This is a genomic window from Pseudomonas sp. P4_B4 (genome assembly GCF_056402255.1).
Map to the genome: position 1 here is coordinate 114,299 of NZ_JBFUHS010000007.1, position 112,876 is coordinate 227,174.

The 112,876-nt window shown below is 59.1% G+C and carries 103 protein-coding genes, 2 tRNA genes and 1 pseudogene (1 of these 106 only partly in view); 46 read left to right on the forward strand and 60 right to left on the reverse strand.

All coding sequences use genetic code 11. The features are described from left to right. The 6 genes from tauC to AC1DVE_RS10785 form a co-directional block, all read right to left on the reverse strand. Positions 1-584: the 5' portion of a taurine ABC transporter permease TauC gene (tauC, locus tag AC1DVE_RS10760; protein ID WP_154910735.1), read on the reverse strand. The gene continues 250 nt to the left of window position 1, outside the view; the window shows 584 of its 834 coding nt (coding positions 1-584); the start codon lies at positions 582-584; its stop codon lies beyond the left edge, outside the window. After that, positions 581-1,375, reverse strand: a complete 795-nt coding sequence (tauB, locus tag AC1DVE_RS10765; RefSeq protein ID WP_223457358.1) for a taurine ABC transporter ATP-binding subunit — start codon at positions 1,373-1,375, stop codon at positions 581-583. The genes tauC and tauB overlap by 4 nt, the downstream gene beginning before the upstream one ends. 15 nt (positions 1,376-1,390) lie before the next feature. Next, positions 1,391-2,368 (reverse strand): taurine ABC transporter substrate-binding protein, encoded by a 978-nt coding sequence (gene tauA / locus AC1DVE_RS10770; protein ID WP_223457360.1) that lies wholly within the window; start codon positions 2,366-2,368, stop codon positions 1,391-1,393. A 295-nt stretch (positions 2,369-2,663) separates the two neighbouring features. Next, a complete protein-coding gene (gshA, locus tag AC1DVE_RS10775) occupies positions 2,664-4,247 on the reverse strand; it encodes a glutamate--cysteine ligase (protein WP_223457362.1) in 1,584 nt (527 codons plus the stop codon). A 320-nt stretch (positions 4,248-4,567) separates the two neighbouring features. Then, positions 4,568-4,951: a PaaI family thioesterase gene (locus AC1DVE_RS10780; protein WP_056726920.1), complete on the reverse strand. Its 384-nt coding sequence runs from the start codon at positions 4,949-4,951 to the stop codon at positions 4,568-4,570. Next, complete coding sequence (locus tag AC1DVE_RS10785) at positions 4,951-7,275, reverse strand: Tex family protein (RefSeq protein ID WP_223542921.1); 2,325 nt, start codon at positions 7,273-7,275, stop codon at positions 4,951-4,953. Before AC1DVE_RS10785 ends, AC1DVE_RS10780 begins: the two co-directional genes overlap by 1 nt. Positions 7,276-7,636: 361 nt before the next feature. Between AC1DVE_RS10785 and ompR the strand changes: the two genes are divergently transcribed. Both ompR and AC1DVE_RS10795 read left to right on the forward strand, forming a co-directional pair. Continuing rightward, positions 7,637-8,377: an osmolarity response regulator transcription factor OmpR gene (gene ompR / locus AC1DVE_RS10790; protein WP_007972873.1), complete on the forward strand. Its 741-nt coding sequence runs from the start codon at positions 7,637-7,639 to the stop codon at positions 8,375-8,377. A 115-nt stretch (positions 8,378-8,492) separates the two neighbouring features. Continuing rightward, positions 8,493-9,806, forward strand: coding sequence for an ATP-binding protein (locus AC1DVE_RS10795; RefSeq protein WP_223457366.1), 1,314 nt, complete (start codon positions 8,493-8,495; stop codon positions 9,804-9,806). 161 nt (positions 9,807-9,967) lie between these two features. Here the strand turns inward: AC1DVE_RS10795 and rimK are convergent, their stop codons facing one another. Together rimK and rimB are read right to left on the reverse strand one after the other, a co-directional pair. Continuing rightward, positions 9,968-10,873 (reverse strand): 30S ribosomal protein S6--L-glutamate ligase, encoded by a 906-nt coding sequence (gene rimK / locus AC1DVE_RS10800; protein ID WP_007972871.1) that lies wholly within the window; start codon positions 10,871-10,873, stop codon positions 9,968-9,970. Then, positions 10,870-11,349, reverse strand: coding sequence for a retropepsin-like aspartic endopeptidase RimB (gene rimB, locus AC1DVE_RS10805; RefSeq protein WP_150726445.1), 480 nt, complete (start codon positions 11,347-11,349; stop codon positions 10,870-10,872). The genes rimK and rimB overlap by 4 nt, the downstream gene beginning before the upstream one ends. Positions 11,350-11,565: 216 nt before the next feature. Here rimB and AC1DVE_RS10810 point away from each other — a divergent pair, with 216 nt between their 5' ends. The 3 genes from AC1DVE_RS10810 (at position 11,566) to AC1DVE_RS10820 (ending at position 14,961) form a co-directional block, all read left to right on the forward strand. Next, entirely contained in the window at positions 11,566-11,973 is a 408-nt protein-coding gene (locus AC1DVE_RS10810; RefSeq protein WP_223457368.1) for an RNA-binding S4 domain-containing protein, read from the forward strand. Between the two features lie 363 nt (positions 11,974-12,336). Continuing rightward, complete coding sequence (hslO, locus tag AC1DVE_RS10815) at positions 12,337-13,239, forward strand: Hsp33 family molecular chaperone HslO (RefSeq protein WP_095942248.1); 903 nt, start codon at positions 12,337-12,339, stop codon at positions 13,237-13,239. Positions 13,240-13,419: 180 nt separating this feature from the next. Continuing rightward, the gene (locus tag AC1DVE_RS10820; protein WP_223532851.1) at positions 13,420-14,961 is read left to right on the forward strand and encodes a phosphoenolpyruvate carboxykinase; all 1,542 of its coding nucleotides are present in this window, start codon (positions 13,420-13,422) and stop codon (positions 14,959-14,961) included. A gap of 96 nt (positions 14,962-15,057) precedes the next feature. On the opposite strand, the gene AC1DVE_RS10825 is transcribed toward AC1DVE_RS10820, so the two are convergent. From AC1DVE_RS10825 to AC1DVE_RS10840, 4 genes are all read right to left on the reverse strand, one after another. Beyond that, entirely contained in the window at positions 15,058-15,411 is a 354-nt protein-coding gene (locus AC1DVE_RS10825; RefSeq protein ID WP_223532849.1) for a DUF1493 family protein, read from the reverse strand. Positions 15,412-15,701: 290 nt separating this feature from the next. Then, on the reverse strand, positions 15,702-15,998 hold the full coding sequence (locus AC1DVE_RS10830) for a hypothetical protein (protein ID WP_095942254.1): 297 nt from the start codon (positions 15,996-15,998) through the stop codon (positions 15,702-15,704). Positions 15,999-16,331: 333 nt separating this feature from the next. Beyond that, positions 16,332-16,508, reverse strand: a complete 177-nt coding sequence (locus AC1DVE_RS10835; RefSeq protein ID WP_477783912.1) for an antitoxin PaaA2 family protein — start codon at positions 16,506-16,508, stop codon at positions 16,332-16,334. A 52-nt stretch (positions 16,509-16,560) separates the two neighbouring features. After that, on the reverse strand, positions 16,561-16,851 hold the full coding sequence (locus AC1DVE_RS10840) for a hypothetical protein (RefSeq protein WP_223457374.1): 291 nt from the start codon (positions 16,849-16,851) through the stop codon (positions 16,561-16,563). Between the two features lie 467 nt (positions 16,852-17,318). Here AC1DVE_RS10840 and AC1DVE_RS10845 point away from each other — a divergent pair, with 467 nt between their 5' ends. The 3 genes from AC1DVE_RS10845 to AC1DVE_RS10855 all read left to right on the forward strand — a co-directional run bounded on the left by AC1DVE_RS10845 (position 17,319) and on the right by AC1DVE_RS10855 (position 21,307). Next, entirely contained in the window at positions 17,319-19,253 is a 1,935-nt protein-coding gene (locus tag AC1DVE_RS10845) for a RecQ family ATP-dependent DNA helicase (RefSeq protein WP_223532841.1), read from the forward strand. Between the two features lie 216 nt (positions 19,254-19,469). Beyond that, complete coding sequence (locus AC1DVE_RS10850) at positions 19,470-20,696, forward strand: 3-hydroxyacyl-CoA dehydrogenase (protein WP_223457404.1); 1,227 nt, start codon at positions 19,470-19,472, stop codon at positions 20,694-20,696. Positions 20,697-20,884: 188 nt separating this feature from the next. After that, entirely contained in the window at positions 20,885-21,307 is a 423-nt protein-coding gene (locus AC1DVE_RS10855; protein ID WP_223457406.1) for an acyl-CoA thioesterase, read from the forward strand. 68 nt (positions 21,308-21,375) lie between these two features. Here the strand turns inward: AC1DVE_RS10855 and AC1DVE_RS10860 are convergent, their stop codons facing one another. The 4 genes from AC1DVE_RS10860 to AC1DVE_RS10875 form a co-directional block, all read right to left on the reverse strand. Next, positions 21,376-21,864 carry a glycine zipper domain-containing protein gene (locus AC1DVE_RS10860; RefSeq protein WP_046040805.1) on the reverse strand — a complete coding sequence of 163 codons (489 nt, stop codon included), beginning with the start codon at positions 21,862-21,864 and terminating at the stop codon, positions 21,376-21,378. A gap of 339 nt (positions 21,865-22,203) precedes the next feature. Then, positions 22,204-24,552: an FdhF/YdeP family oxidoreductase gene (locus tag AC1DVE_RS10865; RefSeq protein ID WP_223532837.1), complete on the reverse strand. Its 2,349-nt coding sequence runs from the start codon at positions 24,550-24,552 to the stop codon at positions 22,204-22,206. Then, the gene (gene fdhD, locus AC1DVE_RS10870; protein ID WP_223457414.1) at positions 24,549-25,388 is read right to left on the reverse strand and encodes a formate dehydrogenase accessory sulfurtransferase FdhD; all 840 of its coding nucleotides are present in this window, start codon (positions 25,386-25,388) and stop codon (positions 24,549-24,551) included. Before fdhD ends, AC1DVE_RS10865 begins: the two co-directional genes overlap by 4 nt. Positions 25,389-25,480: 92 nt before the next feature. Beyond that, on the reverse strand, positions 25,481-26,368 hold the full coding sequence (locus tag AC1DVE_RS10875; RefSeq protein ID WP_223457416.1) for a LysR family transcriptional regulator: 888 nt from the start codon (positions 26,366-26,368) through the stop codon (positions 25,481-25,483). 128 nt (positions 26,369-26,496) lie between these two features. Here AC1DVE_RS10875 and lysM point away from each other — a divergent pair, with 128 nt between their 5' ends. After that, a complete protein-coding gene (gene lysM / locus AC1DVE_RS10880; RefSeq protein ID WP_223457418.1) occupies positions 26,497-26,937 on the forward strand; it encodes a peptidoglycan-binding protein LysM in 441 nt (146 codons plus the stop codon). Between the two features lie 155 nt (positions 26,938-27,092). On the opposite strand, the gene yrfG is transcribed toward lysM, so the two are convergent. Then, entirely contained in the window at positions 27,093-27,755 is a 663-nt protein-coding gene (gene yrfG / locus AC1DVE_RS10885; protein WP_150755608.1) for a GMP/IMP nucleotidase, read from the reverse strand. Positions 27,756-27,843: 88 nt separating this feature from the next. Here yrfG and nudE point away from each other — a divergent pair, with 88 nt between their 5' ends. Continuing rightward, positions 27,844-28,410, forward strand: coding sequence for an ADP compounds hydrolase NudE (gene nudE, locus AC1DVE_RS10890; RefSeq protein WP_046040814.1), 567 nt, complete (start codon positions 27,844-27,846; stop codon positions 28,408-28,410). Then, positions 28,407-29,234 (forward strand): 3'(2'),5'-bisphosphate nucleotidase CysQ, encoded by an 828-nt coding sequence (gene cysQ, locus AC1DVE_RS10895; RefSeq protein WP_223457420.1) that lies wholly within the window; start codon positions 28,407-28,409, stop codon positions 29,232-29,234. The genes nudE and cysQ overlap by 4 nt, the downstream gene beginning before the upstream one ends. A 66-nt stretch (positions 29,235-29,300) precedes the next feature. Here cysQ and AC1DVE_RS10900 read toward each other — a convergent pair whose 3' ends face one another. The 4 genes from AC1DVE_RS10900 to rfbC all read right to left on the reverse strand — a co-directional run bounded on the left by AC1DVE_RS10900 (position 29,301) and on the right by rfbC (position 33,635). Then, complete coding sequence (locus tag AC1DVE_RS10900; RefSeq protein WP_008003181.1) at positions 29,301-29,756, reverse strand: YiiD C-terminal domain-containing protein; 456 nt, start codon at positions 29,754-29,756, stop codon at positions 29,301-29,303. Positions 29,757-29,796: 40 nt separating this feature from the next. Then, on the reverse strand, positions 29,797-31,191 hold the full coding sequence (locus AC1DVE_RS10905) for a sigma-54-dependent transcriptional regulator (protein ID WP_223537347.1): 1,395 nt from the start codon (positions 31,189-31,191) through the stop codon (positions 29,797-29,799). Beyond that, positions 31,188-32,996, reverse strand: a complete 1,809-nt coding sequence (locus AC1DVE_RS10910) for a sensor histidine kinase (protein WP_223457429.1) — start codon at positions 32,994-32,996, stop codon at positions 31,188-31,190. Before AC1DVE_RS10910 ends, AC1DVE_RS10905 begins: the two co-directional genes overlap by 4 nt. Positions 32,997-33,089: 93 nt before the next feature. Then, positions 33,090-33,635: a dTDP-4-dehydrorhamnose 3,5-epimerase gene (rfbC, locus tag AC1DVE_RS10915; protein WP_223457431.1), complete on the reverse strand. Its 546-nt coding sequence runs from the start codon at positions 33,633-33,635 to the stop codon at positions 33,090-33,092. A gap of 176 nt (positions 33,636-33,811) precedes the next feature. On the opposite strand from rfbC, the gene AC1DVE_RS10920 reads away from it, so the two are divergent. From AC1DVE_RS10920 to AC1DVE_RS10965, 10 genes are all read left to right on the forward strand, one after another. After that, a complete protein-coding gene (locus AC1DVE_RS10920; RefSeq protein ID WP_477783913.1) occupies positions 33,812-36,724 on the forward strand; it encodes an aminotransferase in 2,913 nt (970 codons plus the stop codon). Between the two features lie 293 nt (positions 36,725-37,017). Next, complete coding sequence (aguA, locus tag AC1DVE_RS10925) at positions 37,018-38,124, forward strand: agmatine deiminase (protein WP_223457435.1); 1,107 nt, start codon at positions 37,018-37,020, stop codon at positions 38,122-38,124. A 243-nt stretch (positions 38,125-38,367) separates the two neighbouring features. Next, entirely contained in the window at positions 38,368-38,580 is a 213-nt protein-coding gene (locus AC1DVE_RS10930) for a hypothetical protein (RefSeq protein WP_007972820.1), read from the forward strand. A gap of 230 nt (positions 38,581-38,810) precedes the next feature. Continuing rightward, positions 38,811-39,482, forward strand: coding sequence for a DsbA family protein (locus tag AC1DVE_RS10935; protein WP_223532829.1), 672 nt, complete (start codon positions 38,811-38,813; stop codon positions 39,480-39,482). 262 nt (positions 39,483-39,744) lie between these two features. Further along, on the forward strand, positions 39,745-41,031 hold the full coding sequence (locus AC1DVE_RS10940; protein ID WP_223532827.1) for an OprD family porin: 1,287 nt from the start codon (positions 39,745-39,747) through the stop codon (positions 41,029-41,031). 176 nt (positions 41,032-41,207) lie between these two features. Continuing rightward, entirely contained in the window at positions 41,208-41,795 is a 588-nt protein-coding gene (locus tag AC1DVE_RS10945; protein WP_477783914.1) for a PBECR2 nuclease fold domain-containing protein, read from the forward strand. A gap of 266 nt (positions 41,796-42,061) precedes the next feature. Next, positions 42,062-42,334, forward strand: a complete 273-nt coding sequence (locus tag AC1DVE_RS10950) for a hypothetical protein (protein ID WP_223532824.1) — start codon at positions 42,062-42,064, stop codon at positions 42,332-42,334. 254 nt (positions 42,335-42,588) lie between these two features. Continuing rightward, complete coding sequence (locus AC1DVE_RS10955) at positions 42,589-42,810, forward strand: tautomerase family protein (protein ID WP_008046542.1); 222 nt, start codon at positions 42,589-42,591, stop codon at positions 42,808-42,810. Beyond that, entirely contained in the window at positions 42,807-43,463 is a 657-nt protein-coding gene (locus AC1DVE_RS10960) for a DsbA family oxidoreductase (RefSeq protein ID WP_223532822.1), read from the forward strand. The genes AC1DVE_RS10955 and AC1DVE_RS10960 overlap by 4 nt, the downstream gene beginning before the upstream one ends. Positions 43,464-43,507: 44 nt before the next feature. Further along, positions 43,508-44,218, forward strand: coding sequence for an SDR family NAD(P)-dependent oxidoreductase (locus AC1DVE_RS10965; protein ID WP_223532820.1), 711 nt, complete (start codon positions 43,508-43,510; stop codon positions 44,216-44,218). 242 nt (positions 44,219-44,460) lie between these two features. On the opposite strand, the gene AC1DVE_RS10970 is transcribed toward AC1DVE_RS10965, so the two are convergent. From AC1DVE_RS10970 to AC1DVE_RS10980, 3 genes are all read right to left on the reverse strand, one after another. Then, entirely contained in the window at positions 44,461-45,450 is a 990-nt protein-coding gene (locus AC1DVE_RS10970; RefSeq protein WP_223457446.1) for an Abi family protein, read from the reverse strand. Positions 45,451-45,897: 447 nt separating this feature from the next. Further along, a complete protein-coding gene (locus AC1DVE_RS10975) occupies positions 45,898-46,509 on the reverse strand; it encodes an NADAR family protein (protein ID WP_477783915.1) in 612 nt (203 codons plus the stop codon). 10 nt (positions 46,510-46,519) lie between these two features. Then, positions 46,520-47,539 carry a phosphoribosyltransferase-like protein gene (locus AC1DVE_RS10980; RefSeq protein ID WP_477783916.1) on the reverse strand — a complete coding sequence of 340 codons (1,020 nt, stop codon included), beginning with the start codon at positions 47,537-47,539 and terminating at the stop codon, positions 46,520-46,522. A gap of 476 nt (positions 47,540-48,015) precedes the next feature. Between AC1DVE_RS10980 and AC1DVE_RS10985 the strand changes: the two genes are divergently transcribed. The 3 genes from AC1DVE_RS10985 to AC1DVE_RS10995 are packed head-to-tail and all read left to right on the forward strand — an operon-like array spanning position 48,016 to position 52,283. Further along, positions 48,016-48,510, forward strand: coding sequence for a MerR family transcriptional regulator (locus AC1DVE_RS10985; protein ID WP_477783917.1), 495 nt, complete (start codon positions 48,016-48,018; stop codon positions 48,508-48,510). Between the two features lie 43 nt (positions 48,511-48,553). Beyond that, entirely contained in the window at positions 48,554-51,640 is a 3,087-nt protein-coding gene (locus AC1DVE_RS10990) for an HsdM family class I SAM-dependent methyltransferase (protein WP_477783918.1), read from the forward strand. Then, positions 51,624-52,283: a hypothetical protein gene (locus tag AC1DVE_RS10995; RefSeq protein ID WP_477783919.1), complete on the forward strand. Its 660-nt coding sequence runs from the start codon at positions 51,624-51,626 to the stop codon at positions 52,281-52,283. The genes AC1DVE_RS10990 and AC1DVE_RS10995 overlap by 17 nt, the downstream gene beginning before the upstream one ends. A gap of 206 nt (positions 52,284-52,489) precedes the next feature. Here AC1DVE_RS10995 and AC1DVE_RS11000 read toward each other — a convergent pair whose 3' ends face one another. The 10 genes from AC1DVE_RS11000 to AC1DVE_RS11045 all read right to left on the reverse strand — a co-directional run bounded on the left by AC1DVE_RS11000 (position 52,490) and on the right by AC1DVE_RS11045 (position 61,660). Then, positions 52,490-52,762 (reverse strand): hypothetical protein, encoded by a 273-nt coding sequence (locus AC1DVE_RS11000; RefSeq protein ID WP_477783920.1) that lies wholly within the window; start codon positions 52,760-52,762, stop codon positions 52,490-52,492. Further along, positions 52,759-53,739 (reverse strand): integrase domain-containing protein, encoded by a 981-nt coding sequence (locus AC1DVE_RS11005; protein ID WP_477783921.1) that lies wholly within the window; start codon positions 53,737-53,739, stop codon positions 52,759-52,761. Before AC1DVE_RS11005 ends, AC1DVE_RS11000 begins: the two co-directional genes overlap by 4 nt. Positions 53,740-54,644: 905 nt before the next feature. Next, the gene (locus AC1DVE_RS11010) at positions 54,645-55,973 is read right to left on the reverse strand and encodes a tyrosine-type recombinase/integrase (RefSeq protein ID WP_024645034.1); all 1,329 of its coding nucleotides are present in this window, start codon (positions 55,971-55,973) and stop codon (positions 54,645-54,647) included. Between the two features lie 164 nt (positions 55,974-56,137). Beyond that, a tRNA-Thr gene (locus AC1DVE_RS11015) sits at positions 56,138-56,213 on the reverse strand. Between the two features lie 78 nt (positions 56,214-56,291). Next, positions 56,292-57,116, reverse strand: a complete 825-nt coding sequence (locus tag AC1DVE_RS11020) for an FkbM family methyltransferase (protein ID WP_477783922.1) — start codon at positions 57,114-57,116, stop codon at positions 56,292-56,294. Between the two features lie 343 nt (positions 57,117-57,459). After that, complete coding sequence (locus AC1DVE_RS11025) at positions 57,460-58,689, reverse strand: methyltransferase (RefSeq protein WP_223532787.1); 1,230 nt, start codon at positions 58,687-58,689, stop codon at positions 57,460-57,462. Then, entirely contained in the window at positions 58,670-59,359 is a 690-nt protein-coding gene (locus tag AC1DVE_RS11030; protein ID WP_008046525.1) for an ABC transporter permease, read from the reverse strand. The genes AC1DVE_RS11025 and AC1DVE_RS11030 overlap by 20 nt, the downstream gene beginning before the upstream one ends. Beyond that, positions 59,356-60,051 carry an ABC transporter permease gene (locus AC1DVE_RS11035; protein WP_057712425.1) on the reverse strand — a complete coding sequence of 232 codons (696 nt, stop codon included), beginning with the start codon at positions 60,049-60,051 and terminating at the stop codon, positions 59,356-59,358. The genes AC1DVE_RS11030 and AC1DVE_RS11035 overlap by 4 nt, the downstream gene beginning before the upstream one ends. Before the next feature lie 72 nt (positions 60,052-60,123). Continuing rightward, positions 60,124-60,873 carry an ABC transporter substrate-binding protein gene (locus AC1DVE_RS11040; RefSeq protein WP_223457461.1) on the reverse strand — a complete coding sequence of 250 codons (750 nt, stop codon included), beginning with the start codon at positions 60,871-60,873 and terminating at the stop codon, positions 60,124-60,126. A 13-nt stretch (positions 60,874-60,886) separates the two neighbouring features. Beyond that, positions 60,887-61,660 (reverse strand): ABC transporter ATP-binding protein, encoded by a 774-nt coding sequence (locus AC1DVE_RS11045; RefSeq protein ID WP_007972784.1) that lies wholly within the window; start codon positions 61,658-61,660, stop codon positions 60,887-60,889. A gap of 564 nt (positions 61,661-62,224) precedes the next feature. Here AC1DVE_RS11045 and gabP point away from each other — a divergent pair. Continuing rightward, a complete protein-coding gene (gabP, locus tag AC1DVE_RS11050) occupies positions 62,225-63,616 on the forward strand; it encodes a GABA permease (RefSeq protein ID WP_223457463.1) in 1,392 nt (463 codons plus the stop codon). Positions 63,617-63,686: 70 nt separating this feature from the next. On the opposite strand, the gene AC1DVE_RS11055 is transcribed toward gabP, so the two are convergent. The 4 genes from AC1DVE_RS11055 to AC1DVE_RS11070 all read right to left on the reverse strand — a co-directional run bounded on the left by AC1DVE_RS11055 (position 63,687) and on the right by AC1DVE_RS11070 (position 66,700). Beyond that, positions 63,687-64,139, reverse strand: a complete 453-nt coding sequence (locus AC1DVE_RS11055) for a hypothetical protein (protein ID WP_223457465.1) — start codon at positions 64,137-64,139, stop codon at positions 63,687-63,689. 6 nt (positions 64,140-64,145) lie between these two features. Further along, complete coding sequence (locus AC1DVE_RS11060; RefSeq protein WP_110660947.1) at positions 64,146-64,562, reverse strand: hypothetical protein; 417 nt, start codon at positions 64,560-64,562, stop codon at positions 64,146-64,148. A 36-nt stretch (positions 64,563-64,598) separates the two neighbouring features. Then, positions 64,599-65,573, reverse strand: coding sequence for an alpha/beta hydrolase family protein (locus tag AC1DVE_RS11065; RefSeq protein WP_223457467.1), 975 nt, complete (start codon positions 65,571-65,573; stop codon positions 64,599-64,601). Between the two features lie 68 nt (positions 65,574-65,641). Continuing rightward, positions 65,642-66,700: a PDDEXK nuclease domain-containing protein gene (locus tag AC1DVE_RS11070; protein ID WP_223457469.1), complete on the reverse strand. Its 1,059-nt coding sequence runs from the start codon at positions 66,698-66,700 to the stop codon at positions 65,642-65,644. A 253-nt stretch (positions 66,701-66,953) separates the two neighbouring features. Between AC1DVE_RS11070 and AC1DVE_RS11075 the strand changes: the two genes are divergently transcribed. Beyond that, a complete protein-coding gene (locus AC1DVE_RS11075; RefSeq protein ID WP_223457471.1) occupies positions 66,954-67,403 on the forward strand; it encodes a carboxypeptidase regulatory-like domain-containing protein in 450 nt (149 codons plus the stop codon). A gap of 178 nt (positions 67,404-67,581) precedes the next feature. Here the strand turns inward: AC1DVE_RS11075 and AC1DVE_RS11080 are convergent, their stop codons facing one another. The 7 genes from AC1DVE_RS11080 to AC1DVE_RS11110 all read right to left on the reverse strand — a co-directional run bounded on the left by AC1DVE_RS11080 (position 67,582) and on the right by AC1DVE_RS11110 (position 74,066). After that, entirely contained in the window at positions 67,582-68,373 is a 792-nt protein-coding gene (locus AC1DVE_RS11080; RefSeq protein ID WP_223457473.1) for a TSUP family transporter, read from the reverse strand. 72 nt (positions 68,374-68,445) lie between these two features. Next, a complete protein-coding gene (locus AC1DVE_RS11085; RefSeq protein ID WP_223457474.1) occupies positions 68,446-69,525 on the reverse strand; it encodes a hypothetical protein in 1,080 nt (359 codons plus the stop codon). Between the two features lie 314 nt (positions 69,526-69,839). Next, positions 69,840-69,915, reverse strand: a tRNA-Phe gene (locus tag AC1DVE_RS11090). A 103-nt stretch (positions 69,916-70,018) separates the two neighbouring features. Beyond that, a complete protein-coding gene (locus tag AC1DVE_RS11095; RefSeq protein ID WP_007989188.1) occupies positions 70,019-70,291 on the reverse strand; it encodes an oxidative damage protection protein in 273 nt (90 codons plus the stop codon). Further along, positions 70,288-71,355 carry an A/G-specific adenine glycosylase gene (mutY, locus tag AC1DVE_RS11100; protein WP_223457476.1) on the reverse strand — a complete coding sequence of 356 codons (1,068 nt, stop codon included), beginning with the start codon at positions 71,353-71,355 and terminating at the stop codon, positions 70,288-70,290. The genes AC1DVE_RS11095 and mutY overlap by 4 nt, the downstream gene beginning before the upstream one ends. After that, entirely contained in the window at positions 71,352-73,583 is a 2,232-nt protein-coding gene (locus AC1DVE_RS11105; RefSeq protein WP_223532774.1) for an AsmA family protein, read from the reverse strand. Before AC1DVE_RS11105 ends, mutY begins: the two co-directional genes overlap by 4 nt. 78 nt (positions 73,584-73,661) lie before the next feature. Then, positions 73,662-74,066, reverse strand: coding sequence for an acetyl-CoA sensor PanZ family protein (locus tag AC1DVE_RS11110; protein ID WP_223532772.1), 405 nt, complete (start codon positions 74,064-74,066; stop codon positions 73,662-73,664). A 231-nt stretch (positions 74,067-74,297) separates the two neighbouring features. Between AC1DVE_RS11110 and AC1DVE_RS11115 the strand changes: the two genes are divergently transcribed. The 7 genes from AC1DVE_RS11115 (at position 74,298) to AC1DVE_RS11145 (ending at position 80,131) form a co-directional block, all read left to right on the forward strand. Further along, positions 74,298-75,962 carry an OFA family MFS transporter gene (locus AC1DVE_RS11115; protein WP_223457481.1) on the forward strand — a complete coding sequence of 555 codons (1,665 nt, stop codon included), beginning with the start codon at positions 74,298-74,300 and terminating at the stop codon, positions 75,960-75,962. Positions 75,963-76,153: 191 nt separating this feature from the next. Continuing rightward, complete coding sequence (hisB, locus tag AC1DVE_RS11120; protein ID WP_003218037.1) at positions 76,154-76,747, forward strand: imidazoleglycerol-phosphate dehydratase HisB; 594 nt, start codon at positions 76,154-76,156, stop codon at positions 76,745-76,747. Beyond that, positions 76,747-77,385, forward strand: coding sequence for an imidazole glycerol phosphate synthase subunit HisH (gene hisH / locus AC1DVE_RS11125; protein ID WP_057712412.1), 639 nt, complete (start codon positions 76,747-76,749; stop codon positions 77,383-77,385). Before hisB ends, hisH begins: the two co-directional genes overlap by 1 nt. Next, positions 77,386-77,643, forward strand: a complete 258-nt coding sequence (locus tag AC1DVE_RS11130; protein WP_093227621.1) for a DUF2164 domain-containing protein — start codon at positions 77,386-77,388, stop codon at positions 77,641-77,643. 42 nt (positions 77,644-77,685) lie between these two features. After that, positions 77,686-78,435 carry a 1-(5-phosphoribosyl)-5-[(5-phosphoribosylamino)methylideneamino]imidazole-4-carboxamide isomerase gene (hisA, locus tag AC1DVE_RS11135; RefSeq protein WP_046040868.1) on the forward strand — a complete coding sequence of 250 codons (750 nt, stop codon included), beginning with the start codon at positions 77,686-77,688 and terminating at the stop codon, positions 78,433-78,435. Positions 78,436-78,526: 91 nt separating this feature from the next. Further along, on the forward strand, positions 78,527-79,297 hold the full coding sequence (hisF, locus tag AC1DVE_RS11140) for an imidazole glycerol phosphate synthase subunit HisF (protein WP_007972752.1): 771 nt from the start codon (positions 78,527-78,529) through the stop codon (positions 79,295-79,297). A 78-nt stretch (positions 79,298-79,375) separates the two neighbouring features. Further along, entirely contained in the window at positions 79,376-80,131 is a 756-nt protein-coding gene (locus tag AC1DVE_RS11145; protein WP_223457482.1) for a substrate-binding periplasmic protein, read from the forward strand. Between the two features lie 129 nt (positions 80,132-80,260). Here AC1DVE_RS11145 and AC1DVE_RS11150 read toward each other — a convergent pair whose 3' ends face one another. The 4 genes from AC1DVE_RS11150 to gpmI form a co-directional block, all read right to left on the reverse strand. After that, on the reverse strand, positions 80,261-81,037 hold the full coding sequence (locus tag AC1DVE_RS11150) for a divergent polysaccharide deacetylase family protein (RefSeq protein ID WP_223457484.1): 777 nt from the start codon (positions 81,035-81,037) through the stop codon (positions 80,261-80,263). 1 nt (position 81,038) lies between these two features. Beyond that, positions 81,039-82,358: a S41 family peptidase gene (locus AC1DVE_RS11155; RefSeq protein WP_223457486.1), complete on the reverse strand. Its 1,320-nt coding sequence runs from the start codon at positions 82,356-82,358 to the stop codon at positions 81,039-81,041. Between the two features lie 34 nt (positions 82,359-82,392). Next, positions 82,393-83,688: a murein hydrolase activator EnvC family protein gene (locus tag AC1DVE_RS11160; protein WP_154861217.1), complete on the reverse strand. Its 1,296-nt coding sequence runs from the start codon at positions 83,686-83,688 to the stop codon at positions 82,393-82,395. A gap of 241 nt (positions 83,689-83,929) precedes the next feature. Beyond that, positions 83,930-85,459 carry a 2,3-bisphosphoglycerate-independent phosphoglycerate mutase gene (gene gpmI / locus AC1DVE_RS11165; protein ID WP_218429645.1) on the reverse strand — a complete coding sequence of 510 codons (1,530 nt, stop codon included), beginning with the start codon at positions 85,457-85,459 and terminating at the stop codon, positions 83,930-83,932. A gap of 152 nt (positions 85,460-85,611) precedes the next feature. Between gpmI and AC1DVE_RS11170 the strand changes: the two genes are divergently transcribed. The 3 genes from AC1DVE_RS11170 to secB are packed head-to-tail and all read left to right on the forward strand — an operon-like array spanning position 85,612 to position 86,823. Next, positions 85,612-86,025 (forward strand): rhodanese-like domain-containing protein, encoded by a 414-nt coding sequence (locus AC1DVE_RS11170; RefSeq protein ID WP_223457488.1) that lies wholly within the window; start codon positions 85,612-85,614, stop codon positions 86,023-86,025. 1 nt (position 86,026) lies between these two features. Beyond that, positions 86,027-86,281: a glutaredoxin 3 gene (gene grxC, locus AC1DVE_RS11175; RefSeq protein ID WP_150726523.1), complete on the forward strand. Its 255-nt coding sequence runs from the start codon at positions 86,027-86,029 to the stop codon at positions 86,279-86,281. A gap of 56 nt (positions 86,282-86,337) precedes the next feature. After that, positions 86,338-86,823 carry a protein-export chaperone SecB gene (secB, locus tag AC1DVE_RS11180; protein WP_223457492.1) on the forward strand — a complete coding sequence of 162 codons (486 nt, stop codon included), beginning with the start codon at positions 86,338-86,340 and terminating at the stop codon, positions 86,821-86,823. Between the two features lie 132 nt (positions 86,824-86,955). Here the strand turns inward: secB and trmL are convergent, their stop codons facing one another. Beyond that, positions 86,956-87,411 carry a tRNA (uridine(34)/cytosine(34)/5-carboxymethylaminomethyluridine(34)-2'-O)-methyltransferase TrmL gene (trmL, locus tag AC1DVE_RS11185; protein ID WP_223457500.1) on the reverse strand — a complete coding sequence of 152 codons (456 nt, stop codon included), beginning with the start codon at positions 87,409-87,411 and terminating at the stop codon, positions 86,956-86,958. Here trmL and AC1DVE_RS11190 point away from each other — a divergent pair. After that, complete coding sequence (locus AC1DVE_RS11190; protein ID WP_223532753.1) at positions 87,410-87,850, forward strand: hypothetical protein; 441 nt, start codon at positions 87,410-87,412, stop codon at positions 87,848-87,850. The two genes, trmL and AC1DVE_RS11190, sit on opposite strands and share 2 nt — an antisense overlap. A 556-nt stretch (positions 87,851-88,406) precedes the next feature. Here the strand turns inward: AC1DVE_RS11190 and ntrC are convergent. The 6 genes from ntrC to glnA all read right to left on the reverse strand — a co-directional run bounded on the left by ntrC (position 88,407) and on the right by glnA (position 94,320). Further along, complete coding sequence (gene ntrC, locus AC1DVE_RS11195) at positions 88,407-89,843, reverse strand: nitrogen regulation protein NR(I) (RefSeq protein WP_046040882.1); 1,437 nt, start codon at positions 89,841-89,843, stop codon at positions 88,407-88,409. Further along, complete coding sequence (glnL, locus tag AC1DVE_RS11200) at positions 89,840-90,925, reverse strand: nitrogen regulation protein NR(II) (protein ID WP_057712404.1); 1,086 nt, start codon at positions 90,923-90,925, stop codon at positions 89,840-89,842. Before glnL ends, ntrC begins: the two co-directional genes overlap by 4 nt. Positions 90,926-91,154: 229 nt before the next feature. Further along, complete coding sequence (locus AC1DVE_RS11205) at positions 91,155-91,775, reverse strand: DUF4124 domain-containing protein (protein ID WP_223457504.1); 621 nt, start codon at positions 91,773-91,775, stop codon at positions 91,155-91,157. Further along, positions 91,772-92,287, reverse strand: a complete 516-nt coding sequence (locus AC1DVE_RS11210) for a DUF4124 domain-containing protein (RefSeq protein WP_223457506.1) — start codon at positions 92,285-92,287, stop codon at positions 91,772-91,774. The genes AC1DVE_RS11205 and AC1DVE_RS11210 overlap by 4 nt, the downstream gene beginning before the upstream one ends. Before the next feature lie 25 nt (positions 92,288-92,312). Next, positions 92,313-92,735 (reverse strand): cupin domain-containing protein, encoded by a 423-nt coding sequence (locus AC1DVE_RS11215; RefSeq protein ID WP_477783923.1) that lies wholly within the window; start codon positions 92,733-92,735, stop codon positions 92,313-92,315. A gap of 178 nt (positions 92,736-92,913) precedes the next feature. Beyond that, a complete protein-coding gene (gene glnA, locus AC1DVE_RS11220; protein ID WP_008002929.1) occupies positions 92,914-94,320 on the reverse strand; it encodes a type I glutamate--ammonia ligase in 1,407 nt (468 codons plus the stop codon). Between the two features lie 328 nt (positions 94,321-94,648). Here glnA and thiI point away from each other — a divergent pair, with 328 nt between their 5' ends. Beyond that, positions 94,649-96,103: a tRNA uracil 4-sulfurtransferase ThiI gene (thiI, locus tag AC1DVE_RS11225; protein ID WP_046041318.1), complete on the forward strand. Its 1,455-nt coding sequence runs from the start codon at positions 94,649-94,651 to the stop codon at positions 96,101-96,103. Between the two features lie 139 nt (positions 96,104-96,242). Beyond that, positions 96,243-98,063 (forward strand): translational GTPase TypA, encoded by a 1,821-nt coding sequence (gene typA, locus AC1DVE_RS11230; protein ID WP_046041316.1) that lies wholly within the window; start codon positions 96,243-96,245, stop codon positions 98,061-98,063. Positions 98,064-98,296: 233 nt separating this feature from the next. On the opposite strand, the gene AC1DVE_RS11235 is transcribed toward typA, so the two are convergent. Continuing rightward, the gene (locus AC1DVE_RS11235; protein ID WP_046041314.1) at positions 98,297-98,734 is read right to left on the reverse strand and encodes a YkgJ family cysteine cluster protein; all 438 of its coding nucleotides are present in this window, start codon (positions 98,732-98,734) and stop codon (positions 98,297-98,299) included. 256 nt (positions 98,735-98,990) lie between these two features. On the opposite strand from AC1DVE_RS11235, the gene AC1DVE_RS11240 reads away from it, so the two are divergent. From AC1DVE_RS11240 to AC1DVE_RS11260, 5 genes are all read left to right on the forward strand, one after another. Further along, positions 98,991-101,441 (forward strand): glycogen/starch/alpha-glucan phosphorylase, encoded by a 2,451-nt coding sequence (locus AC1DVE_RS11240; RefSeq protein WP_223457510.1) that lies wholly within the window; start codon positions 98,991-98,993, stop codon positions 101,439-101,441. 186 nt (positions 101,442-101,627) lie between these two features. Further along, on the forward strand, positions 101,628-104,834 hold the full coding sequence (locus tag AC1DVE_RS11245; RefSeq protein ID WP_477783924.1) for a DUF2339 domain-containing protein: 3,207 nt from the start codon (positions 101,628-101,630) through the stop codon (positions 104,832-104,834). Continuing rightward, positions 104,831-106,204, forward strand: a complete 1,374-nt coding sequence (locus tag AC1DVE_RS11250; RefSeq protein ID WP_223457514.1) for a DUF3999 domain-containing protein — start codon at positions 104,831-104,833, stop codon at positions 106,202-106,204. Before AC1DVE_RS11245 ends, AC1DVE_RS11250 begins: the two co-directional genes overlap by 4 nt. Positions 106,205-106,474: 270 nt before the next feature. Beyond that, positions 106,475-107,485 (forward strand): class 1 fructose-bisphosphatase, encoded by a 1,011-nt coding sequence (locus AC1DVE_RS11255; RefSeq protein WP_095942319.1) that lies wholly within the window; start codon positions 106,475-106,477, stop codon positions 107,483-107,485. 3 nt (positions 107,486-107,488) lie between these two features. Then, a complete protein-coding gene (locus AC1DVE_RS11260) occupies positions 107,489-108,091 on the forward strand; it encodes a DUF924 family protein (protein ID WP_223457516.1) in 603 nt (200 codons plus the stop codon). A 59-nt stretch (positions 108,092-108,150) separates the two neighbouring features. Here AC1DVE_RS11260 and AC1DVE_RS11265 read toward each other — a convergent pair whose 3' ends face one another. Next, entirely contained in the window at positions 108,151-108,915 is a 765-nt protein-coding gene (locus AC1DVE_RS11265; RefSeq protein ID WP_371318464.1) for a methyl-accepting chemotaxis protein, read from the reverse strand. Between the two features lie 93 nt (positions 108,916-109,008). Next, positions 109,009-110,043, reverse strand: a pseudogene (locus tag AC1DVE_RS11270) (HAMP domain-containing protein); the annotation flags it as partial. A 280-nt stretch (positions 110,044-110,323) separates the two neighbouring features. On the opposite strand from AC1DVE_RS11270, the gene AC1DVE_RS11275 reads away from it, so the two are divergent. Together AC1DVE_RS11275 and AC1DVE_RS11280 are read left to right on the forward strand one after the other, a co-directional pair. Next, positions 110,324-110,578, forward strand: a complete 255-nt coding sequence (locus AC1DVE_RS11275) for a hypothetical protein (RefSeq protein WP_007975531.1) — start codon at positions 110,324-110,326, stop codon at positions 110,576-110,578. A gap of 30 nt (positions 110,579-110,608) precedes the next feature. Next, positions 110,609-111,178, forward strand: coding sequence for a lipocalin family protein (locus tag AC1DVE_RS11280; protein ID WP_223457521.1), 570 nt, complete (start codon positions 110,609-110,611; stop codon positions 111,176-111,178). Between the two features lie 108 nt (positions 111,179-111,286). Here AC1DVE_RS11280 and AC1DVE_RS11285 read toward each other — a convergent pair whose 3' ends face one another. Next, entirely contained in the window at positions 111,287-112,651 is a 1,365-nt protein-coding gene (locus tag AC1DVE_RS11285; protein ID WP_223457523.1) for a formimidoylglutamate deiminase, read from the reverse strand. Positions 112,652-112,876: the final 225 nt, after the last annotated feature.

The following is a 112,876-nucleotide window of genomic DNA, read 5'->3' on the forward strand; positions in this document are numbered from 1 at the left end:
GGCAAGATCACGTGGCGAATCAACTGCACACGCGTCGCGCCCAGCGACTGCGCGGCACGCAATTTGGCCGGGTCGACCGTGCGCACACCGGTGGCGGTGGCGATGGCAATCGGGGCGAAGATCGCCAGGTAGATCAGCAGCACTTTCGACAATTCACCGATGCCGCACCAGATCACGATCAGCGGCAGATAAGCCAACGGTGGAATCGGCCGGTAGAACTCGATCAGCGGGTCAAGCACACCACGGGCGATACGGTTGGCGCCGATGGCGATTCCCACTGGCACGGCAGTGAGAATCGCAAAACCGAGGCCCAGGCCGATGCGGCTCAGACTCGCGCCAAGGTGCTGCCACAGGGTTGAATCCATATAACCCGAGGTCGCCAGCAGCCAGCCTTTTTGCAGCACGGCGGAGGGCGGCGGCAGGAACAGCGGCTCGATCAAGCCGGTCGCCGTCACGGCCCACCAAATAGCAACGAGAACAACCAGCGTCAGCACACTGATCCAGCGAGTGCTCAAACGGCGACTCGCCGGAATCACGGCTGAGCCTGGCGTTATCGCTGCGACGGGAATTTCGTAGCTGCTCATGCGCGCTCCTGCCGCTGGGCGGCACTGCGTTGGGAGAACACTTTGGCGAGTACGTGTTCGCGGGTTTCGATAAAACGCGGGTCGGATTTGATCGAGCGGGCCGACTCACCGGCGGCATAACGCTGACCGAAATCGAGGGGCAGGCGCTCGACGATTTGCCCAGGGTTCGGCGCCAACAGAATCAGGTCGGTGGCGAGGAATACGGCTTCTTCGATGTCATGGGTAATCAGGAACACCGGTTTGGCGGTGCGTTGCCAGACTTGCAGCAACAGCTCCTGCATCTGCTCGCGGGTGAAGGCGTCGAGGGCGCCGAAAGGTTCGTCCATCAGTAACACGCGTGGGTCGGCGGCGAGGGCACGGGCCAGGCCGACACGCTGCTTCTGGCCGCCCGAAAGCTGCCAGATGCGGCGCTGTTCAAAACCGGAAAGGTCGACCAGGGCGAGCATTTCTCTGGCGCGAGCTTCGCGTTTGTCCCGAGCGAAACCGGCCAGTTCCAGGCCGAACCCGACGTTGGCCAGCACGTCTTGCCACGGCAGCAGCGCGTCGTCCTGGAACACCACGCCGCGCTCGGCGCTCGGGCCATTGACTGGCACGCCGTCGAGGGTGATGCGCCCGGCGCTGGGTTCGACGAAACCGGCAATCAGGTTCAATAGCGAAGTTTTGCCACTGCCGGACGGGCCGAGGGCGACCAGCAATTGCCGGGGCCCCAGGCTCAGGGAGATATCCGCCAACACCGGTTCCGGGTTGCCGGGGTACTGTGCGCTGATGCGCTCCAGCTGTAGCAAGGCCATCGCGTTGACTCCCGATCAGTTGGTGATGAACTTGGCGCTGACGTACGGCGCGTAGTCCGGCAGCACGGCCTCGACCTTGCCTTGTTCCTTGAGGAACGCCGCGGTGTCGGTGATGGCTTTGGTGGTCGGCGCGCCGAGGGTGAGCACCTGGTCAGCCGCCAGCGGGTAGACGTTGCCTTGCAGCAGCAGCGGAATGTCGCTGGCCTTGGCGCCAGACAGTTTTACAAGCTTGTCGACGTTGCTCTGGTTGGCGAGCCAGGCTTGCGGGTCTTTGCGGTAATCGGCGTAGGCGTCCAGGGTCACTTTGGCGAACGCGGTGACGATCTCCGGGTGCTTCTCGGCGAAATCCTTGCGCACGATCCAGGCGTCGAAGGTCGGTGCGCCGAACTTGGCCAGCTCGCCGGAGGTGATCAGTACCTTGCCGTTTTCCTTGGCGACACCGAGGGCCGGGTCCCATACGTACGTGGCGTCGATGTCACCGCGTTTCCAGGCGGCAATGATCGCGGGTGGAGCCAGGTTGAGAACGGTGACTTTCGACGGGTCGATGTTCCAGTGCTTCAGCGCGGCGAGCAGGCTGTAGTGGCCGGTGGATACAAACGGCACGGCGATCTTCTTGCCGATCAGGTCTTGCGGGGTCTTGATCCCGGAACCGTCGCGGGCGACCAGGGCTTCGGCGGCACCGATCTGGGTGGCGATGAGGAAGGTTTCCACCGGCACTTTGCGGGTGATGGCAGCGGTCAGGGGACTGGAACCGAGATAGCCGATCTGCACATCGCCGGAGGCGATGGCGGCGATGATATCGGCACCGTTGTCGAATTTGCGCCAGCTGATATCGGCCTTGGTGGCCTTTTCGTAGGCGCCGTCAGCCTGGGCGACTTTCGCCGGGTCAACGGTGGTCTGGTAGGCGACGGTGAAGTCGGCCGCCTGGGCAAAAAAACTCGCGGTAGCCAAGGAAGCGGCCGCCAGCAAGCGTAGAGGGAAAGTCAGTTTCATCAGAAAGCTCCTTGTCAGGCGACCGATTGTCGGCGTGAGAAAGAGACTAAATGATCTAAGAATTAGAAAATAAATAACTTTTTCGAATTAGCTTATGAGGGGAATATTGAGGAGCGACAGCTGAATTGTGGCGAGGGGGCTTGTCGGAGCGCCGAACCGCCCCGTTCGGCTGCGAAGCAGTCGTAATGCAGGCAACTCGGTTTACCCGAAATACTGCGGTGTCGGTCTGATCTGGGACTGCTGCGCAGTCCAGCGGGGGCAAGCCCCCTCGCCACAGGGGACCTGTGTTTGACGGTTAGTTACTGATCGCCAGAATGCTCGCCTGATACGCCCCGACAAACACATCGAAATCACCGACTTCGTTCTGTTCCAGCTCAGCCTGCTGAGCCAGCGACGAACGCGCCCGCTCTTCAAATTTCGTCTGCTCCTCAGCCGGCAACGGCTCGCTGCGGAAGAACTCGGCATGGGCCTGGCTCTGGCGCAGGGAGAACTGGGCGAAGCTTTCCTTGTGTTCGGCCATCGCCGCCAATACCTGGGCCGACGGCGTCAGGGACGGGTCCTGGACCTTGGCCATCTGGGCGTCCAGCGCCTTGCTGTGGGCATCGACGCCATGGCTCTGGTCGAGCATCGTCGCCAGAGGAGCGATTTTTTCCAGCAGCTCGCCGGCCCATTCCTTCAGGTCAACCGGCTGGCCATCCCGTTGCAGTTGCAGGCCTGGGCGACGACCTTCCTTGACCACGCTGAGGAAGTTCGAGGTCGCGTTGCCGCAACTGGTGTTGGTCAGCAGCGGGCTGTCATTGAGCGCGCAGTACAGCAGGAACGCATCGAGGAAGCGCGACTCGGTAAGGTCGATGCCCATTGGCAGGAACGGGTTGATGTCCAGGCAGCGTACTTCGACGTACTGGATGCCACGGGCCACCAGCGCCTGGATAGGGCGCTCGCCGGTGTAGGTCACGCGTTTCGGGCGGATGTTGGAGTAGTACTCGTTTTCGATCTGCAGGATGTTGGTGTTGAGCTGAACCCACTCGCCATCCTGGTGGGTGCCGACTTCGACGTACGGCGCATACGGCGTAGCCACCGCTTTGCGCAGGCTGTCGGTGTAGCTGTTCAGATCGTTGTAGCACGGCGTCAGACCGGCCTGGGCGTTGCTCTGGTAACCCAGGTCGCTCATGCGCAGGCTGGTGGCGTACGGCAGGTACAGGGTATGCGGGTCCAGTTGTTCCAACTGGTGCGAACGACCGCGCAGGAAGCCGGCGTCCAGTGCGGGTGAAGCACCGAACAGGTACATCAGCAGCCAGCTGTAGCGGCGGAAGTTGCGGATCAGCGCGATGTAGGACGACGACTGGAAATCGCGGTCGGTGCCGACAAAGCCTTCGGCCTGCTTGAGCAACGGCCAGAGTTTTTCCGGCAGGGAAAAGTTGTAGTGGATGCCGGCAATGCATTGCATGGTCTTGCCGTAACGCAGGGCCAGGCCCTTGCGGTAGACGTACTTGAGCTGCCCGATATTGGACGTGCCGTAATAGGCGATCGGGATGTTTTCCTCGGCCGGCAACGGGCACGGCATCGATGGGCTCCACAGGTACTCGTTGCCGAGCTTGCTGTAGGCAAAGCGGTGAATGCTGTCCAGGCTCGCCAGCGTATCGGCAGGATCGGGCAGGGCCGGGGTGATGAACTCCAGCAGCGACTCGGAATAGTCGGTGGTGATCTGTTCATTGGTCAGCGCGGAACCCAATTCTTCCGGGTGCGGCGTTTGCGCCAGGCGACCTTCATCGGTCACGCGCAGGCATTCACGTTCGATGCCGTGAAGGCACTGTTCGAGCAGAGAGAGGTTAGCGCGCTCGCCGAGCAGAGCCAGGCGGCGGTTGAGAAGTTCGCTCAAGTTGGATTCCTTCACGCGTCAGTCGCCCCAATATGGGGGTGGGCAAGACGGTCTACAAGGGTGAAGTTAAAACTGGCGTTTTCGCCTGGTTTTGGAACTCGCCGCAATCGATGTGGGAGCGGACCTGTGGTGAGGGGGCTTGTCGGAACGCCGCATCGCCCCGTTGGGCTGCGAAGCAGCCCCAAAACCTCTGATGTTCCAAGATATTGTGAGTGCTACGCACTCAAACGGGGGCAAGCCCCCGCGCCACAGCCGCTCCCACAGGAAACTCCGACGCTGCGGTCACAACGCCGAAATTAACTCAAATCGATGACGAGTAGCTACAGGACAGCGAACGTGCCTTGTGCTTTTGCGACCAGTTTGTCGCCCTGCACCACATCGGCCTCGACCACCAATGTGCGCCGGCCCGGGTGGATCACCCGCGCCGTGCACATCACCTCGCCGTCAGAGACGGCGCGGATGTAGTTGATCTTGCACTCGATGGTCGCGCTCTGCTGGTCAAAGCCGTGGGTGCTGGAACAGGCCAGCCCCATGGCAATGTCCACCAGGCTGAACAAGGCCCCGCCGTGCAGCTTGCCACCGCGATTGCGCAGCTCCGGTTCCAGCGCCAGGGCGACTTGCGCCACCCCGGTTTCCAGACTGTGCAAGCGGCAGCCCAGTAGCTTGAAAAACGCGCTTTCGGTGAGCCCGGCGGGAATGTCCATCAGCGTTTCTTCAACTGCTTGGCATTGGCGAACAGCGAAGCCATGGCATTGTTGCTCGGTGCTGCCGCCGTGGTTTCCTTGCGCGGTGCGGTGTTCTGGGACTGGCGTGGCGCCGACCCCGGACGCGCACCGCGAGCGCCGTCGATTTTCTCGCCTGGGGTGTCGCTCATGCGCATCGACAGGCCCACGCGTTTGCGCGGGATGTCGACTTCCATGACCTTCACTTTCACCACGTCACCGGCCTTCACCGCTTCGCGAGGATCCTTGATGAACTTCTCCGAAAGTGCGGAGATGTGCACCAAACCGTCCTGATGCACGCCGATATCGACGAAGGCACCGAAGTTGGTCACGTTGGTCACCACGCCTTCGAGGATCATGCCCAGTTGCAGGTCCTTGAGGTCTTCGACGCCTTCCTGGAACTCGGCGGTCTTGAACTCGGGGCGCGGGTCGCGGCCGGGTTTTTCCAGTTCCTGAAGGATGTCGGTCACGGTTGGCAGACCGAAGGTTTCATCGGTGTACTTCTTCGGATCGAGACGCTTGAGGAACGCGGCATCGCCAATCAGCGAGCGGATGTCACGGTCGGTTTCGGCGGCGATGCGCTGAACCAGCGGATAGGCTTCCGGGTGAACCGCCGACGAGTCCAGCGGGTTTTCGCCGTTCATGACGCGCAGGAATCCGGCGGCCTGTTCGAAGGTTTTTTCACCCAAGCGCGCGACTTTTTTCAGCGCAGCGCGGGTCTTGAACGCGCCATGCTCGTCGCGGTGGCTGACGATGTTCTGCGCCAGGGTCGCGTTGAGGCCGGAGATCCGTGCCAGCAGCGCCACGGAAGCAGTGTTCACGTCGACGCCGACGGCGTTCACGCAGTCCTCGACCACCGCATCCAGGCCACGGGCCAGTTTCAGCTGCGACACGTCGTGCTGGTACTGGCCGACACCGATGGATTTCGGATCGATCTTCACCAGCTCAGCCAGAGGGTCTTGCAGGCGACGGGCAATCGATACGGCGCCACGGATCGACACGTCGAGGTCCGGGAATTCCTTGGAAGCCAGTTCCGATGCCGAGTAAACCGATGCGCCGGCCTCGGAAACCATGACCTTAGTCATCTTCATGGCCGGATATTTTTTGATCAGTTCAGCGGCCAGCTTGTCGGTCTCGCGGCTGGCGGTACCGTTGCCGATGGCGATCAGGTCCACCGAGTGCTTGGCGCACAGGGCGGCGAGCACGGCGAGGGTCTGGTCCCACTTGTTGTGTGGCACGTGCGGGTAAACCGTGGCGTGATCCAGCAGCTTGCCGGTGGAGTCGACCACGGCGACCTTGCAACCGGTGCGCAGGCCCGGGTCGAGGCCCAAAGTGGCGCGCGGGCCGGCCGGGGCCGACAGCAGCAGGTCGTGCAGGTTGTGGGCGAACACGTTGATCGCTTCGGTTTCCGCGCCATCGCGCAGCTCGCCCAGCAAATCAGTCTCCAGATGGGTGTAGAGCTTGACCTTCCAGGTCCAGCGCACCACTTCGCCCAGCCATTTGTCGGCGGCGCGGTTCTGGTTCTGGATGCCGAATTGCTGGCCGATCATGCCTTCGCACGGGTGCATGGTGCCCGGCAGTTCGTCGCCGACTTTCAGCGCGGAGCTGAGGATGCCTTCGTTGCGGCCACGGAAAATTGCCAGCGCGCGGTGCGACGGCATGCTTTTGAGTGGTTCGTCGTGTTCGAAGTAATCGCGGAACTTGGCGCCTTCCTCTTCCTTGCCGGCAATCACGCGGGCACTGAGGGTGGCTTCCTGCTTGAGGTAGTTGCGCAGCTTGTCCAAGAGGCCTGCGTCTTCGGCGAAGCGTTCCATCAGGATGTACTTGGCGCCTTCGAGGGCAGCCTTCACATCGGCCACGCCTTTTTCTGCGTCGATGAAACGTGCGGCTTCGGTTTCCGGGCTCAGGGACGGGTCGTTGAACAGGCCGTCGGCCAGCTCGCCGAGGCCGGCTTCCAGGGCGATCTGGCCCTTGGTGCGGCGCTTCTGCTTGTACGGCAGGTACAAGTCTTCGAGACGGGTCTTGGTGTCGGCGAGCTTGATGTCGCGTTCAAGTTGCGGGGTCAGCTTGCCCTGCTCCTGGATGCTGGCGAGGATGCTGATACGCCGTTCGTCGAGTTCTCGCAGGTAGCGCAGGCGCTCTTCCAGATGACGCAATTGCGTATCGTCGAGGCTGCCGGTCACTTCTTTCCGGTAACGGGCGATGAAGGGAACGGTAGAGCCTTCATCGAGTAGCGCGACGGCCGCTTCGACCTGTTGTGGGCGTACACCGAGTTCCTCGGCGATGCGGCTGTTGATGCTGTCCATAAAACCACCTGACAAATTGTGAAAGCAGGCTCGCAGGCGCAGAGATAGGGCCTCGGCGAGTCTGGTTGAGCGGCCTGGCCTGCGCCGCTACCTGGATCAAAAGGTATCCCGTTGACCCGTGAAATCGAACAATTACTGCCGACGCCATGAAAATAAATGGTGTCCGTCTGTAGTACCTGTCTGATGTTGCCTGACACAAAAGGCCGCGCATTATAACCAGCGTTACGGCATTCGGGGGCATCGCGGGTTGCCGGTGCAATGGCCGGTTTTCTGGCGGTATAGGAAAAATCTGCTAACAATGCACACGGTGCGTATAACGGCAGCTACGCCATAATGCGTGCCGAGATCAAAGGAGCATCCAATGAGCAGCACTGCACAAACTGCTGAAGGCGAAAAAATTCTTATCGTTGACGACGATCCGGGGCTCAGCAGCCTGCTGGAGCGTTTTTTCGTCAGCAAGGGCTACCGCGCCCGCGCCGTACCGAACACCGAGCAAATGGATCGCCTGCTGGCGCGCGAAGTATTCAACCTGGTCGTCCTCGACCTGATGCTGCCCGGCGAAGACGGCCTGACCGCCTGCCGCCGCCTGCGCAATGCGAACAACCAGATTCCGATCATCATGCTCACCGCCAAGGGCGACGAACTGAGCCGCATCAAGGGCCTGGAACTGGGCGCCGACGATTACCTGGCCAAGCCGTTCAACCCGGATGAACTGATGGCTCGCGTCAAAGCGGTCCTGCGTCGCCAGTCGGCTCCGGTGCCGGGCGCGCCAGGCAGCGAAGACGAAAGCGTAACCTTCGGTGACTACGAGTTGTCCCTGGCTACCCGCGAGCTCAAGCGCGGCGAAGAAGTGCACATGCTCACCACCGGTGAATTCGCTGTGCTCAAGGCCCTGGTGATGAACGCGCGTCAACCGCTGACCCGCGACAAACTGATGAACCTGGCCCGTGGCCGCGAGTGGGATGCCCTGGAGCGTTCCATCGACGTGCAGATTTCCCGTCTGCGCCGGATGATAGAGCCTGATCCGTCCAAACCGCGTTACATCCAGACTGTCTGGGGCGTGGGTTACGTGTTTGTACCGGATGGTACCGCCACCAAGTGATTGGCGAATTGTAGGAACGGGTCATGCGGACAACGGATCAATCGATCCTGTCCGCAGACTCGCGATCCGCAATATGCGAGCATCGCTCGCTCCTGCAAGTGTTTAACGGTTATCCATGAAAACCCCCGTTTGGTTCCCCCAGAGCTTCTTCTCCCGCACCCTTTGGCTGGTGCTCATCGTCGTACTCTTCTCCAAGGCACTGACCCTGGTTTATCTGCTGATGAACGAAGACGTGCTGGTGGACCGCCAGTACAGCCACGGTGTCGCCCTGACGCTGCGCGCCTATTGGGCTGCCGATGAAGAAAACCGCGGCAAGATCGCCGAGGCTGCGACCCTGATCCGGGTGGTGGGTGCCGGCGTGCCGGAAGGTGAACAGCACTGGCCTTACAGCGAGATCTACCAGCGGCAGATGCAGGCGGAGCTGGGTGCCGACACTGAAGTCCGGCTGCGCATGCATTCGCCACCGGCGCTGTGGGTCCGGGCGCCAAGCCTGGGCGATGGCTGGCTGAAAGTACCGCTTTATCCCCATCCGTTGCGCGGCCAGAAAATCTGGAACGTGCTGGGCTGGTTCCTCGCTATTGGTCTGCTGTCCACCGCTTCGGCCTGGATCTTCGTCAGCCAGCTCAATCAACCTTTGAAGCGCCTGGTGTATGCCGCGCGGCAACTCGGCCAGGGCCGCAGCGTGCGCCTGCCGATCAGCGATACGCCGAGTGAAATGACCGAGGTTTACCGCGCCTTCAACCAGATGGCCGAAGACGTCGAACAGGCCGGTCGAGAGCGTGAACTGATGCTGGCCGGGGTGTCCCACGACTTGCGTACGCCGCTGACACGCTTGCGCCTGTCCCTGGAACTGATGGGCGATCGCACCGACCTGACTGACGACATGGTGCGTGACATCGAAGACATGGACGCGATTCTCGATCAGTTCCTGGCGTTCATTCGCGACGGGCGTGACGAGTCGGTGGAAGAGGTTGACCTGAGTGACCTGGTCCGTGAAGTTGCCGCGCCGTATAACCAGACCGAAGAAAAAGTGCGATTGCGTCTGGAACCTATCCAGCCGTTTCCATTGCGTCGTGTGTCGATGAAGCGGCTGCTGAACAACCTGATCGGCAACGCGCTGCATCATGCTGGCAACGGTGTGGAGGTGGCGGCGTATGTATCCGGGGACACCAGCGCACCGTATGTGGTGCTGAGTGTCATGGACCGTGGTGCCGGGATCGATCCGTCGGAGCTGGAGGCGATTTTCAACCCGTTCACCCGGGGTGATCGTGCCCGGGGAGGCAAAGGTACCGGATTAGGTCTGGCGATCGTGAAGCGGATTGCTTCGATGCATGGCGGCAACGTTGAGCTGCGTAACCGCTCGGGCGGTGGGCTGGAGGCGCGGGTGCGGTTGCCGTTGGGGTTGATGTTGCCGCGGGATGCTGTTTAGCAAACACAGAGGCCTTTGTGGCGAGGGAGCTTGCTCCCGTTCGGCTGCGCAGCAGCCGCAAAACCAGACAACCGTGTCTGAAGTACAAGAACACGATTGTGGGATTTGGGAGTCCTTCGGCCTCCAGCGGGAGCAAGCTCCCTCGCCACAGTTGATGAGCCTCAGCCCTTGCCCTTGGTCCGAGTCATATTCGGCCCACCATTCTTCTCCAGATGTTCAATGATGATCCCCGCCACATTCTTCCCGGTGGTGGTCTCAATCCCCTCAAGTCCCGGCGACGAGTTAACTTCCATCACCAACGGTCCGTGATTGGAGCGCAGGATGTCGACGCCTGCCACTGCCAGCCCCATGACCTTCGCCGCACGCAACGCTGTCATGCGTTCTTCCGGCGTGATCTTGATCAGGCTCGCGCTGCCACCGCGATGCAGGTTGGAGCGAAACTCGCCGGGCTTGGCCTGGCGCTTCATCGCTGCAATTACCTTGTCACCGACGACGAAGCAGCGAATGTCCGCACCACCGGCTTCCTTGATGTACTCCTGAACCATGATGTTCTGCTTGAGGCCCATGAACGCCTCGATCACCGATTCCGCAGCCGTGGCGGTTTCGCACAGCACCACGCCGATGCCTTGGGTGCCTTCCAGCACCTTGATCACCAACGGCGCGCCGTTGACCATTTCGATCAGGTCGGGAATGTCATCGGGGGAGTGGGCAAACCCGGTCACCGGCAAACCGATCCCGCGACGGGACAGCAATTGCAGCGAACGCAGCTTGTCCCGCGAACGGGCAATGGCCACCGATTCGTTGAGCGGAAATACCCCCATCATTTCGAACTGGCGCAGCACTGCGCAGCCATAAAAGGTCACGGATGCGCCGATCCGTGGAATCACCGCATCGAAGCCTTCCAGCGGTTTGCCGCGGTAGTGGATCTGCGGCTTGTGGCTGGCGATGTTCATGTAGGCGCGCAAGGTGTCGACCACCACCATTTCATGGCCACGCTCGGTACCGGCTTCGACCAGACGACGGGTGGAATACAGACGCGGATTCCGCGACAGCACAGCGATCTTCATGCAACACCTGTGGAGGAGGTAGATACCGGGAACACCGGCTTGTCTTGTACATACTTGATGCCCGGATTGACCACCAACTGGCCGTGGATCAGGGCTTTGGAGCCGAGTAGCAGGCGATAACGCATGGACTTGCGGCAGGCGAGCGTGAATTCGACCCGCCAGACCCGATCACCAAGGGCCAGGGTGGTGCTGATCACGTATCGCACCTGCGCGTGACCGTTTGAGCTTTTAATGGTTTTCCTCGTCACCAGCGGTGCTTCGCAGCGCCGGTGTCGCAACTGAACCACCGTGCCCAGGTGCGCCGTGAAACGCACCCACTGCTCACCGTCCCGGTCAAATGTCTCGATGTCGGTGGCATGCAGGCTGGAGGTGCTGGCGCCGGTGTCGATTTTTGCCCGAAGGCCGGCGACTCCCAAATCAGGGAGCGCCACCCACTCGCGCAGACCGACAACGGTCAAATGGTCAAATGTCTTCAAAATTGCTCAACCGGTAGAAACCGCAGTGGCCGCAGGCGGCCAAATTCGCGGTATTCACGCAGAATAATGGTTAAAAGGCGACAGATATCTACAGCCCGGATTTCCAGTCTCGCAAGGAGGTTATGGAATGTCAGCATTGTAGTCCGGGATGGAGTAATTCTTGGTACGACAGAAACGGTAGTACAGTTCACCAATATTTCAGAATGAGGAAATTCCATGGCACAAAAAAACGAAGAGGACGACAAAGTCCGCCTCGATAAATGGTTGTGGGCTGCACGATTCTACAAAACCCGCGCCTTGGCCAAGGCGGCGATTGAAAGCGGCAAGGTGCATTGCCGGGGCGAGCGTTGCAAGCCGGGTAAAGAGCCGCGGGTCGGCGATGAGTTTGTGATCCGCACCGGTTTCGAGGAGCGCACGGTGGTGGTTCAGGCGTTGTCGATCGTTCGCCGCGGCGCGCCGCAAGCGCAGACCTTGTATGCCGAAACCCTGGCCAGCATCGCCAAACGCGAAGAGGCCGCGGCGCAAAGAAAAGCCGGAGCCCTGGGTGTGAGCACCGACGGTAAGCCGAGCAAGAAACAGCGGCGGGATTTGTTCAAGTTTCGTGGCAGCAGTAACGACGACTAATACAGATATTTCTCGGGCGAGTGCCGCGTACTCACCCGGCCTCACCGCGTCTTAAGGCCAAGACTTGCAATTGACCCGGTGCGCATCCATATCTGTGCTTCGCCAGCAGTGCATCGCATGGACGATATCGCCGCTCGTCGAAAATCACACACAGTCTCTGACCTGTAGGCCATAACCACATTGCCAGCAGTGCAGGGCGGGAAACGACCCAAAACCCATCAGCGCTTTTTCCACCTTGCTTGGATCAGGCCCGGATTGTTCATAAAATGCCTTTCATGGCTGAATGTTGCGCACCCGAGGGGTGGCGCAGGGTAAATTTCTTGTGTCCTGTAACCTTTTTCACTAATTCAGATACCCAGACCTATGACCGATCACGCGGATAACGACTTCACCCAACGCTTCATCTTCGATGACAGCGACACCCGTGGCGAACTGGTCTCGTTGGAGCTCAGCTACGCCGAAGTCCTGGCCAAACACGCCTACCCGCAGCCGGTCGCGCAACTGCTCGGCGAGCTGATGGCGGCCGCATCGTTGCTGGTCGGCACGTTGAAGTTCGATGGCTTGCTGATTCTGCAGGCACGCTCCGAAGGCCCGATCCCGCTGCTGATGATCGAGTGCTCCAGCGAGCGCGACATCCGGGGCCTGGCCCGTTACGAGGCGGACCGCATCGCACCTGATGCTACCCTGGCTGACCTGATGCCGGACGGCTCGCTGACATTGACCGTCGACCCGAAACGGGGCCAACGCTACCAGGGCGTCGTCGATCTGGATGGCGAAACGTTGTCCGACTGCTTCACCAACTACTTCGTCATGTCCCAGCAGATTGGCACCCGCATCAAGCTCTGCGCCGATGGTCGTCGTGCCCGTGGCCTGTTGCTGCAACAACTGCCGGCCGACCGTTTGAAAGACGAAGACGAACGCGCCGCCAGCTGGCAGCACATCACCACCCTGGGCGGTACGCTGACCGCCGACGAGCTGTTGAGCCTGGACAACGAAACCGTGCTGCATCGCCTGTACCACGACGAGCAGGTGCGTCTGTTCGATGTGCAGAAGCTGCGCTTCCGTTGCAGCTGCTCGCGCGAACGTTCGGCCAATGCGCTGGTCAGTCTGGGTATGGAAGACGCGCAGCAATTGGTGGTCGAACACGGTGGCAACATCGAAATCGATTGCCAGTTCTGCAACCAGCGCTACCTGTTTGACGCGGCCGATGTCACTCAATTGTTCGCCGGCGCGGGTATCGAGACGCCGTCAGATACCCGTCACTAAAACGGTTCAGCGCAGGTAAATTCACTGCCTTGCGCCGGATTAACGCCGTTACGACAGGAGGGGTCTACTTTTTTTGGGCTTTTCTGGCATAATCCGGCCCACTTTTTCCGCGGTAGTAGTGCGCGACTTTCTACTACAAAAACGTTTGGAGCACTCGGCCACTGGCCGACGGGGAACCTCATGACGCAAGCCAACAATGCCGTGTACACCGATCTGAGTGTTGATGATCTGGTTAAAGAAGCCCTCAACCGCGGTGAAGGCGAGCTTGCCGATACCGGCGCACTGGTCGTTCGTACCGGTCACCGTACCGGCCGTTCGCCAGTCGATCGTTTCATCGTTGAAGAGCCAAGCACTCAGGCCGCCATCGCCTGGGGCCCGATCAACCGCAAGTTCCCGGCCGACAAGTTCGACGCCCTGTGGGCTCGCGTTGAGGCATTCAACAACGCGCAAGAGCATTTCGTTTCCCACGTGCATGTAGGTGCGGCTTCCGAGCACTACCTGGCCGTGAAGATGACCACCCAGACTGCCTGGCAGAACCTGTTCGGCCGTTGCCTGTTCATCAACCCGGCTCAGTACAACCCGGCGGGTCGTGACGAGTGGCAAGTGCTCAACGTTGCCAACTTCGAGTGCGTGCCAGAGCGTGACGGCACCAACTCCGACGGCTGCGTGATCCTCAACTTCGCACAGAAGAAAGTGCTGATCGCCGGCATGCGTTACGCCGGTGAAATGAAGAAAGCCATGTTCTCGGTGCAGAACTTCCTGCTGCCGGCTGCCGACGTACTGCCAATGCACTGCGCCGCCAACATCGGCGAAGAAGGCGACGTGACCCTGTTCTTCGGTCTGTCCGGCACTGGTAAAACCACCCTGTCGGCCGACGAAAGCCGTTACCTGATCGGTGACGACGAACACGGCTGGGGCGAAGGCGTTGTGTTCAACATCGAAGGCGGTTGCTATGCCAAGTGCATCGACCTGTCCGAGAAGAACGAGCCGGTTATCTGGAAAGCCATCAAGCACGGCGCGGTATTGGAAAACGTCGTTATCGACGATGCCAAGCACGCCGACTACGCCGATGTCAGCCTGACCCAGAACAGCCGCGCCGCCTACCCGCTGGAGCACGTTGCCAAGCGCTCCGAGAAGAACCTCGGTGGCGAGCCGAACGCTGTGATCTTCCTGACCTGCGACCTGACCGGCGTGCTGCCGCCAGTGTCGATCCTCAACGAAGAACAAGCGGCTTACCACTTCCTGTCCGGTTACACCGCTCTGGTCGGTTCGACCGAAATGGGTTCGGGCAGCGGCATCAAGTCGACCTTCTCCACCTGCTTCGGCGCACCGTTCTTCCCGCGTCCGGCCGGCGAATACGCTGAGCTGCTGATCAAGCGCATCCGCGGCTTCGGCTCCAAGGTCTACCTGGTCAACACCGGCTGGACCGGCGGTGGCTACGGCGTCGGCAAACGCTTCAACATCCCGACCACCCGTGCCGTGATCGCAGCGATCCAGAGCGGCGCGCTGATCGGTACCGAGACCGAGCACCTGGACACCATCAACCTCGACGTGCCAGTGGCCGTACCGGGCGTTGAGACTGACCTGCTGAACCCACGCAACACCTGGGCCGACAAAGCCGCCTACGACGAAGCCGCCAAAGCACTGGCCGGCCTGTTCATCGAGAACTTCAAGAAGTTCGAAGTGAGCGACGCGATCAAGGCTGCTGGTCCAAAGCTGTAAGCGTTGGATTGAGCTAACGAAGAAGCCGCCCCTCGGGGCGGCTTTTTTGTGCGCAAAATTCAGTTTTTCGCGGGCAAGTCAGAATGCGCCGGGCCGTTACAGGCCTTCGAGCTCATCCGTGTCCCAGCGTTGGGCCTTGATGGCCCGGTAGAGCATGCCGATGGTCAATGGCACCTTCTCGCCGCGACCCTTGGCTTTTCGCTTCAGATTCACGTCAAAGCCGTCGGGCTGGAAATAGCGATAGCTGTCGAAATCCACGAAATCGATGGCGAAGTGGTCTTCCAGGGTTTCGATCAAATGCCGGGCGTCTGCACCGTTGCAGTCCAGGTCGAAATTGATCGAGGTGCTGAGGCTGATGGTTTTGCGTTCGGGGAAGCCGAGTTCTTCATGCAGCAGTTGCATGAGTTGCTGCATCAAGTGGTCGTCGGGGAGGTTGGGGGCGAGGTTCATTGGGGGAGATCCGATTGGGCCTGAACGGATCTTATTGGTCGTCGGACTTGAGAGGAAGGGCCGCCTGAGTTGATTACTTCTGGCTCAGCGTTTCCAGTTTGCACGGAGGACCGACGTTCACCCCGTAGGATCTCGTTCATTTGTTGCACGCTTTCCATTAGCTCATCAAAAAAACTGCTCATGGTTTCCTTCTGTATCCGATGAGGGCATTGAGTGGTTTGTTTCCATCGGAGCAATTCTTGTTTCTTGATCGCTCCTGCGCAGTGCGTGGGAGCGATCTCCATTAAAGATCAGACCGGGGCTTTCCAGTTGAGCATGCGTTGCTGGGCGACTTTGAGCAGGTCGCAGCCATCCTGGGTCAGCAGGTAGAGGGCGTGGGTGATGTGCGGGATGTCTTCGAGGTCGCCGTGTTTGAAGCATTGGCAGTGCAGGGTTTGCAGCAATTCGCTGGAGGCCCGGATGCGCTGGAGGGCGGCTTCGAGGATGTCTTGGGGGTTGGCCTCTGTGTCGATGATCAGGGCCGGGGTGTCGGTGAGGTTGGTGTGGAGTGGGCGGTAGCGATTTGGAAACGGGTTCAGAGTTGACATGGCATGTACTCGGTTTGTTGTTAATTAACCGCCAGCACCGTGACCAAACGATGGGAGGCGGACTGTGCGCAGGCTTGGTCAACCGAGAACAACAACTCGGCTCGCCCGAAGGCGTCCCGCACACAGCCGCCATAGCAATGCACCACGAGGACATAGATGTCCGCGGCGCGAATGATGGCACACATGTGTGCGTTGTTCTCAGGTGACCAAACCTGATCGCTGATTTTGCAGCGAAGGGGAGACAGTAAAATTTTGTTGTTAGACGCGATAGGCGACAAGGTGTCTTCTTTTGTAGGACTGTGCCGAAGCTTTGATAGGGCGTTGCTTACGGACTTATCGCCTGCGCAATTTTTCGCGTTTGATTGCCATCAAGCGTTTGGCTTCTTCATCTGGAATGCTGGGACGGAGATTATCGAGGCCGGCTTGTACTTGGGCTTTGAACCATGCGTCGTAGGCTGCTTGTTTGAGCGGTTCTTGGGTATCGGGCATTTTATTTTTTATCAGGTTCACCGCGTTATCGTTCTTCGCGAGCAGGCTCGCTCCCAGGCGGTTGTGGTGTTCTTCAGCCGGTGAGTTTCGGCAAGCGCTGTCGGGCGATGTCGAGCAGGTCATTGCCGTCCTGGGTCAGCAGGTACAGGGCGCTGACGATCTTGGGGATGTCGTTCGCTTCGGCCTGTTTGAAACATGTGCAATAAAGGGTTTCGAGCAGGTCGCTGGCGGCGCGGATGCGTTGTCGGGCGGCGTCGAGGATCTCGAAGGGGTCGGCCTCGGTATCGATGACCAGCACCGGGGTTTCGCTGTAGCGGGTCTTGAGTGGGTGGTAGCGGGTTGTCAGTGAGTCGGGGTTTTTCATTGAGTGGGTCCTGTGCGAAATCGGCGAGTGTTCCCGGCAGGCCGAGACACTGTTTTCAGCCGCGCTGGAAACTATAGGAGGGTATGGCGTTACGGGACAAGACGGCTGAGATCGACAGGCTTTGTAAGGGTTTTGTCATATTTTGAGGAAGGGGACTACACGTTGGTGCTGGGTTTTCAACGTGGAATGGCGAGAGGTAAAAATGCTTACAGCGTTTTCAGGCGCTTCGCAGTAAATCTCGGTAGAGGGGGCCTCGGACATTGTCGGGTATTTCGAATTTTGCGGTGGGTGTGCTGGCCTCTTCGCGAGCCTGCTCGCGAAAGCGATCTGCCAGTTACCCGATTCCTCAAGCCCTTTGAATCATCCGCTGTATCATCCCCTATCGTTTTTGCCCCCGACCTTTTCTCGACTCGCTGCGATCGCCGGTCAGGCTTTTGACTCCGCAGCGGTCAACGGAGTGACAGCTAATGCACAACACCCTGGAACAGGTTTTCGGTTATCCACAATTTCGACCCGGTCAGGAGGCGGCCGTCAGTGCCGTGCTGGCCGGGCGTTCGGCGGCGGCGATTTTCCCCACCGGTTCCGGCAAATCCCTTTGCTACCAATTGCCGGCGCTGTTGCTGCCGCACCTGACGCTGGTGGTCTCACCCTTGCTGGCGTTGATGCAGGATCAACTGGCGTTCCTGCAACGCCACGGCATCTCGGCGGGCAGTATCGATTCGGCCCAGAGCCGCGATGACGCCAGCGATGTCATGGCCCGGGCAAAATCCGGCGAGCTGAAGATTTTGATGATCTCCGTGGAACGCCTGAAGAACGAGCGCTTCCGGCATTTTTTGCAGCAAGTACCGATCTCGTTGCTGGTGGTGGATGAGGCGCACTGCATTTCCGAATGGGGGCATAACTTTCGCCCGGACTACCTCAAGCTTCCCGACTATCAACGCCAGTTCAACATCCCGCAGGTGTTGCTGCTGACCGCTACGGCGACCCCCAAGGTCATCGCCGACATGCAGGCGAAGTTCGCCATCGCAGCCGACGATGTGGTGACCACCGGTTTCTATCGCCCGAACCTCAATTTGCTGGTGGAGCCAGTTCGCGGAGCGGACAAACGCCGACGCCTGGTCGAGTGGATGAGCCAGCGTCCGGACCAGCCGAGCATCGTCTATGTCACCTTACAGAAAACCGCCGAGCACATCGCTGAACACCTGAACCGCAACGGCATTCAGGCCGAGGCTTATCACGCCGGGTTGCCCCATGAGCAACGGGAAGCGATCCAGCGTCGATTCATGGGCGGGCAGTCCAATTGCATCGTCGCCACCATCGCCTTTGGCATGGGCATCGACAAGAGTGACATCCGCAATGTGGTGCATTTTGACCTGCCCAAATCCATCGAAAACTACAGCCAGGAAATCGGCCGCGCCGGGCGTGACGGGCAGCCGTCGGACTGCCTGGTGTTGGCCAACCGCGACAGCCTCAACGTGCTGGAGAACTTCGTCTACGGCGACACGCCCGAGCTGGATGGCATCCGTTGCGTGCTTGACGAGATGCATGCCGCAGCCACCGAAGGGCAGTGGGAATTTCTGCTGGGGCCATTGGCCGATCAGAGCAATATTCGCCAGTTGCCGCTCAAGACCTTGCTGGTGCAACTCGAGTTGCGCGGGCTGATCGCCCCGCGCTACGCGTACTACGCCGAGTACCGGTTCAAGTATGTGCAGGAGCCCGAGGTGCTATTGGCGCGTTTCGAAGGCGAGCGCAGGGATTTTGTCGCTGCGATCATCCAGACCTCAAGCCGCGCACGGACCTGGGCCACGGTGAATTTCGAGGCGTTGTACGAACAGCATCAGGCCGAGCGCAGTCGGGTGGTCAAGGCGCTGGATTATTTCCAGGAGAAGGGCTGGGTGGAGCTGGAAAGCAAGCAGATGACCGAGGTCTACAGCGTGCTGCAAAGCGGGTTCGACAGCGTCGCGTTGGGCGAGGAACTGCACGGCTGTTTCACTCGGCATGAGCGCACCGAGGTCGCGCGGATTCACGCGATGCTGGACCTGTTCGCCACCGACCGCTGCCTGGGTTATCGCCTGGCCGAGTATTTCGGTGACCACAATGCACCGCAGCAATGCGGACATTGTTCGGTGTGTCATGGGCAAGTGGCGCGGCTACCGGCACCACCGGAGTTGCCGGCCCTTGTGGATAAGAATTTCGAGGCGCTGTGTGGCGGTTTTATCCACAGGCACGAGCAGCACACGGGCAACGTGCCCTCGGCTGAACGCGTGACACGGTTTCTGTGCGGGATCAGCGTGCCGTTGTTCACCAAGCTCAAGGCGCGGTCGATTCCCGGGTTCGCGGCGCTGGAGGATTATCCGTATGCCGGGGTGCGGGAGTGGGCCCAGCGGCATCTGGCAGGCTGAACCACAACCCTTGTGGGAGCGAGCCTGCTCGCGATGAGGCCGGCACATTCAACAGTGATGGCGACTGGCACACCGATATCGCGAGCAGGAATCTCAGGGCCTCGCAGGGGCACATCCATCCGCTGAATGTTGCTCATCACAGGAATAAATTTCAAAAAAACCCGGTGGCTGACTATGGTGGTGGCTGTCTTCGGATCGCCAACAAGAGAACAAAACATGAGCCAGACACCGTCGAATATTCAGCGCGCCGCCGTCATCGGCGCGGGCACCATGGGCCGTGGCATTGTCATGTGCCTGGCCAACGCCGGAGTGGCCGTGCAGTGGGTCGACAATAATCCGCAAATGCTGGAGCAAGCGCTGGCCACCGTAGCGGACACCTACGCCCACAACGTGCGCCAGGGCCGCATTGACCAGAGCGAAGCCGATGCCCGTGTCGCGCGCGTTACGGCGGCAGATAGTTATACGGCCATCCGCGATGTCGACCTGGTCATCGAAGCGGTGTACGAAAACCTCGAGCTCAAGCAGAAAATCTTCCGCGAGCTCGATGACCTGCTCAAACCCGAAGCCATTCTGGCCAGCAATACCTCGGCGCTGGACATCGACGCCATTGCTGCGGTCACACGCCGACCGCAGCAAGTGCTGGGCCTGCACTTCTTCAGCCCGGCGCACATCATGAAGCTGCTGGAAATCGTCCGTGGTGCACAGACGGCGCCGGCGGTGCTCGACGCGGCACTGGCGCTCGGCCAGCGCATGGGCAAGGTCAGTGTGGTGGCGGGCAATTGCGACGGTTTCATCGGCAACCGCATGCTCAATACCTATGTGCTCGAAGCGCGAAAAATGTTGCTGGAAGGCGCTTATCCCTACCAGGTGGACGCAGCGCTGCAAGGCTTCGGTTTCGCCATGGGGCCGTTCCGCATGTTCGACGTGGTGGGTGTCGATCTGCAATGGCGCGCGCGCCAGTTATCCGGCATCGGGCAGGATGCGCCGCAAGTTCAGGTGGATAACCGTTTGTGTGAGCAGGGGCGTTTCGGTCAGAAGAGTGGCAACGGCTTTTACCACTATGAACCGGGCAGTCGTCAGGCCGAACATGATCCACAGGTGGATGCGCTGGTGCTGGAAGTCAGTGAAGGCCTGGGGTTCCAGCGCCGCGAGATCGGCCCGGAGGAGATTCTCGAGCGCTGCTTGCTGGCACTGGTCAACGAAGGCGCGAAGATCCTGCAGGAAGGCATCGCCGGGTCGGCCCACGATATCGATCTGGTCTACCTCAACGGCTATGGTTTCCCGGCGGACAAGGGCGGGCCGATGGCCTGGGCGGATCAGCAAGGGTTGGCGGACATTCACCGGCGCTTGATGGACCTTGAGACGCGTCAGGGCGATCACTGGCAACCGGCGCGGTTGATTGGAGAGTTGGCGGCAGCCGGCAAGGGCTTTGCTGACAAGTGATTGTTGTGGCGCCTGTGAGGGCGCCTTCGTCGGATCGCCGCCCGGAGCAAGCCCGCTCCCACATTGGATATCGGTCGGACACAAAATCTGTGTTCACCGAAGATCCAATGTGGGAGCGGGCTTGCTCGCGAAGAACGATAACGCGGTTTTCGCCTTAGACTGGCGAACCCACTCAGGAATCAACACTAATGCCCCAGCGCACCGACTACCCCCACTTCCAGCCCATTACCACCCGCTGGCACGACAACGACGCCTACGGTCACGTCAACAACGTTACCTACTACAGTTTCTTCGATACGGCGGTGAACACTTATCTGATCGAAGTCGGCGGCCTGGATATCCATCATGGTGAGGTGGTGGGGTTCGTGGTGAGCTCGGCCTGTGATTACTTTGCTTCCATTGCCTTCCCGGATCGCATCGAGATCGGTCTACGGGTGGGCAAGTTGGGCAACAGCTCGGTGCAATACGAACTGGCCGTGTTCAAGCAAGGGGAAGATGAAGCCTGTGCGGCGGGGCGCTTCGTGCATGTGTTTGTCGATCGTGCGTCGAATCAACCGGTGGCGATTCCTGCAGGGTTGCGTGGGGCGCTGGAGCGTCTGGCGGTTCAGTAAGGCAAAAAAAATCGCAGCCCTTGGGCTGCGATTTTTGATGTACCAGTTATAGCTAGGCGATGGATGCCTTAGTCGTCGTCGTGCCAGCGATGCTTGCGATGGCCATAGGCATGGCCGCGGCCCGGATGGCCGTCACGGTAGTAACGACGATCACCATGGCCGCGATAGTAACGACGATCGCCGTCATCATCATTATCGTACTCTTTGCCCATGTGGTTACCCAGCGCGCCACCAGCGCCGCCGCCTGCTGCGGCGCCGATCAGGCTGCCGGTGGTGCCGCCCAAGCTGCGGCCGACCACGTTACCGCCTGCAGCACCCAACGCGCCGCCAATGGCTGCTTCGCCACGGCTGTGTTTGTTTGCGCCGACGGCGCTACCACCCGCGCCACCCAGGGCCGCGCCGATGGTGGAACCTGTACTGCCGCCTAACGACTGACCGACGACCGAGCCTAAAACCCCGCCCAATGCGCCGCCTACGCCGGCTTCGGTAGTGCCGCCAGCAGACGCAATACCGCTGACCAGGCCAAGGGACAACAAGAGAATCGAGGAGAACTTCATGGAGGAACCTCAAGGGGATGACGGCGCGATCCTGAGGCTCTGGAATGGGCGTGACAATCGAAATCCGACGAATAACACGACCTGTATACAATATTGCAAGTTACTGTTTTTTGGGCGGAACTTAACGTTTTTTTGCCGGTCTTTTACTACTTCGCAAAGGCCGTTTTCATGAGGAAACGGTCTTTTTTGTGGGCGAAAGGAAAGTGCAGGGTCCGGAAAGTTTGTTGTTTGATCTACCGTATTCGCGAGCAAGCCCGCTCCCACATTTAAATCTCCGTTCGCCGAAGATCCAAATGTGGGAGCGGGCTTGCTCGCGAAGTGGCCGGCACAGACGAAGCGTTACGCCGACCTGGCCATGATCAGCCCAGTCTCACTCGCTGCCTCCAACCGGATCGCCACGAACTTCGAAGTCGGCGTATGGCTGCCATCGCCGGTGCTTTCCAGCGGCACCAACGGGTTCACTTCCGGATAGTAGGCCGCCGCTTGCCCGGCCGGGATATCAAACGCCAGCAGCGTGAAGCCTTTTACCCGACGTTCAACGCCATCGTCCCAGAGCGAAACGATGTCCGCCTTTTGCCCAGGCTTGAAGCCCAGGCGAATGATGTCGGCTTCGTTGACGAACAACACGTCCCGCTGACCCTTCACGCCGCGATAACGGTCGTTGAGGCCATAGATGGTGGTGTTGTACTGGTCGTGGGAACGCATCGATTGCATGATCAGGTCCGGTAGCACACCGGTGGCGCGGGTGCGTTCGTGCACCAGGTCTTTGGGCAGCGCGTTCGAGCGGAAATTGGCCCGGCCCGAGGCGGTGTCCCACTTGCGTGCACCGGCACTGTTGCCCAGGTAGAAACCGCCAGGGTTCTTGATCTTCTCGTTGAAGTCCTTGAAGCCGGGAATGGTCTCGGCGATCAGGTCGCGGATGCGGCTGTAGTCGGCCACCAGCCAGTTCCAGTCCACCGGGTGGCTGCCCAGGGTCGCGGCAGCGATACCGGCCAGGATCGCCGGCTCCGAGCGCATCTGGTTCGACAGCGGCTGCAGCTGGCCATTGGAGGCGTGGACCATGCTGAACGAGTCTTCGACGGTTATCGCTTGCGGGCCTTCGGTCTGGATATCGATGTCGGTGCGGCCCAGGCACGGCAGGATCAGCGCGTCCTTGCCGTGGGTCAAATGGCTGCGGTTGAGCTTGGTGCTGATCTGCACGGTCAGGTCGCAGTTTCGCAGGGCCTGGAACGTGCGCGGGCTGTCCGGCGTGGCCTGGGCGAAGTTGCCTCCCAGACCGATGAAGACTTTCGCCCGGCCTTCAGCCATCGCATGAATCGCCTCGACCACGTTGTGGCCGTTGTCGCGTGGCAACTTGAACTGGAAGCGCCGCTCCAGGGCATCGAGGAACGCGACAGGAGGGCGTTCGTTGATGCCCATGGTCCGGTCGCCCTGCACGTTACTGTGGCCACGCACAGGGCACAGGCCGGCACCCGGCCGGCCGATGTTGCCGCGCAGCATCATCAGGTTGGCGATTTCCTGGATGGTCGCCACCGAATGGCGGTGTTGGGTGATGCCCATGGCCCAGCACATGATCACGTTCTTGCCCTTGGCGTACATGCGCGCGGCTTGCTCGATTTCCACCAGGCTCAGGCCGGACTGCTCGACGATCTGCTCCCACGGGGTGTCGTCGATGACGGCCAGGTAATCCAGCACGTTGACGCTGTGCTCGTTGAGGAAGTCGTGGTCGAACACCGCCGGGGTGCCGGTTTTCTGCGCGTCGCGCTCCCACAGCAGGAGGAATTTCGCCATGCCACGCATGATCGCCATGTCGCCACCCAAGGCCGGGCGGAAGAACGCTGTGTTGGTCGGCTTGTCGCCGTTGGTGAGCATTTCGATCGCGTGCTGCGGATGCTGGAAGCGCTCCAGGCCACGCTCCTTGAGCGGGTTGATGCAAACCACTTGCGCGCCACGTTTCACCGCTTCGCGCAGCGGTTCGAGCATCCGTGGGTGGTTGGTGCCGGGGTTCTGGCCCCAGACGAAAATCGCATCGGCGTGTTCGAAGTCGTCGAAGGTCACGGTGCCTTTGCCGACCCCGACGCTTTGCGACATCGCGACACCGCTGGCCTCGTGGCACATGTTCGAGCAGTCAGGGAAGTTGTTGGTGCCGTAGGCGCGCACGAACAGCTGATAGAGGTACGCCGCTTCGTTGCTGGCGCGTCCCGAGGTGTAGAACTCGGCCTGATCGGGGCTCGACAGGCCGTTCAGATGCCTGGCGATCAGGGCGAATGCGGCGTCCCAACTGATCGGCTTGTAGCGATCGGTCTCGGCGTCGTAGCTCATCGGTTCGGTCAGGCGGCCCTGATATTCGAGCCAATAGTCGCTTTGCTCCAGCAGCGAAGTGACGCTGTGTTTGGCGAAGAATCCGGCATCGACACGGCGTTTGGTCGCTTCCCAGTTCACCGCCTTGGCGCCGTTCTCGCAGAACATCACCATGCCGCCTTCCAGGGAATCGCCCCAGGCGCAACCAGGGCAGTCGAAGCCGCCGTTCTTGTTGGTCTTGAGCATCATGCGCAGGTTTTTCAGCGCGTTGTCGCTGGTCAACCAGGCCTGGGCCACGCTGATCAGTGCGCCCCAGCCACCGGCCGCGCCTTTGTAGGGCTTGTAGCGAGGGACGGGTTTCTGATCGGCTTGACGGTGTTGACTCACGCTTGATTCTCCAACGTTGGGCTGTAGACCCGCGGTGCATTCTTCTGTGGCAGATGGATGAGATTGAGGTTGTGGCGACGGGCCCATTGCACGGCCAGGCCGGTGGGTGACGACAGGCTGACCAGGGTCTGGATGCCGGCACGCAAGACTTTCTGGATCAGTTCGAGGCTGCAGCGGCTGGTGACAATCGCCAGGCCGCCAGCGGTCGGGATCTTCTGGCGGATCAATCCGCCGATCAGTTTGTCGAGGGCGTTGTGCCGGCCGATGTCTTCGCGGCCGAGCAGTAACTCGCCCTTGTCATTCATGAACACTGCGGCATGCACCGCACCGCAATGTTGGCCCAACGGCTGGAAGGCGCCGATGCGCTCGCGCAGGCCATCAAGCCATTCGACCGGCGGCAACGGGGCGCCGGGCAATACCTGAAGGTCCGGCAGTGCCTGCTCGACCGCTTCCACACCGCACAACCCGCAACCGCTGGTGCCGGCCAGTTGCCGACGCTGCTGCTTGAGGTTCCAGAAGGCGCGGTTGGCGATGGTCACTTGCGCGTATTGCGCCGACCCCGAGCCGCTAAGTTGCAGGTCGTAGATATCCGTGGCGTCCTGGATGATGCCGCTGCCCAGGCTGAAGCCGACGATGAAATCTTCCAGGTCCGTGGGCGTTACCAGCATGACCGCCTGGCTGATGCCGTTGTAGGCAATCGCCAGCGCGACTTCCTCGGCCAGCGCGGTGCTGTCCGATTCCGAGTATTCAAGGTTGCTGTAGCTGTACGTCTGGCTGGCGGCGGGCGCGGGCGTTTCGAGGGCAGGCGCCGCGCAGGCTGGGCGCTTGGTGTTCATGGCATCACCGGCGGTTTGATCAGCTTTAAGACTAGGCGCGGCAAGTTGTCACGTCTAATCGCTAATACTGATCTACCGATAGATACCGTCGATCAAGCACCGATCAGCGATTGCTGATAGAGCGCGAAACAGGCTTCTGCAAGCGCCGAGCGTGGCGCGCTGCGACGCATGATCAGCCCCAGGCGGCCAAGGGTCTGGGCGTTTTCGATCGGTTGCAGGCGCAAGTGTTCGGTCAGCCCTTCGAGGCCACCGTCCAATGGCATCACGGCGCAACACAGGCCGCCGTGCACGGCTTGTAACAGTTGATGCACGGCATCGGTCTGCAACAACGGTTGTGGGGTGAGGCCGCGGCTGTGGAAGTTATGGTCGATGGATTGGCGAAAATGCATGCCGCTGGTGAGCATGCCCAGTGGCAGTTCGATCAACGATTCCCAGCTCAGCGGCGCCTCGCCAAAGGTGAAGAAGCGTTGATCGTAGAGCAGACCCATGCGGGTTTCGCTGAAGGCCAGAGAGTCGAAGTGTTCGGTGTCGAGGCGCTCCAGATAGGAAACACCGAGGTCCAGGCGATTGTTCGCCAGTTGCTCGAGGATCTGCTCCGAACTCAGGGCCGAGAGTTCGAAACGCAGGTTCGGGTGATCGGCGTGCAAGCGTTGCATCAGTGGCAGCGGATCGAAGCTCGACAGCGGCACCATACCCAGCCGCAACGTACCGACCAGATTGCCGCGACAGGCGGCCGCCTCGGCGTATAAGCCGTCGTAGGCCGCCAGTACGGTGCGCGCCCAGGCCAGCACCCGCTCGCCCGGCGCGGTGAAGCCTTCGAAGCGCTGACCGCGATTGACCAGTGGCAGGTCGAGCTCTTCTTCGAGGCTGCGCAGGCGCATGGACAGGGTCGGCTGGGTGATGTGGCAGCGGGCGGCGGCCTGGCCGAAATGACGGGTTTCGTCGAGCGCGATGAGGAATTTCAGCTGCTTGATGTCCATCTGCGCTCCAGGGGGTGGGAAGGTGCGGATTCTATCGCATGCGGGGTCATTGGTCGGGTTGGATTCGCAGGTGACGACCGTGGTCTAGGCTTTGGCGTCTGGAATCCGAAACCCAAGGAGAGTGCACCATGAGTCTTTTGAGCTTTGTGAAGGAAGCGGGCGAAAAACTGCTGGATTTGCTGACGCCAGGCAACGCCAATGCCAGTGAGCAATTGAAGGCGCACATCAGCAAGGTCGGCTTGGGCAACCCGAATGTGCAGGCGACGGTCGAGGGTGACAAGGTCACGGTGACCGGTGAAGTGGCGAGTCAGGAAGAGAAGGAAAAAATCCTGCTGGCGGTGGGCAACATCGCCGGGGTTGGCAGCGTGGATGATCAGATTGCCGTGACCGGGCCTGTCGTTGCTGCCGCGCGCTTCGTGGTCGTGAAAAAGGGCGACACCCTCAGCGCCATATCCTTGGCTGTGTATGGCAGTGCCAACCAGTACAACAAGATTTTTGAAGCCAACAAACCGATGCTGTCGCACCCGGACAAGATCTATCCGGGGCAGTCGTTGCGGATTCCTGAGTAACACCAAACCTGTGGCGAGGGGGCTTGCCCCCGTTGGAGTGCGAAGCACTCCTAATTCGGCCAATGCGTTCTTTCCGATAGATCGCGTCAGCTGAATGGCGACTGCTGCGCAGCCGAACGGGGGCGAGCCCCCTCGCCACATTGACCGCGCCAGGTTCAAAGCCCCGCAATCAAATCCCGATAATCCCCGACCGCCGCAAACTCCGCCGTGTCCTTCGGCCCCTTGCGGCTGTCAGGCTCGCGCACGGCCAGTAAATGCGCTACGCCAAAGTCCCGTGCGCTGCGCAGGATCGGCAAGGTGTCGTCGATGAACAGGCTGCGCGCCGGATCGAAATCGATATCGGCTTGCAGCGCATCCCAGAATTGCGGGTTTTCCTTGGGGAAGCCGTAGTCATGGGAGCTGATCAAGCGCTCGAAGTAGGGTGCCAGTTCGATTTTTTCCAGCTTCAACGACAGCGCATCCCGATGGGCATTGGTGATCAGCACCACGCGCTTACCGGCCCGTTTGATCGCCGCCAGAAAGGTGTCGGCATCCGGGCGCAGGGCGATCAGGTGCGCGGTTTCCAGTTTCAGGTCGCGTACCGACAGCTTCAGTTCGGCGCTCCAGAAGTCCAGGCAGTACCACTGCAACTGGCCGGCATTGCGCTCGAACAAAGGCTGCAATTCCATCTCGGCCATGGCCCGGCTGACCCCGTGCAGTTCGGCGTAACGCTGGGGCAGGTGCTCCATCCAGAAGTGGTTGTCGAAATGCAGGTCCAGCAGCGTGCCGTCCATGTCCAGCAGAACGGTATCGATGTCGGACCAGGGTAATGAAGGCATGGCAGCGTCTCGGGCAGTAGAAAGATTTCTGGCGTAAACAATCGGGAAAGCCGCGTTATAGTAGCGCGTTCACGCCAAGGAGCTTTGCATGCGCCAGAAACCCACCATACTCGCCCGCGAAATTGTCGCCACCAGTCGATTGTTCTGCGTGGAAGAGCTGAAGCTGCGCTTTTCCAACGGCGTGGAGCGCACGTATGAACGCCTGGTCGGCAAGGGTGCCGGGTACGGCGCGGTGATGATCGTGGCGATGCTCGATGCCGAGCATGCGGTGCTGGTCGAGGAGTATTGCGGCGGCACGGATGAATACGAAATGTCATTGCCCAAGGGGTTGATCGAGCCGGGTGAAGACGTGCTGGCGGCAGCCGAGCGCGAGCTCAAGGAAGAGGCCGGTTTTGGCGCACGGCAGCTGGAGCACCTGACCGAATTGTCGCTGTCCCCCGGTTACATGAGCCAGAAGATCCAAGTGGTGCTGGCCACCGACCTCTACGAAGCGCGTCTGGAAGGCGACGAGCCAGAGCCGATGCGAGTGGACAAGGTCAATCTGCGTGAACTCTCGGCGCTGGCACAAAACCCCCAATTTACCGAAGGCCGTGCCTTGGCGGCGCTGTACCTGGCCCGAGACCTGTTGACTCAGCGCGGAGCGTTCCAGCCATGAATTTCCCGCATCCGTTGATGGCGCCGGTCATTGAACTGGCCTTGCAGGCCGGTGATGCGATCCTGCCGTTCTGGCGCACAGGCACGGCCGTCACGGTGAAGGCTGATGACTCGCCAGTGACTGCTGCCGACCTGGCCGCGCACCACCTGATTCTGGCCGGGCTGACGGCGCTCGATCCGAGCATCCCGGTGCTCTCCGAAGAGGACGCCAACATTCCCCAAAGCCTGCGGGCCGGATGGCAGCGTTGGTGGCTGGTCGATCCGCTGGATGGCACCAAGGAGTTCATCAACGGCAGCGAAGAGTTCACCGTCAACATCGCTCTGATCGAAAACGGTCGGGTGGTGTTCGGTGTAGTGTCGATGCCGACCAACGGGCGTTTTTACGTCGGTGGTGCGGGACTCGGCGCCTGGCGTGGCGATAAAGGTGGCACGCCTGTGGCGATCAAGGTGCGTGAGGCGTTGGCGCCCGGCGAGTCGTTCACCGTGGTGGCCAGTCGTCGCCATTCGAGCCCGGAGCAGGAGCGCTTGCTGGCCGGGTTGAGCGCCAGCCTTGGCGAGCTGCAACTGGCCAATATCGGCAGTTCGCTGAAGTTTTGCCTGCTGGCCGAAGGGGCGGCGGATTGTTATCCGCGCCTGGCACCGACTTCCCAGTGGGACACGGCGGCAGCGCAAGGTGTGCTGGAAGGCGCGGGTGGTGAAGTGCTGGAGTTGAGCGGTGAGCCGTTCAGCTATCCGGCGCGGGAGTCGCTGTTGAACGCATTCTTTCTGGCGCTGCCGGCGAAGGCGGCTTGGCGGGAGAAGTTGTTGGAACTGGCACGCTCCTGAGATTCACACCTTTTTGTGGCTAGGGAGCAAGCTCCCTAGCCACAGGGTTTCTTACCGATCTGAAGTTCAGCGGTGCAACACGTACTGCCCGACAAACCTCACCGCATCCTCATCACGGCCTTCATTGACGACCCGTGTATGCAGCGTCAACCGCGCTCGGCTGTATCGCTGGAAGGTGGTCAGGAATTTCTTCCAGATCACCGGGTCCGGCGCCTGGCAAATGGCGTTGGCATCGCCCGTCACCGGGAGCGGATAGCTGATCTGCCCTTCCTGAATCACGATGTGCCCGTCGGTAATGCCTTCTTCCTTGAGGCGCAAATGCAGCCAGCCCCAACCGGCCAGGACCGCGCCGCAATACAGGCTGCCGCCGAACATGGTGCTCTTGTGGTTGACGTTGGCTTCCAGCGGCAAGTGCAGGCGCAGTTGCTGGTCATGCCAGTCGAGCACTTTGAGGCCCATGTCCCGGGTGAGGGGAATGTCGTGATGGAGAACGGATTCCAGTTGTCGACTGTCGCGGCTCATTCAGGGGCCTCTAGCGTGAAGTGGATGATTGGACGGTAGCTCAGTCGAGGTCGTCAGGGTGGGCCGAGGCTCCACTGTCGGCGAAACTCAGACCGTGCTTGCGCAGTTTGTCATGCAGGGTCTTGCGCGGAATGCCAAGGGCTTCGGCGACGCTGCGCACGGAGCTGTGCGAGCGTGCCAGTTCGGCGGCGATGAGGGTTTTTTCGAAGTTCTCCACTTGCTCGCTCAAACCGCCGCTGACGACTTCGACCCTGTTGCCAACGCCGCCTTCCGGCGTGCTGTTGTCGAGGGCCAGTTCCAGCCCGAGGGCAAAACGCTCGGCGGCATTTTGCAGCTCGCGCACGTTGCCGGGCCAGGTGTGGCGCAGCAGCAAGGCACGTTGTCCCGGTTGCAGTTCATGGGGCGGCAAGCCGTGGCGGGCACTGGCTTCATCGGCAAAATGCTGGAACAGCATCAGCGCATCTTCGCCCCGTTCGCGCAGCGGTGGAATCCGCAGCGGCGCGACGTTCAGACGGTAATACAGGTCGGCACGGAAACGCCCCTGATCCGCTGCCTGGCGCAGGTCTTCCTTGGTGGCGGCGATGATGCGGATGTCCAGCGGGATCAGTTGGTTGCCGCCCAGGCGTTCAACCACCCGCTCTTGCAGCAAGCGCAGCAATTTGACCTGCACATCCAGGCTCATGCTTTCGATTTCATCGAGGAACAGCGTGCCGCCATTGGCGAATTCGAACTTGCCGATGCGGCGTTTCTGCGCGCCAGTGAAGGCGCCGGGCTCGTGGCCGAACAGCTCGCTTTCGACCACTGATTCAGCCAAGGCACCGGCGTTGATCGCCACGAACGGACCGTTGCGACGGCTTGATAAATCGTGCAGCGCCCGGGCCACGACTTCTTTGCCAGCGCCGGTTTCGCCGAGGATCAGCACGTCGGCCCTGGTCGCCGCCAGGGCGCCGATCTGCTCGCGCAGGCGCAGCATCGAAGGTGAGTGGCCAACCAGCCGCGTGCTCAGCTCGTTGCGGTCGCTCAAGGCCAACCGCAGGCTGCGGTTGTCCAGCACCAGTCGGCGCAGGGCCAATGCGCGGCGCACGCTGTCGAGCAGGGCGTCGCTGGCGAAGGGTTTTTCCAGAAAGTCATAGGCCCCGGCGCGCATGGCCTGCACCGCCAGTGGCACATCGCCGTGGCCGGTGATCAACAGCACCGGTAGCTCCGGGTCCTGGGCATGCAGTTCGGTCAACAGTTCGAGACCGTCCATGCCGGGCATGCGGATGTCGCTGACCACCACCCCCGGCCAGTCGCGTTCAAGTTGCGCGGCCAGGCCCTTGGCTTCGGCCAGCGGCAGGATTTTCAGGCCGGCCAGGTCCAGCGTCTGGCTCAAGGCCTGGCGCAAGTGGGGATCGTCGTCGATCAACACGACCTGAATGCGGTTGTCGATGGTCATGCACTTCGGTCCTCGGACGGTTGCAGGCTCACGCCCGGTGCGCCTGCGCGCAGCTTCAGGGTAATCAGGGCGCCGCCCTCCTTGTGGTTGGCGAACGACAGTTCACCGCCGAAGGCGCGCATCAGGGTTTCGCAAATCGCCAGCCCCAAACCGAGGCCCTGGGTGCGGGTCTTGGTGGTGTAGAACGGCTCGCTGGCGCGCCCAAGGGCTTCCATGCAAAAGCCGGGGCCATTGTCGCGAATGTACAGGTTGACGCCATCGGCCGTGGATTGGGCACTGAGCCAGAGTTTACGTGGCGGGCCTTTTTCCGTCAGGGCATCCAGGGCGTTGGCCAGCAGATTGCCGAGTACCTGGCGCAAGCGGGTTTCCCCGGCTTCGACCCACAGGGTGGCGGCGGGCAAGTCGCGGATCAGTTCGACTTCCATGCTGCGTCGACGCTTGGCCAGCAAGGCCAGGGCATCGTCCAGCGCCGGTTGCAGGGCGACGCTTTCCGGGGCATGCCGGTCGCGCCGGGCAAAGGCGCGCAGGTGGGCGATGATCGAGGCCATGCGACCGGTCAATTCGCTGATCAGCTTGAGGTTGCCGCGGGCATCGTCGGTGCGCTGGTGATCGAGCAATACTTCGGCGTTTTCCGCGTAGCTGCGAATCGCTGCCAGCGGCTGATTGAGTTCGTGGCTGATGCTCGCCGACATGGTGCCCAGTGCCGACAATTTGCCGGCCTGCACCAGATCATCCTGGGCGCGTACCAGCTCCTGCTGGGCCTGTTCGCGTTCCAGCACTTCCTGTTTCAGGCGCCGGTTCAGGCCTTCGAGGTCGCTGGTGCGCTCGGCGACCCGACCTTCCAGCTCGAGGCGGGCCTTGGCTTCGAAAGCGATGCGTTCGAGGTAATGGCGACGGCGCTGCATCATCAGGCCGAGCAACAGCATCAACACCAGCAGCGTTGCACCACCGATGGCCACCACCGTGCGCACCGGACGGTCGATCAAGGTGCGCGGGGCGAGGATGCTGACGTCCCAGCCGGTTTCGGCGATCTGCTGGGTCTGAGTCAGCCAGGCATTGGGGTTGAGCTTCAGCGGTTGTGGATCGCGGGTTGGATAGGGCTGGATCGCAGTGATGGCTTTGCTTTCGTCCTCGTTCAACGGGCGGGTCGAGCGGAATCGCCACTCCGGGCGCGAGGTGAGAATGACCACGCCATTGTGGTCGGTCAGCAGCAGTTGTTCCGGGGTTTTGCCCCACAGGCTTTCGGTGTGGTCGAGGTCGACCTTGACCACCAGCACGCCAACGATTTTTTCGCCATCGCGCACGCCAGCGGCGAAGAAGTAACCGCGCTTGGCGGAGGTCGTGCCCAAACCAAAGAAACGCCCGAGCCGCCCGGCCATGGCTTCGCTGAAATACGGCCGGAAGGAAAAGTTGCGCCCGACAAAACTGTCGTGTTTGTCCCAGTTGGAGGCGGCCAGGGTCTTGCCGGTGACGTCCATCAGGTACATGACTTCGGCACCGGTCTGGGTGGCGATGTTTTTCAGCAGGCGGTTGGCGTTGCCTTGGGTGACGCCATCGTCCGGCGCACCGAGCACGGCGCGCAAGGCCGGCAGGTCGCCGAGGATCTGCGGCAACACTTCATAGCGATGCAAGGTACCCAGGAGGTTGGCGACGTAGAGGTCGAGGGTCTGACGATTCTGACTGGCCAGCTCGCTGCGATAATAACGCTCGGCGAGATGCTCCAGCGGCCACAGCAACGGCGCCAGGCACAGTGCCAGCAGGGCCAGGCTGCGCCAACGGGGTCTGGAGGGGAGAGTCGGTTTCATGAGCAGCATGCGCCTGTGGGTACAGGCGCATTATGCCTAGGCTTGCCCGCCTTGGGTCAGCTGCATCTTGATCGGCGAGCTTCAGCCGGCCTATCAGGCAAAGACGTCGGCATCCTTGAAAAATACCCCGGCCTGATCTTTCGCCGACAGCTGCGGCGTGCCTTGCAGTTGCCAGTCGACGGCCAGGTCCGGGTCGTCCCAGCGAATGCTGCGCTCGGCCGATGGCGTGTAGTAGTCGGTGGTTTTGTAAAGGAACTCGGCAAATTCGCTCAACACCACGAACCCGTGGGCGAAACCTTCCGGGACCCAGAGCTGGCGATGATTGTCGGCAGACAGGCGCACAGCGACCCATTTACCGAAGTGCGGTGAGCTGCGACGGATGTCTACGGCGACGTCCAGCACTTCACCGACCGTGACGCGAACCAGTTTTCCCTGGGTATTTTCCAGTTGGTAATGCAGACCGCGCAGCACGCCCTTCTGCGAACGGGAGTGATTGTCTTGAACGAATTCAGTGTCCAGTCCGGTGGCCTCTTTGAAAGCCCTGGCGTTGAAGCTCTCGTAGAAGAAACCACGTTCGTCACCAAAGACCTTGGGTTCGAGGATCAGAACACCGGGCAGGTCGGTGGTCACTACATTCATGGTGTTTCTCCAGTAACAGGCGTTTGATGGCCGCCATTCTTGCGCAAAGCGCCATTCGAGGCGAGTACCGGAGCAAGCCCGCTCCCACAAATGCCCTCATACCAGCTTCCGGGGGGTTGCGTATCGCCCGAACCAGTGGCGATATAGGCGCCTAATAAAATTTCAGGGGTCGTTGTATGCCGCTCGCCACGTTGATTCATCGCGCCAGTTTGCCCAGCCCGCAGGTGACTGCGGAGCAAGCGCTAGGGCTGCTGGAAGAACATTACGGGTTCAGCGGCAAGTTGCAGGCCCTTGGCAGCCAGCAAGACCTGAACTACCGTGTCGACAGCGAGCGGGGACGTTTCGTCCTGAAAATCTGCCGTGGCGACTACTCGGTACTGGAGCTTCAGGCACAACATGCCGGGCTCAAGCATCTGGGCGAACACCCTGATGTACAGGTGCCGCGTGTTATCGCGGCGAAAAACGGCGCAGACCTGCTGTCGCTGGATGTGGGGGGCCAGGCAGTGCACGTTCGCCTGCTCGATTACATCGAAGGCCAGCCGCTGACGAGCCTCGGCTATTTCAACCCGACGGTGGTGTCTGGCTTCGGTCGCCTGTGCGGTGAAATGGACCTGGCCCTGGCGGATTTCGACCATCCGGGTCTGGTGCGAACCCTGCAATGGGACGCCCGCCATGCTCACGCCCTGATCGCGCATTTGTTGCCGGTGATCAAGGATGAAGCCCAGCGCAAACTGATCGTCGATGCGTCCGGGCAAGCCGAGCGGCATCTGCAGCCACTGCAGGACAAACTGCCGGTGCAGGCCATCCACATGGACATCACCGACGACAACGTGGTGTGGCAGCGCGATGCGCAGCGCCATTGGCAGCTGCAAGGCGTGATCGATTTCGGCGACCTGGTGCGCACCTGGCGCATTACCGATCTGTCGGTGACCTGTGCCGCGCTGCTGCATCATGGCGAGGGCGATCCGTTCTGCATTTTGCCGGCAATCCAGGCGTATCACGCGGTCAACCCGTTGCAGCACGAAGAACTACTGGCGTTGTGGCCGTTGATCGTCGCCCGCGCGGCGGTGTTGGTGCTCAGCGGCGAACAGCAGGTCAGCATCGATCCGGGCAATGCCTACAGCCGCGACAATCTGGTCCATGAATGGGAAATCTTCCGTGTGGCCACGTCGGTGCCGTTGGCGTTGATGGAAGCGGCGATCCTCACCGCCGTCGGCCAGAACCTGCCCACCATCGGCAGCGAAGGCTTCGCGCCGCTGTTGCCGAGCCTAGTGGGGCGTGAGTTCGCCTTGATCGACCAGGGCGTGCTCAGTCCGCATTTCGAAGCGGGGAACTGGGAGCAGGAGGGCGTCGATCAGCGCCTGCTGGATGAAGCGGCTGCGGCACATGGCCTGGCAGCCAGTCGCTATGGACAATACCGCCTGTCCCACACCCGCCCGGACAGCGCCGCTGAACCTGACACTTGCCCGTTGCACGTCGAGTTGCGTGTGCCTCAGGGCACGGCGGTCGAAGCACCGTTTGCCGGGGTGGTGCATCACCCATCGGCGGGCGTGCTGCAACTGGACGGTCCGCAATTGAGTGTGCGGCTTTGGGGCGTCACGCCGTCGCTGCACAGCGGCGCGGCCCTGGTCAAAGGCCAGGTACTGGGTTCGGTCAGCGGGCCTTTGATCGTGCAGTTGTGCCGTGGCGCGTCGATCAATGCGCCGTTGTTCTGTACTCCTTCGCGCGCGGCGGCCTGGCAAGCGTTGTGCCCATCGCCGGCTGCGTTGCTCGGGCTGGCCTGTGATGCCGAAGCCGAGCTCGACGGCCCGACCTTGCTGGCCCGGCGCGATGCCAGCTTCGCCCGCACGCAAAAACACTATTACGTTGATCCGCCGCGCATCGAACGCGGCTGGCGCAACCATTTGATCGACATGCAGGGCCGTTCCTACCTCGACATGCTCAACAACGTCGCGGTATTGGGCCACGGCCATCCACGCATGGCCGCCGTCGCCAGTCGCCAGTGGTCATTGCTCAACACCAACTCGCGCTTCAATTACGCAGCTGTGGCCGAGTTCTCCGAAAGTTTGCTGAAGCTGTCCCCTGACGGTATGGACCGCGTGTTCCTGGTCAACAGCGGTAGCGAGGCCAACGACCTGGCGATTCGCCTGGCGTGGGCCTACAGCGGCGGCCGTGACATGCTCAGCGTGCTGGAGGCCTATCACGGCTGGACGGTGGGCGCGGATTCGGTGTCGACCTCGATCGCCGACAACCCCAAGGCCTTGAGCAGCCGCCCGGACTGGGTGCACCCGGTGACGGCGCCAAACACCTATCGCGGTGAATTCCGTGGCCCAGACAGCGCGCCGGATTATGTGCGCAGCGTCGAACACAACCTGGCGAAAATCGCCGAGCAGAATCGCCAACTGGCCGGTTTCATCTGCGAACCGGTGTACGGCAATGCCGGCGGTATCTCGCTGCCACCAGGTTATTTGAAACAAGTCTATGCAATGGTCCGGGCCAGGGGCGGCGTGTGCATCGCCGACGAAGTGCAGGTGGGCTACGGGCGCATGGGCGATTTCTTCTGGGGCTTCGAAGAGCAGGGTGTGGTGCCGGACATCATCACCATGGCCAAGGGCATGGGTAACGGCCAGCCACTGGGCGCGGTCATCACCCGCCGGGAAATCGCCGAGGCACTGGAGGCCGAGGGTTACTTTTTCTCGTCCGCCGGTGGCAGCCCGGTCAGCTGCCAGGTCGGCATGGCCGTGCTGGATGTGATGCAAGAGGAAAAACTCTGGGAGAACGCCCAGGTCGTTGGCGGACACTTCAAGAGGCGCCTCGAAGCGTTGATCGATATTCATCCGTTAGTGGGCGCGGTGCACGGTTCCGGTTTCTACCTGGGCGTCGAACTGATCCGCAACCGCGAAACCCTGGAGCCGGCCACCGAAGAAACCACCGCACTGTGCGACCGCTTGCGTGAGCTGGGGATCTTCATGCAGCCGACCGGCGATTACCTGAACATCCTCAAGATCAAGCCGCCGATGGTCACTTCGCGCCAGAGCGTGGATTTCTTCGTGGACATGCTGTCGAAGGTGCTCGCAGAGGGCCTGTAAACACCTCCCTCTGTAAATGCGGGCCAATGTGGGAGCGGGCTTGCTCGCGAAGAGGCCGGTACATCCGACGCAAATATTGCGCCTCGAATGCCGCTTTCGCGAGCAAGCCCGCTCCCACAGGGGAGGTGGTTTTAGTTCGATTGATATCGGCTTTTTATCGACTGTTTTTGTAACGGTGGATGTAAGGTGCTTTAAAAGCCGATATTTATCGGATATAAAGTGGCCAGTCCACGGCGTGTACCAATGCGCTTCCATTTCTGTCAGGTATCAAAGTCACTCCGGAGTCCTGAGCCATGACCACGTTGAACAGCACCCCTCGCGCCGACGGCTTCTACATGCCAGCCGAATGGGCACCCCAAACCCAGACCTGGATGATCTGGCCCGAGCGCCCGGACAACTGGCGCCTGGGTGGCAAACCGGCACAAGCCGCCCACGTGGCAGTGGCCAAGGCCATCGCCCGTTTCGAGCCAGTGACCGTGGCAGTTTCCGCCGGCCAGTACGAAAACGCCCGTGCCCGTCTGGACGTGCCGAATATTCGTGTGGTGGAAATGTCCAGCGACGACGCCTGGGTTCGCGACTCCGGTCCGACCTTCGTCATCAACAACAGTGGCGAAGTCCGTGGCGTGAACTGGGACTTCAATGCCTGGGGCGGCTTCGACGGCGGCCTGTATTCGCCGTGGAACCGTGACTCGCAGGTTGGCGGCAAGATCCTCGAGATCGAGCGCAGCCCGCGCTACCGCACCGAAGGCTTCGTGTTTGAGGGCGGTTCGATTCACGTCGACGGCGAAGGCACCCTGATCACCACCGAAGAATGCCTGCTCAACCGCAATCGCAACCCGCACATGAATCGCGCAGAAATCGAAGCGGTCCTGAGCGCGAACCTGGCTGTGGATAAAGTCATCTGGCTGCCGGATGGCTTGTTCAACGACGAAACCGATGGCCATGTGGATAACTTCTGCTGCTACGTGCGCCCGGGTGAAGTGCTTCTGGCCTGGACCGATGATCCACAGGACCCGAACTACCCGCGCTGCCAGGCAGCGATGAAAGTGCTGCAAAGCAGCACCGACGCCAAGGGTCGCCCATTTACGGTGCACAAGATGCCGATCCCGGGTCCGCTGTTTGCGACCGAAGAAGAGTGCGCCGGAGTCGATCCAGTCGATGGTACGCAGGAACGTAATCCTACTGTTCGTCTGGCCGGTTCCTACGTGAACTTCCTGATCGTCAACGGCGGCATCATCGCGCCGAGCTTTGACGACCCGCAGGATGGCCCGGCAAAGGAAATCTTGCAGAACCTGTTCCCACAGCATGAAGTGGTGATGGTGCCTGGTCGCGAACTGTTACTGGGGGGCGGCAATATTCACTGCCTTACCCAGCAGCAACCCGCGCCGCACAAGGAGTGAGTGAGGTCGTAACAGCTTGAGTTGATTGTGAAATCCCTCAGGCTGTCGATCAGCCACCAGCGTTGCACGGAGCCCGCGGCCCTACAGGCCTGCGGGCTTTTTTGTATCCACTTGGCCACACTTCAGAAACCTTGGCACAGCTCTTGTATCTCTGCTGTTGTAACTCGGGGTGGGGAGGACTTCGATGTTCTGTCATAAACCTTGGATAAGTTAGCCGCTCACAAACCGGGAGAGAGCGCTGAAATGAACGCCGAAGTGAACGTAGTGAGCGACAAGGCGTTGCATCCCCTGGCAGTAAATAGCGAATCGCTCCAGATCCTGGCGCACTGGTTCAAGTCCAATGGAATGCGTCAGATCAGCGAAACTGATCCGCGCCGGACGATGATCGAGCGTTACCCTGCTGGTTTATTCAGCGAGGCGGAACTGGATGCGTTGTGGGATGTGATGGAAGGATAAGAAGAACAACAACGGATTGAACAAGAAAAAGCGCTGCCGGGATGGCAGCGCTTTTTTTTGCGCGCAGATTCATGCAATCACCGCTATCGCGAGCTCCCACAGGGTTTTGAGACGCAACCATTCGACCGATTCAAGCAACAGACTGAAAGCCAATCCGGCGTTTTTCCGGGGCCGCTGCGGCACTAACCTGCCGACATCGAATTTTCCTGAATTCCTGTCGGAGCCTTCCCATGATCCTGCATTACATCTACGACCCCTTGTGTGGTTGGTGCTACGGCGCCAAACCGCTGTTGCAGGCCGCCCAGGCTGTGCTGCCCGTGATTGCCCACGGCGGCGGCATGATGACGGGGGCCAATCGGCAAAAGGTTTCGCCACAACTGCGCAATTACGTCATTCCCCACGACCGGCGCATTGCCGAATACAGCGGGCAGCCGTTCGGTGAAGCCTATTTTGAAGGTTTGCTGCGTGATCACACCGCCGTGTTCGACTCGGCGCCACCCATCGCTGCGGTGCTGGCTGCCGAGCAAATGACCGGTCGCGGGCTGGAGTTGTTGGGGCGTTTGCAGAGTGCTCACTACGTGGAGGGGCGCCGCATCGCCGACGAATCGGTACTGTTTGAACTTGCCCACGGCATGGGGCTGGACCGCGAAGCCTTCGAAAGGGCTTTCAGGGCGGCCGACACCGAAGGCCATATCAGGAACAGTCGGGCTCTTTTGGCCAAGGTTGGCGGGCAGGGCTTTCCGACCCTGGCGCTTGAGCACAATGACCAGTTCACCCTGATCGATATCGGGCCATGGCTGGGCAAACCCCAGGCATTTGCGCAGTGGCTGAGTCAGTTGCTCCCTGATCAGGACGCAAATATTTCCGTAGCAGCCTGTGGCCTCGATGGCTGCGTTGATTGAATATTCCTGCCGCGTAAAGCAATTTCTTAGACGGTTTTCGCCTGTTTTTAGAAGATTCATGAAATTGACACATCGTTGAGGGCGCAGCTACGATTCGGCCACAACGCCTGTGGCCGACCGCCACGATCAAAAATTATAAGAAGGCCCGCCGCGAGAAATCGTGGGCGGGCCTTTTTGTTTTCGTCATGAAAAAAGAGCGCGATAGCGCCGTTTCGGCCGTTCGACACAGCGCGTATCAACCGGAAATAAGGAAAAGAACACGATGTTGAACAAGCGAATCAGCCTGATCGCTCTGGGGATGTTGAGTGCTACACAGGCCATGGCTAACGACCAGGCCGAATCCAAGGGTTTTGTTGAAGACAGCAGCCTCAAAGTGCTGCTGCGCAACGCCTACATGAACCGTGACTTCAAAGACGGCAACCCGGATAAATCCGAGTGGGGCCAGGCGGCCATCGGCACGTTCTCGTCCGGTTTCACCCAAGGCACCGTGGGCGTGGGTGTGGACGCTTTCGGGTTGTACGCACTGAACCTGGAGCGCAGCGAAGACCGTAGCGGCGCGCAAGGCATCGATTTCTTCAAAAAGGGCGACAGCGGCCAGCCGGCGGACGACCTGTCCAAAGGCGGCGCAGCAATCAAGTTCCGCCTGTCCAGCACCACCCTGACCTACGGCGACCAGATGCCGGCCCTGCCGGTGCTGAACTACGACAACTCGCGCCTGCTGCCGGAAAGCTACACCGGCACCTTGATCACCTCCAAAGAGATCAAAGGCCTGCAACTGGACGCCGGTCGCTTCACCGCCGAATCGCGCAAAAGCGCCGAAGGCCGTGACAGCGGTGGCTTGAAGTCGATCAACGTATTGGGCGGCAGCTACCAGTTCACCGAGCAATTCAAGGCTGCGCTGTACGCTTCCGACGTCGAAGACGTGCTGAAGAAACAATACGTGAACGCCAACTACGTGTTCCCGATCGACAAGGATCAGTCCCTGACCCTGGACTTCAACGGCTACCGCACCAAGCTGGAAGATTCCTACGTCCGCGAAAACGGTATCACCGGCGACGACAACAAAATCTGGAGCCTGGCGGCCACCTTCATCACCGGCCCGCACTCGTTCACCCTCGCGCACCAGCGCAGCACCGGCGACAGCAACCTGGGCTACGCCTACGGCGGCTACCAGAAAGACCAGGGTCGCATCGGCGACGGTGGCAACACCATCTACCTGGCGAACTCCTACTGGTCCGACTTCAACGCCGAAGACGAACGCAGCTGGCAACTGGGCTACGGCCTGGACTTCAGCACCTTCGGTGTACCGGGCCTGAGCTACAACGTGGCCTACGTGCGCGGCGACAACATCACCACGTCCACCAGCGAAGGCGGCACCGAGCGCGAGATCTTCAACCAGATCAAATACGTCGTCCAAAGCGGCCCGGCCAAAGACCTCAGCGTGAAACTGCGCAGCTCGGTCCTGCGCGTGTCGCAGAAGTCGAGCGAGTACAACGTCAGCGGCAACGAAGTGCGTGTGTTTGTGGATTACCCGATCAACGTCTTTTGATGATGGGTTGTGGTGTCGAGGCCTGATCACAGGCTGAGAAAGGAAAAGCCCCGACTGGTTCGGGGCTTTTTTGTGGCTCATTGGAATTTTCCAAACGGCTCTTTCACTGGCAATGGCGATGCCCTTCAAGATTATCGGAAGTCTCTGAGGGAAAAAGAGGATCCACCTGATTTCTCGTGACGATTCAACAGGCTGAAATAGCAGTTGATACAGTGAGAGATCACCGAATGAAAGTTCCAGGGGTAGAGGAAGCTCCTGATCAGGAAAGCTGGAAGGATCTAGGTTTGCCGGATTTGCGGGACATATCGATACCCTTGGAAACCAAGGTAGTTCGAGAGCTACCCGGGGCCGTTGATGTCTGCTCCGCTCTAAGGCAGGTAGCGCTAGGTTTTGGATTGCATGAAGGGACTGACACGGTGCTGATCGAAACGCCTTATTTACCCGTGACGGTTCGGCGTGAGCATCTACGTCACATTGTGGAAAAACGCCCTAATGCCCGAGAGCGCTTCACTGAATTTGCTGTAGATACGCTGAATAATCCATTAGAAATCTGGCGAGTTTCCTACAGCGATGGCTCCTATCGTCTCGCCTTCATTGGCGCATACCACACAAAGTACCAAATGTTGGTAGTGATCCATGTTGACCGTGGGTATGTACTTTGGAACTTCATGAATTGTGACAAAAAGGCGCTGAACAAACACCGACACGGCGGGTTGGTTTATCAACGTTACCTATTATCCAAACAAAAAAAGCAGCCTGAGTAGGCTGCTTTTTTTGAGAAGCTTGCTTGATATTGTGCTCCCTCAAGCAAGGGAGAAGAGGTCTCACCCGAGCGCTGATTTTCAGGTCATCAACGGGGTTCCTAACGCCGACTATTGCCACCTGAAGGCAGTCGGTTTCGCGCTCTTGGGTAAATTCTCTGTCACAGATGATGCTTGTGTCAACCCGAGCGGCAGCCTTGTGGTGTTGGTCAGATCGGCGAAGTCGCGCGTATCGACATCTAACTTATTACGTTGGGGTCCATTACAAAATGGAGAAATTGATCGAAACAACAGAGGGTTGTGATTCCTCGGCTGAAATGCGGATAGCTGGTGTGTGCGACCCTGCAGTGAAACGGGCTTGCGCAATGCTTGATGCTCAAACCATTCGCAGGAAAATCGACTCGGTTGACGAGATGATCGAGGTTTCTGTAGGAGGTAACAGAAGGGGATATCGAACAAATCAGTTTCAGAAGGACTTGCTGGAGTCTGTTCGCGAAATGAATAAGAGCCGCATCAGCCTTATCGCACAGGGTAAGCCTTAACAAGTGTATTCGCGCTTCAACGCGAACGTGTCGTCCGCAGCGACATGTACCGACGACGTGTCGCAAAAAGTGGAAAATTGCGACACGTAAGTAAATGGGCGACAGAAAAAACGATATAGAGTCCTACAGCACTAATTACACCACGTAACGAATGAAGTTCCCGCCCCCACCTTTATCCCCTCCCGCCAACCCCATACATTCATCTCCAACGCCTCTCCCTTCATCCCGACGGGAAGGTCACTGGAGTTTCCCTCATGCCTTTCGTAACCGTACGCATCACCCGCGATGGCGTTACCACTGAGCAGAAAGCTCAGGTGATTGCCGAGATCACTGAAACACTGGAGCGCGTCCTCAATAAACGCCCTGACCTGACCCACATCGTGATCGAGGAAGTCGACACCGATAACTGGGGTTACGCCGGCATCACCACCACCCAGTACCGCAAGCAGCTGGCCGAGGCGGAGGGGCAGTCATGACGTCCTCCGTCACCATCGATTTCATCTCCGATGTGGTGTGCCCCTGGTGCGCGCTGGGGGCGACGGCGCTGGAGCAGGCGATCGAAAACGTGGCCGGGGAAGTCTCGGTCGAGCTGACCTACAAGCCGTTCGAGTTGAACCCGGACATGCCGGCCGAAGGTGAGCAAGCGGTCGAGCACTTGATGCGCAAGTACGGGAGAACGGCCGACGACGTCGCCGCCGGCAAGGCCATGCAGATCGCTCGCGGCGAGGCCATCGGCTTCAAGTTCGATCTGGAGAAGCGCACGCACTTCTACAACACCTTCGATGCGCACCGTTTGTTGCTGTGGGCGTTGCAGGAAGGCCGGCAGGTCGAGCTGAAGAAGGTGCTGTTACAGGCCTACTTCAGCGAAGGCCAGAACCCGAGTGACCACTCGACGCTGGTGCGTCTGGCGACTGAAGCGGGGCTGGATGCGACAGGGGCGAGAGCGGTGCTGGCGTCCGACGCATTTGCCAGTGAAGTGCGAGAGCTCGAAATCTATTACCGCCAGCACGGCATCAACTCGGTCCCGGCCATGGTGCTGAACGGTCGCCACCTGGTGTCCGGTTCGCAATCGGTCGAGTACTACGAACAAATGTTGCGACAAATGGCGAACGCCCCGGCCGAAGTCTGATTACCGATTTTCTACCCCATTCTTTATTGTCAGAGGTTTTCATCATGAGCATTTCGAAAAAAGTCATCGTAATCACTGGCGCATCCCAAGGTCTCGGCGACGGTATGGTCAAAGCCTTTCGTGAGCTCGGTTACCGGATCGTCGCCACTTCGCGCTCGATCAAGCCGTCCACCGATCCGGACATTCTCACCGTGGCCGGTGACATCGGCGAGCCGGAAACCGCCCAGCGCGTCATCCGTGAAGCGATGTCCCGTTTCGGTCGCATCGACACCCTGGTCAACAATGCCGGGATCTTCATCGCCAAGCCGTTCACCGCGTACACCGCAGAAGACTACGCCAATGTGCTGTCGGTGAACGTCAATGGCTTCTTCTACATCACCCAACTCGCCATCGCCGAGATGGAAAAACAGGGCAGCGGCCACGTCGTCAACATCACCACCAGCCTGGTGGACCACGCCATCGACGGCGTGCCATCGGTGTTGGCTTCACTGACCAAGGGCGGCCTCAACGCGGCAACCAAATCCCTGGCCATCGAATACGCCAAGCGCGGGATCCGGGTGAACGCGGTCAGCCCCGGCATCATCAAGACCCCGATGCACGGCGAAGAAACCCACGCCGCACTGGGCAATCTGCACCCGCTCGGGCACATGGGCGAGATCGATGATATTGCGCAAGCGGTCGTGTATCTGGACGGCGCCAAGTTCGTAACCGGCGAAATCCTGCATGTAGACGGTGGTCAGAGCGCGGGACACTGAAAGCGATTTTTCAAAGCCCGGAAACAACAAAGCCCCTGCATTTCTGCAGGGGCTTTGTTTTGTATGGTGCCGCCAGACGAACGGTATGTTTCGGGAAGGTTAGGTTTCCTCAGGGTCTCACACGTGAGGACGATCATCGCAGTCGATTCGACTATCAAGACCTCTGGAGGAGCCACACGACAAGTTCAATCAGGACGAGGTCTGTGCTTCTTCGGGGGGACAAACCACGATTTCTGGCTTACTTACTCCAAACACCATTGCAGCTGACGTTTCCAATGATCTGGAAATCCCATGAGTCTCAAATAGCCCAGTTCCTGCTGATCCATGATTTCGGCCAGGCGAAGCTTCCATTGGCTGTCTGGACTGATCAGGTCGGTTAGATAGGCCAGCATCGTCAATACGATGTACAGACGCTGCTTTGGCTGAGGCCGGTCGCCAGGTGCATTCGGAATGACCCATTCTTTTGGTAAAGATGGTCGAATTGAGAGCTCTCGGTTCCATAACCGTGAGTGGTGGGCGCAGCAGTTTCGGATGAAGGTCAGGGTGTGGAGCCAGGAGGCCAATACTTCGAAGGGCAGATTGAATCTGCTAGCGATCGCTTTTTTGTCGACGCTTTTGCCTATGGCATTGAAGAGGGTGGATACGGTTCCAAGGCTGAGCTCTTCCAGAACAGCCCAGGCGGGCGGTAACTCAGGATGGGCATAAGTCGACCCATAGAATCGGAAATAGTTATCGCGCATGCGATTTTCAATCCGTTGTTGCTGGACTCCATCACCCTGAGTGCTTTTTTTGATGCGATCAATCTCACGTCCAAGTTTATTCCGCTCCTTGTTCAGTTGATCTCGCAGGGGGCGCAGTAGATTGTCATGCGGGTATGACGAGGAGAAGAGAGATGCGTCAGCTATCCAGTCAGGCCCATATTGGGGGCACATGTGGTTGCTGATCGCCGCTCGCATGGCGACTTCGACACGTTCGATGGCATCCATGGTAATGCGTCGCAACGAACCATCGAAGCGGTAGATGTCGACGACGGCCTTCAGTGTACTACCGGGCTTGAAGGTATGTTCTGGCCCTTGCTCCTGGAACGGGCGCATGTAGGGGCTCAGGCGAAACAGCGTGACCACTTCGAGGAAACGCATGGCGCGGTCGTCGTTGACGACTTGCAGGCCTCGTTGCTTTAGCAGTTCCAATTGCTGTTCTACGCTGAGGGCCGGTTTGTCGAAGGGCCTCATGTAGCTTTCTCCAAGCAAAAAAAACCCGCACGATTTGAGCTTGCTGACTGGGTCAACCTAGGCTTGGCGGGTGTGTTGGGGTGCATTATAGGTAGGTGTAAGAGCCCGTCAACGTCGCGCTGACGTGAAATTGTAACGGGTAGGCGCGCGGGCAATGTTTGGTCTGTCGATGAAGATAAGGCTTTGTTGGTCTTATCGCAGCAATGTGGCAGCTTCTAGGGGAGTTTCCAAACCCCGGAAACAACAAAGCCCTCGTATTGCTACGAGGGCTTTGTTTTGTATGGTGCGGCACCAGACGAACGGTAGCATTCGGCGCGGCTAGGTTTTCTGTGGGTCTGGAAGTCGGTGGAAAACTAGGCATACCCCTACCTATAGCTATAAATGAATCAGCTAAATATGGATTTTAGCGGAATCGAACTTGGGATGAAACGTTGCCTCAGAGCTAATTCAGAATAGTGTGTCGTGCTGAAATGGCTCGGTCGTCTCTCTCAAGTTTACAATCTCAATAGGGCATCCAAAAATATTGAAATCGTCAATATGCAGTGGGGGAACGCTGGGTGGAATCGTATTTTTCTTAACTCCTTCTCGTAACTCCATCAACAGCCGCCCTAGGACATTTGCACCAACTAACCTACTGTCGTCCTCTGGAACAGCTCCCCAGAACATATCGGTTCGAGACTGTTCCACAATAGGGGAGTCGCCAGTTTCAAGCAGAAGGGATGAGAATTTTGACCAGTTCTGTAATAATTTTGCAGATAAGCACCATCGCATAATACGTACTCTTACGCGCATCCAGTCAGGACGTGATTGCTCTCGGAACGGTTTGCTTCGCATTTTTGCCGTCATCGGACTTGTTTGCGAGACTATTAATTTTTGTATATCTGGTAGATGAGGGAAGCGGCAGGCCTGATAGAGAGCTTCCGATGTTAGAACTTTGGTTCCATTTATAATAATAGGGAAGCCGCCAGCCATATTGGATAGGCCGCCGAATTTCTCTTGCGTTTTAAGGAACACAATGCTTCGATCTCTCTCATAGGTACGGATTGCTACTTTCCCCATCATGTTCTCCCTACAATGCTTCGAATGCTCGCTCCATAGCCGCATCAGCGTTGGTCGACCTAGGGAACAAAGGGTACCACGGATCGCCCGCCCATAGCGCTAGAGGTGCATTGTTTGGGCAGTTTCTATACGTCACAAACATAGAGCCAAAACCAAGAGTTTCTAATATGCTAAATCCTAATGGTCTATGAGGGATCTTCAAGTTGGGGCATATAGTTCTGATATGCATTCCCTTTATCAAAAATTCTTGCTCTAGCAAGTGACGTCCAGATTCAGACGTAAAAAACTGTAAACTACCAATGCTGCCTGGTTGTCGGTATACGGGTTGATACTTCATTCCTTGGATGTAGTTGGTAACACTTTCATCTTGAGGTGCACATGTCGGCCGTAGAACATCGGATGAATACATGTAGCGTTTTCTATCCTCCGGATATATATGCTGTAACCAATTTATGGTTATGTTTTTTCCACTTTCCTTTATGACTTCATTGAGCTTTTTGTTAGTGTTGTATTCGCCATATTTGTGTAAGCTTATGATTGTCATAAACAGCGTGGCGCGAGATGGTGCGTTGTTTTTTATCCACTTCGATACATCATTGGTTACGCGTGATCCGGAGAATAAACCATCGTCTATGTACCAGTATACACTCGCCGTATTGGAGTTTATTAGTGGCGTAACACCAAGTTTTGAAGTAATAAGGTTGGACAAGATCCCCACAAACTCATGTTGGCTATTTCCACCTTCCTGGATATCCAGTAATGATACCGTGCTCCAGTATTTTGCAGGGTCTGGCCCAGCAAATTTACTGTGGTTGATCAGTTGCAGAAAAATGTCTTCTATGCGTTTTTTCGAGAAGTATGTTTTTTTAAGTGTGTGTACTATTTCACTAAGTATTGGGAGTTGCTTTTCTGGTTCAAACTGACTTATCCATTTCTCAACATGGGCGTAATCGATAGGCTTGATTTTCCCCTTGCGATAATCACCTATCGTTTCTAATAGTTCTGTAATTAACCCTTCCCGAGCGGCCATAAAAAATCCCTTTCAAATTAGTGAGATTTCAGATTGCCACTATTGCGTGCGTTTGAGAAGCCCGTTGGATCTAGTACCTTAGTCTGAGCCTACGAGTGGCTTAAATTTCTTGGGAGCTCCCCCCTCCCCCTCTGACGTCTTGCATACTATTCGGCAATGGGCTGATGCCGACTCCTTCCTAGCTTGGGCCAAATGGCGTTCCAATAATTGAACAAAGCCGATCTGTTTTCATGGTCTACATTTCTCGATGCGATAGTAAAGTTTGCACCTATAGAAGTGGATTCCAGGTCGAGAGTGGCCCCCTCTCAGGATGAAGACAAAAGAAATCTCGAAGCTGCAGTGAAGCATCCATAACGAATTGTGCCGGTTCACCAAGCGACAAATAAGCTGTCCTCCACGACCAGTGGCTGTTTACGTTATCTACTCGATCGTAAAAAACGGGTAGACTACCCGTTCTTTTTCATGGATTGAATGTTATGCATCTCGTCACCACCCGCGATGCCGCGAGGCTCACAGGTCTCTCAACAGATCAGCTTCGAGAGTGGACGAGTCGTAGGGCCTTGATTCCAGCGGACATCAAACCCAAAGGGCATGGCTCTCCCGCCCAATATTCCTGGCAAACAATACTCCTGCTGCGTTTGGCAGTGACACTCCGAGAGCGCTTCAAGCTGGAGCTACAAGCCCACCAACAGCTGTTCTTCAGTTTGGGAAATGGTTTGAGAAAGAGGTCCTTTCTCTCGCTTTGGGGTCAGTCGTTGGTATTGCAGGGTGGAGATGCATGGTGCTTGCAGGACTCAACAGAAAACGGCCATCCAGCAGACGCCTTTATCGTGTTGAGGCTTGATTCGCATCTGCAAATTCTCTCTGATGATTTTTCCATGTCGCCACCGATCCCCACCGCACAATTTCCCCTTTTTCCTGCTACTGGCGTAACTAGCGATTCCGCGGTCGCTTTTGGACGCCGCAGATGAACTACTTAAATATTCATATCCCATCGTATCGAGGCTGTTTGACATGAGCAGTTCCGCCTTTAAGAAGGCACTCACGGCAACCGGCTATTTACTACCCGACGGCAAAGCTGCTCCGGGACTAGTGTTTGCAGGCCACGAGAAGGATGCTCGAGTTCGCCCTTTGCTGTCCGCGAGTAGAACAGGGCTGAGTGCGGATGCCGTCTTCTCCGCTCAAAAAGCACCAACAGCAATATTCAAAGATGCGGGTAGCGAGCAACCTTCGGAAATTGATATCGGCCGTTGGCATGAGGCCGCTTGGAACCTCGGTCTGGCCCCGTTGCTATGGATCGTTACTCCCACCAATATCCGTCTGTATGATTGCTTTGCTTCCCCGCAACGAGAAACTGATGGCCAAGTGACCGCTGCGCCGCTAGGTGTGTTTGCGCTGGATGCTGAAGAGCGACTGAGTGAGCTTGACTCTATGTGTGGCCGCCACGCCACGGAAACCGGTGCTTTCTGGTCAAGCGACATCGGAAAGACAATTGATCGCCGGCATCGTGTTGATCGCGAGCTCCTTTCCGAAATCAAGGCATTGGAAGAGCATTTGACGCGCCTGCCCCCGGCCTACGGTCCGGCGTTGGAGGATGAGCGTGCAGAAGCACAAGCGGCGCGCGACTTTGCACAGCGCTTGATTGGCCGCTGTATCTTCACTTCATACCTGCTCGATCGCGCTATAGCCCAACCTTTTCTACCTGCAGGTATGCCTGCCCAGATCACCAGTATGTTCGCGACCGATGAGCGTGCGTTCGAGCTATTCGATTGGTTGCGCGCTACGTTCAATGGCGATTTGTTTCCGATGGATGACCCAGGGGCAGAGCACCATCGTTTGGGCGAGGCTCATCTAGCGCTTTTACGCGATTTTACCGAAGGGTGTAGCCTTGTTTCCGGTCAAAGACGGCTGTTCCAGTTCCGTTACGATGTTATTCCCGTTGATCTGATAAGTTCGATTTATCAGCAGTTTGCACGCTCTAGCGCTGCCGACCAAGCAGATGATCAAGGACTTCACTACACTCCTATTGAGTTAGTGCATTTGACACTTGATCCAGTATTCGAGGCGCTGCCTGCCACTGCTCGCATCATAGATCCTACTTGTGGCTCTGGAGCCTTTCTGGTTGAGGCTTTCAGGCGTCTTGTGTGGAAAAACACACAAGGCAAGCCTGCTAGCAGAGCGTTAGTGCGCGAAATACTTTATAAGCGCTTGTATGGCATTGATATAAACCGATCTGCGTTAGGTATTGCGGCATTTAGCCTTTATCTGGCGGCACTTGAATTAGACGAAGAGCCTGTTTCGGATATTGCCGATCTGAAGTTTCATCGGTTAATAGGCAGCACATTGTTCGAGGCGGATACAGTACAAGATGAGCTGCCAACATTAATAACCGAACGCTATTTTGATGCGGTTGTCGGCAATCCCCCTTGGACATTTGTGCGCCAGGAGCAACCTCGCGCTAAACGCAGGCTGGGGAAAGAGGAAACGGCACGCCCACGTCGCAGCCCCGATCAGGAATTCTTGTGGGTAGCCTCGCGCCTGGCTGGAGAGCACGGCCGAATTGGCATGATAATGAAGGCATCGCCTTTCTTTTCAAAGGACCCATATGCCATCGATGCACGCCAGGCCCTGTTCAGTCATCTGACACCCGTTGCATTGGTCAACCTGTCTGCGCTGCGAAAGGAGGGATTATTTCCTGACGCAAGTGGGCCCGCTTTGTTGTTTTTTGCACGGTGCGCGCTGGCGGGTACAGAGAGCAGTTTGATGATCGGTTCTATTCCATGGACGCCAGACTTTAAACGCAACGGAGTATTTCATGTAGGGCCGGGTGAGTTCAGAAGCTTGCCGCTGAAGCGAGCCTTGCAGACGCCCGCCATGTTAAAGGCTGCAACTTTCGGTACTGCGCGTGATGGCTGGCTGATCGAAAAATTAGAGCGTCGCTTTCCTACGTTGGATGAGTCTCTAAATAATGCAGGTTTGTTAAAGCTAGAAACTCGAGGCCAAGGTTTCCAAGTCAAGGGTGCTAATGCACTACCGGCACCTGATGAATACTTTAAGCTTCGAGTGTTAACTGCAGATACTTTTACTCCGTTCCGGATCAAGTCTGACTCATTGTCGGTATTTAAGCATCTGACGCTTCATCGATCACGCCGTCCCAGTATTTTCAAAGGACCTTTAGTAGTTTGTCCAAAGGGAAGTGCTAATTATGGGGTGGAAGTTGGTCGTTACAGCGCTGCGGTCTGCACAAACGACGTACTGTATACCGAGAGTTTTTATGGTATTTCGTTTTCGGATAACGACGAGAAGTGGGCATATGTTCTCACGGCCATCCTCAACTCGAGCCTGACGACCTTTCAGTTGGCATTCGGCGGTGCCGCGTGGGGATTAGAGCGGCCGACGGTAGAGCCGAACGATGTGTTAGCTATTCGAGTCCCTGACCTCAGAACAGCTGATAGCGCGGATTTGGCTGCAGTGGTAAAAGCTGAGCGTAACGCAGCTGCTAATCCAGATGACCCAGAGGCGCTAGAAGCACTCGATCAGGCGGTATTTGATCTATACGAGTTGGAACGTGATGAAACAGTGATTGCTCGTGAGAGTATTATTCGCGCTCGGATGCTTCTTCTTGAAGGTCGTGCGCAGCGTCTTGCATTCGTAAAGACGCCGGATGTTGCTGCGCTAACCGCTTATGCAGGCGAAGTCATACGGGTCGTTAATGCATTCCTTCGAGCAAAACGAGTGCGCCATTTGGAGGCTGTGGTCTATTCGCGCAGAATCGCGGCCGGAAACATCGTTGATGGGATTCCCGGTATTACTGCCGTCAAGTTCATGATGGTGCCAGGTGCTGCAACAGATGAGCCAATCGTGCATTTAGGAGATAACACAGACATGGAGCGGCTGGGTGCTGTGCTGCGTGGACAAAACAAATTAGATGTCCCGCCTTATTTAAATGAGCGTCGGCAACTACGCATTTACGGTGACAACGAATTGTTGGTTCTCAAGCCTTCCGAGGTTCGCTATTGGATGCGTACCACTGGACTCAATGACGCAGACGTCATTTTGGCGGACCATTGGATGAAGGATCGCCATGCAGTTCATTCCTGATACACCAGTGGGGCGCCCTTCACTTGATCTTTCAGAAGATGAAATTGCGATTGTTTCAGATCTTCTGTGCCTCGGCTCTACGGAAGCCCACACATATGTGACGGCCGGTATGCTTGAAGTTCCTATCACCACATTAGTGAAAAAAGCAATGCGTCGAGTGAAACGTCAACTCTCGCTTACCAACCTAGAAATCATGGGGGAGCATGAGCTATTAGACGTCGATAGTTCCTCGACAGATGTGCAGGGGCGAATCGATATTATCTTTAAGTTCCTACATCAGTTTGGTGATGAGGGAGCCTATGTCGGTGTTGAGTGCAAGCGCGTTGCTGATAACGAGCCTACGCTAAATCAACGTTATGTCACTCAAGGAGTCGACCGCTTCGCTTCTGGGAGGTATGCAGCAGGACACCACTGGGGTGTCATGCTCGGCTACGTCATCAAGCAGCCAACGGTCAGACTTGTAAAAAGTATCGACAAGCATTTACGCAAAGGTCATGGCGAGGCTGCTAGTTTGAATGCCACTCCCATCCATCCTAATTGCCTAGATATGTACGCCAGCGTCTTACAGCAGGCTGGCTACGCTCATCAGATCAGTCTGATGCATGTATTTGTCGACATGACGTCAGCCGCCAATACAGCATAAAAAATCAATTTGTTGAAATTTGTGCTTTTGATCCGAAGCCATGAATAGCTAAATCCATCAGCTAGCGGGCGCTCTTGAGTTCAAACTGGCCAATTGATGGCTGAGCGGTCTACAGCTTTCTAGCTACTGAATCGCTCTCAGTTTGCCATTTTCTATTGTCTGTATCGACAGCGCTGCAGCAGGAGGTTGCATGCCGAAAAGAGTGATCATATGTTTGAGTTCTTTTTTCCAAGGCGGACGGCTATCAACTGGATGGTTAGCCGGTAGTAATATCGCGTTGCTTCTTTTTGATTATCCATCCTGTGATTCAGAAACCACGTGAGATGTTTTCGCTGCCAAGTCCACGGACTTTCTCGTCCCCAGCGCTCCGAAATTGCACTTTGGATAATCTTAGCCTGTTGAGTATGGCGCTGACGGGTAGCATTTGATCCGGTGAGTACGCCAGTCATGAACAACTCCATGTCGAAAGGCTTGCTCATGTTCGACCCCCAATGTAAGCCGACACCACGTCGATGCGGCCGTGTCCGAGTTCATAGCTGATTTGTGCTCGGGCCTCCTGATCGAGGCATCGGTCGAGCTGGTAGCACCTGCCGCCGTTGATGGGCGCGAGATGTTGGGTGATTTGCTCATAGCGTTCGCACGCATAGGCCGCCCGTAACTCGTGGAAGCCTTTGAGCTTTTGCTGATGGAGGATGTCTCGGGCAGGGCGGACGATTCCCCGTTGGAAATCGAGGTAGCTTTCATTCGGTGCAAGCAGGTTGCGGCTACCATCTGGCGAGACTTGAAAGGCGAATGCCAGTGCGTCGCGGATGTGCTCATCCATCATTATCCAGCGGGGGGCTGAGGCTCCCGAACGGCCGCCTTTGGTGCCATCCTGAATGTTGATCTTGCCGTAGTGTTCGGCCTCACGTTTTAAGCGCGGTAAGTCGGCCAAAATGGCCTCGCGCAGGCGCATGCCGATGGCTCGAGCCAACTGCGCAATGGCCGCCGCGCGCGAGAGTTGGTGTTCGCAAAGCGTATCGACGATGCGTATTACGTGTTCGCGATCCTGGCCTTGTGGAGCTGTCGTGCGGATGGTGGTGCGCTGCATTCCCAACGCCTTGCTCGGACTCGGCACTTTCACATACTGATCACCACGAAGCGCAGCCATGGTTCGGTTTACGCTGGATAGCCGGTTTTGCGCGGTGGTGATGGCGAGGTCACCTTGTTCAACTTGATGACGCAGATGTATCGCGTAGTCCAACAAGGTTTGCCGATCAATTTGCCGTGCATCGTTAAACCCGGGCCCATCCTCCGATCGACACCAGCGTACAAACGCCTGCCAGCGATCACTGTGCGCTTTGACCGTTCCGTAATGCCCGCCGCCAAATAGGTCGCGCAACGCCTGCGGTCCGGCATAACTCAGCTGCCGGCCATATCCAAAATTACGCCCATCGCGTCTACCTACTAGCAGCATGATCAAACTCCTCTCGAAGCCAAAACGTTGAAGCTTTTCCCCACGTCATCCCGCCAAGAATGTTGAGTGTTATCAGGGATCAAGGCCCCTGCGACCTGTGAGGGTTGTCCACTAACGCGGGACTTGCGGCTCCTTACGACCGGGAGCTTGGGCATCTCATGATCTGGCCTCCTGAGCACTTCCGAGGAAGTGGGCGGGTGGAGGCTGCACTGGTTGACGAGACCAGCACCGCGAGATCCTGAGTCGGGTGAAGGCAGTGATGCGATGACCGGGGCATGCCTGACTGTCAGTCAGGTGCAGTCCATTCCCTGGGCTGCGGCACCATCATCTGCATCGCTGTTGCTGGTGACATCGGTGTTTGTCACGCCGATTGTCACGAGGGGAAATGCGGCAGAGCCTTGTACGAGTTGGGCTGCAGCAGCGGTAGGAGCGCCCGTCTCTTTCCAGAAGAAAGAGACGGGCGCAGGTTGGCGCAGTGAAATGGCCAAGCAGATAGGTTGCTGCAGGGCAGCAGGGTAGGGGGATGTATTTGTCGCAATGGCAACGATCTGAAGTAGGCATCCATCACTCGGTGAGTGACCGTGCGAGCCGCCGGACGCTAATCGCACTTTGGGAGAACCACCACTGTGTGGCGTAGCCTTAAAGGTTCTGGCTACCTGGGTTGCTGTCAACGACAGCGCTTTGCCCTATCTTTTCTACGCCTGTGGATAATTCGGGTCAAGGCTCGAGTTGTCGGGGTTTCTGCGGCTGTGGATGAAATTATCCACCGGTGGAAATCAGTGGTTTTCCACAGACAGTTGCGTGGACTTTAGATTTTTTAAGTGACGTCCATCCAAGCAGGGCGGCTTTGCAGCCCCGCTTGGATGGACCCGCGTGGAAGGGCGGACAACGGTGATCTCACAGGCTTACCCACGTTTGGATGCGCCACGGCTATTTTGTAGGGCTGTGATGTTGTCGCCGACTGGGTGAGCGAATTCGTGGGGTGTCACATGCCCATGGCGGTTGGCGTCGATGTAGTTGCTCCACCACGCCATGATCAGCCTGCGCTGTTCGAGGAATTCGGCCTTGTGGATATACGCGGCACGCACACGGTTGCGTTCCTTGTGGCTCATTTGTCTTTCGATGGCTGCGTCGGTCCATAACCCGGACTCCAGCAGAGCGCTACAGGCCATGGTCCTGAAGCCGTGGCCGCACACGTCCTTGCTGGTGTCATAGCCGACGTTGCGGAGCATGGTGTTCACCGTATTCTCGGACATGGGCTTCCAGTATTTGTGGTCGCCCGGTAGCACTAACTCTGAAAAACGACTGAGGCTGCGCAGGCGCTCCAGTATTTCGATGACCTGCGGCGAAAGCGGAACCATTTGAATGTCACCGTTCATCTTGGTCCCACGTGTGGAGTTGCGTACCCCTTCAATCGGTGCGCGCGTGTCGGGGATTTCCCACATGGCGCGTTGGAGGTCGAACTCACTCCATCGCGCGAAGCGAAGTTCGCTGGAGCGGACGAATACGTGCAGCGTCAACAGGACGGCGAGGCGCGTCAGCTCGCGGCCGTTGTAGTTGTCGATACGGTGTAGCAGTTCGGGTAGGCGGTTGAGGGAGAGGGCCGGGCGATGGACTGTGCGCGGCGCGTGAATCGAGCCTGCCAGATCCAGTGCAGGATTCATGGTGATCTGCCGAGCCCTTTTGGCCCCGCGCATGATGGTGGATAAGTAGTTCTGTACCCTTAACGCCACATCCATGGTGCCGCGTTCCTTGATGCGCTGGGTGATCTCTAGCAGGTCATGGGTATCGAGTTCAGCGATGGGTCGTTGGCCGATCAGCGGGAAGACGTGGGTACGCAGTCGGCTCATCACGGTTTTAGCGTGTCCTTCGGTCCAGCGACGGGACATGTCGGCGTGCCACTCCAGAGCAACGGTCTCGAAAAGCAGTGCCGCTCGCTGGGCTACGATCTTGGCCTTCTTCTTTTCTTCCATTGGGTCGAGGTTGTCGAGCAGCAACGCCTTGGCTTCGTCTCGCTTACGTCGTGCGACGGAAAGGGTAACGATGGGGTAATTGCCGATGATGAGCGTACCTTCCTTGCCGCTGGGCTTGGTGTACTTCAAGCGCCAGGTCTTCACGCCATTGGGTTTGACGAAAAGGTACATGCCGCCGCCGTCGAACAGTTTGTAGGCGCGTTCGCGGGTTTTTGCCGTGCGGCATTGCAGGTCGCTGAGGGGGATCGCTAGACGTGGCATAGGGGTACGCGCTCCTGACCGGGAAATCGCAGTACCCCTAACATACCCTCGGGGAAGGGGGATTTTGTTGGATCCCGACGGAGGGTCCTGGAACGAAAAAACCCGCCAAAGGGCGGGTTTTCGGGGCTTCCAGAGCATTCGGTGGAATGCAATGGAGCCTAATGTGGTGCCGGCACCAGGAATCGAACCCGGGACCTACTGATTACAAGTCAGTTGCTCTACCATCTGAGCTATACCGGCGTGTCAGGGCGACGATTATAGCGATTGGTTGGCTTCTGTAAACCCCTGAATTTTGACTATTTTTGTTCGGGCTTCAGGTCAGGTGCGCAGCAGGGTTTTCTTGAGTTTCTGAATGGCTTGCCAGGTTCGACTGTTTTGCATCGCGCGCAGCTGTGCTTCGGCCTGTTCGGCGCGTTGCAGGGCGGCGGCGAGTTGGTGTTCGGCGTCGCTGACGGGGTGGCTGAAGTTGTGGCCTTTGCAGAACTGGAACTCGTCCAGGTTGCACGGCGGGATGTCGAAGGCGGGTTTGAGGTTCAGGTGTTCTTCGGCGAGGTAGTAGGTGTTGATGCCGTCGAACAGGATGGAGTGGTAGCCGGCGTCGGTGACGAGGGTTTCCCAGGTCTGGTCGCGGGCCCAGGGGGTTTCGATGAGTATCACCCATGGCCGCCATTGGCTGAAGTCCATGCCGCGCAGGACGGTTTCTTCGTGGCCTTCGACATCGATTTTCAGGAAGTGAATGGCGCGGCCCTGGGCGTGTTCTTCGCAGATGGAGGTCAGGGTGCGGGACTTGATCGTTTGGCTGCGCACGTCCATGCCGGCGTCTTTGTGCATTTTGGCCATGGCCGGGTCGAGGGTCGAGAGGCCGGTGCCGGCGATTCCGTAGAAGGTCAGGTCGTCAGCACTTTCCCCGGCCGCGCACTGCAGGTTGGTGTCTTTGGGACGTTGCTGGCACAGGGCTTCGTAGTAGTTGGGCATCGGTTCGACGTTGATGCCGGTCCAGCCGTTGTCATAGAACGCCTTGGTGACCGAATCATGGGTGGGATGGTTTGCCCCGACGTCGATGTAGAAGCCGTTCTCGACGGTTTTGAGGGCGCGCCACAGGCGTATGTCTTCGAAATTCTGTGCGTAAGAAATGAAAGTCACTGGCGCATCCTGTCGGAAGAATGTTCTTGTTCGTGGCCGCGCTGCTGGCGCCCTTGCATGTGTGTATATCAAGAGTAATGAAAGGGTGCAATTTCCCCTGTCTGCGGTCCGGGATTAGGCATTTATGTCGTTTTCATTAAATGTTTATGCACAATGTCATTGGTAGCGCACTGGGTTTAGGCCGAATTTGTGGATCCGTTCTCGTTTGTCCGCAAATACCTGTTTTTTCGATTTTTTATGTGTGTGTACAAAAAATGAACAGTATGGATTTGACCATGAAACCGGCGTGGATATTGGATCCACGATAATTCCATCAACAGAGTTATCCACAGTCCGGATGTGTTTAAGCGCGTTCGGCCAGGAGCAGAAAATTACGCGGCGTGAGCGGGGTTTTGCAGAAGGTGCCGACGCGGACGCTGTAGCCCTGCTCGGCGAGGAAAAGTGCCCGGTCAAGGACCAGCCAAAGCTCCAGTGGGCGTCGGAAAAGTCCGCGTAGTAGTTCAAGGTTGCGCACTTCGGCCAGTCGCTGCCAACCGGCGGCTTCGAGGGCTGGCCAATTTTGCGGGCCGATTGTGGATAACTCTTTGAGTGCGGCCAGGTGATGGCAGTAATCGGCGAAGGGTTTGTCCAGCCATGCGCTTGGCAGGGAAGGGGTTGGCAGGTACTCGTCCATGCCCCGCAGTTGTCGTTGCAGCAAGTCGAAGCCCAGGCGTCGGGCCATGGAGGTGTCGCGTTGACGTCGCACGCGGGCGCCGGCGGTAACGGTTTCACTCATGGGCAGCGCGAGGTCGTCGAGGGAAAGCTTTAAACCAGAGTCTTTGGCGGCCGAGGAAATCGGCGAGTATTGGGCAAGACTGATCCGGTTGTAGCAGCACGGTGCAATGGCGAGTTGTTTGCAGCCTGTGGCACTGGCGAGTTGAATCAGCCGCACATGCAAATCACCGCAGGCGTGAAGCGCGACAGGCGTGTGATTCGCACTCAATAAAGAAGCAGCGTCTGCCGCGAGCACATCCTGTTCGATATGCAGCGCATGCAGGTGATGGCGTTGGCTGAGTGCCTGGCCGCTGGTTACCAGTGCCGGGTCGTATTCCAGGCACGTCAGTTGTTGCCCCGGTTGCAACAGGCGGCGCCCCAGATGTCCCTTGCCCGAGCACCAGTCCAGCCAATGCTTCGGTGCTTCGGAAAACTGCAATCGACTGGCAAAGGCTTCGATCTGCTGCCATTTGCGCCCCGGTACATCGACGTTCAATCGATGGCCCGCCGCTTCGAGTGCGCGTGCGGGCAATTCATCCTCGGCACTCAAGGCAACGGACATCCTTGCCAAGGAAGCAAAGGGTTCCGGTGCATTCAGGAGGGCTGGTTGGTTGTGAGCGTTTTCCGCGTCTTCCAGCGTTCGCTCGCGTAGCCATGCGGCTAACTCCGGGTAGGACGCTTCCCAGGGTAGCTGTAGATGAGTGAACGGCCGGGGTTTCCACAGTGCCTGATGCTCTGTCAGAAAAGCATCCAGCGCGGTGAAGCGGGCGAGCAAGGCCTCGCCCGTCAACACGCCGGCATCAACGCCCTTGGCAGGCATCGACGCGCAACCAGCGCTCCAGCAGCTTGAAACCGCGCACCAGCACATAGGCCATCACCAGGTAGAACATGCCCGCGGCGAAGAAGATCTCCACCGGCAGGTAGGTCCGGGCAATGATGGTGCGGGCCATGCCGGTCAGTTCCAGCAGGGTCACGGTGCTGGCCAGGGCGCTGGCCTTGAGCATCAGGATCACTTCGTTGCTGTAGGCCGGCAGGCCGATGCGCGCGGCGCGCGGCAGGATGATGTAGAACAGCGCTTTGGGTCTGGACATGCCCAGCGCCCGCGCCGCCTCGATCTCGCCCGGTGGTATCGCCTGAATGGCGCCCCGCAGGATTTCCGCAATGTAGGCCGCAGTGTGCAAGGTCATGGTCGCCGTGGCGCACCAGAAGGGATCGCGCAGGTACGGCCACATCGAACTGTTACGGATCGCGTCGAACTGCGCCAGGCCGTAGTAGACCAGGAACAGCTGAACCAGCAACGGCGTACCACGGAAAAAGAAGATGTAGCCGTAGGGAAATGCCCGTACCCACCACAGGCGCGACGAGCGGGCGATGCCCAGTGGAATGGCCAGCAGCAAACCGGCGATCACAGCGATGGCCACCAGTTCCAGGGTCAGGGTTGCGCCCTGGGCCAGTTTCGGCAGCCATTTGATGATGACTTCCCAGTTCATTGGGTGCTCCTCGCGAAGCCGCGAGCGGCACGTTTTTCCAGGAAGTGCATGCCGGTCATCGCCAGAACCGTCAGGCTCAGGTACATGAACGCGGCCACCATATAGAAGGTGAACGGCTGTTTGGAGACGGTCACGCCGATTTGCGCATGACGCATGATTTCTTCCAGGCCGATCACCGACACCAGCGCGGTGTCTTTCATCAGGATCATGAACAGGTTGCCCAGGCCGGGCAGGGCGATGCGCCACATCTGCGGCATGATCAACTTGGTGAAGATGCGCCATTTCGACAGGCCCAGGGCCACACCGGCTTCGCGATGGCCTTTGGGAATGGCAAGGATCGCACCGCGAAACACTTCCGTGGCGTAGGCGCCGAAGCACAGGCCCAGCGCGATTACACCGGCGGCGAAGGCATTGAGTTCAAGGTCGGGGTTGCCGAAGAACTCGCCCAGGGCACGCATCAGGTTGACCGTGCCGAAGTAGATCAACAGCACCCAGAGCAATTCCGGGATGCCGCGAACCAGGGTCGAATAAGTACCGCCAAGCCATTGCAGCGGCTTGTACGGGGAAGTCTTGGCCAAGGCGCCGAGCAGACCGAGTACCAGCCCCAGGCACAGGGCCGAGAGTGCCAGTTTCACAGTCATCAGCGCGCCAGCGGCGAGCGCCGGGCCGAATCCGTAGAGGTCGATAATCATGGATTTCTTTTCAAATCGCGGCAGGCAAGGCCGAGAACCGGCGCCATCAGGCGCCGGTCAGGCAGGTCAGTATCAATAGATGCTGAACGGGAAGTACTTGTCGTTGATCTTCTTGTAGGTGCCGTCAGCGACGATTTCTTTCAGCGCGGAGTTCAGCTTCTCGCGGATCGGGTCCTTCTTGCGCACGGCAATACCGATCTTGTCGCTTTCTTCCACTGGGTCGCCCTTGAACTCGTAGCTACGGCCGGCGTCGCTTTTCAGCCATTCGTAGTTGACGTACTTGTCGGCCAGGATGCCGTCCAGACGACCGGAAGTCAGGTCGAGGTAGGCGTTTTCCTGGGTGTCGTAGAGCTTGATGGTGATGTCGTCACCATAGTGGTCTTCCAGGAAGGTGCCGGCCAGGGTCGCGCGCTGGGCGCCGATGATCTTGCCTTTGAGCGCCACCTTGTCGGTTTTGAAGTCGATGTCTTTCTTGGCGATGAACTGCAGCTTGTTGGAGTAGTACGGGTCGGTGAAGTCCACCGCTTGCTTACGCTCGTCGGTGATCGACATCGAGGAGATCAGGAAGTCGAACTTCTTGGCGTTCAGGGCCGGGATGATGCCGTCCCAGTCGGAGGTCACGACGGTGCACTCGACTTTCATCTTGGCGCACAGGGCGTCGCCGATCTCTTTGTCGAAGCCGACGACATTGCCACTGGCATCTTTATTGTTGAACGGCGGGTAAGCCGCTTCGATGCCCATCTTCAGGGTTTCGGCCATGGCACCGGCGCTGAACGCCAGGGTGACGGCGGCAGCCAGGAAGACCTTTTTGTAGTTCTGCATGTGGGTAGCTCCGTTAGCGGTTGCTGGACATGAATTGTTTGCAGCGCGCCGAGAGCGGGTTTTCAAACACCTGCTGTGGCGATCCTTGCTCTTCTACCAGGCCCTGGTGGAGGAACACCACTTCGCTGGAGACCTGACGGGCGAAGCCCATTTCGTGGGTCACGAGCAGCATGGTGCGGCCTTCTTCGGCCAGCGCGCGGATGACATTAAGTACTTCCTGGACCATTTCCGGGTCAAGCGCCGAGGTGGGCTCGTCGAACAGGATGACCTTGGGCTGCATGGCCAGGGTGCGGGCGATGGCCGCGCGTTGTTGCTGGCCGCCGGACAACTGCGCCGGGTAGGCATGGCGCTTGTCGGCGATACCGACCTTGGCCAGCAGGGCTTCGGCCACTTCGATGGCTTCGGCCTTGCTCTGGCCGAGCACACGGCGCGGGGCTTCGATGATGTTGTCGAGCACGCTCATGTGCGGCCACAGATTAAAGTTTTGAAACACAAAACCGATTTCGCTGCGCAGGCGATTGATCTGCTTGCCGTCGGCGGCCACCAGTTCACCGTTCTTCGCGGCCTTGAGCTTGAGTTCTTCGCCAGCGACCAGGATCTGGCCCTGGTGCGGGTTTTCCAGCAGGTTGATGCACCGCAGGAACGTGGACTTGCCGGAGCCGGAGGAACCCAGGATCGAGATCACATCGCCGTCGCGGGCGGTCAGCGAGATGCCTTTGAGCACCTCCAGCGAACCGTAGCGTTTGTGCAAGTTGCGGATTTCAAGCGCGGGCGTGGCCTCAGCCATGTGCGTTCCTCATATATGTTGCGCTCCTGCTGTTGGCGGCCTTCCTGGCGAGGCGGCCAACCTAGCATAGCGTTTCAATGGCAGCCAACAGCGCTACGGACGGTAAACGGCTGGTGCGTGGCAGGTTGTCGCATCGGCGCAGCAGACTGTCGCCCCATCAACAACCGAACAGCTGTTTGAACCTTGCCTGTCGATAAAAAGCGCGGTGGCTGCCGCAAAAAAAGGCGCGATGTTGCCAGCTTTGACAGGGTGTTGGAAGCGCTATCCGGCCAAATGCACCGCTAGTGCACTTTTAATGTGCGCAGAGCCATTTTCAGGTGTGTTTCCGGTGCATTGATTCACCACACAAAGTGGGTCGCAGGGTAACGTTCTGGCAAAGTGCCAGTGAATTCAATGGGTTGCGATGACTGTCCGGTCAAGGCGAGATCGCCGGGTTAGAGGGTTTTGAAATATTTTGGCGCAATTATTGCGTGCAGAATCCAGAACGCCCCGTTGGCTTCTTTTTACGAGAAGGTTCGCCGAACGGGATGCACGCATTCGCTTCTCCTTACAAAGGTAGTTTTAATGAGCAGTACCCAAAGCTCTAATGGCCTCGAACAGGGGCTCAAACCGCGCCACGTGACCATGCTGTCGATTGCCGGGGTTATCGGCGCCGGCTTGTTTGTTGGCTCGGGTCACGCCATCGCTGCTGCAGGTCCGGCTGTTCTGTTGGCTTACGCCGCCGCCGGCATGTTGGTGGTGCTGGTGATGCGCATGCTCGGCGAAATGGCCGTTGCCTCGCCGGACACCGGTTCGTTTTCGACTTACGCCGACCGCGCGATCGGTCACTGGGCCGGTTTCACCATCGGCTGGTTGTACTGGTGGTTCTGGGTGCTGGTGATTCCACTGGAAGCCAACGCCGCCGCGACCATCCTGCATGCCTGGTTCCCAGGCGTGGACATCTGGGCCTTCGCTCTGGTCATCACGATGCTGCTGACCGTGACCAACCTCTTCAGCGTAAAGAACTACGGTGAGTTCGAGTTCTGGTTCGCCCTGATCAAGGTTGTGGCAATCATTGGTTTCATTGTGCTCGGCGTCCTGGCGATCTTCGGCTTCCTGCCGAACAGCCAGGTCAGCGGTGTTTCGCACCTGTTCGACACCCAAGGCTTCCTGCCAAACGGCATGGGCGCGGTGCTGGGTGCGATCCTGACCACCATGTTCTCCTTCATGGGCACCGAAATCGTGACCATCGCGGCCGCGGAATCGAAAGATCCGGGCAAGCAAATCTCCAAGGCCACCAACTCGGTGATCTGGCGGATCGGCTTGTTCTACCTCGTGTCGATCTTCATCGTTGTGGCCCTGGTGCCATGGAACGACCCGATCCTGGCCAGCCTTGGTTCCTACCAGACTGTGCTTGAACGCATGGGCATCCCGAACGCCAAGATGATCGTCGACATTGTGGTACTGGTTGCTGTGACCAGCTGCCTGAACTCGGCGCTCTACACGTCGTCGCGCATGATGTTTTCCCTGGGCAAACGCGGCGATGCGCCGGCGATGTCCACGCGCACCAACAAAAGTGGCACGCCTTACTGGGCAGTGATGTTGTCCACTGGCGCAGCGTTCCTGGCGACCTTCGCCAACTACGTGGCTCCGGCTGCCGTGTTCGAATTCCTGCTGGCCAGCTCCGGCGCCATCGCATTGCTGGTGTACCTGGTAATTGCGATTTCGCAACTGCGCATGCGTAAGCAGCGTATAGCGCGCGGCGAGAAAATCGCCTTCAGCATGTGGCTGTTCCCGGGCCTGACCTACGCGGTGATCGTGTTCATCGTCGCGGCCCTGACCATCATGCTGTTCCAGGAAGCCCATCGCGTGGAAATCCTCGCGACCGGCTTGCTCAGTGCTCTGGTGGTAGCGGCTGGTTTGCTGGTGGCTCGCCGCCGCAACCTGGAAAAACGCGGCGCGGTGGTGCTGAACTGATCCATACCGCGTAACGCAAAACGGCCGCTGTCAGAGATGACAAGCGGCCGTTTTTGTTTGGGCGTAACCCTTACTCGGCTTTTTCTTCCGGTACTTCCAGCGACTCGCGGTAGACATCCAGTGCAGCGCCGAAATCGGCGATGAACTGCGGCTCGCTCAGCCAGACCTGGGCGGTCTCGCGATCCATGCCGTCGGCCCACATGCGGTAGTCGATCAGCATGTCGGCGGCCAGGTGGGTGGCGGCCATGCCTTCGTCGTCGGCGTTTTCCATGTCCAGCAGTTCTGGATGGTCGATGATGATAAAGGCGAGGTTCCTCAGCAACACCGAGAGCATTTCGCTGCGGCTGACGGCTTCCGCGTCGCGCATTTTGCTGAACATTGCCAGGGTGTATTCCGGGATCGGCTCGGCAAGGTGGCCAAGGTCATCGTCCAGCGCGGCGGGTTTGCGGCCGTGGATATTGATCTGCTTGGCTTTGGCTTTTGCGCGTTTGGCGCGTTTCTGTTGCTTGTTCAGGGAGGCCATGGGAACTCAGTTCGGTTTCTGTTGGGTTTGCGCGGCAATGGCGTCGGACGCCGCCACGTAGTCGGCCTGGAAGGCCGGTGATTCGATCCACGCCAGGGCGCCGGCTTCGTCGGTTTCGGTCGCCCATTGGCGATACTCGATCAACGCGGCAAGGATGAAGTCCATCGCGCCTTCTTCGCCTTCCTGCTCGTACACCAGTTCCAGCAGCGGGTCTTCGAGGAAGGCCGTGCACAGGGCTTGCTGGCTGATTTTTTCGGCGTCGATCATTTTCTTGAACAGTTCGGTCAGGTCCACCGACTCGAAGTCGATGCGATCGTCGTTCGGGTCCAGTTCCACCGGCGCGGCAGCCCGCTGGGTGCGGTTCTGCTTGGCCTTGGCCTTGGCGCGGGAGGCGCGTTTTTGCTGCTTGTTGGCGGAGGCCATGGGCGTCGTTCCGTATTCGTTGAAAGGGCAAAAGGCCTAGCTGCGTGGCACTCGCCGCCCGGGGGTATCGGGGGCCAGCTCGCCGTTTTGCAGCCAGGCCAATGCAATGGGCCATAGTGTGGCTTGGTATGCGCTGCGAAAAAAGGCGAAATGTCCGACTTCTTCTTCGCCGATGTCTTCGGGGTGGATGCGCAGGTGAGAGTTTGTGCTGCCGGTGAAGTAGCCGAGCAGGCGCTCGATGGCCGGGACCGTGCCGTAGGGATCGTCGCTAATGCTGATGGCCAGGGTTTGCGCGGTGACACCGGCAAAGGGCAGCTGCCCGGCGGTTTTGCTGATTGTGCGGCCGCTGGAGCGATTCTCGTAGCGGGCAGTGGAAAGGCTCCAGTCTCGGACCACGCCGGCGGGTGTGTCTTCCAGCCAGCCAAGGCGTTTGCCCGGAAAGTAGCCGTAGATCATCGTCACCAGCGGCATCAGCACATGCCACTTGGCGAACATGCGCCAGCGATGGGCCGGCGCATAGTCGCGCCAGTAGGCGAATTGTGCACCGACCGTCACCAGACGCCGGATCAGGTGCCCGGACGCCCCCAGGCCCGCTGCACAGCCGCCAAAGCTGTGGCCGACCACATCGATAGGCTGCCTTGGGAACTCACGCTGTGCGCGCTTGAGCATCGCCTCGAAATCCAGCGCACCCCAATCGCTCCACGAGGCTTGAAGCCCCTTGAGCGATGCCGGCCGCGACTCGCCGATGCCGCGGTAGTCATAGGTGATGACATCGAAGCCGTGGTCGAACAGGTAGTCGGCAAAACGTGAGTAATGCCGGCAACGGACCGACGTGGCGGCATTGATGATCACCACCGGACGAGCGGCGTCCTGAGAGGCGTGTCGCCAGGTGAAGCCACCGAGGATGAAACCGTCCGCGGCGGTTTCCTTGAACGGTTTGCCGGGGGTGGTATCCGGCAGCGGCAACTCGATTTGAATGGGGGCCAGTGGAGGCGTGTCCTGCAAATTCATCGGCGTCAGTCCTTTGCGGGTAGCTGCCAACGATAGTCTTGATGCCGTTGATGAACAATCCGTTCGTCTCAACGCGGTTGTTGATCGGGCAGTCGTTCTTCAAGTGCCGCCCATTGCCTGTCCAGTTCGTTACGAAGTTGCTCTTCACTCGGCAGGACAAGCTTGTACTTGCTGGCGAGCAGTTGCTCGTTGCCTTCCAGCACTGAGTAACGCACCACGGATTCATCCTTTTGCGCGCAGAGAATGATGCCGACCGTGGGACTGTCTTGCGCGCCACGTTTGAGGTTGTCGTACATGCTCAAGTACATGTCCATCTGCCCCAGATCCTGATGGGTCAGTTCACCGCGCTTGATATCGACGATGACGAAGCACTTGAGCAAGTAGTTGTAGAACACCAGATCGATGCAGAAGTCTTTGCTGCCGATACTGATGCGTTGCTGACGGGCAATGAAAGCGAAGCCCTTTCCCGGCTGAAGCAAGAAGCCCTGCAGTTGTTCGATCAGCGCTTGTTCGATCTCGCTTTCCTGAAGCTTGCCGGCAGTGGGTAAACCAAGAAACTCCAGTACCACCGGATCACGGATGAAATCCCGAGGGCTGGCCTTCATGTTTTGAATGTGGGTGGCGGCCTCCTGCTTGACGCTGCCGCGATCGCGGCTCGCCAGCAGATGTTCGTAGTACAACGTATTGATCTGGCGCTCCAGCGCTCGGCTTGACCAGTTTTGGGTAACTGCTTCGTTCATGTACCAGAGACGAGCGCTGTCGTTGTCGACCCGAAGCAAGCGGCGGTAGTGGGTCCAGCTCAATTCGGAACGCACTGCGTTCCAAATTGGAAAAGTTTGATAAAAATCTCGCATGTAACGCAGATTGCGTTCGTCAAAGCCTTTGCCGAAGTCGGCACTGAGTACTTTTGCCAAAGTGGCCAGTAAGCGTTTGCCATATCTCGCCCGCCGAGCCCCCTGCTGCTCGAACTCGACAATATGTCGCCCGATCTGCCAACAGGTCTGCACTTGAACAGTATCGACCGCCCGAAGCACCTTCTGACGTGCCTGATGGATCAATTTTCCAAGGTTGCCAAGCAGTGATGCCAGATGTGGATCGTGAGTGTCGTTGGGTGTGAGGGTCGTCATGAGGTCTTCCGCAGCAAGTTGAACAGCGAAAGAGAATGACAAGTGAGCACCCTTCGAAGATGCCGGGTGTTACTGAGAAACAGGCAGGAAATACCGGGTTCTCAGGCAGGACAGGTCTGAATCCGGGCGAGGGCTGAGGAACAAATGGCGTAGTACGTTTCGTACTCAAGCCAAATCAATCTAAACCCATCCCTCCGACTGGAAATCCAAAGAGTGTAACGATTGGGTTCTGCAGAACCCGGGAGTCGTCATCATGAAATACTTCCATTCACTCCTGTTGCCCCTCACTGCTGTAGGCGTGCTGATGTTTCCAGCGATGTCACCTGCCGCCAGCCTTGAGCCAATCGACAGCTCGGGGGTGCAGGTGCAAAGCCAGGAGCAAAACGGCATCACCTACCTGTCCGGCGGTATCGGCGAGGATGAGTCCAAGGCCATCCAGCAGACCACCGGCTATAACCTGCACATGACGTTCTCTGTCGGGACGGGAAATGAATACTCTCCTGACGTGAATGTAGTTATTCAGAAAGCCCCGGGGCAGACCGTGCTGACGCTCAATGACGCCGGTCCGCTGGTTTACGTGAAACTGCCTGCCGGTAAATACACCGTCATTGCGACGCATCACGGAGAAACACGGAAGGACGTTGCCGATGTTGGCAGTGGTGCAGCCCGTAACCTGGTTTTCCACTGGAATGATGCGAGTTAACGAGAGGCTCTGAACCATTGGTGCTCAAGGCTCAAGGCCAGAAACGACAAAACCCGCGATCCCGGTGATGGATACGCGGGTTTTTTCAAATGAAGATTGAGGGTCTGGCGAAGCGGCGAAGTGGGGGTATCGTCAGATCCCAAGCATTAGGACGCGCTGGTCATCACCGACGTGACGATCATAACGACGCCAATGTTTGGATGAGTGCAACGCGTAAAGGGTTGGTTTCTACGCTCAGCAGCTTGATGGCCAAGGCGCAGCAGACCACGATCAACATAGGTTTGATCAACCGTGGTCCGACCCGAACAGCGGCCCGTGCACCCAATTGAGCGCCGACGAAGGCTGCCAAAGCCATGGCAATGGCTACCGGCCAGATAATCACACCTTTGGTGATAAAGACCGACAGAGAACCGAGATTGCATGAGGCGTTGGCAAGTTTGGTAAAGCTCATGGCCCGCATCATGCCCAAGCCGCAGAGCAGTACGAATCCGACGATAAAGAAAGAGCCCACACCGGGGCCAAATATACCGTCGTAGAAGCCAAGAATCGGCGCAACGCTAAACGAAAAAAGCAGAATGCCGATTCTCTTGCGTCGATCTTCATTGGCCAGCTTTGGAGAGAGCGCAAAATAGATGGCTACCAGGATCAGCATGATAGGTACGCAAACTTCCAGATAGCGCTTATCAATAGAGCTGACCAACAAGGCACCACTGGCGCCGCCAATAAATCCGCAGATAACCAGGAAACGGCCTTCGCGCCACTCGATCATTCCTTTGCGAGCAAAGGTTACAGTTGCCGAAACAGTTGCCGAAGCGGCCTGGAACTTGTTCGTGGCAATCGCACTGATGGGATCTACACCTGCCAGGAACAATGCAGGCAAGGTGATCAAACCGCCACCACCGGCAATCGCATCAAAAAAACCGGCGCAAAAAGCGACGAGCGCCAACATGCCAATTACATCCCAAGACATTGCATTCTCTCTTTATGGTTATTGGCCAGTAATCACATGACTGGTCGTTCAACAGCCTGATCACATAAAAAATCAGCCCTGAAGCACTAGCGGGTCCTCGGAAACAACGATGGGGGAAGAAAATTTTGAAAGTCCGAAAATACGAACCAAGACCCGTCTGTTGTCTTTGATGACATCGCGACAGTGCAGAGCCCTGATGTTATTGATGACTATGGCCGATTCCTGGGTCAGCGTGTATTCGACCGGTGTTGCTTCACCCACACCCTGGCAAAGGGCGGTGTAAGCCGTTTTCACAAAGGTCGAGGCGTTGTCATTGACCGAAAAACGATACGAGTTAAAGCGGGCTGTGAACCCTGCCTTGTCGTCGAACTCCAGAATCGAAACGTTGCGGCCATCTTCCCCTTTGCCGCTGACAAAGGAGTCACTACGAGTGAACTGGAAGTTACCCGTGGTCAGCGCGAGGCAGTTGGTGACGCCAATTTTTTCGAGTATGGGAGGTAGTGGAATGACTCGCGTAGGCTCCAGGCTCGGGTTCCACAAGGCGGAAAGTATGAGCGACGATGGAGAGGGCGAATGCCCGTCTTTCGCGTTCACAGCGCACCAGTAAGGCGCCTCTGTATGCGGGCCAAGTGCGAGGCCGGAATGGGAACTCAGTTCTTTTATGTCCGGCTCGGCAGGGATTCTGGTCAATCCGCCGCCCTTGAAGTTGGCCACCAGTCGAACCAGTTTTCCTTCATTGTCCATGTCATAGGCAAAGGCACTGTTACCCACCAGTTTCAACAAGATCTGATTACGGGCGGCCAAGCAAAGGACGTCGTGACGATTTTCCAGGAATTTCAGGTCTGGCAATTCACTTGGAGGGCTGACATCGGTGATTTTTTGCAGCCCTTCAAAGATCAGCACGCAAACAAGGCCATCAGAGTAGGCACCCAGCAATTCGCATTGGTCATTCGAAAACGAGAACTTTAATTCGGTGGCTGCCAGAGAGGCTTTGGACTTGGCTCCCCTTACCTGTGGCCCGCCGATGGCGGCCAGTTCTTCGGCGAACTTGTTAAGCAATGTTGCCTGCTGAATATCAAAGCGGAATGTTCTGATTTCTTGTTCAGTAAAAAACTCAGCGGTTTCGACATCTCGTTGAATGGCCTCAGTCATTGTCTTCCCTGTTGTGTCTCTGCTCCCACCTGTACGGCAGCTTATCCTCCGATTCTGCACAAGCCGATGATCAGCGTATGTCATCCAATTCCGTTAAAGCATACGGAGCGTTCCGACAAACCAAGCGACTGCCAGGAAGGGCCGATTTCCAATGTCTGAAGCTTTTGGGGACTCAGCCTCGGCAACCATCACGGGTACTTGCTGGCGTGGCGAGAGGAGGTGGGAATTGTTGCTTCGATGGTGACTGGACCGGTGCCTCATCAAATCGCAGGCATAAAAAAACCCTGAATCTTGCGATTCAGGGTTTCGGTATTTGGTGCCCAGAGACGGAATCGAACCGCCGACACGGGGATTTTCAATCCCCTGCTCTACCGACTGAGCTATCTGGGCAACGGGGCGCATTAAACGGGTTTTTCAGGGGGTCGTCAAGCAAGTTTTCAAAAAAATTTTAATTATTACCGTCGCTTACGTTCCGACCCCCGATAAATCGGGGTTATTCCGACGGCGGCACGTAGCCTTCGGCCTTGGCGTAATCCTCGCCGGAGAAGTACTTGTCCATCTCGCCCTGAAGATATTTGCGATCTTCGGCGTTCATCATGTTCAGGCGTTTTTCGTTGATCAGCAGGGTCTGGTGCTTCTGCCAGTCGGCCCAGGCCTTTTGCGAGACGTGGTCAAAAATGTCCTGGCCTTTGGCGCCCGGGAACGGAGCACGTTCCAGGCCTGGCAATTCTTCTTTGTACTTGCGGCACATGATGGTGCGGGTCATGACGACTCTCCTGCGTTCAATACGGCGGCCGCGCGTTCGAGCAAGGTTTTGACCGGGGCGGCAAGGCCCAGGCGCGGCGGGGTGGCGAGGTTATACCAGAGCCAGTCAGCCTCGGCCACGTGATGGCCGGACTCCTGGACCAGAACCAGCCAGGGTTCGATGGATAACTGAAAATGGCTGAAGGTGTGCACCAGGCTCGGCAATGCCTTTTGAGTGCCCAGCTCCAGCGAGTGCTGCGATGCCAGATGCGGCAGGTCGTCGAGGTCGTCGAGTTCCGGCAGGCTCCACAAACCGCCCCACAGGCCCGTGGACGGGCGACGGTAAAGCAGGATCGCGCCGTCGTTGTTGGCGAGCATCGGCATCAATGTGCGTTTCTGCGGGATGGCTTTGCGCGGCTTGGGGATCGGGTAGCGGGTTTCCAGGCCGAGCATGTGCGCCTCACAGCCCTTTTCCAGCGGGCACAGCAGGCAGCTCGGTTTGCTGCGGGTACAGAGTGTGGCGCCCAGGTCCATCATCGCCTGGGTGTAGGCGTTGACTCGGGTCTGCGGCGTAAAGCGCTCAGCGTTGGCCCAGAGCTGTTTGGCGACCTTCGGCTCGCCGGGGTAGCCCTCTTGTGCGGTAAATCGCGCCAGCACCCGTTTGACGTTGCCGTCGAGGATCGGCGCGCGCAGGCCCATGCTGATGCTGGCAATGGCGCCAGCGGTGGACAGGCCGATCCCCGGCAAGTCAGTAAGTTTTTCAACATCCCGGGGAAACTCGCCGCCGTACTGCTCGACGACGATCTTCGCGGTCTTCTGCAAATTGCGCGCGCGGGTGTAGTAACCCAGGCCCGTCCACAGGTGCAGCACTTCGTCTTCCGGTGCCGCCGCCAGGGCTTCGACCGTTGGCAACGAGGCCATGAAGCGGTCGAAGTAGTTCAGCACGGTGCTGACCTGGGTCTGCTGCAACATGATTTCCGAGACCCATACCCGATACGGGTTGATGTCCTGCTGCCAGGGCAAATCGTGCCGGCCGTGGCGGTCGAACCAGTCCAGCACCGCCGTTGAAAACTGCTCGGCTCTCATCGCTTGAACAGCTCCTTGAGCGCGTCTTTGAGTTTCGGGTTGACCTTGTCGCCCCATTTCTCGTCGATTTTTTCGCTGATCCTGTCGCCAGCCAGTTTGGCCGCGACCTGGCTCATGCGGTCGTTATCCAAACGGCAAGCCTTGGCGCCCAGCTCCAGCGGGCCGCGGCAGCGCAGTGGCCACTCGACACCGACAAACTTGTCGCCGACCTGACAGGCCGGGTCCGGCATGGCGCTGGTATCGCCTTCGACGATGATGCCGACGCGGTAGTCCATGCCCAGTACTCGCAGATCGATGTCACCGTCACCGTTGACGGTCATGCCCGGGATGCGCACTTTCAGGTCGGGGTTGCTGGCCACGCCGTTACGCAAGGTCAGGTTGCCCTTGAGCTCCTGGAAGGGTGTGTCCTTGCCCCGGGGTTCGCCGTTGAGGGTTTTGCGGTTGAGCGTGGCGATGCCTTTGCACAGCTGTTGCTCGAGGTTGGCGTTGAGCAGCACGCCATTGTTGATGACGAAACTGGCGTTGCCGTTGAGGGTTTCGATCAACGCTTTCTGGCTGTTGCCGCTGCCGGTCAGGCTGCTGTTGAGCGTGACCAGGCCTTTGACTGGCGGGTTCTTGCCCTGGCTTTCGAGGATTTTTTCTGCCGGTACCCGGCTGATCTTCGTCTGCAGGTTCAACGCCGGCACTGGCTGGCGTACATCGAGCGTGCCGGTGGTTTCGAAGTTGCCCTCGTACAGGTCGCCGCGCAGGTTGCCCAGCGTCAGCAGGCCGCCCTGGCCGGTGGCCTTGAGCGCGGCGTTATGGATCGGCAATTTTTGCAGGGTCAACTGGCCGAAGGTCAGGTCGGCGTCCACATCGAGCTTGCTCAAGCGTTCCACGGGCAACAGGCGCTCGCTGCTCCAGGCGTCCTTGGTCGGCGCGGGTGGCAACGGAGTACTGCCGGCGCCGGCCATGGCATCGGCTTCGGTGCTGGCGACTTCGGCCTGACGCACTTGTGTCGCGCTATTGGCCTCGGCGGACTTCGGCGGCAGGTAACGGTCGACGTTGAAGGTGTCGGCCTTGAGCACGGCGCGCAGCGACTGCTTGGAGAAGTCTTCGACGGCAATGCGGCCGCTGAAGGTGCTGTCGTCGACTTTCAGGTTGACGTTGTCGAACGCCAGGCTGGTGGGTGTTGCTGCCAGACGGCTGACCAGTTCGACCTTGCTCAGGCTGCCTTCGGCCATGGCCGGGAGTTTCTGGCCGATGCTATCGACGAATTTCGCCAGGTCGAACTGGGCAATCGAGATGCCGCCGCTGACTTGTGGGGTCTTGTCGAGGTCGTTGACCTTCAGTTCACCCAGTGCCCGCAGTTGGTTGGCGGAGATTTTGATGCCGGTCCACTCGGCGACATTGGCGGCCTTGTCCAGCACCAGCTGGCCCTGGGCGGAGAAGGTCATGGTCTTGCCTTGTAATGGGTCGCCGGTCACTTCGCCGGACAACCTCATGTCTTCGAGCTGATAGCGCTGCAGTGCACGTGCGATCCGCACCTCACCGTTGAGCTCGGTACGCACTCGCAATGCCGGCTGGTTGGCTGACAGGAAAGCCGTGAGCTTGAGGGGAATGTTGACGGAGTCGTGAACCGCACCGGTGCTCAACTGAATGCTTTCGGCGCTGAAGCTCTTGCCGGTTCGTTCGTCGGTGTATTCAACCCGTGCGTTGTTCACGGTCAGGCTGTCGATGTCCAGGCGAATCGGCTGCGGCGGCTTTTCCGCCGCGACGCTCGCTTCGGGCGCAGGTTCGCCAGCGGCCGGCGGGGTGCTGGTCGCGTCGGTGTTGGCCACTGCCGGCAGCTTGCCGACGTCTTGCCAATTGCCGTGGCCGTCCTTGTCGCGGTTCAGGCGCAGGTTCAGGCCCTCGACGCGCACGTCGCTCATCTGCACTTCACGGCGCAGCAGCGGCAGTACGCGCACCGACAGGCCGAGCATCTGCAAATCGGCAAACGGCTCGGTCGGCTTGATCAGGGTCGCCACACTGGCGTCGTGCAGCTCCAGGCCCAGCCACGGGAACAGGCTCCAGCCGATATCGCCATTGAGCGTCAGCTCGATGTGAGCCTTGTCGCGGGCAATCTGGCGAATCTCGTCTTTGTAGTCGTTGGGATCGAAGAGGTGGGTCAGGGCAAAGCCCAGCGCCACAATGATCAGCAACAGCCCGAGAAGTACCAGACCCAGGATTTTGCCGAACGCTTTCATGGGCGAGTCCTTGTAATTAGTCGAATTCAAAATTTAGCCGAGGAGTATAGCGCCCCCGAACAGACGACCGGTCAGTGATCACGCCGGCAATACATCCAGCGGCAGTTTCAGCTTGGCGGCCAGCGCCTGAGCCTCCAGATGCCCGGCAGGCGCCAGCAGGCGCAGGGGCATGCCCGATTGCGCGGCCATTTTCTGGGCTTCGGCAACCAGTCGCTCGGCAACACCACGGCGACGGGTAATTTTTCGCACACATATTTGGGACAAGTGCCAGGCGTCTTGGTGCCTTTGCAAGCGGGCCGCGCCCAGCAGGCGATCATTGAAGCGTCCGGCGATCAGTGTGCCGTCGCGCAAACAGTCTTCGATCAACTGTGCGGCCCCTGAAAAAGGGGCGAACAGCCAGTCCGGGGCGTCGCAGTAGATCTTCTGCAGATCCTGCCGATCCTTGGCAGTGGCTTGGTTCAGCGGCTCGACAATGATCGGCATGGTGATTCCTGTGAGGTCATGAAGCGATGGAGATCAGATGACGTACAAAACGTGATGTCAGTTTGGTTTTTCTGCCACTTGCAGATGGTAACCTTTGCCCGTTCGTCCGTCCTTCTGCGACCTGTTGTCGCACAACGAGGCGCTCGACCGAAAAAACGGTCATGCCTGCGTGCATAAAGGCCGGGAGTGAACTGTGGCTGGCGAACCATACTGATAATTGGGGGATACACAATGACCACGAGCATCACGGCGGACGGCTTCAGTGCCGACCAGCCTGCGTTCCTGTCCAAGGAGCGGATCATCGCCAAGCCCGGTTTCAACCGTTGGCTGGTGCCACCGGCCGCGCTGGCCATCCACTTGTGCATCGGCATGGCCTACGGCTTTTCGGTGTTCTGGTTGCCGCTGTCCAAGGCGCTGGGTATCACCGCTCCGGTGGCCTGCGCACCCGACATGAGTTTTATCGCACAAGTCTTTTCGTCCCAGTGTGACTGGCCGATCTCGATGCTCGGCTGGATCTACACCCTATTCTTCATCTTCCTCGGTTGCTCGGCCGCCATCTGGGGTGGCTGGCTGGAACATGCCGGACCGCGCAAGGCCGGTGTCGTATCGGCACTGTGCTGGTGTGGCGGTCTGCTGATTTCGGCGCTGGGGGTGTATACCCACCAGATCTGGCTGATGTGGATCGGCTCCGGGGTCATTGGCGGTATCGGCCTGGGCCTGGGTTACATTTCGCCGGTGTCGACCCTGATCAAGTGGTTCCCGGACAAGCGCGGCATGGCGACCGGCATGGCGATCATGGGCTTCGGCGGCGGCGCAATGGTCGGCGCTCCGCTGGCGGCGGCGCTGATGGGGCATTTCGCTTCGCCAACCAGCGTCGGCGTCTGGCAGAGCTTTCTGGTGATGGCCGCGATCTACTTCGTGTTCATGATCGGTGGCGCGCTGTCCTACCGCGTTCCGCCAACCGGCTGGAAGCCAGAAGGCTGGACGGCCCCGGCGAAAAAAGCCTCGAACGCGATGATCACTCATCGTCATGTTCACGTGAATGTGGCCTGGAAGACGCCGCAGTTCCGTCTGGTGTGGCTGGTGCTGTGCCTGAACGTATCGGCCGGTATCGGCATCCTCGGCATGGCGTCGCCGCTGTTGCAGGAAGTGTTCGCTGGCAAGTTGCTGGGCAATGACCTGACCTTCGGTCAGCTGGACGCCTCGCAACTGGCTTCAATCGCCGCCATCGCTGCCGGTTTCACCGGTTTGCTGAGCCTGTTCAACATCGGTGGACGTTTCTTCTGGGCTTCGTTCTCAGATTACCTGGGCCGTAAAAACACTTACTTCGTGTTCTTCGCCCTGGGCTTTGCCCTGTACGGACTGATTCCGAACCTGGGTCACCTGGGTAGCATCGCGCTGTTCGTGGCGGCGTTCTGCATCATTCTGTCGATGTATGGCGGCGGTTTCGCGACTGTTCCGGCGTATCTGGCGGACCTGTTCGGTACGCAAATGGTCGGTGCGATTCACGGTCGTCTGCTGACGGCGTGGGCTGCTGCCGGTGTGCTCGGTCCGGTGCTGGTGAACTACCTGCGTGAATATCAGCTGAGCATCGGCGTCGAGCGTGCGGCGGCTTACGACATCACCCTCTACATCCTCGCCGGCCTGCTGGTGCTGGGTTTCCTGTGCAACCTGCTGGTGCGTCCGGTGGCGGACAAGTACTTCATGACCGACGCCGAACTGGCCGCCGAACAGGCGCTGGGCCATGACAAAGGCGCTGACAGCAGCACCGTGCTGGAGTGGAAAGCTGCGCCGGGCACCAAGCCGCTGGCGATTGCGGCGTGGCTGGTGGTGGGCATTCCGCTGGCGTGGGGTGTTTGGGTGACTCTGCAGAAGACGGCGGTGCTGTTTCACTAAGTAAAACGCATAACCCCTTGTGGGAGCGGGCTTGCTCGCGAAGGCGGAATGCCAGTCAACATTAAAGGACATGTCTATCGCCGGAACCCCCGAATTCACTCCGTCAGGGATATCACCTCGTGTGTTTCTGTTTGGCGCCCGCACGCCTATAATGGCTGCCTTTTTCGCCCAATGATTTTGCGGAGCTGGTGATGGCCGAACGTAAGGCGTCTGTCGAGCGCGACACTCTGGAAACCCAGATCAAAGCCTCGATCAACCTCGATGGCACCGGAAAGGCCCGATTTGATATCGGTGTTCCTTTTCTTGAGCACATGCTGGACCAGATCGCCCGTCACGGGTTGATCGACCTGGATATTGTCAGCAAGGGCGACCTGCATATCGATGACCACCACACGGTGGAAGACGTCGGTATCACCCTCGGCCAGGCGTTTGCCAAAGCCATCGGCGACAAGAAAGGCATCCGTCGCTACGGCCACGCCTACGTGCCGCTCGATGAAGCGCTGTCGCGCGTGGTGATCGACTTCTCCGGCCGTCCAGGCCTGCAGATGCACGTGCCGTACACCCGCGCCACCGTTGGCGGCTTCGACGTTGACCTGTTCCAGGAATTCTTCCAGGGCTTCGTCAACCATGCATTGGTCAGCCTGCACATCGACAACCTGCGTGGCACCAACACCCACCACCAGATCGAAACCGTGTTCAAGGCTTTCGGCCGCGCCCTGCGCATGGCCGTCGAGCTCGATGACCGCATGGCCGGGCAAATGCCATCGACCAAGGGCGTTCTGTAATGCAGACAGTCGCGGTTATCGATTACGGCATGGGCAACCTGCATTCGGTGGCCAAGGCCCTCGAGCACGTCGGTGCCGGCAAGGTGCTGATCACCAGTGATGCCAACGTGATTCGCGAAGCCGACCGGGTGGTTTTCCCTGGCGTTGGCGCGATTCGCGATTGCATGGCGGAGATCCGTCGCCTCGGCTTCGATTCGCTGGTACGTGAAGTCAGCCAGGATCGTCCGTTCCTTGGCATCTGCGTGGGCATGCAAGCCTTGCTCGACACCAGCGAAGAGAATGACGGTGTCGACTGCATCGGCCTGTTCCCGGGCGCAGTGAAGTTCTTCGGCAAAGACCTACATGAAGACGGCGAACACCTGAAAGTCCCGCACATGGGCTGGAACGAAGTGAAGCAGAAGGTGAGTCACCCGCTGTGGCACGACATTCCGGACCTGGCGCGGTTCTACTTCGTGCACAGCTACTACATCGCTGCCGCCAACGCGCGGCAGGTAGTGGGTGGTGGTCACTACGGTGTCGATTTCGCCGCCGCGCTGGCCGAAGGCTCGCGTTTCGCCGTGCAGTTCCACCCGGAGAAAAGCCATACCCATGGCCTGCAGTTGCTGCAGAACTTCGCTGCGTGGGACGGTCGCTGGTAAATGGCAATCAAGAAGAAACCGCCGATTCTGACCCTCACTCCCGAGCAGGAGAGCGAGGCCAATCGCAAGATCAAGCGTTTCATGGAAGACCGCTTCGAACTCGACCTCGGCTCGTTCGAGGCAGCGGAGATTCTTGAGCTGTTTACCCGTGAAATTGCTCCGCACTATTACAACAGGGCGATTTTCGATGTGCAGGCGCACCTCAAAGAGAGGTTCGAAAGCATCGAAAGCGACCTGTGGGCGCTCGAGAAAAACTGATTTCCGAGCCAAGCTGAACATTCAAATTTGAAGGTTTGCCAGATGCTGATTATTCCCGCTATCGATCTTAAAGACGGTGCCTGTGTTCGTCTGCGCCAGGGCCGCATGGAAGATTCCACGGTGTTCTCCGATGACCCGGTGAGCATGGCTGCCAAGTGGGTGGAGGGCGGTTGCCGTCGTCTGCATCTGGTCGACCTGAACGGCGCCTTCGAAGGCCAGCCAGTCAACGGTGAAGTGGTCACCGCCATCGCCAAGCGTTATCCGAACCTGCCGATCCAGATCGGCGGCGGTATCCGCTCCCTGGAAACCATAGAGCACTACGTGAAAGCGGGCGTGAGCTACGTGATCATCGGCACCAAGGCCGTGAAAGATCCGGCCTTCGTCGCCGAAGCCTGCCGCGCGTTCCCGGGCAAGGTGATTGTCGGTCTGGATGCCAAGGACGGTTTCGTTGCCACCGACGGCTGGGCTGAAATCAGCACCATCCAGGTGATCGACCTGGCCAAGCAGTTCGAAGCCGACGGCGTTTCCGCGATCGTTTATACCGACATCGCCAAAGACGGCATGATGCAGGGCTGCAACGTACCGTTCACCGCCGCACTGGCTGCTGCAACAAAGATCCCGGTGATCGCTTCCGGCGGCATCCACAACCTGGGTGACATCAAGACCCTGCTCGACGCCAAGGCGCCAGGCATCATCGGTGCGATCACAGGCCGCGCGATTTATGAGGGCACTCTGGATGTTGCTGAGGCTCAAGCTTTTTGTGATGGCTACGCGGCCAGCTCCAAGCTGTAAGCTGCGAGCTGCAAGTTAAAAGCGCGATCGCGATCCGCTCTTACTTGCAGCTTATAGCTTGAAGCTTGCAACTCTTAATCGGAGATTAAGTATGGCTCTGGCCAAACGCATCATCCCTTGCCTGGACGTGGACAACGGCCGGGTGGTCAAGGGTGTGAAATTCGAAAACATCCGCGACGCCGGTGACCCGGTGGAAATTGCCCGTCGTTACGACGAGCAGGGTGCCGACGAGATTACCTTTCTCGACATCACCGCCAGCGTCGATGGCCGCGACACCACGCTGCACACCGTCGAGCGCATGGCCAGCCAGGTGTTCATCCCGCTGACCGTGGGCGGTGGCGTGCGCACCGTGCAGGACATCCGCAACCTGCTCAATGCCGGTGCCGACAAGGTTTCGATCAACACTGCAGCAGTGTTCAACCCGGAGTTCGTCGGCGAAGCCGCGCAGCATTTCGGTTCGCAATGCATCGTGGTGGCCATCGACGCGAAGAAGGTTTCCGGACCTGGCGAAACCCCTCGCTGGGAAATCTTCACTCATGGCGGTCGCAAGCCGACTGGCCTGGATGCCGTTGAATGGGCGAAGAAAATGGAAGGCCTGGGTGCCGGCGAAATCCTGCTGACGAGCATGGATCAGGACGGCATGAAAAACGGTTTCGATCTGGGCGTCACCCGCGCCATCAGCGATGCGCTGGGCATCCCGGTGATTGCTTCCGGCGGTGTCGGCAACCTGCAACACCTGGCCGACGGCATTATCGAAGGCCACGCCAGCGCGGTACTGGCGGCGAGTATTTTCCACTTCGGCGAATACACCGTGCAGGAAGCCAAGGCCTATATGGCCCATCGCGGAATCGTGATGCGTTAAACAAACCGATACAGGCCAGTGGACACCATGGCGTACCCAAGGCACTCTTGGGTACGCCATGGATTTCGGTAGCCAGACATGCTTAAACGCTTTCTTCTCGTCCTTGCCAGCGCTTCTCTGTTGCTCATCAACGGGGCGCACGCTGCCGACAGCCGCGATACCGACCTGGTGTTGCTGACGGAGAACTTCCCGCCATACAACATGGCGAAGAACGGCAAGAACTTCGCTCAGGACGAGAACATCAATGGCATCGCCACCGATATCGTCCGCGAGATGTTCAAGCGCGCCGACATTACCTACAGTCTGACGCTGCGTTTCCCTTGGGAGCGAATCTACAAACTCACCCTGGAAAAACCCGGTTACGGCGTATTCGTCATGGCGCGGTTGCCGGACCGCGAGAAGCTGTTCAAATGGGTCGGCCCAATTGGCCCGGACGACTGGATCATGCTGGCCAAGGCTGACAGCAAGATCACCCTCGAAACCTTGAATGACGCGCGCAAATACAAGATCGGCGCCTACAAGGGCGACGCCATTGCCGAGACGCTGGCCAAGCAAGGCCTCAACCCGATCGTTGTGCTGCGCGATCAGGACAACGCCAGGAAACTGGTCAACGGTCAGATCGACCTGTGGGCCACTGGCGATCCTGCCGGCCGTTACCTGGCCCGCCAGGAGGGGGTTAACGGGTTGAAAACTGTACTGCGTTTCAACAGTGCCGAACTGTACCTGGCACTGAACAAGGACGTGCCGGACGAGACGGTGGCCAAGCTCCAGGCGGCGCTGGACCAGATGCGCAAGGAAGGTCGGGTGGACGAGATCATGGCGCAGTATCTGTAGGACCCTGCACATATCAATGTGGGAGCGAGCCTGCTTGCGAAAGCGGTTTTACAGTCGACATTTGCAGTGACTGTCATGACCCCATCGCGAGCAGGCTCGCTCCCACAGTTGTTTGGTGGCGCCCGCGGATTAGCGGTACACCCCATCCTTCCCATGCGCCGCAGTCGCTTGGTTTCCACGCACACTGATCATCTGCCGGATATCAATCCACTCGATTCCCTGAGCTTTCAGCTTGGGCAGCTCGCGCTCCAATACCGCCAGCGTCTGCGGATACGGATGCCCGATCATCACCGCCGAACCCTGCTTGTGCGCGAGGCTGATCGCGGTCTGCAACTGGGTCAGGATCGCCGCTTCAGTACGCTCATCGTCGAGAAACACATCCCGCGAAACGCTCGCCAAACCGATCTTCTGCGCTTCGGCTGCGGCCACGGTCTGGGCGCTGGTGCGGCTGTCGACGAAGAATTTATGCCGGCGCTGCAAATCCGCCATCAACCACGCCATGGCGGCTGGCTGTGCGGTCATGCGGCTGCCCATGTGGTTGTTGATGCCACTGGTGTACGGGACCATTTCGAACGCGGCGTTCAGGCGTTTTTCCAGCTCCTCGACGGGCAACTCGGGATGCCAGGCGAACGGTCCGGTGGCCGGATCCATGGGCATGTGCAGGATGACGATCTTGCCGGCGCGATGGGCTTCGCGGGCGAATTCGGTGGCGTGGGGCGTGTCGGGCATGATTGCCGTGGTCACCGGGCCGGGCAGGGCGAGCACGCGGCGATCCCGGGGCAGGTTCTGCCCCAGGTCATCGATGATCAGGCTCAGGTAGGCTTTGTGGGGCGTCGATCCGGCGGGTTCTGCGTGAGCAACACCCGCCAGACAACACAATAGACCGATCAGCAACCGCAGAAACATCTCAACGGCCGGACGTGATGCTCAGCCCTTTGAGCAGGCTCAGGGCCTGGGCCAGTTGGTAATCATCGTCCTGTGGCATCGGCTTGGCTTTGCCGCTGGAGTCGGTCGGTTTGTCGGCGCCGCCGTTGCCGTTGCCCAGGTGACCCTGCAAGTCAGCTTCCTTGAAGTAATCGCTGTCCTGTTCGCTGGTGATCTTGGCCTTGCGTACTTCGATATCCGGCACGATGCCCTGGGCCTGGATGGAACGGCCGTTCGGCGTGTAATACAGCGCCGTGGTGATCTTCAATGCGCGCTCGTTGTTAAGCGGCAGAACCGTCTGTACCGAGCCCTTGCCGAAACTGGTGGTGCCCATCAGCACGGCGCGTTTCTGGTCCTGCAGGGCGCCGGCGACAATTTCCGAAGCCGAGGCGCTGCCGCCGTTGATCAGCACGACCATTGGCACGGCTTCGCTTTCGTCCTTGCCGGTGGCAGAGAAGCGCAACTCGGAGTTGGCGATGCGGCCCTTGGTGTAAACGATCAAGCCCTTGGTGATGAAGTGGTCGACCACTTCCACCGCTGCCTGCAGCACGCCGCCCGGGTTGTTGCGCAGGTCGAGAATGATGCCCTTGAGCTTCTTGCCGTTGTCCTTGCGCAGCTTGGCCAGGGCCTTGGAGACTTCTTCGCCGGTCTTGACTTGGAACTGGGTGATACGGATGTAGCCGTAGCCCGATTCCAGCAACTGGCTCTTCACGCTCTTCACCTGGATGACGGCGCGGGACAGGGTCACGTCGAACGGCGTGCCGCCGTCGCGTACCAGGGTCAGGGTGATTTTCTGGCCGATCTTGCCGCGCATCTTGTCGACGGCTTCGGTCATGCTCTGGCCGCGAGTCGGCTGGCCGTTGATCTTGACGATGAAGTCGCCGGCCTGAATACCGGCCTTGGAGGCCGGAGTGTCGTCAATGGGCGACACCACCTTGATGAAGCCGTCTTCGGCACCGACTTCGATGCCCAGGCCGCCGAATTCCCCGCTGGTGCTTTCCTGCAACTCGGCGAAATCTTCAGGACCGAGGTAGGCGGAATGCGGGTCGAGGTTGCTGAGCATGCCCTTGATGGCGTTTTCCAACAGGGTCTTGTCGTCCACCGGTTCGACATAAGCGGCCTTGATCCGGTCCATCACCTCGGCAAAGGTGCGCAACTCATCCAGCGGCAGTGGCGCCTTGGAGGTCGCAGCAGTGCCTGCAGGCGCAACCGCCGGGGCTGGTTGAGCGGCAAACGCCAGAGGCGCGCCGATCACCAGGGCGATCGTCAGGGCCAGCGAGGTAAGGCGGGACAAATGCAGCATGTCGAACGAACTCCTAATGTTGGTGACTCAACGCCTATCCTTGCGCGTGGCACCATTGCGCAGGGTCACTCGGGTGACCCTGCTGACGAATTGCGAAATACAGCGCTGGTGTGTCCTGCCCGCCACTGTTACCGACAGTGGAAATAGGCTCACCGGCTTTTACAACGTCACCGGCAGACTTGAGCAGCGTCTGGTTGTGACCGTACAGACTCAAATAACCATTGCCGTGGTCGAGAATCACCAGCAGCCCGGCGCCGCGCAACCAGTCGGCGAACACCACGCGACCACCGTGTACGGCACGGACCGCACTGCCGGCAGACGCGCCGATCATCACGCCATCCCACTTGGTCCGGGCATCGTCGCCACGGCTTTCACCGTAGCGCGCCAGCAGTCGACCATCGACAGGCCAGGGAAGTTTGCCGCGGGTTGACGCAAACGGGCCGCCAAAGGTCTCGCCGGAACTGGAAACCAGTGCGCCAGGTGTCGATCTGACCGGTTTGCGTGGGGCGTCGTCGCTGGCATCTGCCTGCGCCTGGGCCTCACGTAAACGCTTTTTTTCGGCTTCCTGCTGGGCGATCAGCGCTTTTTGCCGCGCTTCTTCTGCCTCACGAGCCTGGCGTGCCAGGGTTTCTTCAATGGTTTTAAGGACTTTAGACAGGTCTGCCTGATCCTGCTCGCGCGCCGCCAGTTTCTGATCGCGAGCCTTTACGTCGTCATTGAGCTTGGCCAGGACTTGCTGGCGCTCCTTGCGGACTTTCTCGAGCTCGTCACGCTGGGTGTCGAGGCTGCTTTGCTGCACCAGCAATTGCGCCTGCTGCATGGCGATGTCTTTCTCGACATTGGACAGTTGGCGCAGGGTTTCGTTGAAATTCTTCAGCTGCTCCAGGCGAGCCTGGCTCAGGTAGTCGTAATAGGTGAGGGTACGGGCGAATCTTTCCGGATTCTGCTGGTTGAGCAGCAACTTGAGGTATTCCTGGCGACCGTTCTGGTAGGCCGCCCGGGCCTGAATGGCGATCAGTCGTTGCTGTTCAATGCGCGCGCTCTGGAGTTTTTTTTTCTCTGCATCGAGTCGCTGCAGCTCGGCTTCGCTTTTCTTCAGCTCTTTTTGCAGGGCTTCGACCTGCTTCTCGAGCTTGCCCATTTCGGTTTCGGTGCCCTTGAGCTCTTTTTGCACACCGGACTTTTCTTCCTGCAGCTTGCCCAGCAGCTTCTTCAGCTCGGCAATGTCCTGACGCGTGGCGTCCAACTGTTGTTGGGTATCTGCGCGCTCGTCAGCAAAGGCCGGTTGGAGCAGGCAAGTCAGAGCTAGGGCTATCAGGACGCGGAGCATAGGGGCGGGCGGCACCAGGGAAAGGGACGGCCTAGTATGCCCGCCATGGGCGGCAAAAAAAATGCCCATTTCTGACTGTGTGATGACTGGAATGAAGTTACCCCTGAAAACACCCCAAAACCACTGTGGGAGCGAGCCTGCTCGCGATGGCGTCCTGACATTCAACGGGTTAGTTGGCTGTCAGATTGCTATCGCGAGCAGGCTCGCTCCCACAGGGTATTGGGGGGCTTGAGCGGCCGGATTACACCAGAATCGAAGTCCCGGTCATTTCCGCCGGTTGTTCAAGGCCCAGCAGCTTCAGCATGGTCGGCGCCACGTCCGCCAGTACGCCGCCTTCGCGGACCTTCAGGTCGCGCTTGCCGACATAGATGAACGGTACCGGCTCGGTGGTGTGCGCGGTGTGCGCCTGGCCGGTGGTTTCATCGGACATTTGCTCGACATTGCCATGGTCAGCGGTGATCAAGGCTTCGCCGCCGACTTTTTCCAGGGCATCGACGATGCGACCCACGCACAGGTCCAGGCATTCAACGGCCTTGACCGCCGCTTCGAACACGCCGCTGTGGCCAACCATGTCGCCGTTGGCGTAGTTGACCACGATCACGTCGTAACGCTGGTTTTCGATGGCATCGACGATGCGGTCGGTGACTTCCGGCGCACTCATTTCCGGTTGCAAGTCATAGGTGGCGACTTTCGGTGACGGAATCAGGATGCGTTCTTCGCCCGGGAACGGTTCTTCGCGGCCGCCGGAGAAGAAGAAGGTCACGTGGGCATATTTTTCGGTTTCAGCGATGCGCAGCTGGGTCTTGCCGTTTTTCGCCAGGTAGTCGCCCAGCACGTTTTCCAGGCTGCCGGCAGCGAAAGCCGAAGGCGCAGGGATGCTGGCGGCGTATTGGGTCAGCATGACGAAACCGGCCAGTTTCGGCTGGCGGGCACGCTCGAACTCACTGAAATTGTCTTCGACGAACACGCGGGTCAGCTCGCGGGCGCGGTCGGCGCGGAAGTTCATGAACACCACGGCGTCGCCGTCTTCGACTTTTACCGGCTCACCAATGGAGGTGGCTTTGACGAATTCGTCGCTCTCGCCGCGCTCGTAGGCCGCTTGCAGGCCTTCCTGAGCGGTGGCGGCGTTGAATTCGCCCTGGCCATCGACAATCAGGTTGTAGGCCTGGGACACGCGGTCCCAACGATTGTCGCGGTCCATGGCGTAGTAGCGACCGATGATGCTGGCGATCCGGCCTTTGCCCAGGGCCTGGAAGGTCGCGTCGAGCAGTTCGATCGATGACTGCGCGCTTTTCGGCGGAGTATCGCGGCCGTCGAGGAAGGCGTGCAGGTAGATGTTCTGGGCGCCGCGCTTGAAGGCCAGTTCGGCCATGGCGACCAGGTGATCCTGGTGGCTATGCACGCCGCCATCGGACAGCAGGCCCATGAAATGCACGGCTTTGCCAGCGGCGACGGCTTTGTCCACGGCAGCGCAGATGGTCGGGTTCTCGAAGAACTCGCCGTCACGGATCGATTTGGTGACGCGCGTGAAGTCCTGATACACCACGCGGCCGGCGCCCAGGTTCATGTGGCCGACTTCGGAGTTGCCCATCTGGCCATCCGGCAGGCCGACGTCCATGCCGCTGCCCGAGATCAGGCCGTTCGGCACGGTGGCCCACAAACGGTCGAGTACGGGCTTTTTGGCCGCATAGATGGCGTTGGATTCGGGGCTGTCACTGTGACCGAAGCCGTCGAGAATCATCAGGACCAAAGGTTTAGGCGTGGTAGTCATGGAATCCACTCGTGGCTGAGGTAATAGGGGTAATGGAAAAGGGAGTCGCAGTTTAAAGCGAAGTTCCGGCCGCGTCACCGCCGGACGGGGTTTGGCCCACCATAGTGGCTGTGTATACTGGCCGACATTTTAACGCCCTGGAACCTCCTTCGATGGTTGCTCACCTGATTGAATTCGCCACTAACCACTACATTCTCGTCGGTATCTTCGTCGTACTGCTGGCGTTGCTGATTGCCTATCAAATGCAGGGCGGCGGCCGTAGCCTGAGCACCGGCGAACTGACCGGCCTGGTCAACAAGGACGCCGGCGTCGTGGTTGATATTCGTCCGAGCAAGGATTTCGCCGCCGGTCACATTGTCGGTGCGGTGAACATTCCCCAGGACAAACTGGCCACCCGCGTTGGCGAACTGGAAAAACACAAGGCCAAGACCATCATCCTGGTCGACGCCATGGGCCAGACCGCCGGCACCCACGCCCGCGAATTGATGAAATCCGGCTTCACCGCCGCCAAGCTGTCCGGCGGTATCTCCAGCTGGAAAGCCGACAATCTGCCATTGGTGAAGTGATATGAGTAGCGTCGTCGTCTATTCCAGCGATTACTGCCCTTACTGCTCACGAGCCAAATACCTGCTCGAGAACAAAGGCGTGGCCTTCGAAGAGATCAAGGTCGATGGCAAGCCGCAGGTGCGTGCTGCGATGGCCCAGAAAGCCGGGCGTACGTCCGTGCCGCAAATCTGGATCGGCAGCACCCACGTGGGCGGTTGTGATGATTTGTTCGCCCTGGACCGCGCCGGCAAGCTCGACGCGCTGCTCAGGGCCTGACGGCAATACCCCAAACAAGCAACCCTAAATGAACACTGGATCAAGAAGGATCTGCGATGACTGACCAACAGAACACTGCTGCGAACGAAGAAGAAACTGCACCGCAATTCTCCTTGCAGCGCATTTATGTGCGTGACCTGTCCTTCGAAGCTCCGAAAAGCCCGGCGATCTTCCGCCAGCAGTGGGAGCCGAGTGTCGCTCTGGATCTGAACACCCGTCAGAAGACGCTGGAAGCTGACTTCCACGAAGTCGTGCTGACCCTTTCGGTTACCGTGAAAAACGCTGACGAAGTGGCGTTCATCGCTGAAGTGCAACAGGCCGGGATCTTCCTGATCAAGAACCTGGATGACGCTTCGATGAGCCACACCCTGGGTGCGTTCTGCCCGAACATCCTGTTCCCGTACGCTCGCGAAACCCTGGACAGCCTGGTGACCCGCGGTTCGTTCCCGGCACTGATGCTGGCTCCGGTGAACTTCGATGCACTGTACGCGCAAGAGCTGCAACGCATGCAGGCTGCTGGCGAGACTCCGACCGTTCAGTAAGCATTTTTGAGCGTCGAAGCAAGTCCAATGTGGGAGCGGGCTTGCTCGCGAAAGCGGTTTTTCAGTCAACATTCATGTTGAAGCTGATGACCCCTTCGCGAGCAAGCCCGCTCCCACATTTTTTATGCGGTGTTACTTAAAGCCGTTCTGACGCCAGGCTTCGTACACGGCGACCGCCACGGTATTCGACAGATTCAGGCTGCGGCAGCCCTCGCGCATCGGCAGGCGCAGGCGTTGCTCGCCGGGCAGGGCGTCCAGTACGTCGGCGGGCAAGCCCCGGCTTTCCGGGCCGAACAGGAACGCGTCGCCCGGGGCGAAGCTGGCATCGTGGAACGGCCGCGAGCCCTTGGTGGTGAAGGCGAACAGCCGTGGATGGCCGAGGCTCTCCAGGCAGCTGGCGAGGTCCGCGTGGCGTTGCAGGGTGGCATACTCGTGGTAATCGAGGCCGGCCCGGCGCAGGCGCTTGTCGTCCATCTCAAAGCCCAGCGGCTCGATCAAATGCAGGTGGCAGCCACTGTTGGCGCACAGCCTGATAACGTTGCCGGTATTCGGCGGAATTTCTGGTTGGAAAAGGATGACGTGAAACATGCACGGCTCCGAAGGCAAAGATGACGCGCATTCTACGCCGCCAGAAGGCGTGCGTTCGAAACTATTCCTGCGGGTGATGGGCTCACTGGCGATTGTCGGGGTGATGGTCGGGATGATGATCGGTCGCCTGACCACGCCAGACCCCAGTCAGCTGCAGCAGGTTGAAGTGACGAGCGACGGGCTGGTGGTGTGGTTCAACAACGAACCCAAGACCCACGGAGAGATGGTTGATGGCAGTGTCGCGCTGCTGTTTGGTGCCGAGGGCAAGGCGCAGAAAGGTCAGCTCAAGCTCAGCGGCAAGGACGTGAACTGGCGGGTTCGTTTGAGTGATGGGGGGTTGTTGCTGACACTGGTAGCGGCCCGGCCCCTGCAGGGCGAGTGGGCCGGTAGCGAGGTCGATGACCGCTGGCGGCTGGAGATCCATCTCCGGGAGCAATAAAAGAGGGAATCCCCGGCCTGCCTGTACCAAGGTTCCCGAAACGGGAGGCTCGTCGCGAATGCGGTGTGAGCCCGGTGTAAAGAGGGAGCCCCTGACCTGCCTGTATCAAGGGCCCCAAAACTGCTGGGCTCGTCGCGGATGCGGTGTGAGCCCGATGTAAAGAGGGGAATCCCCGGCCTGCCTGTACCAAGGTCCCCGAAACCGGGTAGGTGAACTGATTCACTTGAAAGGGTTATTGCAGGGGGCGTGCCAGGTTTTAATAGTTTGGAACAAAAAATTTCTTTGATGCGCTGAAAGCCCCGAGATTCGGGGCTTTCGTGTTTTTTAGAAAGGGATTCGATTGCGAAAGCAGGCGGGGATTCGAAGCCGTTTTTGTGCGCGATTGCGGTTCACGGTGCATTGCGGCGGTGCACTGATAACCCAAAAAGCATCGCGAGCAGGCTCGCTCCCACAGGGTTCGACGGTGTCTACACGATAGTGAAAACACCGAAAATTCACTGTGGGAGCGAGCCTGCTCGCGATTGGATGTAACTGACAGCGAAGTACTAAAGGCTGATTAGCCCTCATCCCCCTCATCATCATCCCCGCCATCAACCTTCATCCCCAATTCCTTGATCTTGCGGGTCAGGGTGTTGCGCCCCCAGCCCAGCAAGACGGCGGCATCGCGGCGGCGACCGGCGGTGTGCTTGAGGGCGGTTTCGATCATGATCCGCTCGAAGGCCGGCACGGCGCTGTCGAGCAGGCTCGACTGACCACGGGCCAGCGCCTGGTCAGCCCACTGGCGCAGGGCCTGTTCCCAGTTGGTCACGGGCGCCGAGTCCTGAGGCAGGCTCAGCAGCTCCGGCGGCAGGTCGCCGATGTGCACTTCGCGACCCGAAGCCATCACCGTGATCCAGCGGCAGGTGTTCTCAAGCTGCCGCACGTTGCCCGGCCACGGCAGGTTCTTCAGGTATTCCTCGGTTTCGCTTTTCAGCAGCTTCGGCTCGACTGCCAGTTCCTGGGCGGCGCGGCCGAGGAAGTGCTTGGCCAGGGTCGGGATGTCTTCGCGGCGATCCGACAGGCGCGGGATATGGATGCGGATCACGTTGAGGCGATGGAACAAGTCCTCACGGAATTTCCCGGCATGCACCAGGGTTTCCAGATTCTGGTGAGTCGCGGCGATGATGCGCACATCGACCTTCACCGGCACATGGCCGCCGACTCGGTAGAACTCGCCATCGGCCAGTACCCGCAGCAAGCGGGTTTGGGTGTCGGCTGGCATGTCACCGATTTCATCGAGGAACAGTGTGCCGCCATCCGCCTGTTCGAAGCGCCCGCGTCGCAGGTTGGCCGCGCCGGTGAACGCGCCTTTTTCGTGGCCGAACAGTTCGGATTCCATCAGGTCTTTGGGGATCGCCGCCATGTTCAGTGCAATGAACGGCGAAGCGGCGCGCGGGCTGTGGCGATGCAGCGCGTGGGCCACCAGTTCTTTACCGGTACCCGATTCACCATTGATCAGCACGGTGATGTTGGAGTGGCTCAAGCGCCCGATGGCGCGAAACACTTCCTGCATCGCCGGCGCTTCGCCGATGATTTCCGGGGTGCGGGTCAGGGTCGGGGCAACTTCCAGGCCTTGTTGTTCCTGGGCGTGCTGGTTGGCGCGCTTGACCAGGGAAACCGCCTCGTCGACATCGAACGGTTTGGGCAGGTACTCGAAGGCGCCGCCCTGATAGGACGCGACAGCGCTGTCCAGATCGGAGTGCGCGGTCATGATGATCACTGGCAGCCGTGGGTGCTGTTCGCGAATCCGCGCCAGAAGCTCCAGGCCGCTGGCGCCGGGCATGCGGATGTCGGAGATGATCACGTCCGGCTGCTGGCGCGCCAGGCGGCTCATCACGCCATCGGCGCTGTCGAAGCTTTGCGTGGTCATGCCTTCCTGTTGCAAGGCTTTTTCCAGGACCCAACGGATAGAACGGTCGTCATCGACGATCCACACGGTTTCACTACGGCTCATGTCGATGTGGCTCCTTGTTCCAGTGGCAGAAAGATCGAGAAGGTGGTGTGGCCGGGGTGGCTGTCACATTCGATCAGGCCCTGGTGCTGGCTGATGATGTTCTGGGTAATGGCCAGGCCCAGCCCGGTACCGTCCGGACGACCGCTGACCATGGGGAAGAAAATGGTTTCCTGAAGTTCAGCAGGGATGCCCGGACCGTTGTCGATGATCTCGATCTTGGTCACCAGGCGATGGCGCACGTGGCCGATGGTGAACTGGCGCATGGCGCGGGTGCGCAGGCTGATGCGGCCCAGGCGCAGTTCGTTCTGGCTGCTGATGGCCTGCATGGCGTTGCGCACGATGTTCAGGACTGCCTGAATCATTTGTTCGCGATCGATCAGGACGTCGGGGATGCTTGGATCGTAGTCGCGCACCAAGGTGATGCAGCCCTGGCTTTCAGCCTCCACCAGATGGCAGACACGCTCCAGCACTTCATGGACATTGCACATGGCCAGCGACGGCAGCTTGTTGGAGCCGAGCATGCGATCGACCAGGTTACGCAGGCGGTCGGCTTCTTCGATGATGACGTTGGTGTAGTCGCGCAGGCTTTCTTCCGGCAGTTCCCGGGCGAGCAATTGTGCCGCGCCGCGAATCCCGCCCAAGGGGTTCTTGATTTCATGGGCAAGGCCGCGCACCAGCATCTTGCTGGTTTCCTGTTTCGACAGCTGTGCTTCTTCTTTGGTGATCCGCAGCAGGCGGTCACGAGGGTGGACTTCGAGCAGCAGCATCGTGTCGCCGTTGCTCAGAATCGGCGTTACCGCGTAGTCGACGGTCAGGGTCTGGCCGGTGAGGGCGGTGAGCATGGCTTCGCGCTTGGTGAACGGATGCGCTTGCTCGACGGCCTGGCGCAACGAGTTCAGTGCCTCGGTCGACTCGGTGAACAACTCACTGATGAACTGCCCATGGCTGCGCTGGCCGCTGATGGCCAGCAGCATCTCCGCCGCCGGGTTCATGTACTCGAGGCGCAGTTCGGCGTCGAGCAGGATGGTGGCGGTGGTGAGGTTATCGAGTAGCAAACGGTGGAGTGCGTCGCTAATGGTCATCGGGACCTCTTTTAGGGCAGAGCATGCGCAAAAAAAAACGCTGGTACGGGCAAAATGCAAAAACCAAACCAAGGCTCCGAAAAGAAGCGTTCAGCGCCTGAAACAGGCGTTTGACGCTCGTTTGCGTGGCGCTCTGCCAGCTTTTGCGGGTACTTTCGAACCAAAATGGGTTGGAATGTGAGTACGGTGCAAGCAATTGCACCAATATAGTGCGCAAAGCTGAACGAGGTTAGAAAAGTCGCAGGAAAGGATTTTTTTCTTCGCCGGGTTTGTCGCTGAGCGGGCATTCCGGCCGCTGGCCGTAGTCTTCGAGAGTGCAGGGTTTGATCCTGCGCTTCTGGGCGAGAGACGTGCGCTGCATGTGGAAGGGCTGGTTGGCGGTGCGTTCGACGATGCGCCCCTGTTCGTCGAGGATTTCCACAGAAAGGGTATGGCTGCCGCGATCAATGTTGCTCAACGGGAACACCGGGCTCAGGCCGGGTTCAGCGGTGGGCTGGCCGTCGAGCAGCAACCGGTAGCGGTGACCGGGTTGCAGGGCGGGTTCGTTGGTGGCGCTGACGATGACTTCGCCGGTATTGCTGCGGATGGTTGCGTCGGGTTCCGGGATCAGGATGCGCAGCACCTCATAGTGGAACAGCGCTTGTACTTCGGGACTGCTCTGGGCAAGCAACGGCGCTGCACTGGTGGGGTTGGCCGCTATTCGATTGCTCTTTGTCAGCGGTACACGCTTGGCGTTGCCGGATTTGGGCTGGTCGGTGAAAACCCGATTGCCCTGAGCGTCGACATACATGAAGACCTCTGCCGAGGCGGGCAGGGCGATCAGGCAGGTGATCAGTAGCCACGCCTTCAAGGCTTGTGCACTCGCTGTACGGTGAGTGTCACCGCAGGGCTCTGTTGCACAACGTTTTCACCATCGATCACTTGCACCGCGAGGCGGTGTTCGCCGCGATCGATGTTCACCAGTTGCAGGGTCGGCACGTTGCCTGGCTGGCCGTAGGGCCGACCGTCCAGCAGCAGGCGCAGCAAGTGGGGGCCTTGCAGGCGCGGCTTGATCAGTACGTTTATCGTGAAGGTGCCATTGTTGGCGCGTAACGCTTCTGTGGTGGGCAGGCCGATGAGTTCCAGTTTTTCGTAGGTACCGTGGATTGGCTCGGGGTTATTGCTTGCCTGAGGTGGTGCAGGAGCGCTGGGCGGTTGGCGTTCGATGCTGTTGAGCGGCGGCAAATCAACCGCCCGGGCTTCAACACCAGCGGGCGGTTGATTGCTGTAGGCGGTATTACCGGCGGCATCGGTGTATCTGTAGATTTGGGCCATCACGGGAAAATTGAAGGACAGCAGTAGAAGTAATAACAGTGGCCGCATTCGGACTCCCTGTGTGAAGCAAAGACTACTCCGCCAATGGAATACCCTCACTCCCAGCATAGAACACAACAAGTTCTACCGGTTCATCGCCGGTGACGCCGCGATGAGTGATATTGACCATTTCGGCCAGCGCTTCGCCTTGTTTGATGCGCCGGGTCTGGCCGCTGTTCCTGTCTTCGACTATTAGCTCGCCTGAGAGGATGTAAGCCGCGTTGGGAATCGGATGGGTGTGCCAGGGGAGTTTGCTGTTGGCAGGGATCGTGAGTTTGAGCGCTGTCAGTTCGGGCGCGGCATCCGGGTAGCGAATGTAAGGTGTGCTATCCCACGACTTGCTGCTTTGAAGCAGGATTTCCCGTTTGATTTCTGCCGATGGGGGGGGTGTGGTGCAGCCTAGAAGGGCGAGGGCAGTGAGAGCGGCCAGTAGCGTCTTGAGTGGGAAAGTTTTCATCATTCCATCCATTGATTGCAGGTAGTGAACAGGCTACGAGTCATTCAAGTTGGTTGATGCCGGACGATACTGTGTGTGCCCGAGGAGATGTCGGGTTTCATTGTCGGAAGTTGCCCACAAAAAAGGCCTCCCGAAGGAGGCCTCTTTTTGTCACGCCGCGTGTTGCGGCGCTACCGGATCAGCAGCTGTAGTACAGCTCGTATTCCAGTGGGTGTACGAAGGTACGTACCTTGATTTCTTCTTCGCTTTTCAGGGCGATGTAAGCGTCGATGAAGTCGTCGCTGAAAACGCCGCCTTTGGTCAGGAACGCACGACCTTTGTCCAGCTCTTCCAGGGCTTCTTTCAGGCTGCCGCAAACTTGTGGGATCTCTTTGGCCTCTTCAGGCGGCAGGTCGTACAGGTTTTTGTCAGCTGCGTCGCCAGGGTGGATCTTGTTCTGGATGCCGTCCAGGCCAGCCATCAGCAGTGCGGCGAAGCACAGGTACGGGTTGGCAGCCGGATCCGGGAAGCGTGCTTCGATACGGCGGGCTTTCGGGCTCGACACGTAAGGAATACGGATCGAAGCGGAGCGGTTGCGAGCCGAGTAGGCCAGCATCACTGGAGCTTCGAAGCCTGGAACCAGACGCTTGTAGGAGTTGGTGGCCGGGTTGGTGAAGCCGTTCAGGGCCTTACCGTGCTTGATGATGCCGCCGATGAAGTACAGAGCGGTATCGGACAGACCGGCATAGCCTTCGCCTGCGAAGGTGTTCTTGCCATCTTTCCAGATGGACATGTGTACGTGCATACCCGAGCCGTTGTCGCCGTACAGAGGCTTAGGCATGAAGGTCGCGGTGCGGCCGTAGGCATCGGCAACGTTGTGCACGACGTACTTCAGGGTTTGGGTTTCGTCGGCTTTCTTCACCAGGGTGTTGAACTTGACGCCGATTTCGTTCTGGCCGGCAGTCGCCACTTCGTGGTGGTGAACTTCGACGGTCAGGCCCATTTCTTCCAGCGCGTTGCACATGGAGGTACGGATTTCGTGGTCGTGGTCGAACGGTGGAACCGGGAAGTAACCGCCTTTGACGCCTGGGCGGTGGCCTTTGTTGCCGCCTTCGATGTCCTGGTCGGACATCCACGAACCTTGTTCAGAGTAGATCTTGAACATGGAGCCGGAAATGTCGGACTTGAACTTGACCTGGTCGAAGATGAAGAACTCTGGCTCTGGACCGGCGTACACAGTGTCACCGATAGCGGTGGCTTTCAGGTGCTCTTCGGCGCGCTTGGCGATCGCACGTGGGTCGCGATCGTAGCCTTGCATGCTCGAAGGCTCGATGATGTCGCAGACCAGGATCAGGGTCGGTTCTTCGGTGAACGGATCCAGGACAGCGGTGGAGTCGTCCGGCATCAGGATCATGTCGGAGGCTTCGATGCCTTTCCAGCCAGCGATGGAGGAACCGTCGAACATTTTGCCGACTTCGAAGAAGTCGTCATCCAGCGCATCGCGAGCCGGCATGGTCACGTGGTGCTGAGTGCCTTTGGTGTCCGTGAAGCGCAGATCAATCCACTTGACGTCATGATCTTTGATGAGTTGAACCGACTTCGACATAGTGTCCTCCGGGTGGCTTCGGGCTAGTAATGGATGCCCTTAAATGTGGGTGATGCCGGCGCGAATACTCTGCCAAGGCAACCTGCCTCACAAGGGAGCAAATTGCATGCCAGTGCCCCACCATGGGTTTTTTGCCCCAATTTCACGCCTGTCAGGCGGAAAAGTACCTTAAAGCGGAAAATCACGCCCTACAATGTAGCGCTTATTTCAATAAATGACCTGTTTTGGTGCGCGCAAAACCTTCTGCACATTAACTGGTTAAACCTTGAGCAATTTCCGCTATAATCCGCGCCCCCCTTTTTCGGCAGGCCATGCGCGCGCTGTTTCCATGAAATTAATCGTAAAAGTCTTCCCCGAGATCACCATCAAGAGCCGCCCGGTACGGATGCGTTTCATCCGTCAATTGGCCAAGAACATCCGTGCCGTGCTCCGCGATCTGGACCCGGCCGTGGTGGTGAACGGCGTGTGGGACAACCTCGAGCTGGAAACCCGCGTCAGCGACCCCAAGGCCTTGAAGGAGATGGGCGAGCGCCTGAGCTGCATGCCGGGCATCGCGCATTTCCTGCAGATTGATGAATACCCGCTGGGCGATTTCGACGACATCGTTGAAAAGTGCAAGCAGCACTACGGTGATGCACTGGCCGGGAAGATCTTCTCGGTGCGTTGCAAGCGCGCCGGCAAGCACCCATTTAGCTCGATAGATATTGAAAAATATGTCGGCAGCCAGTTGCGCCGTCAGTGCGGTGCCGCCGGGATCGACCTGAAAAAACCGGAAATCGAAGTCCGGATCGAAGTTCGCGACCAACGGTTGTTCGTGATCCACAGCCAGCACAACGGCATCGGCGGATATCCGTTGGGCGCACTGGAACAGACCCTGGTGCTGATGTCCGGTGGCTTCGACTCCACCGTGGCGGCCTACCAGATCATGCGCCGAGGCCTGATGGCGCACTTCTGCTTCTTCAATCTGGGCGGACGTGCCCACGAACTGGGCGTCATGGAAGTCGCGCATTTCATCTGGAAGAAGTACGGCAGCTCCCAACGCGTGCTATTTGTCAGTGTGCCGTTTGAAGAAGTGTTGGGCGAAATTCTCGGCAAAGTCGATAACAGTCATATGGGCGTAGTATTGAAGCGTATGATGTTGCGCGCTTCCTCCCAAATTGCCGATCGACTGCACATTGAGGCGCTGGTCACTGGTGAGGCGATCTCCCAGGTGTCGAGCCAGACGTTGCCGAACCTGTCAGTGATCGATTGCGTGACCGACAAGCTGGTGTTGCGTCCGCTGATCGCCAGCCACAAGCAGGACATCATCGACCTGGCCAACGAAATCGGCACCGCCGATTTCGCCCGGCACATGCCGGAGTACTGCGGCGTCATCTCGGTCAATCCGAAGACAGCAGCCAAGCGCTATCGCGTCGAGCATGAAGAGAAAGAATTCGATATGGCGGTACTCGAGCGTGCGCTCGAAAACGCCAAACTGGTGCCGATCGATCGCGTGATCGATGAACTGGGCCAGGACTTGCAGATTGAAGAAGTCAGCGAAGCGCTGGCCGGTCAGATCGTCATCGACATCCGTCACCCGGATGCCGCTGAAGACGACCCGCTGGACCTCGCTGGCATCGAGGTACAAACGATGCCGTTTTATGCAGTGAACGCTCGTTTCAAGGAACTGGACCCTACTCGCCAGTACCTGCTGTATTGCGACAAAGGCGTGATGAGTCGCCTGCATGCCCACCATTTGCTCAGTGAGGGGCATGCCAATGTGCGCGTTTATCGACCGAGCTAAGTGCCCGGGGCTGTTTGCCTGTGGCCTGCGTCACCGGCCCCCCGATGCCACCGTCAAGCTGTAACGGCTTTCACGGACGCTACTGTTAATCGCTGCCAAGACTTGTCAGCACACCGAATCCTCTGATCGAGATACACAAGTGATCGAAAATCTACGCAACATCGCCATCATTGCCCACGTTGACCATGGTAAGACCACCCTGGTAGACAAACTCCTGCGTCAATCCGGCACCCTGGAGCGCAACGAGCTCAACGACGAGCGCGTGATGGACTCCAACGACCAGGAAAAAGAGCGCGGTATTACCATTCTGGCGAAAAACACCGCCATCAACTGGAACGGCTACCACATCAACATCGTGGACACCCCGGGCCACGCCGACTTCGGCGGCGAAGTTGAACGTGTAATGTCGATGGTCGACTCCGTTCTGCTGCTGGTTGACGCTCAAGACGGCCCTATGCCGCAAACCCGTTTCGTGACCAAGAAGGCTTTCGAAGCCGGCCTGCGTCCAATCGTGGTCATCAACAAGGTTGACCGTCCAGGCGCGCGTCCGGACTGGGTTCTGGACCAGATCTTCGACCTGTTCGACAACCTGGGTGCCACCGAAGAACAGCTGGACTTCAAAGTCGTCTACGCCTCGGCCCTGAACGGTATTGCCGGTCTGGACCACACTGAAATGGCTGAAGACATGACCCCGCTGTACCAGTCGATCGTCGACAACGTACCAGCGCCGAAAGTCGACCGTGACGGTCCGTTCCAGATGCAGATCTCCGCACTGGACTACAACAGCTTCCTGGGTGTGATCGGCGTTGGCCGTATCGCTCGCGGTCGCGTCAAGCCGAACACTCCGGTCGTGGCTATCGACGCTGACGGCAAGAAGCGCAACGGTCGTATCCTGAAGCTGATGGGTCACCACGGCCTGCACCGCATTGACGTTGAAGAAGCTTTGGCTGGCGACATCGTCTGCATCAGTGGCTTCGACCAGCTGTTCATCTCCGACACCCTGTGCGACCCACTGAACGTCGAAGCGATGAAGCCGCTGACCGTTGACGAACCAACCGTTTCCATGACCTTCCAGGTAAACGACTCGCCTTTCTGCGGTAAAGAAGGCAAGTTCGTGACCAGCCGTAACATCAAGGAACGTCTGGACAAGGAACTGCTGTTCAACGTTGCTCTGCGCGTTGAAGAAGGCGACACCGCCGACAAGTTCAAAGTCTCCGGCCGTGGTGAGCTGCACCTCTCGGTACTGATCGAAACCATGCGTCGCGAAGGCTTCGAAATGGGTGTTGGTCGTCCGGAAGTGATTATCCGTATGGTTGATGGCGTCAAGCACGAACCGTACGAAAACGTGACTATCGACCTGCCGGAAGAATCCCAGGGCGCGATCATGGAACAGATCGGTATCCGTAAAGGCGACCTGACCAACATGGTTCCGGATGGCAAGGGCCGTGTGCGCCTTGAGTACAACATCCCGGCCCGTGGTCTGATCGGTTTCCGTAACGAGTTCCTGACCCTGACCTCCGGTGCAGGCATCCTGACCTCGATCTTCGACCGTTACGACACCATGAAGTCCGGTGACATGTCCGGCCGTCAGAACGGCGTGCTGGTATCGGTTGCTACCGGTAAGGCACTGACCTACTCGCTGGAAACCCTGCAGTCGCGTGGCAAGCTGTTCATCGAACACGGCCAGGACATCTATGAAGGTCAAATCGTTGGTCTGAACAGCCGCGACAACGACCTGGGTGTTAACCCAACCAAAGGCAAGAAGCTCGACAACATGCGTGCTTCGGGTAAAGACGAAACCATCGCTCTGGTTCCGCCTGTACGCTTCACTCTGGAGCAAGCTCTGGAATTCGTACAAGAAGACGAGCTGTGTGAAGTCACGCCTAAGTCCATCCGTCTTCGCAAGAAGATCCTGGGCGAAAGCGAGCGTACCCGCGCTGCCAAGAAGTCCGGTAACTAAGTCATTTAGTTAGCTGACAAAAAAACGCCCCCGACCGCAAGGCCGGGGGCGTTTTTGTTTGTCTGGGGTTTATGTGGTGTTTGTGCTGGCCCCTTCGCGAGCAAGCCCGCTCCCACAGGGTTCAAGGTGAGGCACACATTGTGTGAACACCAAAAATACCTGTGGGAGCGGGCTTGCTCCGGGCGGCGTTCCGACGAAGGCGGCCGATCAACCGCTGCAAATTTCAGGAAATATCAGAACCGCTCGATACTCCGCGAATGACGCTCGCGCTCCACTTCCTTGGGCTTGTACGCGCAATACCCCGGCCGCGGGCCGATTTTCGGGTGGTTGCGGCAGGTATCCGGGCGCTTTTCATAAATAGTGCACAGACGGCTCTTACGATCCAGGTACAGGCAATCGTTGTTGCTCATGCGCTGGAGGGTAAAGATTCCTGACTTCTGGTTGAAGCGTTCGACCAGGCCTTCCTTTTGCAGACGTTTGGCGATGTTCTTCGGCGGATCACCCAGCTCGAATTCATCGACCACGCCGATGCGGATCAGATCCTTGATCTTGACCTCGACGGGCAGGGTGCAGCAGCTGGACATGCACGAGCCGCACATCGGGGCAGAGTACTTGGCCCAGGTATCGAGGCGGTCGATCTCTGCGGCAGCGATCAGGTTCGGCTTCATCATCGTTTGTTACCAGCGTGTGCATCAGGGCGCGCGATCATACCGGGACTGGTGGATTTTTGAACAACCTTTCGCCAGATTTTTTCGCAGGCGCTGCAAATAGCCGGAAAATCGGCACGAGCCCTGCATTGATTCAGGCACATGACAACGCAATGTCGATCCAGCTCGTATTCAAAGGAAAAACTGCCGAACCAGAGCCTCTACCGCCTGTCAGACCGTCTAGGCTCAGACAATTCCAAGCTCGCTCGAGGTCCTATCGATGACTCAAGAACCACTTGTTCGCGAAGCAGAGGTGGCCGCATTCCGCGACGCCGTCTTGACCAAACTCACTTATGCAGTGGGTAAAGACCCGGATCACGCCTTCGACCACGACTGGTTCGAAGCCATTGCCCTGGCCGCGCGGGATCACATGGTCGAGCACTGGATGGACCACACGCGGCAGATCTACCGCAAAGGTCAGAAGCGCGTTTATTACCTCTCCCTGGAATTTCTCATCGGCCGGCTGCTCTTCGACAGCCTGAGCAACCTCGGCCTGCTCGACGTGGCCCGCGAAGCCCTGACCGAACTCGGCGTCGACCTTGAGCGCATTCGCTTGCTGGAGCCCGATGCGGCCTTGGGCAACGGTGGCCTCGGGCGCCTGGCGGCGTGTTTTCTGGAAAGCATGTCGACCCTCGGCATCGCCGGTCATGGCTACGGTATTCGTTACGAACATGGCTTGTTCCGCCAGGCCATCGTCGACGGCTGGCAACAGGAACAGACCGAACACTGGCTGGATTTCGGCAACCCGTGGGAGTTCGAGCGCCCAGAGGTGGTTTACCCGATCGGTTTCGGCGGCAGTGTCGAGACCGTGACCGATGAAAACGGCAAGTCCAGGCAAGTCTGGCACCCGGTGGAAACCGTACGGGCCATTGCGTATGACACGCCGGTGGTCGGTTGGCGCGGGGCAAGCGTCAACACGCTGCGTTTGTGGCGCGCACGGGCCATGGAAGATCTGCATCTGGAGCGTTTCAACGCCGGCGACCACCTGGGCGCCGTCGCCGAAGTGGCTAGGGCCGAAAGTATCTCTCGGGTGCTGTACCCGGCGGACAGCACCGAGGCCGGCCAGGAATTGCGCCTGCGCCAGGAGTATTTCTTCGTCGCCGCCTCGTTGCAGGATCTGCTGCGCCGCCATCGCAACATGCACACCTCGGTGCTGACCCTGGGCGATCACGCCTCTATCCAGCTCAACGACACTCACCCCTCGATTGCCGTGGCTGAACTGATGCGGCAACTGGTTGATGTGTACGACGTGGCATGGGACGCGGCGTGGCAAGTTACTGTCGATACGCTGTCTTACACCAACCACACGTTGCTGCCCGAAGCGCTGGAAACCTGGCCGGTCGGCTTGATGGAGCGCATGCTGCCACGGCACATGCAGATCATTTACCTGATCAACGCCCAGCACATCGACTCCCTGCGGGCCAAAGGCATTCACGACTTCGATGTACTGCGCGCGGTATCGCTGATCGAGGAAGACAACGGTCGCCGGGTGCGCATGGGCAACCTGGCGTTTCTCGGTTCCCACAGCATCAACGGTGTGTCCGGGCTGCACACGCAACTGATGCGCCAAACGGTGTTCTCCGAACTGCACAAGCTCTATCCGGAGCGGATCAACAACAAAACCAACGGCATCACCTTCCGCCGCTGGCTGTATCAGGCCAACCCCGAGCTGACCTCGATGCTGGTCGATACCCTCGGGCCGCAAGTGCTGGATAACCCGGAAGAGCGTTTGCTCGCCCTCGAACCGTTCGCCGAGAAAAGTGCATTCCGCAAGGCGTTTGCCGAGCAACGCCTGCACAGCAAGAAAGCCCTGGCGTACCTGATTCATGAGCGGTTGGGCGTGGCGGTCAACCCGGCGGCGATGTTCGACGTGCAGGTCAAGCGAATCCACGAATACAAACGCCAGTTGCTCAACCTGATGCACACCGTGGCGTTGTACCAGGCGATTCGCGCGGAACCTGAAATCGACTGGGTGCCACGGGTGAAGATCTTCGCCGGCAAGGCGGCTGCGAGTTATCACCAGGCCAAACTGATCATCAAACTGACCAACGACATCGCCCGGGTGGTGAACAACGACCCAACCGTGCGCGGCTTGCTCAAAGTGGTGTTCCTGCCCAACTACAACGTCAGCCTGGCGGAGAGCATCATTCCGGCGGCGGATTTGTCCGAGCAGATCTCCACCGCCGGTTTCGAAGCGTCCGGCACCAGTAACATGAAATTCGGCCTGAACGGCGCGCTGACCATCGGCACCCTGGACGGGGCCAACGTGGAAATGTGCGACCGCATCGGCGCCGAGCACATGTTCATCTTCGGCCTCAGCGCGCAGCAGGTGGAGGCGCGCAAGCAGAACCATGAGTTCAGCGCGGTGCCGGATATTGCCGCGTCCCATCGTCTGAACGATGTACTGCAAGCGATTCGCGGCGGGGTGTTCTCGCCGGATGATCCGTCCCGTTATACCGGGTTGATCGATTCGCTGGTGGACTACGACCGCTTCCTGGTCTGCGCCGACTTCGATTCCTACTGGCACGCCCAGATGCGCGTCGAAGCCCATTGGCACGATTCGAAGGAGTGGTGGCGTTCAGCGGTGTTGAGCACGGCGCGGATGGGCTGGTTCTCGTCGGACCGGACCATTCGCGAGTACGCCACGGAAATCTGGAAGGCACTGGAGTAGTTTTACGCCCGTATTGCCGGGCTTGGTCGATATACTAAGCGCCACCTTCATCCCCTGTGGGAGCAGGCTTGTGGTGCAGATGCAATCTGCTCTCACACTGGATTCCGGGTGTCTGGCCACTAGACTGAACCAGACGCTGTACCACCCGGACTTGCCTCATGATGGGGCCGCTTAGGGATATCGACCATGCAATGGATGTTCATGCTGATAGGACTGGTGCTCGGCTGGATACTCGACGAGTCATTCAGCGATGCACTGCTGGGCGCGTTACTCGGATTGGGTATCGGCCAGGCTATTGGCATTGCACGTTTAGGGTCTAAGGCAGTGGAGCAGCAGCGCCTGCTGGAACAGGCGCAGGTAGCGCTGCAAGCGGTCGAGCAACGGCTGGCGCTGCTTGAAGCATCGGGGGTCAAGACGCCGGAAACCCGCGAACCACTTGTCTCACCTGAAAGCATCCTCGATGAAGCACCTGCCGCAGCCCCGGAGTTGATCTGGGAGCTGCCGCCCGAACTCGAACTGTTCGCCACAGCGGCCACCGAAACCAACCGTTCACAGCCCGCCGATGCCTGGAAGGCCGAGCCGATCGTTCGCCAGGCACAACCACCGGTCCCCCCGCGTGGCCCGAACCTCATCGATCGCGCCATCGGCCGCGCCCGCGCCTGGTTGTTCGGCGGCAATACAGTGCTGCGGGTCGGCGTGGTGCTGCTGTTCCTCGGCCTGGCCTTTCTGCTGCGCTACGCCACCGAAGGCGTGGTGGTGCCGATTGAGCTGCGCTACGCGGGCGTTGCGGCGGCAGCCTTGGGGTTGCTCGGGCTGGGTTGGTGGCTGCGAGCGCGCAAAAATAGTTACGCGTTGATCCTGCAGGGCGCCGGGATCGCCGTGTTGTACCTGACGGTGTTTGCCGCGATGCGCCTACATCCGCTGCTCGATCCCTCGGCGGCGTTTGGCCTGCTGGTGGCGGTGACGGTCTGTTCGGCCATTCTCGCCCTTACCCAGGACTCCCTGGGGCTGGCCGCCGCTGCCGCACTAGGTGGCTTCGCCGCACCCATCCTGGCCTCCACCGGCGCCGGCAGCCACGTCGCGCTGTTCAGCTACTTTGCCCTGCTCAACACCGGCATCTTCGTTATCGCCTGGTTCAAGGCCTGGCGGCTGTTGAATGTCATCGGGCTCAGCGGCACCTTCGGCATCGGTTTCGCCTGGGGCTTGCGCTCCTACTCGCCGGAGCTGCTGTGGAGTACCGAGCCGTTTCTGATTTTGTTTTTCCTGATGTACCTGGCCATTGGTCTGCTGTTCGCCCGACGCAAGCTGCTGGAGATGGTCGATGCACCGGCAGAGGGCAGTCGCGATTCGCTGCTGCTGTGGTCGGCGCGCAAGGGTGACTACGTCGACGGCACGCTGCTGTTCGGTCCGCCGCTGGTGGGTTTCGGCTTGCAGTTCGCACTGGTGCAGCATCTGGAGTTCGCTACGGCGTTCAGTGCCCTGGCGCTGGGCATGATTTACATGGGGCTCGCCCGTTGGCTGATGGCCGGGCGCACGCTGTTGCTGGGGGAAACCTGCCTGGCCTTGGGCGTGATCTTCGCCAGCCTGGCGATTCCGCTGGGGTTCGATGCACGCTGGACGACGGCGGCATGGGCGGTGGAAGGCGCGGGGATCTTCTGGCTCGGTCTGCGTCAGCAAAGGCCCTTGGGTCGGGCGTTTGCCTTGCTCCTGCAACTGGGTTCGGCGCTGGCGTTTCTCAGCGAGTTGCACAACAGCGAGAGCAGCCTGCTCGGCGGCGAGCCGTTAGGCGCGCTATTACTGGGCGTCGCGTTGCTGTTCAGCTTCTACCAATTGCGTAAAGCCTTGCCGGAACAGATCAGGCCTTGGGAACTGAAAGGCCTGCCAGTCCTGGCGTGCCTCGGGCTGGCGTTTCTCTATTTGCTGGCGCCGTTGTTTTTCTTCAGCCACGGTACGGTGATCTGTTGGGCCTTGGCCGGGGCGCTGACGTTGTTGGTTGGCTTGCGCCTGCCATCGCGCACCTTCGTGTTCACCGCGCTCGCTGTGCAACTGTTGGGTGGCGCGTTATTCCTGGCGACGGGGCCGCTGTTCAGTGAAGGGCTGAATCCCTTGGCTCATGCTGGATTCTGGGCGCCACTGGTGTTGGGGCTGGCGGCGATGGTCGGGGCCTGGCGTTTGCAGATTGGTCATTCGCTCGGAACGTTCGAAGGGCTGAGCCTATTGCGATTGTCCCAGGCGCTGCTGGCGTGGGGCGCAGGCTGGTGGGCGTTGGCCTGGGTCATCGAAGTGCTGCATTTTGCGCCGTTGCCGACGCAGGCGACTTTGTTGTTGAGCATCGCTGCCGTGAGTGTTGCTCTGTGCGCGGTGTTGGCGCTGCGCCTGAAATGGCCGTCACTGGGTGTGCTCTGCACGGCGTTGATTCCCACAGCAGCGTTGGTGCTGCTGGCGGCCTGGCACTCGCGTTATCACCCGGCGGCCAATGTCGGCTGGCTGGCGTGGGCTGCCGTGTTCGTAGTGCATTTCATGTCCCTGCGACGCCTGGCGCCCATGCTGTCGGCGCGCGTGACGAGCGTCGCCCATGTGCTCGGCTGCTGGCTGTTGATTGGCGTGTTGGCCCTGGAGCTGCGTTACGCCTTGCTGGTGTTGTCCGAGCAATACAACGCCTGGCGCTGGTTGGGTTGGGCGATTCTGCCAGGTGTTTATCTGGTGTTGATGGCGGCACCTCGCGCGTGGCCTTGGCCGGTGTCGGCGTATCCGCGCGAATACCGCGTATACGCCGCCGCGCCGCTGGCGTTGTTGATGCTCGGCTGGTTCTGGCTGGCAAATGTCGCCAGTGACGGCAACGCCGAGCCACTGCCTTACGTGCCATTGATCAACCCGCTGGAGCTGGGCCTGTTGTTTGCGCTGTTCGGCGTCTATGTCTGGTCCCGCAGTGCCATGACACAACTGGCGGTCCGCGAGGATTACGCTGCCATCGCCACGCAAGGGGTCGCAGGTGCCTCGCTGTTCGTGTTCTTTACTGCATTGGTAATGCGTACGGCGCACCATTGGAGCGAAGTGCCGTTCGAGCTGGATCTGTTGCTGGCGTCGATGCAGGTGCAAGCCGGGCTGTCCATCGTCTGGACCTTGATGGCCCTGAGCCTGATGATCGGCGGCCATTTGCGTCGTCGCCGCGAAGTCTGGTTGATCGGCGCTGCCTTGATCGGCGTGGTCGTGACCAAGCTGTTCTTTGTCGAATTGAGTAATCGCGGCGGGCTGGCGCGGATCGTGTCGTTTATCGGAGTCGGCGTGTTGCTGCTGGTGGTGGGCTATTTCGCCCCGCTGCCGCCCAAGCGCGCCGAAGCTGAGCCGGATATCGAGAAACCGGTCCCGGAATCCGAAGGAGTGTCGTCTTGAGTCAGAAGCTGAACCTGGGTTGGCTGGGTGCTGTTGCCATGGGTGTGGTGTTGTCGGTGGTTGCTCAGGAAAAACCACCGGACTTCACCACCCAAGTGCCTTTGTCGGTAACGGGCGAAGGTCCCTGGTATCGCCTTGAACTGCCCCTGAACGTACAACTGAATGCACGCCAGGCTGACCTGAGCGATCTGCGGGTGTTCAACGCCGTGGGCGATGTTCAGGCTTATGCCTTGGCCCGGGAGTCGGCGCAGAGCAATGAAACGCGCACCTTGACCGAGGTGAAATGGTTTGCGCTGTACAACTCGGTGGACGCCACTGAAACCGCGCCGAGCGTGCGGGTGCAATCGAGCGCCAACGGCACTTTGGTCGAAGTGCAGCCCTCCAGTCAGCTGGAAGCGGGTGAGGAGGAGTTGCGCGGCTGGTTGCTCGACGCTTCCGCGATCAAGGCGCCGTTGCAGCAGTTGATTCTCGACTGGACCAGCGAGCGCGACGGCTTCCAGCGTTTCACCGTCGAAGCCAGCGATGATTTGCAGCATTGGCAGTCCTGGGGCGAAGGGCAGGTGGCGCGCCTGATTTTTTCCGACGAACGGGTCGAACAGCATGAAGTCAACCTGCCGGGCCAGTCGGCGCGCTACTTGCGGTTACTGTGGATCACCCCGCATTCGGCACCGACACTGACTTCGGCGCAACTGCAGAGCGCCAGTACCCGCAGCCTGCCGCTGCCGTTGGTCTGGTCCCAGGGGTTGGCCGGCAGCAGCGTGAAGGCGGGTGAATACACCTGGCAGTTGCCGATGGGGCTGAATGTCGAACGGGTGCAGGTCGAGTTGAGCCAGCCCAACAGCCTGGCGCCAGTGAGCCTGGCCGGCCGGCGCGACAGCAGCCTGCCATGGCAGTCGTTGGGCAGCGGTTTGCTCTATCGCCTGACCCAGAACGGTCAGGACGTGGTGCAAAACCAATTGCAGCTGTCAGGGCAAATCGTCCAGCAATTGAAGCTGACCGTGGACGAACGCGGCGGCGGCCTGGGTGATCAGGCGCCGACGCTGAAGTTTGCCGTGCGCGCTACGCAACTGGTGTTCCTGGCGCGCGGGCCGGGGCCTTACACGCTGGTCGTGGGCAATGCGACGGCGAAGGCGGCGAACTTGCCGCTGTCGACGCTGATTCCGGATTACAGCCCGGCGAAGCTTGCGACCTTGGGCCGGGCCATGGTGGATGTCGGGGCGGTGGTTTCGAAAGCATCGACTGAGAAAACGCTGGCTACGACGGACACCCAGTGGAAGAAGTTCGGCTTGTGGGCAGTGCTGTTGCTCAGTGTCTTGTTCCTGGCGGCGATGGCGTTCAGTTTGCTGCGCAAGCCGCCAGCCAAATCCTGATAGTGGGTGCTGCGCACCCAATCGCGAGCAGGCTCGCTCCCACAGTTGGAATTCGTACCCCTGTGTGCGAGCCTGCTCGAAAGCGTTCGCCCAGTCACTGAAAATGCCGAAATGACCGCAGTTCCCAGGCTCACATCGAGCCCATTTCCAACTACGCTCATCCCCGCGCATGAACTCTCTTCAGCCGATCACGTCTGATAGGAGGAAATGCGCCCCGACTCGCGTTAAACTGCGCGGGTTTTTAGCCCCCCCATTCCACCGGAGCCTTCCATGTCCCGCGTTACCTTGAGTCGCTATTTGATTGAGCAGACCCGCAGCAACAACACTCCTGCCGATCTGCGCTTCCTGATCGAAGTGGTGGCGCGTGCCTGCAAGGAGATCAACCACGCCGTGTCCAAAGGCGCCCTGGGTGGCGTTCTGGGCAGCATGGGCACTGAAAACGTCCAGGGCGAAGTACAGAAGAAGCTCGACGTGATCTCCAACGAAATCCTGCTCGAAGCCAATGAATGGGGCGGTCACCTGGCCGGCATGGCGTCCGAAGAAATGGACAACGCCTACCAGATCCCGGGCAAATACCCGAAAGGCGCGTACCTGCTGGTATTCGACCCGCTGGACGGTTCGTCGAACATCGACATCAATGCCCCGGTCGGTACCATCTTCTCGGTACTGCGTTGCCCGAACGAATACCTGAGCCAGAACGAGCCCTTGAATGAAAAGGCTTTCCTGCAGCCAGGTACCCAGCAAGTGGCCGCCGGTTATGCGATCTACGGTCCGCAGACCATGCTGATCCTGACCCTGGGCGACGGCGTGAAAGGCTTCACCCTTGACCGTGAAATGGGCAGCTTCGTCCTGACCCACGAAAACATCACCATTCCTGAAGCCACCCAGGAATTCGCCATCAACGCGTCCAACCAGCGTCACTGGGAAGCACCGGTACAGCGCTACGTCGGCGAATTGCTGGCAGGCGATGAAGGCCCGCTGAAAAAGAACTACAACATGCGCTGGGTCGCCGCGATGGTGGCAGACGTGCACCGCATCCTGACCCGCGGCGGTCTGTTCATGTACCCACGCGACAGCCGCGAGCCGTCGAAGCCGGGCAAACTGCGCCTGATGTACGAAGCCAACCCGATGTCGTTCCTGGTGGAGCAAGCGGGCGGCGCGTCCACCAACGGCCACCAGCGCATCCTCGACATCCAGCCGGAAGGCCTGCACCAGCGTGTTGCGGTGTTCCTCGGCTCGAAAGAAGAAGTTGCCCGCGTCACGGCTTACCACAAGGAATAAACCATGACCGCGCCCTGGCAGTCGTTGCTTGATTGGTGGTTCGGGAGTTCCGGGTCAGCGAGGGAAGTGGCGGCGCAGAAGGGCAAGTTATGGTTTGGCAAGCGCGACAGCCAGGACCTCGAAGCGCGCGAGCGTTTCGGGGACCAGGCCGAGCAGGCACTGGCCGGCGGATTGACCGAGTGGATGCAACGTCCCGAAGGTTGGCTGGCCCTGGTGCTGTTGCTCGATCAAATCCCGCGAATGATCTTTCGCGATACCCCCAAAGCCTTTGCAGGCGATCTTCGTGCGCAAAAGCTGGTGGCCCAGGGCATTGCTGCGGATTTCGATCGGCAGTTGCAGCCGATTCAGCGGGTGTTCATCTACCTTGTGTTCGAGCACAGCGAGAACCTCGCGGTGCAGAACGAAGGCGTCTCGCGCTATATCGAACTGGTGGCGCAGCAGCCGGAGACTGATCGGGCGCTGTTCAGCGATTACCTGGACTATGCCGAGCGGCATCAGAGGGTGATTGCGCAGTTTGGGCGGTTTCCGCATCGCAATGCGGTGTTGGGAAGGGAGTCTACGGCTGAGGAACTCGAGTTTCTGACGAAGCCGGGCTCTCGGTTCTAATTCGTTGTAGCTGATACCGCCATCGCGAGCCTGCTCGCGATGGGGCCGGTGAGCGCGCCTTAGATCCTGAAACTACCCACCAACTGCTTCAACCGCGCCGCTTGCTGCTCAAGATCGGCACACGCACGCAAGGTCGACTGCAGGTTCTCCACACCTTCCTGGTTCAGCGTGTTGATCTCGGTGATGTCGACGTTGATCGACTCCACCACCGCCGTTTGCTCTTCAGTGGCGGTGGCGACCGACTGGTTCATGCCATCGATCTCACCGATGCGCTGGGTCACGCTGCCCAGGCGTTCGCCCGCCTGGTTGGCGATACCGACGCTGCTTTCGCTCTGCCGCTGGCTGTCGGTCATGATGCCCACCGCTGCCCGGGCGCCGACTTGCAGCTCTTCGATCATCGTCTGCACTTGCTGCGCCGAGTCCTGGGTGCGGTGAGCGAGGTTGCGCACCTCATCGGCCACCACGGCAAAACCACGGCCGGCCTCGCCAGCGCGGGCCGCTTCGATCGCAGCGTTCAGGGCCAGCAGGTTGGTTTGCTGGGAGATGCTGGTGATCACTTCCAGAATCTGCCCGATGTTGACCGTGTTGCTGTTGAGGGTTTCGATGTTGCCGCACGAATCGCTGATCTTGGCCGACAGCTGCTGCATCGCCGCGATGGTTTTATCCACCACCTGTTGGCCGTCTTCGGCCAGGCTGCGGGCATCACTGGAATGTTGCGAGGCGAGGGCGGCGTTCTGGGCGATTTCCTGGGCGGCGGCGCCGAGCTGGTTGATCGCCGCCGCCACGCTGCTGGTGCGCGAGGCTTGCTGGTCGGAGTTGAACATCGACGAGTTCGAGGCGGCCACCACACGCAGCGCCACCTCGTTGACCTGGCCGGTGGCCGAGGACACTTCGATGATCGAGGTGTGAATGCGCTCGACGAAGCGGTTGAACGACAGCCCCAGCGCGCCGAATTCGTCGTGGCCGTGAATGGTCAGGCGTTTGGTCAGGTCACCTTCGCCTTCGGCGATGTCGTGCATGGCGCGACCCATGGTCAGCAGCGGCTGCATCAACAGGCTGATCAGCATGCCCAGCAGGACGATGATGATCACCACGGCAATCACCATGGCGATGATCGCCGAGGTGCGGAATTCGCTGAGCATCGAGAACGCGGTGTCCTGGTCGAGCACCAGCGCCACGTACCAGTCCGCCGACGGCACGCCGTTGACGTGGGTGAAGGAGATGAACTGGCGCTTGCCGTCGATTTCGACTTCTTTCATGCCCGGGCTGACTTTCGGCGCACCGTTGGGGTAGGCCTCGGTCAGGTTCTTGAGTACCAGCTTGCTGTCCGGATGAATCAGGATCTTGCCGTCGGCACCGACGATGAACGCATGGCCGTGACCGCCGAAGTTCAGCGAATTGATGATCGCACTGACGCTGGACAGGTCAATGTCGGCGCCGGCGACACCGATCATCTGGCCCTGGAGCTGCACCGGGGTGGCTACGGTGATCACCAGTTTGCCGGAGGAGGCGGCGATGTACGGTTCGGTGACGATGGTCTGTTGCGCGCTGTTGGCCGCCTTGTACCAGCCACGGGCGCGTGGGTCGTAGTCCGCCGCGCGGTTGCCCGCCGGGACCGAGAACATCACGCCGTCGGCACCACCGAAGTAGCTCAGCTGGAAGTTGCTGGTGTAGGCGGGCAGGTCGATGATCCGTTTCAGGCTGGCGGGAGCATTGCCATCGGCGGTGACCTGTTGGGCCATCGACTGCAGCAATTGCATGCGGCTTTCCAGCCAGGTCTGGATGTTGCTGGTGGTCAGGCTGCCGAGCTCCTGCATCGAGGCTTCGGTACTGTTGTGCAAGGTTTCGCGCTGTCGATAGTCGTTGAACAGGATGAAACAAGCGAATGCGACAGCCACCACGAGGGCGGCAGCCAGCAATATCTTGTGGCTGAACTTCATGTTTCTGGTCATGGATGAGCTACCGCAGAGGGGCTGTTCTACAAAATGGGGGAGCAAATGCCACCGACGTGGCTTTGCGTTGCATTTATGTCGACTGAACGGCGCCAAAGATGAGGCGGATTTTCTGAAAAACGACGAAATGCTCGATGAACAAGGAAAATGGCTGATTTTCGGCAAAAGGTAGACGAGTGGCCCGATAAATAGCCTACCGGGCAGGGAACCTGACAGGGGTTTTCTCTTCTAAGCTTCAGCTTGGCTGCCATGCCAATCCCCTACGCCCCGGAGTTTCACCATGTCGTTGCGTTCCATCGCCCTGCTTTCGTTCTGCGTATTGCTCGCTGCCTGCAGCAAGGTCAATCAGGAAAACTACTCTAAACTCTCGGCCGGCATGGCCAAGGCCGATGTGGAGACCCTGTTGGGCAAACCCGCCGATTGTTCAGGCGCGCTCGGTATGTCCAGTTGCACCTGGGGCGACAAGAACAGCTTTATCAGCGTGCAGTTCGCCGGTGACAAAGTGCTGATGTTTTCCGGCCAAGGCCTGAAGTAAACCGGGGCGTTTGCCCGCGGGAGAAAAATAATGAAGCGGTTACTGATCATCCTTTTTGCCGGCCTGGTGTTGGCCGGCTGTGCCACGTCTGGCCAGGACCCATTGGCCCCCAACACTGTCAAAAGCGTCAACCTCAAGCGCTACCAGGGCACCTGGTACGAGCTGGCTCGCATGCCGATGTACTTCCAGCGCGACTGCGCGCAGTCCGAAGCCCATTACACGCTCAAGCCTGATGGCAATGTCGCGGTGTTGAACCGCTGCCTGACGGCGCAGTGGCAATGGGAAGAGGTCAAGGGCACGGCTTATCCACAGGTGCCCGGCAAGAACGACAAGCTGTGGGTCGAGTTCGATACCTGGTTCTCCAGGCTGATCCCGGGTACGGCGAAGGGCGAATACTGGGTGCTGTACGTCAGCGATGACTACAAGACCGCCATTGTCGGTGACCCGAGCCGGAAGTATTTGTGGCTGTTGTCGCGCACACCGACCGTGAACGGTGTGGTGCGTGAGGAGCTGCTGAGCAAGGCGCGTCAGCAGGGTTACGACACCACGCGGCTGATCTGGCGGGCGTCGGAACAGCAGATGGCCGAGACGTCGAACTAACAACGCATGACCCTGTGTGAGCGAGCCTACTCGCGATGGAGTATCAGGCACAACGATGTTGACTGACACACCATCGCGAGCAGGCTCGCTCCTACAGGGTTTTTTGCATTAGTTCAGAAGATCGCGCAGTACCTGAGTGAAGGCGCGGCTGCTTTCTTCCTCGTCAGCATGCCGCCCGTCACGCACCACCCACTGACCATTCACCAGCACATCCCGCACTTGGCGATCGCCACCGGCAAACAACCAGCGGTTGAGAATCCCGTCGCCGCTGGCCGTTGCCAGGTACGGGTCGTTGCCATCGAGCACCAGCCAGTCGGCACGCTTGCCGACTTCCAGGGCACCAATCGGCTGGCCCAGCGCCTGGGCACCGCCATCCAGCGCGGCATCAAACAGCGTGCGGCCGACCATTGGCTGATCCGCGCCATACAAACGATTACGCCGCTGATCGCGCAGACGCTGGCCGTATTCCAGCCAGCGCAATTCTTCCACCACGCTCAACGACACATGGCTGTCGGAACCAATACCCATGCGGCCGCCCTGGGCGAGGAAATCAACCGCCGGGAAAATCCCGTCGCCCAGGTTGGCTTCGGTGGTCAGGCACAGACCGGCGATGGCGCGGCTCCTGGCCATCGACGTGACCTCTTCCGGGTTGGCGTGGGTCGCGTGGACCAGGCACCAGCGCTGATCGACGTCGATGTTTTCGTACAGCCATTGCAGCGGACGACGACCGCTCCAGGTCAGGCAGTCGTCGACTTCTTTTTGCTGTTCGGCGATGTGGATGTGCACCGGGCATTGCTTGTCGCTGGCCGCCAGCACTGCGCTGATCTGTTGCGGCGTGACCGCTCGCAGCGAGTGGAAACACAGGCCCAGGGCTTGCGCCGGCTGCTGCGCCAGGGCCGGTTGCAGGCGCGATTGCAACTTGAGGTAGTTTTCGGTGCTGTTGATGAAGCGGCGCTGACCTTCGTTCGGGGTCTGGCCGCCGAAACCGGAGTGGCTGTAGAGCACTGGCAGCAGGGTCAGACCGATACCCGCGGAACCTGCGGCCTGGCTGATACGCAGGGCCAGTTCGGCCGGGTCCGCGTAAGGCTGGCCGTTGATGTCATGGTGTACGTAATGAAATTCCGCCACCGATGTGTAACCGGCCTTGAGCATTTCGATGTACAGCTGACGAGCGATGACACCGAGTTGTTCCGGGCTGATTTTTCCGACGAGGCGATACATCAGGTCGCGCCAGGTCCAGAAACTGTCGTTCGGATTGCCCGCCACTTCCGCCAGCCCGGCCATGGCCCGCTGGAAGGCGTGGGAGTGCAGGTTCGGCATGCCAGGCAGCAGCGGACCGCTTAACCGTTCGGCGCCATCAGCGTTGGAATCGGCCTGAATATGGGTCAATACGCCGTTGGCGTTGACCTCAAGACGTACATTGTTGGCCCATCCACTAGGCAGCAGCGCGCGTTCGGCAAAGAAGGCGGACATGGTTCAGCACCCCATCGTGTGTTATTTGTATATACATATACAGACGTTTGCCTGCCCGGTAAACTCCGGCAAGCTAGTGGCCCGTACGGTTAGTTCGTCAGATCAAGTTCGGATGCCAGAAATTCAGAACCAAGGCGCTGTGACGAGTCATAGCCCGCTATGGCGAGGAACAGCAACGCAGGATCTGGATTTCTGGCGCCGAAATTGACTGACAGAACTGACCAC

Bases quoted from the DNA above. Each gene is read 5' to 3' on its own strand.
- tauB (WP_223457358.1), bottom strand. From the start codon at position 1,375: ATGGCCTTGCTACAGCTGGAGCGCATCAGCGCACAGTACCCCGGCAAC.
- tauA (WP_223457360.1), bottom strand. From the start codon at position 2,368: ATGAAACTGACTTTCCCTCTACGCTTGCTGGCGGCCGCTTCCTTGGCT.
- AC1DVE_RS10780 (WP_056726920.1), bottom strand. From the start codon at position 4,951: ATGGACATTCCCGCCGGGCTCACCGAAAGCGCGTTTTTCAAGCTACTG.
- AC1DVE_RS10785 (WP_223542921.1), bottom strand. From the start codon at position 7,275: ATGGACAGCATCAACAGCCGCATCGCCGAGGAACTCGGTGTACGCCCA.
- ompR (WP_007972873.1), top strand. From the start codon at position 7,637: ATGAGCAGCACTGCACAAACTGCTGAAGGCGAAAAAATTCTTATCGTT.
- AC1DVE_RS10795 (WP_223457366.1), top strand. From the start codon at position 8,493: ATGAAAACCCCCGTTTGGTTCCCCCAGAGCTTCTTCTCCCGCACCCTT.
- rimK (WP_007972871.1), bottom strand. From the start codon at position 10,873: ATGAAGATCGCTGTGCTGTCGCGGAATCCGCGTCTGTATTCCACCCGT.
- AC1DVE_RS10810 (WP_223457368.1), top strand. From the start codon at position 11,566: ATGGCACAAAAAAACGAAGAGGACGACAAAGTCCGCCTCGATAAATGG.
- hslO (WP_095942248.1), top strand. From the start codon at position 12,337: ATGACCGATCACGCGGATAACGACTTCACCCAACGCTTCATCTTCGAT.
- AC1DVE_RS10820 (WP_223532851.1), top strand. From the start codon at position 13,420: ATGACGCAAGCCAACAATGCCGTGTACACCGATCTGAGTGTTGATGAT.
- AC1DVE_RS10825 (WP_223532849.1), bottom strand. From the start codon at position 15,411: ATGAACCTCGCCCCCAACCTCCCCGACGACCACTTGATGCAGCAACTC.
- AC1DVE_RS10830 (WP_095942254.1), bottom strand. From the start codon at position 15,998: ATGTCAACTCTGAACCCGTTTCCAAATCGCTACCGCCCACTCCACACC.
- AC1DVE_RS10840 (WP_223457374.1), bottom strand. From the start codon at position 16,851: ATGAAAAACCCCGACTCACTGACAACCCGCTACCACCCACTCAAGACC.
- AC1DVE_RS10845 (WP_223532841.1), top strand. From the start codon at position 17,319: ATGCACAACACCCTGGAACAGGTTTTCGGTTATCCACAATTTCGACCC.
- AC1DVE_RS10850 (WP_223457404.1), top strand. From the start codon at position 19,470: ATGAGCCAGACACCGTCGAATATTCAGCGCGCCGCCGTCATCGGCGCG.
- AC1DVE_RS10855 (WP_223457406.1), top strand. From the start codon at position 20,885: ATGCCCCAGCGCACCGACTACCCCCACTTCCAGCCCATTACCACCCGC.
- AC1DVE_RS10860 (WP_046040805.1), bottom strand. From the start codon at position 21,864: ATGAAGTTCTCCTCGATTCTCTTGTTGTCCCTTGGCCTGGTCAGCGGT.
- fdhD (WP_223457414.1), bottom strand. From the start codon at position 25,388: ATGAACACCAAGCGCCCAGCCTGCGCGGCGCCTGCCCTCGAAACGCCC.
- AC1DVE_RS10875 (WP_223457416.1), bottom strand. From the start codon at position 26,368: ATGGACATCAAGCAGCTGAAATTCCTCATCGCGCTCGACGAAACCCGT.
- lysM (WP_223457418.1), top strand. From the start codon at position 26,497: ATGAGTCTTTTGAGCTTTGTGAAGGAAGCGGGCGAAAAACTGCTGGAT.
- yrfG (WP_150755608.1), bottom strand. From the start codon at position 27,755: ATGCCTTCATTACCCTGGTCCGACATCGATACCGTTCTGCTGGACATG.
- nudE (WP_046040814.1), top strand. From the start codon at position 27,844: ATGCGCCAGAAACCCACCATACTCGCCCGCGAAATTGTCGCCACCAGT.
- cysQ (WP_223457420.1), top strand. From the start codon at position 28,407: ATGAATTTCCCGCATCCGTTGATGGCGCCGGTCATTGAACTGGCCTTG.
- AC1DVE_RS10900 (WP_008003181.1), bottom strand. From the start codon at position 29,756: ATGAGCCGCGACAGTCGACAACTGGAATCCGTTCTCCATCACGACATT.
- AC1DVE_RS10905 (WP_223537347.1), bottom strand. From the start codon at position 31,191: ATGACCATCGACAACCGCATTCAGGTCGTGTTGATCGACGACGATCCC.
- AC1DVE_RS10910 (WP_223457429.1), bottom strand. From the start codon at position 32,996: ATGAAACCGACTCTCCCCTCCAGACCCCGTTGGCGCAGCCTGGCCCTG.
- rfbC (WP_223457431.1), bottom strand. From the start codon at position 33,635: ATGAATGTAGTGACCACCGACCTGCCCGGTGTTCTGATCCTCGAACCC.
- AC1DVE_RS10920 (WP_477783913.1), top strand. From the start codon at position 33,812: ATGCCGCTCGCCACGTTGATTCATCGCGCCAGTTTGCCCAGCCCGCAG.
- aguA (WP_223457435.1), top strand. From the start codon at position 37,018: ATGACCACGTTGAACAGCACCCCTCGCGCCGACGGCTTCTACATGCCA.
- AC1DVE_RS10930 (WP_007972820.1), top strand. From the start codon at position 38,368: ATGAACGCCGAAGTGAACGTAGTGAGCGACAAGGCGTTGCATCCCCTG.
- AC1DVE_RS10935 (WP_223532829.1), top strand. From the start codon at position 38,811: ATGATCCTGCATTACATCTACGACCCCTTGTGTGGTTGGTGCTACGGC.
- AC1DVE_RS10940 (WP_223532827.1), top strand. From the start codon at position 39,745: ATGTTGAACAAGCGAATCAGCCTGATCGCTCTGGGGATGTTGAGTGCT.
- AC1DVE_RS10950 (WP_223532824.1), top strand. From the start codon at position 42,062: ATGGAGAAATTGATCGAAACAACAGAGGGTTGTGATTCCTCGGCTGAA.
- AC1DVE_RS10955 (WP_008046542.1), top strand. From the start codon at position 42,589: ATGCCTTTCGTAACCGTACGCATCACCCGCGATGGCGTTACCACTGAG.
- AC1DVE_RS10960 (WP_223532822.1), top strand. From the start codon at position 42,807: ATGACGTCCTCCGTCACCATCGATTTCATCTCCGATGTGGTGTGCCCC.
- AC1DVE_RS10965 (WP_223532820.1), top strand. From the start codon at position 43,508: ATGAGCATTTCGAAAAAAGTCATCGTAATCACTGGCGCATCCCAAGGT.
- AC1DVE_RS10970 (WP_223457446.1), bottom strand. From the start codon at position 45,450: ATGAGGCCCTTCGACAAACCGGCCCTCAGCGTAGAACAGCAATTGGAA.
- AC1DVE_RS10975 (WP_477783915.1), bottom strand. From the start codon at position 46,509: ATGGGGAAAGTAGCAATCCGTACCTATGAGAGAGATCGAAGCATTGTG.
- AC1DVE_RS10980 (WP_477783916.1), bottom strand. From the start codon at position 47,539: ATGGCCGCTCGGGAAGGGTTAATTACAGAACTATTAGAAACGATAGGT.
- AC1DVE_RS10985 (WP_477783917.1), top strand. From the start codon at position 48,016: ATGCATCTCGTCACCACCCGCGATGCCGCGAGGCTCACAGGTCTCTCA.
- AC1DVE_RS10990 (WP_477783918.1), top strand. From the start codon at position 48,554: ATGAGCAGTTCCGCCTTTAAGAAGGCACTCACGGCAACCGGCTATTTA.
- AC1DVE_RS10995 (WP_477783919.1), top strand. From the start codon at position 51,624: ATGCAGTTCATTCCTGATACACCAGTGGGGCGCCCTTCACTTGATCTT.
- AC1DVE_RS11000 (WP_477783920.1), bottom strand. From the start codon at position 52,762: ATGAGCAAGCCTTTCGACATGGAGTTGTTCATGACTGGCGTACTCACC.
- AC1DVE_RS11005 (WP_477783921.1), bottom strand. From the start codon at position 53,739: ATGCTGCTAGTAGGTAGACGCGATGGGCGTAATTTTGGATATGGCCGG.
- AC1DVE_RS11010 (WP_024645034.1), bottom strand. From the start codon at position 55,973: ATGCCACGTCTAGCGATCCCCCTCAGCGACCTGCAATGCCGCACGGCA.
- AC1DVE_RS11025 (WP_223532787.1), bottom strand. From the start codon at position 58,689: ATGCCTGCCAAGGGCGTTGATGCCGGCGTGTTGACGGGCGAGGCCTTG.
- AC1DVE_RS11030 (WP_008046525.1), bottom strand. From the start codon at position 59,359: ATGAACTGGGAAGTCATCATCAAATGGCTGCCGAAACTGGCCCAGGGC.
- AC1DVE_RS11035 (WP_057712425.1), bottom strand. From the start codon at position 60,051: ATGATTATCGACCTCTACGGATTCGGCCCGGCGCTCGCCGCTGGCGCG.
- AC1DVE_RS11040 (WP_223457461.1), bottom strand. From the start codon at position 60,873: ATGCAGAACTACAAAAAGGTCTTCCTGGCTGCCGCCGTCACCCTGGCG.
- AC1DVE_RS11045 (WP_007972784.1), bottom strand. From the start codon at position 61,660: ATGGCTGAGGCCACGCCCGCGCTTGAAATCCGCAACTTGCACAAACGC.
- gabP (WP_223457463.1), top strand. From the start codon at position 62,225: ATGAGCAGTACCCAAAGCTCTAATGGCCTCGAACAGGGGCTCAAACCG.
- AC1DVE_RS11055 (WP_223457465.1), bottom strand. From the start codon at position 64,139: ATGGCCTCCCTGAACAAGCAACAGAAACGCGCCAAACGCGCAAAAGCC.
- AC1DVE_RS11060 (WP_110660947.1), bottom strand. From the start codon at position 64,562: ATGGCCTCCGCCAACAAGCAGCAAAAACGCGCCTCCCGCGCCAAGGCC.
- AC1DVE_RS11065 (WP_223457467.1), bottom strand. From the start codon at position 65,573: ATGAATTTGCAGGACACGCCTCCACTGGCCCCCATTCAAATCGAGTTG.
- AC1DVE_RS11070 (WP_223457469.1), bottom strand. From the start codon at position 66,700: ATGACGACCCTCACACCCAACGACACTCACGATCCACATCTGGCATCA.
- AC1DVE_RS11075 (WP_223457471.1), top strand. From the start codon at position 66,954: ATGAAATACTTCCATTCACTCCTGTTGCCCCTCACTGCTGTAGGCGTG.
- AC1DVE_RS11080 (WP_223457473.1), bottom strand. From the start codon at position 68,373: ATGTCTTGGGATGTAATTGGCATGTTGGCGCTCGTCGCTTTTTGCGCC.
- AC1DVE_RS11085 (WP_223457474.1), bottom strand. From the start codon at position 69,525: ATGACTGAGGCCATTCAACGAGATGTCGAAACCGCTGAGTTTTTTACT.
- AC1DVE_RS11095 (WP_007989188.1), bottom strand. From the start codon at position 70,291: ATGACCCGCACCATCATGTGCCGCAAGTACAAAGAAGAATTGCCAGGC.
- mutY (WP_223457476.1), bottom strand. From the start codon at position 71,355: ATGAGAGCCGAGCAGTTTTCAACGGCGGTGCTGGACTGGTTCGACCGC.
- AC1DVE_RS11105 (WP_223532774.1), bottom strand. From the start codon at position 73,583: ATGAAAGCGTTCGGCAAAATCCTGGGTCTGGTACTTCTCGGGCTGTTG.
- AC1DVE_RS11110 (WP_223532772.1), bottom strand. From the start codon at position 74,066: ATGCCGATCATTGTCGAGCCGCTGAACCAAGCCACTGCCAAGGATCGG.
- AC1DVE_RS11115 (WP_223457481.1), top strand. From the start codon at position 74,298: ATGACCACGAGCATCACGGCGGACGGCTTCAGTGCCGACCAGCCTGCG.
- hisB (WP_003218037.1), top strand. From the start codon at position 76,154: ATGGCCGAACGTAAGGCGTCTGTCGAGCGCGACACTCTGGAAACCCAG.
- hisH (WP_057712412.1), top strand. From the start codon at position 76,747: ATGCAGACAGTCGCGGTTATCGATTACGGCATGGGCAACCTGCATTCG.
- AC1DVE_RS11130 (WP_093227621.1), top strand. From the start codon at position 77,386: ATGGCAATCAAGAAGAAACCGCCGATTCTGACCCTCACTCCCGAGCAG.
- hisA (WP_046040868.1), top strand. From the start codon at position 77,686: ATGCTGATTATTCCCGCTATCGATCTTAAAGACGGTGCCTGTGTTCGT.
- hisF (WP_007972752.1), top strand. From the start codon at position 78,527: ATGGCTCTGGCCAAACGCATCATCCCTTGCCTGGACGTGGACAACGGC.
- AC1DVE_RS11145 (WP_223457482.1), top strand. From the start codon at position 79,376: ATGCTTAAACGCTTTCTTCTCGTCCTTGCCAGCGCTTCTCTGTTGCTC.
- AC1DVE_RS11150 (WP_223457484.1), bottom strand. From the start codon at position 81,037: ATGTTTCTGCGGTTGCTGATCGGTCTATTGTGTTGTCTGGCGGGTGTT.
- AC1DVE_RS11155 (WP_223457486.1), bottom strand. From the start codon at position 82,358: ATGCTGCATTTGTCCCGCCTTACCTCGCTGGCCCTGACGATCGCCCTG.
- AC1DVE_RS11160 (WP_154861217.1), bottom strand. From the start codon at position 83,688: ATGCTCCGCGTCCTGATAGCCCTAGCTCTGACTTGCCTGCTCCAACCG.
- gpmI (WP_218429645.1), bottom strand. From the start codon at position 85,459: ATGACTACCACGCCTAAACCTTTGGTCCTGATGATTCTCGACGGCTTC.
- AC1DVE_RS11170 (WP_223457488.1), top strand. From the start codon at position 85,612: ATGGTTGCTCACCTGATTGAATTCGCCACTAACCACTACATTCTCGTC.
- grxC (WP_150726523.1), top strand. From the start codon at position 86,027: ATGAGTAGCGTCGTCGTCTATTCCAGCGATTACTGCCCTTACTGCTCA.
- secB (WP_223457492.1), top strand. From the start codon at position 86,338: ATGACTGACCAACAGAACACTGCTGCGAACGAAGAAGAAACTGCACCG.
- AC1DVE_RS11190 (WP_223532753.1), top strand. From the start codon at position 87,410: ATGCACGGCTCCGAAGGCAAAGATGACGCGCATTCTACGCCGCCAGAA.
- trmL (WP_223457500.1), bottom strand. From the start codon at position 87,411: ATGTTTCACGTCATCCTTTTCCAACCAGAAATTCCGCCGAATACCGGC.
- ntrC (WP_046040882.1), bottom strand. From the start codon at position 89,843: ATGAGCCGTAGTGAAACCGTGTGGATCGTCGATGACGACCGTTCTATC.
- glnL (WP_057712404.1), bottom strand. From the start codon at position 90,925: ATGACCATTAGCGACGCACTCCACCGTTTGCTACTCGATAACCTCACC.
- AC1DVE_RS11210 (WP_223457506.1), bottom strand. From the start codon at position 92,287: ATGCGGCCACTGTTATTACTTCTACTGCTGTCCTTCAATTTTCCCGTG.
- AC1DVE_RS11215 (WP_477783923.1), bottom strand. From the start codon at position 92,735: ATGAAAACTTTCCCACTCAAGACGCTACTGGCCGCTCTCACTGCCCTC.
- glnA (WP_008002929.1), bottom strand. From the start codon at position 94,320: ATGTCGAAGTCGGTTCAACTCATCAAAGATCATGACGTCAAGTGGATT.
- thiI (WP_046041318.1), top strand. From the start codon at position 94,649: ATGAAATTAATCGTAAAAGTCTTCCCCGAGATCACCATCAAGAGCCGC.
- AC1DVE_RS11235 (WP_046041314.1), bottom strand. From the start codon at position 98,734: ATGATGAAGCCGAACCTGATCGCTGCCGCAGAGATCGACCGCCTCGAT.
- AC1DVE_RS11240 (WP_223457510.1), top strand. From the start codon at position 98,991: ATGACTCAAGAACCACTTGTTCGCGAAGCAGAGGTGGCCGCATTCCGC.
- AC1DVE_RS11245 (WP_477783924.1), top strand. From the start codon at position 101,628: ATGCAATGGATGTTCATGCTGATAGGACTGGTGCTCGGCTGGATACTC.
- AC1DVE_RS11255 (WP_095942319.1), top strand. From the start codon at position 106,475: ATGTCCCGCGTTACCTTGAGTCGCTATTTGATTGAGCAGACCCGCAGC.
- AC1DVE_RS11260 (WP_223457516.1), top strand. From the start codon at position 107,489: ATGACCGCGCCCTGGCAGTCGTTGCTTGATTGGTGGTTCGGGAGTTCC.
- AC1DVE_RS11265 (WP_371318464.1), bottom strand. From the start codon at position 108,915: ATGTTCAACTCCGACCAGCAAGCCTCGCGCACCAGCAGCGTGGCGGCG.
- AC1DVE_RS11275 (WP_007975531.1), top strand. From the start codon at position 110,324: ATGTCGTTGCGTTCCATCGCCCTGCTTTCGTTCTGCGTATTGCTCGCT.
- AC1DVE_RS11280 (WP_223457521.1), top strand. From the start codon at position 110,609: ATGAAGCGGTTACTGATCATCCTTTTTGCCGGCCTGGTGTTGGCCGGC.
- AC1DVE_RS11285 (WP_223457523.1), bottom strand. From the start codon at position 112,651: ATGTCCGCCTTCTTTGCCGAACGCGCGCTGCTGCCTAGTGGATGGGCC.